This is a genomic window from Photobacterium sp. GB-72 (genome assembly GCF_003026095.1).
Taxonomy (GTDB): Bacteria; Pseudomonadota; Gammaproteobacteria; order Enterobacterales; family Vibrionaceae; genus Photobacterium.
Genome location: NZ_PYNV01000018.1, coordinates 1 through 95,598 on the forward strand (window position 1 = coordinate 1; position 95,598 = coordinate 95,598).

87 protein-coding genes, 1 tRNA gene, 2 rRNA genes and 2 riboswitches are annotated in these 95,598 nt (G+C 42.9%); of the genes, 29 read left to right on the forward strand and 61 right to left on the reverse strand.

The window, feature by feature from the left end; translation table 11 throughout:
- Positions 1-81, reverse strand: a 16S ribosomal RNA gene (locus tag C9J40_RS17315); the annotation flags it as partial.
- 622 nt (positions 82-703) lie between these two features.
- Here C9J40_RS17315 and C9J40_RS17320 point away from each other — a divergent pair.
- Positions 704-1,174 (forward strand): RNA-binding protein, encoded by a 471-nt coding sequence (locus tag C9J40_RS17320; protein WP_107247527.1) that lies wholly within the window; start codon positions 704-706, stop codon positions 1,172-1,174.
- On the opposite strand, the gene murI is transcribed toward C9J40_RS17320, so the two are convergent.
- Together murI and btuB are read right to left on the reverse strand one after the other, a co-directional pair.
- On the reverse strand, positions 1,137-1,949 hold the full coding sequence (gene murI, locus C9J40_RS17325; protein WP_107207762.1) for a glutamate racemase: 813 nt from the start codon (positions 1,947-1,949) through the stop codon (positions 1,137-1,139). The two genes, C9J40_RS17320 and murI, sit on opposite strands and share 38 nt — an antisense overlap.
- A gap of 241 nt (positions 1,950-2,190) precedes the next feature.
- Complete coding sequence (gene btuB, locus C9J40_RS17330; RefSeq protein WP_107247528.1) at positions 2,191-4,050, reverse strand: TonB-dependent vitamin B12 receptor; 1,860 nt, start codon at positions 4,048-4,050, stop codon at positions 2,191-2,193.
- A 31-nt stretch (positions 4,051-4,081) separates the two neighbouring features.
- Positions 4,082-4,323: riboswitch (cobalamin riboswitch) on the reverse strand.
- A gap of 148 nt (positions 4,324-4,471) precedes the next feature.
- Between btuB and trmA the strand changes: the two genes are divergently transcribed.
- Positions 4,472-5,578, forward strand: coding sequence for a tRNA (uridine(54)-C5)-methyltransferase TrmA (trmA, locus tag C9J40_RS17335; protein ID WP_107247529.1), 1,107 nt, complete (start codon positions 4,472-4,474; stop codon positions 5,576-5,578).
- A gap of 67 nt (positions 5,579-5,645) precedes the next feature.
- Here trmA and C9J40_RS17340 read toward each other — a convergent pair whose 3' ends face one another.
- Together C9J40_RS17340 and fabR are read right to left on the reverse strand one after the other, a co-directional pair.
- Positions 5,646-6,026 carry a YijD family membrane protein gene (locus tag C9J40_RS17340; RefSeq protein WP_107207765.1) on the reverse strand — a complete coding sequence of 127 codons (381 nt, stop codon included), beginning with the start codon at positions 6,024-6,026 and terminating at the stop codon, positions 5,646-5,648.
- A 27-nt stretch (positions 6,027-6,053) separates the two neighbouring features.
- Positions 6,054-6,686 (reverse strand): HTH-type transcriptional repressor FabR, encoded by a 633-nt coding sequence (gene fabR / locus C9J40_RS17345; protein ID WP_107207832.1) that lies wholly within the window; start codon positions 6,684-6,686, stop codon positions 6,054-6,056.
- 305 nt (positions 6,687-6,991) lie between these two features.
- Between fabR and sthA the strand changes: the two genes are divergently transcribed.
- Positions 6,992-8,407 carry a Si-specific NAD(P)(+) transhydrogenase gene (gene sthA, locus C9J40_RS17350; RefSeq protein WP_107247530.1) on the forward strand — a complete coding sequence of 472 codons (1,416 nt, stop codon included), beginning with the start codon at positions 6,992-6,994 and terminating at the stop codon, positions 8,405-8,407.
- A gap of 65 nt (positions 8,408-8,472) precedes the next feature.
- Here the strand turns inward: sthA and cysQ are convergent, their stop codons facing one another.
- From cysQ to gspC, 14 genes are all read right to left on the reverse strand, one after another.
- The gene (gene cysQ / locus C9J40_RS17355) at positions 8,473-9,306 is read right to left on the reverse strand and encodes a 3'(2'),5'-bisphosphate nucleotidase CysQ (protein ID WP_107207767.1); all 834 of its coding nucleotides are present in this window, start codon (positions 9,304-9,306) and stop codon (positions 8,473-8,475) included.
- A gap of 3 nt (positions 9,307-9,309) precedes the next feature.
- Positions 9,310-9,867, reverse strand: coding sequence for an ADP compounds hydrolase NudE (gene nudE / locus C9J40_RS17360; protein WP_107207768.1), 558 nt, complete (start codon positions 9,865-9,867; stop codon positions 9,310-9,312).
- Positions 9,868-10,027: 160 nt separating this feature from the next.
- A complete protein-coding gene (locus C9J40_RS17365; RefSeq protein WP_107207769.1) occupies positions 10,028-10,786 on the reverse strand; it encodes a type II secretion system protein N in 759 nt (252 codons plus the stop codon).
- A gap of 2 nt (positions 10,787-10,788) precedes the next feature.
- Entirely contained in the window at positions 10,789-11,271 is a 483-nt protein-coding gene (locus tag C9J40_RS17370; RefSeq protein ID WP_105061428.1) for a type II secretion system protein M, read from the reverse strand.
- Positions 11,271-12,566, reverse strand: a complete 1,296-nt coding sequence (gene gspL, locus C9J40_RS17375) for a type II secretion system protein GspL (protein WP_233217784.1) — start codon at positions 12,564-12,566, stop codon at positions 11,271-11,273. Before gspL ends, C9J40_RS17370 begins: the two co-directional genes overlap by 1 nt.
- Entirely contained in the window at positions 12,535-13,548 is a 1,014-nt protein-coding gene (gene gspK / locus C9J40_RS17380) for a type II secretion system minor pseudopilin GspK (protein ID WP_107247532.1), read from the reverse strand. Before gspK ends, gspL begins: the two co-directional genes overlap by 32 nt.
- Positions 13,545-14,195, reverse strand: a complete 651-nt coding sequence (gspJ, locus tag C9J40_RS17385) for a type II secretion system minor pseudopilin GspJ (protein WP_045084553.1) — start codon at positions 14,193-14,195, stop codon at positions 13,545-13,547. Before gspJ ends, gspK begins: the two co-directional genes overlap by 4 nt.
- Entirely contained in the window at positions 14,182-14,541 is a 360-nt protein-coding gene (gspI, locus tag C9J40_RS17390; RefSeq protein ID WP_107207772.1) for a type II secretion system minor pseudopilin GspI, read from the reverse strand. Before gspI ends, gspJ begins: the two co-directional genes overlap by 14 nt.
- On the reverse strand, positions 14,531-15,118 hold the full coding sequence (gspH, locus tag C9J40_RS17395; RefSeq protein WP_107247533.1) for a type II secretion system minor pseudopilin GspH: 588 nt from the start codon (positions 15,116-15,118) through the stop codon (positions 14,531-14,533). The genes gspI and gspH overlap by 11 nt, the downstream gene beginning before the upstream one ends.
- A 9-nt stretch (positions 15,119-15,127) precedes the next feature.
- A complete protein-coding gene (gspG, locus tag C9J40_RS17400; RefSeq protein WP_005372551.1) occupies positions 15,128-15,571 on the reverse strand; it encodes a type II secretion system major pseudopilin GspG in 444 nt (147 codons plus the stop codon).
- Between the two features lie 19 nt (positions 15,572-15,590).
- Entirely contained in the window at positions 15,591-16,817 is a 1,227-nt protein-coding gene (gene gspF / locus C9J40_RS17405) for a type II secretion system inner membrane protein GspF (RefSeq protein ID WP_107207774.1), read from the reverse strand.
- Positions 16,817-18,319, reverse strand: coding sequence for a type II secretion system ATPase GspE (gene gspE / locus C9J40_RS17410; protein WP_107247534.1), 1,503 nt, complete (start codon positions 18,317-18,319; stop codon positions 16,817-16,819). The genes gspF and gspE overlap by 1 nt, the downstream gene beginning before the upstream one ends.
- Positions 18,319-20,331: a type II secretion system secretin GspD gene (gspD, locus tag C9J40_RS17415; RefSeq protein WP_199187123.1), complete on the reverse strand. Its 2,013-nt coding sequence runs from the start codon at positions 20,329-20,331 to the stop codon at positions 18,319-18,321. The genes gspE and gspD overlap by 1 nt, the downstream gene beginning before the upstream one ends.
- Before the next feature lie 60 nt (positions 20,332-20,391).
- Positions 20,392-21,279, reverse strand: coding sequence for a type II secretion system protein GspC (gene gspC, locus C9J40_RS17420; RefSeq protein WP_107207777.1), 888 nt, complete (start codon positions 21,277-21,279; stop codon positions 20,392-20,394).
- 281 nt (positions 21,280-21,560) lie between these two features.
- On the opposite strand from gspC, the gene hslR reads away from it, so the two are divergent.
- The 4 genes from hslR to C9J40_RS17440 all read left to right on the forward strand — a co-directional run bounded on the left by hslR (position 21,561) and on the right by C9J40_RS17440 (position 27,132).
- Positions 21,561-21,971: a ribosome-associated heat shock protein Hsp15 gene (gene hslR / locus C9J40_RS17425; RefSeq protein ID WP_107207778.1), complete on the forward strand. Its 411-nt coding sequence runs from the start codon at positions 21,561-21,563 to the stop codon at positions 21,969-21,971.
- Between the two features lie 167 nt (positions 21,972-22,138).
- A complete protein-coding gene (hslO, locus tag C9J40_RS17430) occupies positions 22,139-23,017 on the forward strand; it encodes an Hsp33 family molecular chaperone HslO (RefSeq protein ID WP_107207779.1) in 879 nt (292 codons plus the stop codon).
- A 303-nt stretch (positions 23,018-23,320) separates the two neighbouring features.
- Positions 23,321-24,952 (forward strand): phosphoenolpyruvate carboxykinase (ATP), encoded by a 1,632-nt coding sequence (gene pckA, locus C9J40_RS17435; RefSeq protein WP_107207780.1) that lies wholly within the window; start codon positions 23,321-23,323, stop codon positions 24,950-24,952.
- A gap of 182 nt (positions 24,953-25,134) precedes the next feature.
- Positions 25,135-27,132, forward strand: a complete 1,998-nt coding sequence (locus C9J40_RS17440; RefSeq protein WP_107247535.1) for an AsmA family protein — start codon at positions 25,135-25,137, stop codon at positions 27,130-27,132.
- Here the strand turns inward: C9J40_RS17440 and C9J40_RS17445 are convergent.
- Genes C9J40_RS17445 through C9J40_RS17455 form a run of 3 tightly spaced genes read right to left on the reverse strand, consistent with a single transcriptional unit; the run spans position 27,084 to position 29,411 of the window.
- The gene (locus C9J40_RS17445) at positions 27,084-28,007 is read right to left on the reverse strand and encodes a bifunctional GNAT family N-acetyltransferase/hotdog fold thioesterase (RefSeq protein ID WP_107207782.1); all 924 of its coding nucleotides are present in this window, start codon (positions 28,005-28,007) and stop codon (positions 27,084-27,086) included. The two genes, C9J40_RS17440 and C9J40_RS17445, sit on opposite strands and share 49 nt — an antisense overlap.
- Positions 28,008-28,065: 58 nt before the next feature.
- Positions 28,066-28,503, reverse strand: coding sequence for a D-aminoacyl-tRNA deacylase (gene dtd / locus C9J40_RS17450; RefSeq protein ID WP_045084559.1), 438 nt, complete (start codon positions 28,501-28,503; stop codon positions 28,066-28,068).
- On the reverse strand, positions 28,500-29,411 hold the full coding sequence (locus C9J40_RS17455; RefSeq protein ID WP_107207783.1) for a virulence factor BrkB family protein: 912 nt from the start codon (positions 29,409-29,411) through the stop codon (positions 28,500-28,502). The genes dtd and C9J40_RS17455 overlap by 4 nt, the downstream gene beginning before the upstream one ends.
- Before the next feature lie 178 nt (positions 29,412-29,589).
- On the opposite strand from C9J40_RS17455, the gene C9J40_RS17460 reads away from it, so the two are divergent.
- Complete coding sequence (locus C9J40_RS17460; protein WP_107207784.1) at positions 29,590-30,228, forward strand: DUF2959 domain-containing protein; 639 nt, start codon at positions 29,590-29,592, stop codon at positions 30,226-30,228.
- A gap of 180 nt (positions 30,229-30,408) precedes the next feature.
- Here the strand turns inward: C9J40_RS17460 and typA are convergent, their stop codons facing one another.
- The gene (gene typA, locus C9J40_RS17465) at positions 30,409-32,235 is read right to left on the reverse strand and encodes a translational GTPase TypA (RefSeq protein ID WP_107207785.1); all 1,827 of its coding nucleotides are present in this window, start codon (positions 32,233-32,235) and stop codon (positions 30,409-30,411) included.
- A 576-nt stretch (positions 32,236-32,811) separates the two neighbouring features.
- On the opposite strand from typA, the gene glnA reads away from it, so the two are divergent.
- The 5 genes from glnA (at position 32,812) to add (ending at position 38,678) form a co-directional block, all read left to right on the forward strand.
- Entirely contained in the window at positions 32,812-34,221 is a 1,410-nt protein-coding gene (glnA, locus tag C9J40_RS17470; RefSeq protein WP_005372511.1) for a glutamate--ammonia ligase, read from the forward strand.
- 141 nt (positions 34,222-34,362) lie between these two features.
- Positions 34,363-34,944, forward strand: coding sequence for a DUF4124 domain-containing protein (locus C9J40_RS17475; RefSeq protein ID WP_107247536.1), 582 nt, complete (start codon positions 34,363-34,365; stop codon positions 34,942-34,944).
- A 126-nt stretch (positions 34,945-35,070) separates the two neighbouring features.
- Positions 35,071-36,120 carry a nitrogen regulation protein NR(II) gene (gene glnL, locus C9J40_RS17480; RefSeq protein WP_107247537.1) on the forward strand — a complete coding sequence of 350 codons (1,050 nt, stop codon included), beginning with the start codon at positions 35,071-35,073 and terminating at the stop codon, positions 36,118-36,120.
- A gap of 20 nt (positions 36,121-36,140) precedes the next feature.
- Positions 36,141-37,556, forward strand: a complete 1,416-nt coding sequence (glnG, locus tag C9J40_RS17485; protein ID WP_107247538.1) for a nitrogen regulation protein NR(I) — start codon at positions 36,141-36,143, stop codon at positions 37,554-37,556.
- A gap of 117 nt (positions 37,557-37,673) precedes the next feature.
- Positions 37,674-38,678: an adenosine deaminase gene (gene add / locus C9J40_RS17490; protein WP_045128862.1), complete on the forward strand. Its 1,005-nt coding sequence runs from the start codon at positions 37,674-37,676 to the stop codon at positions 38,676-38,678.
- 83 nt (positions 38,679-38,761) lie between these two features.
- On the opposite strand, the gene hemN is transcribed toward add, so the two are convergent.
- The 5 genes from hemN to C9J40_RS17520 form a co-directional block, all read right to left on the reverse strand.
- Positions 38,762-40,135, reverse strand: coding sequence for an oxygen-independent coproporphyrinogen III oxidase (gene hemN, locus C9J40_RS17495; RefSeq protein WP_107247539.1), 1,374 nt, complete (start codon positions 40,133-40,135; stop codon positions 38,762-38,764).
- Positions 40,136-40,275: 140 nt separating this feature from the next.
- Entirely contained in the window at positions 40,276-40,755 is a 480-nt protein-coding gene (locus tag C9J40_RS17500) for a DUF2489 domain-containing protein (RefSeq protein WP_005372498.1), read from the reverse strand.
- A 3-nt stretch (positions 40,756-40,758) separates the two neighbouring features.
- On the reverse strand, positions 40,759-41,304 hold the full coding sequence (gene yihI / locus C9J40_RS17505) for a Der GTPase-activating protein YihI (protein WP_045084567.1): 546 nt from the start codon (positions 41,302-41,304) through the stop codon (positions 40,759-40,761).
- Entirely contained in the window at positions 41,304-41,945 is a 642-nt protein-coding gene (locus C9J40_RS17510) for a class I SAM-dependent methyltransferase (protein ID WP_107207792.1), read from the reverse strand. The genes yihI and C9J40_RS17510 overlap by 1 nt, the downstream gene beginning before the upstream one ends.
- A 948-nt stretch (positions 41,946-42,893) precedes the next feature.
- Positions 42,894-43,517, reverse strand: coding sequence for a cytochrome c (locus tag C9J40_RS17520; RefSeq protein ID WP_107247540.1), 624 nt, complete (start codon positions 43,515-43,517; stop codon positions 42,894-42,896).
- 157 nt (positions 43,518-43,674) lie between these two features.
- On the opposite strand from C9J40_RS17520, the gene yihA reads away from it, so the two are divergent.
- Entirely contained in the window at positions 43,675-44,349 is a 675-nt protein-coding gene (gene yihA / locus C9J40_RS17525) for a ribosome biogenesis GTP-binding protein YihA/YsxC (protein ID WP_105061451.1), read from the forward strand.
- A 950-nt stretch (positions 44,350-45,299) separates the two neighbouring features.
- Here yihA and polA read toward each other — a convergent pair.
- From polA to recQ, 4 genes are all read right to left on the reverse strand, one after another.
- On the reverse strand, positions 45,300-48,071 hold the full coding sequence (gene polA / locus C9J40_RS17530) for a DNA polymerase I (RefSeq protein WP_107247541.1): 2,772 nt from the start codon (positions 48,069-48,071) through the stop codon (positions 45,300-45,302).
- A gap of 964 nt (positions 48,072-49,035) precedes the next feature.
- Positions 49,036-49,746: a 7-cyano-7-deazaguanine/7-aminomethyl-7-deazaguanine transporter gene (locus tag C9J40_RS17535; RefSeq protein ID WP_107207796.1), complete on the reverse strand. Its 711-nt coding sequence runs from the start codon at positions 49,744-49,746 to the stop codon at positions 49,036-49,038.
- 134 nt (positions 49,747-49,880) lie between these two features.
- Positions 49,881-50,186 (reverse strand): DUF3630 family protein, encoded by a 306-nt coding sequence (locus tag C9J40_RS17540; protein ID WP_107247542.1) that lies wholly within the window; start codon positions 50,184-50,186, stop codon positions 49,881-49,883.
- Positions 50,187-50,514: 328 nt separating this feature from the next.
- Positions 50,515-52,365, reverse strand: a complete 1,851-nt coding sequence (gene recQ / locus C9J40_RS17545; RefSeq protein ID WP_107207798.1) for an ATP-dependent DNA helicase RecQ — start codon at positions 52,363-52,365, stop codon at positions 50,515-50,517.
- A gap of 204 nt (positions 52,366-52,569) precedes the next feature.
- Between recQ and rarD the strand changes: the two genes are divergently transcribed.
- Together rarD and ggt are read left to right on the forward strand one after the other, a co-directional pair.
- Positions 52,570-53,475 (forward strand): EamA family transporter RarD, encoded by a 906-nt coding sequence (gene rarD / locus C9J40_RS17550; RefSeq protein ID WP_107247543.1) that lies wholly within the window; start codon positions 52,570-52,572, stop codon positions 53,473-53,475.
- 134 nt (positions 53,476-53,609) lie between these two features.
- On the forward strand, positions 53,610-55,373 hold the full coding sequence (gene ggt, locus C9J40_RS17555) for a gamma-glutamyltransferase (protein WP_107247544.1): 1,764 nt from the start codon (positions 53,610-53,612) through the stop codon (positions 55,371-55,373).
- Positions 55,374-55,472: 99 nt separating this feature from the next.
- Here ggt and uvrD read toward each other — a convergent pair whose 3' ends face one another.
- On the reverse strand, positions 55,473-57,644 hold the full coding sequence (gene uvrD, locus C9J40_RS17560) for a DNA helicase II (RefSeq protein WP_107207801.1): 2,172 nt from the start codon (positions 57,642-57,644) through the stop codon (positions 55,473-55,475).
- A 216-nt stretch (positions 57,645-57,860) separates the two neighbouring features.
- Here uvrD and C9J40_RS17565 point away from each other — a divergent pair, with 216 nt between their 5' ends.
- The 4 genes from C9J40_RS17565 to C9J40_RS17580 are packed head-to-tail and all read left to right on the forward strand — an operon-like array spanning position 57,861 to position 60,228.
- On the forward strand, positions 57,861-58,124 hold the full coding sequence (locus C9J40_RS17565; RefSeq protein ID WP_107207802.1) for a DUF2282 domain-containing protein: 264 nt from the start codon (positions 57,861-57,863) through the stop codon (positions 58,122-58,124).
- Complete coding sequence (locus C9J40_RS17570; RefSeq protein ID WP_107247545.1) at positions 58,124-58,987, forward strand: DUF692 domain-containing protein; 864 nt, start codon at positions 58,124-58,126, stop codon at positions 58,985-58,987. The genes C9J40_RS17565 and C9J40_RS17570 overlap by 1 nt, the downstream gene beginning before the upstream one ends.
- Positions 58,965-59,783 carry a DNA-binding domain-containing protein gene (locus C9J40_RS17575; RefSeq protein WP_107247546.1) on the forward strand — a complete coding sequence of 273 codons (819 nt, stop codon included), beginning with the start codon at positions 58,965-58,967 and terminating at the stop codon, positions 59,781-59,783. The genes C9J40_RS17570 and C9J40_RS17575 overlap by 23 nt, the downstream gene beginning before the upstream one ends.
- Positions 59,776-60,228: a DoxX family protein gene (locus tag C9J40_RS17580; protein WP_107207805.1), complete on the forward strand. Its 453-nt coding sequence runs from the start codon at positions 59,776-59,778 to the stop codon at positions 60,226-60,228. The genes C9J40_RS17575 and C9J40_RS17580 overlap by 8 nt, the downstream gene beginning before the upstream one ends.
- 58 nt (positions 60,229-60,286) lie before the next feature.
- On the opposite strand, the gene yigB is transcribed toward C9J40_RS17580, so the two are convergent.
- The 6 genes from yigB to C9J40_RS17610 form a co-directional block, all read right to left on the reverse strand.
- A complete protein-coding gene (gene yigB, locus C9J40_RS17585) occupies positions 60,287-61,015 on the reverse strand; it encodes a 5-amino-6-(5-phospho-D-ribitylamino)uracil phosphatase YigB (protein WP_107247547.1) in 729 nt (242 codons plus the stop codon).
- Between the two features lie 32 nt (positions 61,016-61,047).
- On the reverse strand, positions 61,048-61,953 hold the full coding sequence (gene xerC, locus C9J40_RS17590) for a tyrosine recombinase XerC (RefSeq protein ID WP_107247548.1): 906 nt from the start codon (positions 61,951-61,953) through the stop codon (positions 61,048-61,050).
- A 1-nt stretch (position 61,954) separates the two neighbouring features.
- Positions 61,955-62,659, reverse strand: coding sequence for a DUF484 family protein (locus tag C9J40_RS17595; RefSeq protein ID WP_107247549.1), 705 nt, complete (start codon positions 62,657-62,659; stop codon positions 61,955-61,957).
- Positions 62,656-63,486 carry a diaminopimelate epimerase gene (gene dapF, locus C9J40_RS17600; RefSeq protein ID WP_107207808.1) on the reverse strand — a complete coding sequence of 277 codons (831 nt, stop codon included), beginning with the start codon at positions 63,484-63,486 and terminating at the stop codon, positions 62,656-62,658. The genes C9J40_RS17595 and dapF overlap by 4 nt, the downstream gene beginning before the upstream one ends.
- A 38-nt stretch (positions 63,487-63,524) precedes the next feature.
- A complete protein-coding gene (gene lysA, locus C9J40_RS17605; protein ID WP_107207809.1) occupies positions 63,525-64,775 on the reverse strand; it encodes a diaminopimelate decarboxylase in 1,251 nt (416 codons plus the stop codon).
- Positions 64,776-64,843: 68 nt separating this feature from the next.
- A complete protein-coding gene (locus tag C9J40_RS17610; RefSeq protein ID WP_107207810.1) occupies positions 64,844-64,960 on the reverse strand; it encodes a lipoprotein in 117 nt (38 codons plus the stop codon).
- 78 nt (positions 64,961-65,038) lie between these two features.
- Here C9J40_RS17610 and cyaY point away from each other — a divergent pair, with 78 nt between their 5' ends.
- Positions 65,039-65,350 carry an iron donor protein CyaY gene (gene cyaY, locus C9J40_RS17615; protein WP_005372465.1) on the forward strand — a complete coding sequence of 104 codons (312 nt, stop codon included), beginning with the start codon at positions 65,039-65,041 and terminating at the stop codon, positions 65,348-65,350.
- Positions 65,351-65,432: 82 nt separating this feature from the next.
- Here the strand turns inward: cyaY and C9J40_RS17620 are convergent, their stop codons facing one another.
- Positions 65,433-67,988: a class I adenylate cyclase gene (locus C9J40_RS17620; protein ID WP_107207811.1), complete on the reverse strand. Its 2,556-nt coding sequence runs from the start codon at positions 67,986-67,988 to the stop codon at positions 65,433-65,435.
- A 393-nt stretch (positions 67,989-68,381) separates the two neighbouring features.
- Here C9J40_RS17620 and hemC point away from each other — a divergent pair, with 393 nt between their 5' ends.
- From hemC to C9J40_RS17640, 4 genes are read left to right on the forward strand one after another with little or no spacing between them, the layout of a single operon-like run.
- On the forward strand, positions 68,382-69,314 hold the full coding sequence (gene hemC / locus C9J40_RS17625; RefSeq protein ID WP_107247550.1) for a hydroxymethylbilane synthase: 933 nt from the start codon (positions 68,382-68,384) through the stop codon (positions 69,312-69,314).
- Positions 69,314-70,060, forward strand: a complete 747-nt coding sequence (locus C9J40_RS17630; RefSeq protein ID WP_107207813.1) for a uroporphyrinogen-III synthase — start codon at positions 69,314-69,316, stop codon at positions 70,058-70,060. The genes hemC and C9J40_RS17630 overlap by 1 nt, the downstream gene beginning before the upstream one ends.
- A 14-nt stretch (positions 70,061-70,074) precedes the next feature.
- Positions 70,075-71,424, forward strand: a complete 1,350-nt coding sequence (gene hemX, locus C9J40_RS17635) for a uroporphyrinogen-III C-methyltransferase (RefSeq protein ID WP_107247551.1) — start codon at positions 70,075-70,077, stop codon at positions 71,422-71,424.
- Complete coding sequence (locus tag C9J40_RS17640; RefSeq protein ID WP_107247552.1) at positions 71,424-72,614, forward strand: heme biosynthesis protein HemY; 1,191 nt, start codon at positions 71,424-71,426, stop codon at positions 72,612-72,614. The genes hemX and C9J40_RS17640 overlap by 1 nt, the downstream gene beginning before the upstream one ends.
- A gap of 340 nt (positions 72,615-72,954) precedes the next feature.
- Here C9J40_RS17640 and C9J40_RS17645 read toward each other — a convergent pair whose 3' ends face one another.
- Positions 72,955-73,413 (reverse strand): hypothetical protein, encoded by a 459-nt coding sequence (locus C9J40_RS17645; RefSeq protein WP_107247553.1) that lies wholly within the window; start codon positions 73,411-73,413, stop codon positions 72,955-72,957.
- Between the two features lie 121 nt (positions 73,414-73,534).
- On the reverse strand, positions 73,535-74,308 hold the full coding sequence (locus C9J40_RS17650; RefSeq protein ID WP_045084598.1) for a class I SAM-dependent methyltransferase: 774 nt from the start codon (positions 74,306-74,308) through the stop codon (positions 73,535-73,537).
- A 165-nt stretch (positions 74,309-74,473) separates the two neighbouring features.
- On the opposite strand from C9J40_RS17650, the gene asnC reads away from it, so the two are divergent.
- Complete coding sequence (gene asnC, locus C9J40_RS17655) at positions 74,474-74,935, forward strand: transcriptional regulator AsnC (RefSeq protein ID WP_005372443.1); 462 nt, start codon at positions 74,474-74,476, stop codon at positions 74,933-74,935.
- 68 nt (positions 74,936-75,003) lie between these two features.
- Here asnC and hemB read toward each other — a convergent pair whose 3' ends face one another.
- From hemB to rmuC, 9 genes are all read right to left on the reverse strand, one after another.
- Complete coding sequence (gene hemB, locus C9J40_RS17660; protein WP_107247554.1) at positions 75,004-76,053, reverse strand: porphobilinogen synthase; 1,050 nt, start codon at positions 76,051-76,053, stop codon at positions 75,004-75,006.
- Between the two features lie 59 nt (positions 76,054-76,112).
- Positions 76,113-76,892, reverse strand: a complete 780-nt coding sequence (tatD, locus tag C9J40_RS17665) for a 3'-5' ssDNA/RNA exonuclease TatD (protein WP_199188119.1) — start codon at positions 76,890-76,892, stop codon at positions 76,113-76,115.
- A gap of 141 nt (positions 76,893-77,033) precedes the next feature.
- On the reverse strand, positions 77,034-77,795 hold the full coding sequence (tatC, locus tag C9J40_RS17670; protein ID WP_105061471.1) for a Sec-independent protein translocase subunit TatC: 762 nt from the start codon (positions 77,793-77,795) through the stop codon (positions 77,034-77,036).
- Between the two features lie 11 nt (positions 77,796-77,806).
- A complete protein-coding gene (gene tatB / locus C9J40_RS17675) occupies positions 77,807-78,145 on the reverse strand; it encodes a Sec-independent protein translocase protein TatB (RefSeq protein WP_107207819.1) in 339 nt (112 codons plus the stop codon).
- 3 nt (positions 78,146-78,148) lie between these two features.
- The gene (gene tatA, locus C9J40_RS17680; RefSeq protein ID WP_045084591.1) at positions 78,149-78,421 is read right to left on the reverse strand and encodes a Sec-independent protein translocase subunit TatA; all 273 of its coding nucleotides are present in this window, start codon (positions 78,419-78,421) and stop codon (positions 78,149-78,151) included.
- An 84-nt stretch (positions 78,422-78,505) separates the two neighbouring features.
- On the reverse strand, positions 78,506-80,143 hold the full coding sequence (ubiB, locus tag C9J40_RS17685) for a ubiquinone biosynthesis regulatory protein kinase UbiB (RefSeq protein ID WP_199187122.1): 1,638 nt from the start codon (positions 80,141-80,143) through the stop codon (positions 78,506-78,508).
- A gap of 7 nt (positions 80,144-80,150) precedes the next feature.
- Complete coding sequence (locus C9J40_RS17690; protein WP_107247556.1) at positions 80,151-80,753, reverse strand: SCP2 domain-containing protein; 603 nt, start codon at positions 80,751-80,753, stop codon at positions 80,151-80,153.
- Between the two features lie 10 nt (positions 80,754-80,763).
- A complete protein-coding gene (gene ubiE / locus C9J40_RS17695; protein WP_107207821.1) occupies positions 80,764-81,519 on the reverse strand; it encodes a bifunctional demethylmenaquinone methyltransferase/2-methoxy-6-polyprenyl-1,4-benzoquinol methylase UbiE in 756 nt (251 codons plus the stop codon).
- Positions 81,520-81,650: 131 nt separating this feature from the next.
- Positions 81,651-83,186, reverse strand: a complete 1,536-nt coding sequence (rmuC, locus tag C9J40_RS17700) for a DNA recombination protein RmuC (RefSeq protein WP_107207822.1) — start codon at positions 83,184-83,186, stop codon at positions 81,651-81,653.
- Positions 83,187-83,403: 217 nt separating this feature from the next.
- Between rmuC and C9J40_RS17705 the strand changes: the two genes are divergently transcribed.
- Positions 83,404-84,297 carry a DMT family transporter gene (locus C9J40_RS17705; protein ID WP_107207823.1) on the forward strand — a complete coding sequence of 298 codons (894 nt, stop codon included), beginning with the start codon at positions 83,404-83,406 and terminating at the stop codon, positions 84,295-84,297.
- Between the two features lie 87 nt (positions 84,298-84,384).
- Here the strand turns inward: C9J40_RS17705 and C9J40_RS17710 are convergent, their stop codons facing one another.
- The gene (locus tag C9J40_RS17710) at positions 84,385-85,587 is read right to left on the reverse strand and encodes a multidrug effflux MFS transporter (protein WP_107207824.1); all 1,203 of its coding nucleotides are present in this window, start codon (positions 85,585-85,587) and stop codon (positions 84,385-84,387) included.
- A 290-nt stretch (positions 85,588-85,877) separates the two neighbouring features.
- Here C9J40_RS17710 and C9J40_RS17715 point away from each other — a divergent pair, with 290 nt between their 5' ends.
- Complete coding sequence (locus tag C9J40_RS17715; RefSeq protein ID WP_107247557.1) at positions 85,878-87,665, forward strand: aminopeptidase P family protein; 1,788 nt, start codon at positions 85,878-85,880, stop codon at positions 87,663-87,665.
- Positions 87,666-87,716: 51 nt separating this feature from the next.
- Here C9J40_RS17715 and thiH read toward each other — a convergent pair whose 3' ends face one another.
- From thiH to C9J40_RS17750, 7 genes are all read right to left on the reverse strand, one after another.
- Positions 87,717-88,829 carry a 2-iminoacetate synthase ThiH gene (gene thiH, locus C9J40_RS17720; RefSeq protein ID WP_107207826.1) on the reverse strand — a complete coding sequence of 371 codons (1,113 nt, stop codon included), beginning with the start codon at positions 88,827-88,829 and terminating at the stop codon, positions 87,717-87,719.
- A 9-nt stretch (positions 88,830-88,838) separates the two neighbouring features.
- Positions 88,839-89,603 carry a thiazole synthase gene (locus C9J40_RS17725; RefSeq protein ID WP_107207827.1) on the reverse strand — a complete coding sequence of 255 codons (765 nt, stop codon included), beginning with the start codon at positions 89,601-89,603 and terminating at the stop codon, positions 88,839-88,841.
- Position 89,604: 1 nt separating this feature from the next.
- Positions 89,605-89,817, reverse strand: coding sequence for a sulfur carrier protein ThiS (thiS, locus tag C9J40_RS17730; RefSeq protein ID WP_107207828.1), 213 nt, complete (start codon positions 89,815-89,817; stop codon positions 89,605-89,607).
- Positions 89,818-90,603: a HesA/MoeB/ThiF family protein gene (locus tag C9J40_RS17735; protein WP_107247558.1), complete on the reverse strand. Its 786-nt coding sequence runs from the start codon at positions 90,601-90,603 to the stop codon at positions 89,818-89,820.
- Positions 90,593-91,810, reverse strand: coding sequence for a thiamine phosphate synthase (gene thiE, locus C9J40_RS17740; RefSeq protein WP_107247559.1), 1,218 nt, complete (start codon positions 91,808-91,810; stop codon positions 90,593-90,595). The genes C9J40_RS17735 and thiE overlap by 11 nt, the downstream gene beginning before the upstream one ends.
- The gene (gene thiC / locus C9J40_RS17745) at positions 91,810-93,729 is read right to left on the reverse strand and encodes a phosphomethylpyrimidine synthase ThiC (RefSeq protein WP_105061483.1); all 1,920 of its coding nucleotides are present in this window, start codon (positions 93,727-93,729) and stop codon (positions 91,810-91,812) included. Before thiC ends, thiE begins: the two co-directional genes overlap by 1 nt.
- 118 nt (positions 93,730-93,847) lie before the next feature.
- Positions 93,848-93,945, reverse strand: a riboswitch (TPP riboswitch).
- 124 nt (positions 93,946-94,069) lie between these two features.
- Positions 94,070-94,492 carry a universal stress protein gene (locus C9J40_RS17750; protein ID WP_107207831.1) on the reverse strand — a complete coding sequence of 141 codons (423 nt, stop codon included), beginning with the start codon at positions 94,490-94,492 and terminating at the stop codon, positions 94,070-94,072.
- 205 nt (positions 94,493-94,697) lie between these two features.
- Here C9J40_RS17750 and crcB point away from each other — a divergent pair, with 205 nt between their 5' ends.
- Positions 94,698-95,081: a fluoride efflux transporter CrcB gene (gene crcB / locus C9J40_RS17755; protein ID WP_005372395.1), complete on the forward strand. Its 384-nt coding sequence runs from the start codon at positions 94,698-94,700 to the stop codon at positions 95,079-95,081.
- A gap of 216 nt (positions 95,082-95,297) precedes the next feature.
- Here crcB and C9J40_RS17760 read toward each other — a convergent pair.
- Positions 95,298-95,374, reverse strand: a tRNA-Asp gene (locus C9J40_RS17760).
- Positions 95,375-95,474: 100 nt separating this feature from the next.
- Positions 95,475-95,590 (reverse strand): 5S ribosomal RNA (rrf, locus tag C9J40_RS17765).
- Between the last annotated feature and the right edge of the window lie 8 nt (positions 95,591-95,598).

The window sequence follows — 95,598 nt, forward strand, 5'->3', positions numbered from 1 at the left end:
ATCAATCTGTTACCGCTCGACTTGCATGTGTTAGGCCTGCCGCCAGCGTTCAATCTGAGCCATGATCAAACTCTTCAATTAAAGTTTTTGTGGTCTTTCGACCGGCTCAATGAATACTGTTAAAATACCGCTAACTAGAAGCTAGTTAGGATATTTGAATTGACTGTGCCAAATAACCGAAGTTATTTGTATTGGTCACTAGTATCATTGATAAATCTTTCGACTTAACTTTTCAACGAGTGCCCACACAGATTGCATGGTCAAATTGTTAAAGAACGTTGACTCAATACTTAATATTGGTCAGGGATGCGTATTGTACTCAGCCCTTAACTGTAGTCAAGAAGAAATTCTAACTTTAAACTTTCTTATTAACTACCCTTGGCAAAACCAAAGATTTAATCGTTATTCGATATTAATAATTCAAAAAGTTTGAACTCGATCATTTGTTTGTTCGTGTTCCCTTTCGATGGAGCGGCATTATAGAGACTTCGATCACTCTGACAAGTCTTTTTTGAAAAAAATAATGTATTTGCTCGTTATTTCATCTACTGTGGTTGATACGCTTGTAATTACAACATTTGATGAACTGATGGTTCACTCGCTAGTAATTACAACTCAATGAAAGTAATATCATTGTGAGTTCGATGTTAAAAGAAACATTACGCATTCTTCCTTCCATTTTGACGATGTAGTTTAATTAAATATGAAATCAAATAATCCAACCATAATAACCGCTCTAGCTATTGCTATTATCGGTGCATTAATTCTTAGCCTTATTCCTACTCTTCATTCTTCTATTAGCTTTGCTTTAGGTGCAATTGCTGTCGGTGCTGCACTTTACTTCATGCAAAAACCTAAAGAAGTGACCCCTGTCGATAATACTGAAACCTCTCAAAGCAGCAAAACCCTTTATGTTGGTAACCTTCCTTATCGCGCTAATGAGACTGATGTTAAAAATCTATTCGCTGAGCATGGCGATGTTTTTGCTGTACGCCTAATGAAGGATAAACGTACAGGCAAGCGCAGAGGCTTTGGCTTTGTTGTAATGAGTAGCTTAGATGCAGATAGTGCTATCGAGCAATTAAACAATAAAGAATACGGTCAACGTACGTTAAAAGTACGTGAAGCTAATGAGCCTAAAAACGCAGATACGGATATTGTAGAGACTGAATAGTACCCAGCTCTATTTGACGTAAACTTTTATTCAGCGCCGCTACACTTTGTGTAGCGGCGCTGCTATATGTAAGGTTATTTATTTTATTATGGGGTTGTTTTTCTTGTGCAGATAATCCTAACAAGGACGATACGCGTAGCGCTATCGCTTTACCGGAATCCACAACATTCACTTCATTATTAAGAACAGCTTTTATTTCTTCTTTAATTAATGGGAAATGTGTACAACCTAAAATAATGCTATCTACTTGCTGTTGCCATGGCGCTAAAATCTCACTGAGTTCATGAAGAGAAATAGATTCACCACGTAGCTTTTGCTCAGCCATTTCTACTAATCGGGTTGAACCAATCATTTTAACTTCGCAATCACTAGCAAATTGGTTAATTAACTGATGCGTATATTCACGCTTAACCGTTGCAGGCGTTGCTAATAAGCCAATGACTTTGGTATTACTTAACTTCGCGGCAGGTTTAATCGCTGGAACAACGCCTACAATAGGAATGTTAAGATTTTGGCGCAGGGTCGGTAATACAATTGTACTTGCGGTATTACACGCAATAACAACTAAGTCTGCTTGATATTGCTCAACTAATGTCGAGACAATATGATTGGTACGCTCAATAAGTATATTATCGGGTAACTCACCATACGGGAAGGCGGCGTTATCGAAGGCATAGATATATTGCACTTGCGGTAAAAGATCGTAGATTTCTTTATAAACAGATAAACCACCTACACCAGAATCAAAAATAACAATCTTTTTCACTCGTACCATACCTAATAAACATTACTCACCTTATGATACTGCGATCTTCAGTTCTCGCAAACAGCCCAGTTAGCTAACTGATACCGCTGATAATAAAATCGTTCAGTTCTCTCTATATTTTCCATGTAATATCTAGAGATCGTTGGAAAAACTGATCATCAACCACAAAGGTTAGTACTGAATCTTCCCGTTATGTACAAGCTTTATTAAAAAGGCCGCTATATTAGCGGCCTTAATCTTGCGTTTTCGATTAGAATTGGTAGTTAATACTGGTGTAATAAGTACGGCCAGGCATTTGATAACCACCAGCAGTCTCATAATCTTCATTTAGAAGGTTCGCTACTCGCCCTTTTAAGGCAAGTTTTGGCTGTAGCCAATATGTTAATGCCAAGTCCCAAGTATCGTAAGCCGGTAACTCACCCGTTGGACCATATTGATCTGGACGTTTGCCATGGTATTGATACGTTAGTGCGCTATCGAGATCACCAACACTTGCTGTACCTACCCACTTAAACGAGAATTTCTCGCGGCGATCTAAACGCTGCCCTTGGCTATTACGGGGATCTTTAAAGTCAAAGTTGAGCTGGTGAGATAAAAAGCCCGTATCAAAGTCTGCTTCAACTTCAATACCTTTGATTTTGCTTTTTCCTGATTCGTTATAATACTTCCAAGACGTGTTATTAAAACCAATAAGGTTATCAATCTCCATGCGATAACCTGTAACAGCTAAATCAATCACGTTGTAGTTAGCTTCAATAGCCACTTCCGCATTTTTTGATTTCTCAGGGTTTAGTGTTTCAGTGCCGTAAAATGGTGAATATAGTTGGAATAAATTCGGCGCTTTGAATGCACTGCCGTAAGATGTACGTAGTTGCACTTCATCAGTGATATACCAACCACCAGCCACGTTATAAGTAAACTGAGAACCATACTGCTGGTTATCGTCTAAACGTAAGCTAGATTCTAATGAAAAATCATTAACATTCACTAAACCAATACCATAAATACCCGTATTGTTTCTGCTAACGGCATCTGAAGATAGCTTGTCTTGCCATGACTCTTTACGCCAATCAACACCACCGACTAATTGTAGATTGTCGTTAACGGTAAAATGGTTATTCCACTGTAGATTGCGTTGAGTGAATTTCTCATCCTGACTGGCAACAACAGGCGTCGTGGTCGCCGCTTTATTGTAATCGTAATTCGTTTGATGTTGGTAATCTGCAATTAACTTAGATTGGTAACGCCCTAAATCTAAATCCAATCCTGCGCTATAGTCAAATAACTCAGGCTCTGACTGCATATATTGATGTACTGGTTCACCAGAAAAGAAATCAACGAATGAGCTGTCATACTGGTACTGATTTTTATACCAACGTGTAGATACAAACCCTTTTAAGGTATCGCTAAAACGTTGATGATAAGCAATCATGGCATTACGACTAGCAAAGCCATGTTTATCACCATCATTTAATCCAGGCTGTGGCTTAACGTTATAGCCTTCATCATCTTCATAACCTACAGCAAGTTGCAGCAAACCATTTTCACCAACTTTATACGCGCCTGATGCACTCGCCTCTTGATAGTTATGACTACCAATACCTACATTCAGCTTCGTTTTTGATGGTGAATCAACATCAGCCAATGTAATGATATTGATTACACCACCAATCGCTTCTGAACCATAGATTGCAGCACGAGCGCCGCGAGTAAATTCAATGCGCTCAACTTGAGTCAAAGGAACTTGGTTAAAATCAACCGCACCTTTTGCTGCTCGTGCCATACGAATACCATCAACGAGAACGAGTACCTGATCGGAATTAGTACCACGTACCATAATACTGGCTAGCTGGCCGCGCCCACCATTTTGCGTCACCTGCACACCCGGTAATAAACTAATCACTTCTGTGAGTGTTTTGGCTTGTATCTTATCGATATCTTGGCGGGTCACGACATTAAATGGCGCAAGTACTGAAGTCACAGGTTGTTCAAAACGGTTGGCAGTGACGACCATCACATCATCGGTTTGGGTGTTATCTTCTGCTGCTATTATAGAAAAAGAAGGGAAATACACCGACGTGACCGCCAGCGCTAAAAGTGTTTTTTTCATTTGAGGATCCTAAGTCGCGTATATAACAAAGCAAAAGTGCTTTACCGCTGGTTGGTATTCGGACTTAAGAGCATGACCTGAAGAAGGTCGCCTAGGCATCAACTTCCCATCTCAACAATACATCATTCCATATCTATTGATTGATCATATTGTTAAAACAGTGTTTGGAATACATCCGTGTGCGTTCGTTCTCTATTACCGCTGCGCGTCAGTTACGGATTTTCACCGTATTCCCGTACCATCCCATGGTTAACCAGCGCAGTGCAGATGCTAGTGATGTATCGCTTTTATGTCTAGTTTTGTTTGCTATTAGTTATAAATAAATTACGCAATAAAAGACTTTTTCTCGGCGTAACACTGGACATCACTGTGCAATGCAATAAAATCTGCGCTCTTATTTTGAGCAGTCGAGGCATACACTATGACATCCACCATCCTTAACACCGCTGATTATCAGCAACAGTTGGATGAAAAGGCAGAGCGTATTCAAAACATTTGTGCTGATTTTGATACCCCTGAACTCGAGGTGTTTGCCTCTCCTGCAGAGCATTACCGTATGCGTGCAGAATTCCGTGTTTGGCATGAGGGTGAAGATCTTTTCTATATCATGTTTAACCAAGAAACACGTGAAAAATACCGCGTTGATCAATTTCCTGCGGCAAGCCGTCTGATCAATGATTTGATGCCGATGCTGGTTGATGCGATCAAACCCATTAAAGCGCTACGTCATAAATTATTCCAAGTCGATTTCTTATCAACCCTTAGTGGGGAAATCCTTGTTTCTATGCTTTACCACCGCCAACTTGATAATGAGTGGACAGCAGAAGCTAAGCAGCTAAAACAGCGTCTAAATGATGAAGGTTTTAAGCTAAATCTTATCGGCCGTGCTCGTAAGATGAAAATCGTACTGGATCAAGACTATGTTATCGAACAATTAAAAGTGCACGATCGCACCCTAACCTATAAGCAAGTTGAAAACAGCTTTACCCAACCGAATGGTGAAGTTGCACAAAAGATGCTTGAATGGGCTGTTGACTGCACTCAAGACAGCGAGGGTGATTTGCTTGAACTTTACTGTGGTAACGGTAACTTTTCACTGGCACTAGCACAAAACTTCGAACGCGTATTAGCAACAGAATTAGCAAAACCATCTGTAGATTCTGCGCAATACAACATTGCGGTTAATAACATTAATAACGTACAAATCATTCGCATGTCTGCAGAAGATTTTACTGATGCAATGGAAGGTAAGCGTGAGTTCCGCCGCTTAAAAGATCAAAATGTGGATCTTCAAAGCTACAACTGCAATACGATCTTTGTCGATCCTCCACGATCGGGGATGGATGAGGGAACCTGCCGTATGGTGCAAGGTTATGAGCGTATCATGTACATCTCTTGTAACCCTGAAACACTGAAAGAGAATTTGGACATCCTGTGTGAAACACACAAAATCACACGTTTTGCCTTATTTGATCAATTCCCATATACCCATCATATGGAAGCTGGTGTATTACTTGAACGTAAATAATATTACCAAGTAGCCCGTAATAAAAAAGGCGCTGAAGGCGCCTTTTTTATTCTTGGTCTTAATGAAATTATTTCGATTCAACTTCTGGCTTGGCTTTTTTATTCATTATACCCATTTTGTAGCTCACCCAGAATAGCAGCGCTAGTGCAATCATTAATGGTAAGAAGTTCGAGCCCATTTCTGGAATTGCTGCACGAAGACATGCAGAGTAACCAAATGCGCCGACAAAAAAGCATGCCGTTGCAATCGCAGGCGTACCTTCTGTCATTGGCTTACGTAGGTATTCTTGGTACAGGCAGTACACCGCCAATACAAATGCAAGCACAGGGAAAATAGAGAATGCCACGCTGCTTGACGTTAGTACTGCTAATGTTGCGTTACCGCATACACCCGCTAGTAATGATAGAACTAGAGTTTTACGTTCTGCTTTAACTTGTTGCTTGTCCATATCCTTCACCACAAAATCGAAATAAGGTTATAGTTTTTGCCTGAGCTCTCGACGCTCACGCTCTTTTCGGTACCAATAAGCACCCTTTGCAATCATTCTTAATTGCATAATCAATCTTTCTGCATGCTCAGCACGAGCATGGCTATCCAGATCTAACGCTTCCGCTCCTGAACTAAAGACTAAAGTAACAGACGCCTCTGCTTGGGTATACGCTTCTTCGTGCGCCACCCCAGTTTTGGCCTCAAGATACTCACTTAGTTCAGCAACAAAGTGTTGTATTTCACGGACAACAGCAGCACGAAATGCTGTTGATGTGCCTGAACGTTCACGTAATAGTAGACGAAAGACATTAGGACTACTTTCGATAAACTCCATAAACGTCTCAACCGAGGTGCGGATCACACTCCCTTCGGTCGCAATACGTTGACGAGCTTGCCGCATTAGCTGACGAAGGATCAATCCACCTTCATCCACCATAGTTAAACCTAATTCGTCCATATCTTTAAAATGACGATAAAACGATGTTGGGGCAATCCCAGCTTCACGAGCAACTTCTCGTAAACTTAAATTAGAAAAACTTCTGTCTGCACTTAACTGGCTAAACGCAGCATCGATAAGCGAGCGACGGGTTTTTTCTTTCTGTTGAGCCCTGATCCCCATGGACATCTGCTTCTCTATAGTTTTCTGACCATAATACGCAACTAAATGAAGATAAACCATCGCGTAAGAATAGTCCTATACTACTGGCTCAACCGCCTTCACGCAAAGCCAGATTAACATCATTTATTCACACACTTCACAATCTACCACCTCACCGTTTAGGGTAATTATTCGCATTTATTCTTCCAACTCAGCGATAGAGCGTGATCCCTCGCCAGCTCTGACCATCTATTGATTCTCCTATTGATTACAAATCGTTACACTTACGATGCAAAAATGTTACCAATACAGATAGGAATAATGTGATGACGGATACGCAGTGCAGTAATAACAGTCATTTTGATGTGATTATTATTGGTAGTGGCCCTGGCGGTGAAGGTGCTGCTATGGGATTAACTAAAGCCGGTTTCAACGTTGCGATTATTGAACGCGAAGACAGTGTTGGTGGGGGCTGTACGCACTGGGGAACGATTCCATCGAAGGCTCTGCGTCATGCTGTTAGTCGTATTATTGAATTTAATCAAAACCCGCTTTATTGCAAAAACAACTCAACACTTCACAGCACCTTTAGCCAAATCCTCGGTCATGCTGAAGTCGTTGTAAATAAGCAAACACGGATGCGCCAGGGGTTTTATGACCGTAACCAATGCCAAATTATTCATGGTGAGGCACGCTTTATTGCCAGTCACAATGTTGAAGTAAAAAGCAATGATGGCAGCCTTGAGCGCTACAGTGCTGATAAATTTATTATTGCAACAGGCTCTCGTCCTTACCATCCTGACGGTGTCGATTTTGATCACCCCCGCGTATATGACAGTGATTCAATTTTACGTTTAGAGCACGATCCTCGCCATATTATTATTTACGGCGCAGGCGTGATTGGTTGTGAATACGCGTCTATTTTCCGGGGCCTTGGCGTTAAAGTTGACTTAATTAACACCCGTCAACGCTTACTGGAATTTCTTGATAATGAAATATCAGACTCCCTGTCTTATCACCTCTGGAACAACGGGGTGATGATACGTAATGATGAGATATTTGAAGAGATTGAAGGGACTGATGACGGGGTGATCCTACATCTACAATCTGGCAAGAAAATGCGTGCAGATTGTATTTTATATGCCAATGGCCGTACTGGTAATACAGATAAACTCGAGCTCGAACATGTTGGCTTAACCCCTGACTCTCGTGGACAACTCAAGGTTAACCGCAGTTATCAAACCGAAGTCGATCATGTTTATGCGGTGGGGGATGTAATTGGTTATCCAAGCCTTGCTAGTGCAGCCTATGACCAAGGTCGATTTGCAGCACAAGCGATCAGTAAAGGACAAGCTCAAGGTCAGCTAATTGATCATATTCCAACGGGTATTTACACCATTCCTGAGATCAGCTCGGTAGGTAAGACAGAGCAGCAACTAACCGCAGAGAAAGTACCATATGAAGTGGGACGTTCCCAATTTAAGCATCTTGCTCGTGCGCAAATTGCTGGCACAGAAGTGGGAAGCTTAAAGATTTTATTCCATCGAGAAACCAAAGAGATCTTAGGCATTCATTGTTTTGGTGAGCGCGCTGCAGAAATTATTCACATCGGACAGGCGATCATGGAGCAAAAAGGCGAAGGGAATACGATTGATTATTTCGTCAATACCACATTTAACTACCCGACAATGGCAGAAGCTTATCGAGTGGCGGCTCTCAATGGTTTAAACCGTTTGTTCTAACCCTATAGCTAAAACTATTAGCCAATAAAAAACGGAGCTTATCTGCTCCGTTTTTATCCTGCATCCTAATCGACATTCATCATCCGATCATCCGGCTCTAAGATATCAGCCCAAGGCAAGCCTTCATCACCTAAGGTAATAAAATTTGGATTCTCTAATGTATTACGCTCGTTATAAGACAGCGGTGTCAAATGGGTATTAAGAATACGACCGCCCGCCTCTTCTACAATACACTGGGTTGCTGCGGTATCCCACTCACCTGTCGGTCCCAAGCGTAAGTAACAATCTACCGCACCTTCTGCCACCAAACATGATTTTAATGCTGCAGATCCTAATGGTACGAGTTCATAGTTGTAGCTTGGATCTAATCGCGATGTGATAGAACTGATTTCTTGGCGACGGCTAATGGCCACAACAATAGACTTCGTATTCTCTTCATGATGATGAGTTGCAATTTTGACACTTTCACCTTCAGCGGTAATCTTATGCGCGCCTTTCCCTGCATAGGCATAATATGACACCCCAGATACGGGCGCATAAACCACTCCCATGATCGGACGGTTATCTTCAACTAACGCAATGATTGTCGCAAAATCACCGCTACCAGCGATAAATTCTTGCGTACCATCTAATGGATCAACTAACCAATAACGTTTCCACTGGCTCCGCTCTGTTAATGGTACGCTAGCATCTTCTTCAGATAACACGGGGATATCAGGCGTTAATTGGGTCAATCGCTCCATCACTAACTTATGAGCCGCAAGATCAGCACTTGTCACTGGCGTATTATCATCTTTGATCTGTTTCTCAAACTGACCACGTTGATAAATATCTAAAATCAATTGACCTGATGCTCGAGCGATCTCAACCACATCAGGCAGTAAATGCGAATAGGCCATTGGTTACTCCTTTCGTGCTAATTGCTTCAATGCTAAAAACAATGCGGTAATACTCCGCGCTTCGGCAAAATCAACATGCGTCAGAAGCTCTTCTGCTTGTGCTAATGGCCAACGAATAATGTCTAACGGCTCAGGCTCATCACCTTCAAGTTTCTCAGGATACAGATCTTGCGCTAAAAACAATGTCATGCGACTGGAAAAATAAGACGGGGCTAATATCACTTCTTTTAATGGTTGTAGTTGATGGGCACCAAAACCAATTTCTTCTTTTAATTCACGATTGGCCGCTTCAGTCGGTGTTTCCCCCTCATCAATTAAGCCTTTAGGAAAGCCTAATTCATAACGTTCAGTACCTGCTGAATATTCGCGGATCAACAATAAATCACCTTGCTCCGTCACAGGGACAATCAGCACCGCATTGCGACCACTTGGCTTCATACGTTCATAGGTACGCTCAACACCGTTAGAAAAACGCAAATCCAATGATTCAATTTTAAACAGTCGTGATTGAGCAACAACCTCTGCAGATAAGATTTGAGGTTTATCTTTACTGATCGCCATCTTAAAGCCCTATGTCATGTTATCGCGAAGAAAAATTTTGTTTGTGCCTATGCTTCATTAAAAGCTAATCGCGCAGATAAATAAAGAGGCAGTCTACTTAGACTGCCTCTTACTATTCAGTTTGTGATTAATAACCACTCACATCGCGACGATTAGATAATTACAAACGCCCTGAGTAATTAATTTTATATTGCCCTTTTGAATCAGGATCGCCTAACCATTTTAATTGTTGAGACAATTGCTCAGGGAATGTAGCCCCCGGTTTAAACCATCCTGATAAGCTGTAACTATTATTTTTAGCTAAGTTTGCTTGCCAATCACTACTAACATCATCAGACGACTGTGAGGCTTTTGCTAAAATAGCACCTTCTTGACAACTTAAATCGGCAAAAACAGGGCCTAGATTAATATTTCCCATGGGTGTTGACGCCTTACCTTGTGCCCAAGCCAACGTAGCATTCAAGGTTTTACAATACGGCGCAGCATACAGATAATCACGTACCGTAAGTTCAATATTACCTGTTAATGTCAACGGCACAGGTAACTTGGCATACTGCATGGCATTCGCTGCTGGTACAGAGACTAAGAGCTTTTCAGCAAACGGTCCCGAGGTGCTATAACCGACAATACCACTACCTTGTAGTTGCATATCACTGCCACGGCCAAATCGGACATCAAACGCGAGTTTACCTGTAAATAGACTACCCAGTTTCATGTCCCATTGAATTTGACCTAAACTTTGATTTTGCCACACAACGGTCTTAGCAGAGCCTTGCCATAGGGTTCCTTGAATACCACTTAATGATAAACCATTAACTTTTGGTGCTTGTTGCCATGCCCAATTAGCCGGTAAATGGACAATAGTGCTGGCAATAAATACCACCCCAAATGTTGCGCCGATAGCGAGTTTAAATTTCACCTTTAACCTCGTCCTAACTGTAATCGGTTTACTTCAACCATGCCATTTTGATCAGTTTTCGAGATATCAATAAATTGCGTTTCAATCCCAAAGTTATCTTGCAGGTAAGAGAGCCAATTAAGTAATGCATTGAACGGTACAGGCTTCACCCATACTTGAATCGCATCATTACGTGGTTGCATACGGATCAATTCAATCTTAAAACGTTCCGTCGTTTCATTTACCACTTGGTTAAGTCCTTTGTCACTGACATTTACCGTACCACCAGCACGCTTAAACGCCGTGATCTTATTTGCTTTACCTTCAACCCATGACAATAGCTGACGTTCACTTTGAATACGTGTTTGTGCTAATTCAGTGCGTTGATTTAATGGTTGCCATAGTCCCCAGTATAAGATAGCTAGCAATAAAGCACCGCCAGCACCCATAACAAGATACTGCTCTCGCTGGCTTAATGCTTTCCACCATGCTTTAATTTCTGCCATTATGCTTTTCTCCTTAGCACGACGGCACCACTGACTAAGCCATCTTCTTTGCTTAATTGACCTTGCTCAACGGTAAAGTCTTTCGTCAACACACTGCGTAACTTCTCAAAATCTTGGAAGTCAGAAGCCGTTGCTTGTAAACGCAGTTCGCCCCGCTTTTGATCGTATTTTAGATTAACAATTTTCACGCTCGGTGCTTTTGATAATGCCGGCTTTAACTCACTTAACCACATTAAAATACCGTTATCCGCTCCCTGCCCACCTAAGCTTTTCAATGCTGCGTTCATTTGATTTTTCAAATAACTCTGTGACGGAATACGTTTAAACTGAGGTAAAACCTGACGGAAGATCCGCTCACTTTCAGCACGGTACGCTTTGGCTTGATGCTCTAGCTGTTGTAACGCCATCACGTGTTCTCCGACTACAGCTACAAGTACTAAACTTGCGGCAATCGCGACTTTACGCCACGGTTTTAAATGCTTACGCCAAGCAGCTTGTGGTTTATAAGCCCCTGATAGTAAATTAACTTTACTTCCCGCAGCCCCTAACGCTAACAGTTGCATCACGAGCTCCGGTGCATGTGCTTGCCAACGCCCACTGACACCTTGAGGTGCTGATGTATAGTGGTGTATGACAACTTGACTTGGATTCGATTCAACATCCGCCACCGCAGATTCAATGGCAGCTTGCTCTGCCTCTTCGTCGTTGTCCTCGTCATCATCACTTGCAGCTAACATAATTGGCGCTTTTTGGGCACTGAACCATGCATCTAACCAACTCGTTTCCGCACAAATCCCCATAAACTCTGATTGACGGATCAACCATTGCCCTTCAATTTCAGCAGCACTATAACCATCATCAAACAACGGCAAACACAAACAGTCTGGAATAACTTTTTTTAGCTCTAAACCACATTCTTTAAATGCTGATAACCATTGCAGCATCTTTTGATGCTCAATAAGCGCTACCGTTGCAACATCATCTTCCCGATGCAGCAACTGAACATGTAAACTTTCAACATCCTGCGCCAATTCTTCTTCTAAGAGATAAGGTAAAACAGCGGTCAATTGGCGGCTACTGCCTGCAGGAATAGTAACTTGTGTTAATAGCATCTCACTGGTAGGCACTAAACCATATACCGGCCGAGTACCCGCATATTCCACTAGCTGATCTAATTGCGTGATATCAGCTAACTGACCTGATGCAATCACTTCGTTCTGCTGTGGCGACCAGACAAGCCATTGCACCGGCACCTCAGGCCGACTACTCAGTCTTATCGTCAGAAATTCGCTCACGGATTCCTCCATACTGGCGACGTACTACCGTCACCTTGTTATTATCATCTCGTTTAAATAGCGTTACCGCTCGTAATCTGGCGTTATCTATTTGTATTTCAGCATCTAATGAAAAATAGTTACTGCTGACCGTTAAGTACTTTTTCTGTTGTTCTTGTTTATCAGCTTGATCGCCTTGTGGTAGCTCTTTCATGAAATCATCAACGCTATCCCACCCTTTACGACGGGCATCGCGATCTTTAATAATTTTTTTTGCAGCGTCCAATGAAAGCTCTGGCGAAAATAAAGCTGACAGTAATACAGCCTGTCTTTGAGTGATCGTATTTACATTGAGTTTAAAGTCATCAGTTGGCAATGCACACACCAAGCCTTTTACTTTCTCATAAATATCAGCCGTCACCCCGTTAATCGCACGTAATTCACTGCGATCCGCTAACCAACCATTAGGGGGTAAGTAAGGTGGTTGAAATGCTTCATACGTGCTGTCTTCACCACCGTAGCTTGATTGCACCGTGGTATTCTTATCAATAAATTCCCAGCTAGAATCTGCGATTTGTTCTGCAGAATAATCATCAACACCACTGTCGATCATGATGTTTTGAAAGTAGGTCACCAAAAATGGCTGCTTACTGCCATCAGCGACGGGTTTTACAGCACCAAGCGCATTAATGTTAAAGCAAGCTTGCTTATCAAACATGCTACCGGTGACTACCGCACCATCAATCGGATAGGTTTGATCTTCTATCGCCCATGGCTGAGTTAAGTCGATGATCTTGCTGTCTTTAAACGTTAAAGCGAGACCTTTTTCAGCTAACGCTTCAACCCCTAAACTGTACCAATACGCCTGCTGATGCTGAATTTGATTCTCAACACGATGAAAATTATGTTGTAAACGTCCCGTCATTTGCACAGCGATCAAGCTCATTAACGCGACGAGCAAGAGCACCACAATTAACGCGACACCGCGCTGTTTTTTCATCATTGTGATTGTTCCGAATCAGCAGAAGCAGATAATGCTGATGTAGGTACGAGATAAATACGCTCAATTTCACCAAAATCTTTCAGTGTCATCGTCACTTTAATACCTTCTGGTAACTTATCTGCGGTATCCCATTTATCTTGCCATTTTTTATCGGTGAAAAAGGAAAACTGCAATTTAGTCACACCATCTAATAACACCTTAACCAGTGGCTTTTCACCAATAACATTATCTGGGTAGCGAAACCAAACACGCTCTAATTGATCGTCAACCACACGATAGCCAACGCGGGTAACATCACCGCGTGGAAACATGGCTTGGGGATTTTGCCAGCCTGTTCGCACGAACATGATCCCATCGCTACTCGAATCCAAAAGGTACTCACCAGCTTGTAACACTTTATCGTTAGGCTCTTCGCCATTAAGCCTGCTTTTACGGGCAACAATTTGACGAAAATCGTTATCCATCATAATCGTGGCACGCTGTATTTCTTTTAATCTTTGGTTATGATCTTTTGATTGCGCATCACTACGCATCACGTTATTCATGACTTGATAAGCGGATAAACTCAGCATGGCAAAAACAGCTATTGCAACAAGTACTTCCAGTAACGTAAAACCGCGCTGGCGGGAATGATTAATTGACGACATAAGTCTTTACCGTTATTACCGAATGTTCACGCTGTGGATCGCTTGCTACCGAAATCTCAATTTGGCGTAATAAGCTCTGCTGCGTTTTGACACTTTTTACCGTCCAATACCATTCACGATCGGCTAATGTCGACTTACCTGTCTTACTTGAAGTTGGATACTGACCGCTTAAATGTAATTGCGCGAGTTCATTATCAGCCACCATCGCAGCAAAGGTTTTTTCTTCTAAATAGCCCAGCGTATTTAAGTGTTGGCTAACCGCTTTCATAATACCCAGCGCAGCAACAGCGAAAATGGCTAAGGCAACTAACACTTCTAATAAGGTAAAACCTTGTTTACTTCTCACGTTTTGTTGCCTGTTCTAAGGTTTCACCTGGCTTAAGCAAGACTAAATTACCCACTTCATCGGCGCTGACTCGCCAAAATTGATTTTCACCGTCGACTTCAAAACGTAAAGTAAACGGTGTGTATTCACCACTCGCCATAACCACAATTTGAGGTTTGATCTTTTTCTTTTCTTCGTCTGACTTTGTAAATAAGTCTTCATCTTTAAACAGTGAATCTGATTTAAAAAGTCGGTCTTTATCTTTCCACGCTCCGCCAATCTCAACCTGAGTTGTAATCGCGTTGTCCAACTTCACATCGGTATAAAATTTTGCACCTTCTAGCGGTTGCCAGCCATCTTGAGTTAATTGCAAAAAATTATATTGGTGTGGCTCAACACGAATGCCGTAGTCCACACCATTAAGCATTGCATCCTCACCCAATAGTTGGGCGAGGTGATGAAAACGTACTGCTTGCTCTTTTACTTCATCTCGTTTGTTATCCGGTAAAGTTGAGATCACCGCAACTGCGCTGGTTGCGAGTAACACCAGCACCAACATCATTTCAATGAGAGTAAAACCTACACTACGCTTCATCATAAAGACTTATTACTTCTTGTTGTAATCCAACATATTCCAGTTACCGATGTCGGTATTCACACCATCACCACCTTCTTGACCATCTGCGCCTAAGCTAAAGATATCAATCGCGCCATGTTCACCTGGTGCCACATAATGGTACTCATAACCCCAAGGATCTTTAGGTAGACGCTTAATATAACCACCATCACGGTAATTACGCGGCTCAGGAGAAGAAGACGGCTTTGTCACCAATGCCTCTAAACCTTGATCGGTTGTTGGATATACGCTGTTATCTAACTTGTACATTTCTAAAGACTGTTCAAGCGCACTAATATCTGTCACAACTTTTTGTTGGTCAGCTTTTTCTTTGTTACCTAATAGATTGGGAACGACTAAACTCGCCAATACGCCCAAAATAACAATTACCACCATTACTTCTAATAGGGTAAAACCACGTTGTTTTTGTTGCATTAAAACCTCCGAAGAAAAACTACATCCCAACCATGTTGTTCAGTTCAATAATTGGCATTAAGGTTGCGATAACAATAAACATTACCACCCCAGCCATAGCGACAATTAATAATGGCTCAAAGACCCCTAGTGCCATATTAACAAGTGATTCAAAATCACGATCTTGGTTATCTGCTGCACGGGTTAGCATTTGCTCTAACTCGCCACTTCGTTCACCACTCGCGATCATGTGTAGCATCATCGGTGGGAACAATTTGGTTTGCTCAAGGGATACTCGTAGACTTCCCCCCTCACGTACATTATCTGCGGCAGATAAAATTTTCTTATTCACATACGTATTGGTCATAACATCAGAAGCGACCTTCATCCCATCCAGTAATGGAATCGCACTGGATGTACAAATCGATAATGTTCGCGCAAAACGTGAGGTATTTAACCCTCGTGCGACTTTACCAATCACTGGTACATGTAAGATCCCGCGATCCCACTTCATCCGATACTTAGGCTGCTTGAGGGCTGTCTTGATCAAAGCAATGATTGATACAATCACCACAACGACCACTAATCCCCAATGCTGAACAAAATTACTTGCTGCCAATAACACTTCGGTAATGGTGGGTAATTGTTGCCCCATTTGTACAAATTGATCGACAATTTTAGGCACAACCGTTGCTAGCAAAAATGCCACCACAGACACAGCGACAAGCGTTAACATGATGGGATAGATCATCGCTTGCTGTAATTTACTGCGCATTTGTTGCCGGTTTTCGGTGTAGTCTGCCAAACGATTTAAAATCGTATCAAGGTGGCCCGATTTTTCTCCCGCCGCCACCATGGCGCGAAAGAGTTGGTCAAAAATATGAGGATATTCCGCCATACTGTCAGCTAAGGTATATCCTTCTACTACCCGAGAACGCACCGCCAATAAAATGTTTTTTAGACGTGGCTTTTCGTTTTGCTCAGCAACCGCCTTGATACATTCTTCTAATGGCATTGAGGCTTGTACCAGTGTTGCTAACTGACGGGTGATCAGGGCAAGTTCATTGGTACTGATCCCACGTTTAAAGCTGAACTGTTTACGCGTCGGGGTTTTACTGCGACTTTGACCTGAGGTTTGAGTAACCTCTATCGGCACCATGCCTTTTTCACGTAATTGTTGGCGTACTTGACGGGCAGTATCCCCCTCAATCACCCCTTTTTTCTGTCGGCCTTTGGCATCTAAGGCTTTATATTCAAATGCCGCCATTAGCCCTCCTTCGTCACACGCATCACTTCTTCAAGTGTGGTGATCCCTTGACGTGCTTTCGCTAAACCATCATCACGAATACTCGGTGTATATTGACGCACGTATTTCTCAATCGCTTGCTCACCCGCCTCGCCATGGATCAACTCTTGTACTTGTTCATCCACCAGCAATAGTTCATGAATACCCGTACGACCACGATAACCTTTTTGGTTACAGTACTCACAACCAGATGGGCGATATAATGTCAGTGGTTCAGATTCAGCTAAATTAAATAGCTTTTTCTGCTGGCTATCGGCTTCATAAGGCTGACGACAATCTTGACATAGCGTACGCACTAATCGCTGGGCTAACACCCCAAGCAATGACGATGACACTAAGAAAGGTTCAATACCCATATCACGTAAACGGGTGATCGCCCCGACCGCAGTATTAGTGTGGAGGGTAGATAACACCATATGGCCTGTCAGTGATGCTTGAACAGCAATAGCTGCAGTTTCTAAATCACGGATCTCACCGATCATCACCACATCGGGATCTTGACGAAGAATGGCACGCAAACCTCGCGCAAACGTCATATCAACTTTGCTATTAACTTGAGTTTGTCCAATGCCATCAATATCAAATTCAATCGGATCTTCGACGGTTAAGATATTGCGCTCAGCACTGTTTAGCTCTTGCAAACCCGCATACAACGTCGTGGACTTACCCGAACCTGTCGGACCTGTGACCAAGATAATACCGTGTGGACGCTCGATGATTTTTCTAAACGCTTGATGATTTTCCGACGTCATACCTAAGCTATGCAAATCAAGGCGTGTCGCGTTTTTATCTAATAAACGCAATACGACTCGCTCACCATGAGAAGAAGGCATGGTTGATACACGTACATCAACCGCACGACCACCAATTCGCAGTGAAATACGACCATCTTGAGGAATACGTTTTTCTGCAATATCAAGCTTTGCCATAACCTTAATACGTGAAACAAGCAGCGGTGCCAATTTACGACTTGGCTGTAAGACTTCACGTAACATGCCATCAATACGAAAACGGATTGACAGTACTTTTTCAAAGGTTTCGATGTGGATATCAGATGCCCCTTCTTTGATCGCTTCGGCCAACATGGCATTGATCAATTTGATAATAGGTGCATCATCTTCCGATTCCAGCAAATCTTCTGTTTCAGGTAAGTCTTCAGCAAGCGCAAAGAAATCATCGCTATCAGAGCCCAAATCTTGCATTAACTGGCGTGCTTCTGATGAATCACGTTGGTATGCTTGTGTTAACTTTTGCTCAAACTCACTGTCATTTAATGCGATGGGCGTAAAACAGCAACCTAGCACTCGACGCACTTCAGCAAGTACTGCAGCAGACAGTTGTCCACTGAAATAGAGTTGCCATCCTTGCTCACCAGCCTCTACCACCACATGATGGCGTTTGGCAAAAGAGAAAGGTAATCGAAACGTTACCATTGATTCTGTTTCTAAAAACCCATCAGCCATTAGTGTTGCTCCAACTGAGAAACAAAGGCACGCACTTCAGCTGGTAAATCCATGTCTTCACCGTATTTTGGTAATACCGGCATATCTGCGTCCATCAAGCGCATACCTTGCTCTGCTTTGTATAACTGCTGCGCACGAATATAGTTGTATTTACGCTGAGTCAAACCGTCAGCACTCATCCCATCACGTAAAATAGTTGGGCGAATGAAAACCATTAGGTTGGTTTTTTCAGTTTGGTTATTGGTAGAGCGGAATAACGCACCAAGCACAGGAATATCACCTAAAATCGGTACTCTTTGCTCAGATTCAAGGGTCTTCTCTTGCATTAAGCCACCTAAAGCGATCATGTTACCGTCTTTAACCAATACCGATGTGGTTAGCTCTCGCTTATCAAAACGAATATCAACGGCACCATTAGCATCAGCCACTTGCGAGACAACTTGTTCAATCTTCATTTGAACCGAGTCCCCTTCGTTGATCTGCGGGGTGACTTTAAGTCGAATACCGACATCCTTACGTTCAACCGTAGTAAACGGATTATCGTTATTAGAGCCGGTTTGTGAACCAGTCGTCACAGGGACTTCCTGACCAACCGATAAATTCGCTTCTTGGTTATCCAATACCGTGATATTCGGTGTCGATAATACATTCACATTTCGGTTTGCTTGAACGGCTGTCACTAACGCAGTCCAATCACCCAATGCAATTGCAGCAGCAGCCCCTTTCACACCACCAAGGAAAGCAGCCATTGGTGCTAAATCACCACTTTCTGTCGTCACGATAGGGGGTAATTCCGCACCAGTATCAGGATCGTAACGTTTTTGTGTTGTCGTTTTGTCTTTCGCTGCTTCTTGCGCAGATAGCAAACCACCAATTGGTGCACCACTGTTACCAAACTGGATAACACCGCCGTCTTGTGAGCCCCACTGCACACCGAAATCGACACCATCACCTTCTTGTACTTCAACAATCATGGCTTCGATATGGACTTGGGCACGACGAATATCTAATTGAGAGATAATCGACTCAAGTTTATTCATCACATCACTTGGCGCAGAGATAATCAGAGAGTTAGTCGCGTCATGCGCAGAAATCATGACTTCATCTTTACTCGATTGACTCACTTGTGGCGTGTTACTCTTATTTGCCGCTTGGATATTTTCAGACACGCCTTTTAACACATCAACCATATCAGCGGCTTTGGCGTATTTTAAGTAAATAACGCGACTGTTGCCGCTTGCTGCCATTTCTTTGTCAAGCTTATGAATCAAGGCTTTTAAACGTTCCCGAACTTTAGGATCGCCTGAAATTAATACTGAGTTGGTACGCTCATCTGCTACCGCTTTCGGGATCAAAAATCCTGGGGTTGATTTCGCATCAGCACTTTTATTTAACGCCTCAACGATACGCACCATCTCAGGTGCTGAAGCATTATTCAGCGACACGACGGTCACGTCTTTATTACCAGCACGATCGACACGCTCAATAATATCCGCTAAGCGGTTAACCACCGCAGCACGACCAGTGATCATAATGATATTGGCAGGATCGTAGTGAACAACGTTACCCGCACCCGCATTATCGTTAAGTTGGCGTAATAATGGGGAGAGCTCTCGCACTGACACGTTTTTTACTGCAATCACACGCGTAACCACAGCATCACCAGGCACATTACTGTCATTCGCGCCCACAACTGGGATCGCTGAGGTTTTGGCATCTTTATCACGAATAACTTTGAGTACGCCATCTTCCATTTCCACAACAGCAAAACCATAGACTTCCAATACGTTAAGGAAGAAACGGTAATACTGCTCATCATTAAGAAGATCATAACTGCGCACATTTACCTGACCACGAACCGCAGGATCAATAATGATCGTCTTATGTAATGAACGTCCAACAATATTGATGAACTCTTGAATATCTGTCCCTTTGAAATTAGCACTTAGCTCATCAGCCATTGCCGAACTACAAAGCAAGCTACTTGCTAACCATAGGGCACTTTTACCCATTAATTTTTTCACAAAAAACTCCTGCGTTTTCGTCTTTTTTTGTCACGCAATGCACTGCTATTATTGCAGTTCAATGTGAATATCATGAACTTGACCGCCGCGTTCAACCGTCAAAGTAAAATCAGTCGCTGAAGAAAGCTCAGCCCAGAGCTTTGCCATCACACTTGGATCGGTCAGGCTATTTCCGTTAATCGCCACCGCTAAATCATTCGCTTTCAGGCCAACAGAATCAAATAAAATTCGGTCTTTACCCGGATTCACTCGATATCCCTGTACTTCGCCATCCTTCTTCACTTGAGATAAGCGGATATAACTAAATAGAGATTGAGGTTGAGCTAAAATTTTCTTTTTGATCTCAGCTAATTTCGAGCTGTCGACATTCGGTTTAGTCGCGTTATTCGAGGTTGATTTTTGCGTAGCTGGCTGGGCTGATTTAGAGAATTTTAATCCCTCAAGCATCACGGTTTCATCACGACCACTATTGCTAATAATAACGCGATCGTTATACACCGCTTTTAATGTCACACGGGTACCATCAACAACTTCATTGACACCATAAGTATTCTGCTTACCGTTGTTTGTGATCACGGCAAAGGCGGATTGAGGATCACTGCTCGCGACAACCCCAACCAACTTTAAATTCAATCGCGTTTGTGGCGCGTCTTTTTTAACCGTGGCTTCAACCGGCTTTGGCTGCGCGTTATATTGCCCAAATAGATTCATGGACAATAAGTTACCGACATTAATATCAGATCCTGATGTAGCCACTTTTACTGACTTCGCTTGCCAAGGTGCCACTGTCGCTGGCGGCGCTAATAACATCCACACCATACGACCAGAAATCCACGCTAAAATAACCACTAGTAGCCACGTTAGTAGTCGTGTAAGTGTACGCTGAGATAGCGGGCGCTTTGTGATTATCATGGGCAGCCATGTAGATACTTGCATAGTGGAAATCCATTCAATGAATATCGGGAGGTATATTATCGCTCCCTATATAAACAAGGGGTATTGTAATCAACTTTTATGATCTCTTTTTAACACATTGAATGCTATTCATTATTGTAAAAAAGAAGCAAATTACTCAAAAGACTAACGATAATTTGTAATAAATTCTTGCTTGATGATTGAAAACCCCGATTAACATCACCATTTATTAGAAATAGGTGATAGCTGACGCTATTAAAACAATATGATATTTTATCGCCCCTTTGAATAAAGGAACCGTTATGGGTCAAGCGACATCCGAACTAAAACAGGTTCGTCTTGATAAATGGTTATGGGCTGCACGTTTTTATAAAACACGTTCTGTTGCTCGCACGATGATAGATGGCGGCAAAGTGCAATATAACGGACAACGCTCAAAACCAAGTAAGATGGTTGAAGTTGGCGCAGAAGTAAAATTGCGCCAAGGTAACGATGAAAAGACCGTTACCATCGAAAAAATCTCTGATACCCGCCGTGGTGCACCGGAAGCACAATTGCTATATCAAGAAACAGCACAAAGTATTGAATTACGGGAACGCCATGCACAAATGCGCAAACTCAATGCTTTTGATAGTCCGAGTCCGATCAAACGACCAGATAAAAAACAGCGTCGTGACATCATGAGATTCAAAAACATCAATACATCAGAATAAAAGGTTGCCAGCCTTAATCAATTCATCGTTGGTAATAGCAGAGTACTTTATATCAAGTAAGCCAAATGCTGAGCCACATGAGTTCATTGAAATACTGGGTATAACGCACTTAGATGCACTACCAAATATGATGCAGGGTTGGCACCACAGCTGGAGAGAAAGAGAAAATGACACAAGATTTTTTAAACCGTTACCTATTTGATGGCGTTTCAGTACGTGGTGAGTTAGTACAGTTAGGTGATACTTACCAACAAATTCTTTCAACCACTGAGTACCCAGCACCAATCAAAACACTACTTGGTGAATTGTTAGTCGCAACCAGTCTATTAACAGCAACGCTAAAATTTGAAGGCTCAATCACCGTACAATTACAAGGTGATGGTCCTGTTAGCCTCGCTGTGATTAATGGCGATCAGAACCAAAAGCTACGTGGTGTAGCTCGTTGGGAAGGTGACATTAAAGACGGTAGCACTATCCATGATCTAATGGGCAAAGGCTACATGGTGATCACAATCCTTCCTACCAAAGGTGAGCGTTACCAAGGTGTCGTTGGTCTTGAAGGTGAAACCATGGCGGAATGTTTAGAGACTTACTTTAAAAACTCTGAGCAGCTAAAAACACGTATCTGGCTACGTACCGGTGAGTTTGAAGGCCAACCTAAAGCTGCGGGTATGCTATTACAAGTAATGCCCGATGGTCAGGGCGGTGAAAGCGATTTTGAGCACTTAGAAACAATTACTGATACGGTAAAAGATGACGAACTATTTAGCTTAGATGCACAAGATCTACTGTACCGTTTATACCACCAAGAAGAAGTAAAAGTATTCGAACCACAAGCCGTCAGCTTTGAATGTAGCTGCTCTCGTGATCGTAGTGGTTCAGCAGTTATTAGCCTTCACCCTGACGAGATTGAAAAAATCTTAGCGGAAGATGGAAAAGTATCACTGCATTGTGATTACTGTGGTACCGACTATGACTTCGATAGCATTGATATTGCAGCACTTCGTGAAAATGCAGGCAATGCTGACGATAGCAAGGTTCATTAATTCTCGCTTCGTATTAAGCCTGAAATATAATTACAAAGCCGGCATATATGCCGGCTTTCTCATATTGCAAAACAACATTCCAGCTAAAACTTGAAAGTGAATCACTAAAAAGCGCTTCTTTTTTCACCAGAAATAATAATTCAACCCCCTAGATTTCTGCTTTAACCGCCCTGTAAACTAAATAAAAACATCTAATTCACACGCCCGTTAGCCTTTGCAAAAGCTAGGGTTATTTATGATGTATATCCCTGATTTAGCCCGTTATGGTTAATAGTTAAACAACATCTTACCCAAGGAGCGCCAATGAGCACAATGTGTGTCGATAATAAGGTTGCAACGAACATGGATTTGTCCCAATACGGAATACTCAATGTTACAGATGTGATTCGTAATCCTTCTTACGAAATACTGTTCGCAGAAGAGACGAAAACAGAGTTAAAAGGGTTTGAAAAAGGCATTGTCACCGAGCTCGGTGCAATTGCTGTTGATACAGGGATATTTACTGGTCGTTCACCACAAGATAAATTTATTGTCAAAGACGACACCACCCAAGATACCTTGTGGTGGTCAGATCAAGGCAAAAACGATAATAAACCACTTAGCCAACAAGCATGGCATGATCTTAAATCTCTCGTAACAGCGCAACTCTCTAACAAACGTCTTTTTGTGGTAGATGGCTATTGTGGCGCTAACCCTGATACACGTATATGTATTCGAGTGATCACTGAAGTCGCTTGGCAAGCACACTTCGTTAAAAACATGTTTATTCGCCCAACAGAAGCAGAGTTAGCAACATTTGAGCCCGACTTTGTGATCATGAATGGCTCGAAGTGTACTAATCCTAAATGGCAAGAGCACGGCATGAACTCAGAGAACTTCACGGTATTTAACCTCTCTGAAAAAATGCAACTTATTGGCGGTACATGGTATGGCGGTGAGATGAAAAAAGGGATGTTCGCGATGATGAACTACTTTTTACCTCTCAAAGGCATTGCCTCTATGCATTGCTCTGCCAATATAGGGGAAAATGGTGATACCGCTATCTTTTTTGGCTTATCTGGCACAGGTAAAACAACCTTATCAACGGATCCTAAGCGAGCATTAATTGGTGATGATGAGCATGGTTGGGATGACAACGGTGTGTTTAACTTTGAAGGTGGATGTTATGCAAAAACCATTAATCTTTCAAAAGAAGCTGAACCTGATATCTACCATGCTATTCGTCGTGATGCGTTACTGGAGAACGTAACCGTACGTAATGATGGTTCTATCGATTTTAATAATAATTCAAAAACAGAAAACACTCGCGTGTCTTACCCGATTTATCATATCAATAATATCGTAAAACCTATCTCAAAAGGTGGCCATGCCAATAAGGTTATTTTCTTATCGGCAGATGCTTTTGGTGTATTACCTCCGGTATCAAAGCTAACCCCCGAGCAAACTAAATATCACTTCTTATCAGGTTTTACTGCAAAACTCGCGGGAACGGAACGTGGTATTACAGAGCCGACACCGACTTTCTCTGCATGTTTTGGTAATGCTTTTTTAACCCTCCACCCAACAAAATATGCTGAAGTGTTAGTGAAACGTATGGAAGCTGCGGGAGCTGAAGCCTACTTAGTCAATACAGGCTGGAATGGCACCGGTAAACGTATTTCGATCCAAGATACTCGTGGCATTATCGATGCGATTTTAGATGGCTCAATTGATAGCGCACCAACCAAACAAATTCCTATTTTCAATTTAACCGTACCAACGGCATTACCCGGTGTCGCCTCTGAAATTCTAGATCCTCGTGATACCTATACCGACCCACTACAATGGGAAAGTAAAGCCAAAGATCTTGCCAGTCGATTTATCGCAAACTTCGATAAATATACTGATACCGCAGAAGGCGAGTCTTTAGTCAAAGCAGGCCCGCAGCTCGATTAAGTGTCAAACAACCCAGCCCCTATCGGTAGGGGCTTTTTTATCTCTCACATCACTGATCTACTATAAATTCAAAACCATAGCGTGCCTCAAATCCGACTCACATATCTTGCCAAGTACTGATATTTGCGCCAATCTCATCATATAGATAATAAAATGTGTTAATGGCTTTCAGGGAATGAATTATGCGTTGGGTTGCCAAACTTATTGCTTCTGTATTACTGCTTGGCGGACTGAGTATTGTGGCACTGCTCGTATTGCTGCAAACCCGCTATGCCACTCCCATACTCAACCATACCCTCGCCTTTTTCTCCCACTATCAGTTAGCTGAAACACAATTACACTATGATATAAAACAACCACTACAAATAACGCTTCAACCACTCACTGTAAAAAAGGCGAATAAAACCTTATTGTCAGTTGACAGTATCTCTCTCGAACTTTCATCACGTTCATTACAAACGCAGCGTCTGGTGTTTTCCAATGTCATTATTGATGGGATCGATTTACATCATCAGCAATGGGATAAATTTGAACAACTCTCAGCCTTTTCTATTGATCGTTTAGCAATTAATGATCTCTCAATAGCCACTCCCGCGATAACAATCAACCATGCACAGCTTCAAATCGATAATTGGCAATATATTGATCCTCAGCAACCTTGGTGGCTGCAATTTAGCGGGCAGTTTCAATTAAGCGTTCCACAAATAACATGGCACAATCAAACGCTAGAAAATCTGTTATTAAACGGGACAAAACAGAAGCAACAGTGGCAACTGACAGGATTTTCAGGGAGATGGCAACAAGCGAACTTTAATGGTACGGCAAACTATAACAGTGACACCCAGTTATTAACGTTAGATCAACTCACGCTAACCAACCTTCGGATCCAACAATCACAACCATTAGCCGCATGGCCGAAATGGTTAGCAGATGCCACACCCGTTCGTCATATCATGATTAAACGCGCTGACGTTTTAGATAGTAGTATTGAACAACCTATTTGGGCTGCTGATAATATTAGTTTGTCATTAGAAAACTGGTCATGGCCTAACAGTTACTGGCAACAAGATAACGCCCATTTATCTGTCAGTGCCAGTAATGCGAAATGGCACGATATCGTATTTGAACAACCGATCGTTGAGCTGAATTTTATGCCGGAAAAGATCAACAGTCAGGGTATTTCGGCTCAGTTACTCAATGGTTATATACGTATGGATGGTGACATTTCACCTGACAAGATCAAACTAAAAAAATTGTTGGTCTCAGGAATAAAAGGCTTTCTTCCTCCACACTGGTTCCATACGACAAAAACATTAACCTCAAGGCTATCAGAGCTAACTATCGATAAGCTTGATATCAATAATATACAGTTAACATCAACAGACACTCAGCTACCGTTTCAACTCGCCGGGATCAACATTGATGGTAATGGTGTAGTAGTAAAGCATCAGCATCAATGGGGCTTATGGCAAGGCAACCTTGATACCAGCCTTGGCTTTGCCAGCATCAACCAAATTGTTTTTATCGATCCGATTGTAGAAATGAGCAGTGCCAATGGCGATTGGGCGATCAATAAATTTGTCTTACCTTTTACTGATGGCATGCTAACAGCGAATGCGGATATTCAATTAGCACAACAAGGTCAGCCTTGGTCTCTTTCTATCTCTAGCGATAGTGTTCCCGCTGCTCTCATTTATCGTTGGTTCAAATTACCACTGCCATTAAACGGTAAAATTGACGGAACATTACACGCACAAGGATTAGCAAGTAATCGCCAAAGCTTCAATTACAGTTTATCTGGACAAACCGCTCTCACCTTTAGAGATATTCATTTAGATAATATTGCACCAACCCAATTACTCACTCATTGGAAAACAAAAGGGAATTTACTCGGTACGGTATTAGGTAGCAGCAATGAAAATAGCGATAGTAATGCTCAAGCATTAATACTATCGCCACTGAATATCACGGCTGAAAGGGGAAGAATTACCATTCCTACTTGGCTCGCAAGCAATGATAATTTTAGCCTATCACTCACCAGTCAATGGGATCTGGCGCTCCCAACACAGCAACAACTGGAGTGGGTATTAAAGGAAAACTGCCAACAAGTCGATCGTCGTTGGCATGCCGATCAAATAGAAGTGAATTCGTTTTCAACGTGTAGCGGCAAGATCAAATAAGTACCGGTAAAACTGGAAGCAACTTTACCACCGCTATACACATTCACATCGACACTGATACGACCTTTACGACCTTTCGCTAAGCGATCAATATCACCGCGTAAGTTTTCTATGGTGCTCACCGCTTTAGGTCGTTCAGTCACAGGGGCTGAATAACGGATATGGCTATCAACCAAAATGATATTGCCCTCTAATCCACGTTCTTTCAGCAATAACCAAATAAAACCCCATCCCGCTAAGGTTGCCATGGTAAAAATGCTCCCCGCAAACATAAACTCATTGGGGTTTAAATTAGCATTAAACAGCGCACTCACCTCAAAGCGATAACCTGTGTATTGGTTGATTTTTATCCCCATTTTATCGCTGATCGGGATCTGTTGTTGCCACAGTGTTTGTAACTCCTGACACCATTCAGGATGACGCACAACTTCATTTAATGGCTCTAGATGTTTCAGCATTTGTTGGTGACGAACAGGACCTCGCTCATCACTCAATTCACCTTCACTGGCAAAACCATTTTTTAAATAAAAAGGAATAGCATCTTCACGGGCATTACACACCATCCGCTTAGCACCGTCTTGCCTTGCGAGTGACTCTAAAGCCATTAAAATTAAGCCACCTAAACCATGGCGGCGAACATTAGGATCAACCGCCATGTAACGTACTTGTCCCTCATTATCAGGCGTTAAATATAAACGCCCAATCGCCACCACCTGATCACGATTATTGATGATCATACGATGTTCACTCAATTCATCATACGCATCACGTTCAGAGCCTTGTGGCATCTGCCAAGGTTCACGCAACATCCGCCAACGAAAATGGTAATAGCTCGCCAACTGCTCATCTGTTTGAGGCGTCACTAATCGAAACATGAATTCCCTCTCTTTCCATTCTCGGTTTATGGTGTATATCTGATACTAATGTGATTTTCTAGACTTGTAGCCAAAACGTCACTGGACCATCGTTATTTAGTGCTACTTGCATATCGGCAGCAAAGATACCCGTTTCTGTCTGAATTTCTTTTACCTTACATTGTTCGACAAAATATTCATAAAGACGTTCAGCATCAACAGGTGCAGCCCCACTCGAAAAACCTGGCCGCATACCCTTTTTAGTATCCGCCGCTAACGTAAATTGTGAAACCACCAACACACTGCCACCCGCCTGCTGCACGTTTAAATTCATTTTGCCATCGTCATCACTAAAGACACGGTAACCGAGCACTTTATCACGCAGCTTTTGTGCTTTTGCTTCGTCATCACCTTTTTCAACGCCTAACAGCACTAACAAGCCTTTGCCAATGGCGCCAGTGATCTGTCCATCCACTGTCACGCTAGCCTCAGTAACTCGTTGGATCAGTGCAATCATTTTTCTTCCTCTTTCATATTCTGCGACGTGTCATCCGATTTTTGCTCTGTCGGTAATGATAACTGATTAGCCTGATCCCAAAAACCACGCTCACCTAAACTAGCGGTGATCTCTGCGCCCAGTAAAACAATGCACCAACATAAATAAATCCAAACAAATAAGATAGGAATTGCAGCTAAGGCGCCGTAAATCATCTGATAAGAATGAAAATGCGCGAGGTAAATCGCAAAACCTTTCTTACTTAGCTCAAATAAAATACTCGCACTTAGACTACCAATCAGTGCATGGCGGAACGTCACTTTACCATTCGGCACTAATAAGTAGAGCAATAAAAATGCCAAGCTAGACATAAGAGAAGGAAACCAGCGTAAGGACTGCTGTAAAAGGCCGTGTAATGCTTGATGTTCAAGCAATGCCAGTGAACCAAGGTAAGAGCTTACCGCAATACTAGAACCCAACAGAATCGGTCCTAACGTTAAAATCATCCAATAGATTGAAAATGAAATAACCCAACGACGTTTCTGTTTAATTCGCCAGATATAATTTAACGAGGTATCTATTGATGAAATCAACATCATGGCAACCACAAACAAAGCCGCAATACCGACAGCCGTCATTTTGCCAGCATTAGAAACGAACTCATTTAAGTAGGTTTTCACGACCGCGCCAGCCGCTGGTACGAAATTCTCGATCACAAAGTTTTGTAATTGCTCACCGAGCCCTGCAAATACTGGCACTGCTGATAACGCCGAAATAACAACAGTAATGAGCGGCACCAGTGATAATAAAGTGACATAAGCCATTGAGCCTGCGGTAACCGTTAAACGATCATGATTCACTCGCTGGATTAAATACGAAAAATAATCCATCATCAGATGGATTTTGGGACCTAATTGCAACTTCGCCATTGGTTTGTTGTCAGCCTTATAACTTTGTTCTATTAATCTTATACACATTGTGAAAAGGCTTTCATTTTTTTGCCTTCTCTCAACTCTTTATTTGCGTCTTATCAATCAATTCTCTCTTGTTAGAACAAACGTTAAGATTGATTTATTTCAGCGCAGCATGCCTTACTAGGAGCATAACATGCCTTATTTTCTTGCTATTTTACTTAGCGTTAGCTTACTTTCAGGCTGTCAATCAGCCTATTACTCAGCGATGGAGCAAGTTGGCGTCCACAAACGTGACATCATGGTTGATCGGGTAGAAGACGCCAACGCAGCACAAAAAGATGCACAACAGCAATTTACCAGTGCGCTTGAAGGGCTTAAAGCATTAAATAATTTCAATGGTGGTGAGTTAGAAGCCGCATACAATGACGTTAATGATCAATACAAAGACAGTGAAGCAGCAGTCAATAAAGTCAAAGATCGTATCGCTGCTATTGAAGATGTGGCTGATGCATTGTTTGAAGAATGGAATGACGAGCTTGCGCTTTATAAGAGTGCAACACTGAAACGTGATAGTGCAAACAAGCTACGCGCTACCAAAGTACAGTATCAAAAAATGCTATCTGCGATGAAACGTGCAGAGCAAAAAATGGAGCCGGTGTTAGATACTTTGCGTGATAACACATTATACCTAAAGCATAACCTAAATGCTGCCGCCATTGGCTCACTACAAGGTGAGTTCAACTCACTGCAACGCGAGATCCAACAAGCAATCCGCGATATGAACAGCGCTATTGCAGAATCTAACCGCTTTATTGGTCATCTAAAGAAATAAGCTATCGACAAGGTGAGTCAGCGCCAGCGGCTCACCTTTTCTTTGCCCTAACTTCCCTGCCCGACACTTATCTTCAACCATTCGCCACAATCCCCCCATATTTCCACCCTTCAGATACAACAATCCCCCGATTGTTACCAACCGAGGGATTGCTTAATAACTAATGAAATTAATCAGTAATTACTTTGTACGACCAGCACGCTTACGATCGTTTTCAGTAAGAAGTTTCTTACGAATACGGATGCTTAAAGGTGTCACTTCTACTAGTTCATCGTTATCGATGAATTCTAGTGCTTGCTCAAGTGTGTACTTGATAGCTGGAGAAAGAGTTTGCGCTTCGTCAGTACCAGAAGCACGAACGTTTGTAAGCTGCTTACCTTTCAGGCAGTTAACTGTAAGGTCGTTAGAACGGTTATGAATACCGATGATCTGACCTTCGTAAACTTCGTCTGCGTGCTCAGCAAATAGACGGCCACGCTCTTGTAGGTTAAACAATGCATAAGTCAGTGCTTTACCTGTTGCGTTAGAAATCAATACACCGTTGTTACGCTGACCGATAGTACCGCCCTTGTGAGGACCGTAGTGATCAAACGTATGGTAAAGAAGACCTGAACCTGAAGTCAGTGTCATGAACTCAGTTTGGAAACCGATAAGACCACGAGAAGGCATCATGAAGTCCATGCGAACACGGCCTTTACCATCTGGTGCCATATCAGTTAGCTCACCTTTACGAAGACCGATATTTTCCATGATACCGCCTTGGTGCTCTTCCACCACGTCGATTGTCACAGTTTCAAACGGTTCCATTAGCTGGCCGTCTTCTTCTTTGATGATAACTTCTGGACGTGATACTGCTAGCTCGTAGCCTTCACGACGCATATTTTCGATCAGGATAGATAGGTGAAGTTCACCACGGCCTGATACGCGGAATTTATCTGGGTCAGCTGTTTCTTCAACACGTAGTGCAACGTTGTGTACTAGTTCTTTTTGAAGACGCTCTAGGATGTTACGTGAAGTAACGAACTTACCTTCTTTACCAGCAAACGGAGAGTTGTTTACTTGGAAAGTCATAGTAACTGTTGGCTCATCAACAGAAAGAGGCGTTAGCGCTTCAACACAGTTCTGATCACAAATAGTGTCAGAAATCTTAAGCTCGCCAAGACCTGTGATTGCAATGATGTCGCCCGCTTTCGCTTCTTCAACTTCATGACGCTCAAGACCTAGGTAACCTAGAACTGTACCTACTTTACCGTTACGCTTAGAACCGTCAGCACTTACGATAGTGACTTGTTGGTTAGCTTTCACTGTACCACGAGTAATACGCGCAACACCGATAACACCAACGTAAGAGCTGTAATCTAGCTGAGAGATTTGCATCTGTAGTGGGCCATCAACATCTACTGAAGGCGCTGCAACGTTATCAACGATAGATTGGAACAATGGTTCCATGTTCTCGCCAGTTTCGCCTTCTTCTAGTGTTGCCCAACCGTTTAGTGCTGATGCGTAAACCACTTGGAAGTCTAGTTGTTCGTCAGTTGCACCAAGGTTATCGAATAGGTCAAATACTTGATCCATAACCCACTCAGGACGTGCACCTGGACGGTCAATCTTGTTGATAACAACGATTGGCTTAAGACCGTATGCAAACGCTTTTTGCGTTACGAAACGAGTTTGAGGCATCGGGCCGTCAACTGCATCAACGATAAGCAATACAGAGTCAACCATAGACATGATACGCTCTACTTCACCACCGAAATCGGCGTGTCCAGGGGTATCTACGATGTTGATGCGGTAGTCATTCCAGTTGATTGCTGTGTTCTTAGCAAGAATGGTAATGCCACGCTCTTTCTCGATATCGTTAGAATCCATCACACGTTCTTCGGCTTCGCCGCGACCCTCTAACGTGCCAGACTGCTGTAGAAGTTTATCAACCAAGGTAGTTTTACCATGGTCAACGTGAGCAATAATTGCGATATTTCTTAATTTATCGATCGATTGATTAGACATTAGTTTCACATTCACTCAGAACATGCAGCATCTTCACTAGAGGCTACTTGATTAAAAAAACGGCTCATAATTTAACAGATTTTACGCCAAAACCCACGAAATATGTGATTTATATCACCAGCTTTTTTATGACCATGCTCTAGAGCCGCATTTTTACTCGCTTTTTGGCCTGATTTTATTTTTTTGAACCCTTCTATTCAGACCATAAATCCCCACTTAACCCTGTTTTCTCACTCCCTACGGATAAAAACATCATTAGAGGTACACAGTTCTCCTTTAATAATAAAAACTCTTTTTTAAGGAGATTATGAATTGACAATAATTTTTAACATCGCGATAGTAAGCATGTTCTATTATTGTTAACGACACATCGCTGCACCAAAACGGTGCATCAATGCATCAAGATAGTGCAAAAATGGATTAATTAAGCTTTAGCAATGCGTAAAAACCGCATTCTTAAAGCTTTTAAAAATTGGCATGGTTTTCGCTTAAGAACATTCAGAACTGCTCATTCTCAGAAATGAGCAACACTAGATTTGCGGCCATGCCCTTATATAACACCGGAGGTTACTCAAGATGTCAGTAGAAAACGTACTAGCGCTGATCCAGGAAAATGAAGTTAAGTTTATTGACCTACGTTTTACCGATACAAAAGGTAAAGAACAGCATATCTCGATCCCATCTCATCAAATTGATGCTGATTTCTTCGAAGAAGGTAAAATGTTTGATGGCTCTTCAGTTGCAGGTTGGAAGGGTATCAACGAATCAGACATGGTAATGATGCCTGACGCATCAAGCGCGGTACTAGACCCATTCACTGAAGACGCTACGCTAAATATCCGTTGTGATATTTTAGAGCCAGCAACAATGCAAGGTTACGACCGTGATCCTCGCTCTATCGCGAAGCGTGCAGAAGAGTTCATGCGTTCAACAGGTATCGCAGACACGGTTCTTATCGGCCCTGAGCCAGAATTCTTCCTATTTGACGATGTTAAGTTTAACACTGACATGTCTGGCTCTTTCTTCAAAATTGATGACGTAGAAGCTGCATGGAATACCGGTTCTGATTTCGAAGGCGGTAACAAAGGTCACCGTCCAGGTGTTAAAGGCGGTTACTTCCCAGTAGCACCTGTTGATTCATCACAAGACATCCGTTCTGCTATGTGTTTAATCATGGAAGAAATGGGTCTAGTTGTTGAAGCTCACCACCACGAAGTAGCAACAGCAGGTCAAAACGAAATCGCAACACGTTTCAACACGCTAACAACAAAAGCGGATGAAATTCAGATCTACAAGTATGTTGTTCATAACGTTGCACACGCATTCGGTAAAACAGCAACCTTTATGCCTAAGCCACTAGTAGGTGATAACGGTTCTGGTATGCACGTTCACCAATCACTAGCAAAAGATGGTGTAAACCTATTCTCTGGTGATAAGTACGGCGGCCTATCTGAAATGGCACTTTACTACATCGGTGGTATCATCAAGCATGCGCGTGCAATCAACGCATTTGCTAACCCTGCTACGAACTCATACAAGCGTTTAGTTCCAGGCTTTGAAGCTCCAGTAATGCTAGCTTACTCTGCACGTAACCGTTCAGCGTCTATCCGTATTCCTGTAGTACCAAGCCCTAAAGCACGTCGTATCGAAGTACGTTTCGGTGATCCAGCGGCTAACCCATACCTAGCATTTGCTGCAATGCTAATGGCTGGCCTTGACGGTATCCAGAACAAGATCCACCCAGGCGAAGCGATGGATAAAGACTTGTACGACCTACCAGCAGAAGAAGCAGCTGAAATCCCAACAGTTGCAGAATCGCTACAAGGCGCATTACAAGCACTAAGCGACGACCGTGAGTTCCTAACGTCTGGCGGCGTATTCTCTGATGACTTCATCGATTCTTACATCGCACTGAAATCTCAAGACGTTGAGAAAGTAAACATGACAACTCACCCACTAGAGTTTGAACTTTACTACTCTGTTTAAGTAATCACTTAATTACTAAACATTAAATACTTAGGCCTGCTTCACAAGCAGGCCTTTTTGATCTTGTTGTCACTCACAAACCAACGACAATAAAGTTTCTTTGATTTCTCCGCCCTGTGCTATCAAACTTGGAGTTAATGGATGAAACTCTCTCGTTTTATAAAAGTAATACCCTCAACAATTGTGGCAATCATGTGGGTCACATCAATACCAACACATGCTTCAACTATCTACTCATGGACAGATGAAAATGGCGTGGTGCACTTTACCGATCAACCTCAAACGCCCGATGCCACTGCTTACCCTTTAAGCGTGACAGAAGTCAGTGGCAATATTGAACAAACCGCAGATACTATTGACACTCAAACCACTGATATTACCGTGGTAGAAGAGCCAGCAAAAACCATTACAACCGTCAGTTTAGTTTCGCCTATGCATGAGCAAACCATCCGCAATAACGAAGGTATCATCAATATTCATGCGGTCACCAACAGCAAACTTAACAATCAAACCCAAGCGCAATTAGTATTAGATGGCGTGCTGAAAGGCGAGCCTCAAACGGAACTCACTTGGACATTAGATAACATTGATCGTGGCAGCCACCAATTACAAATTCAACTAGTTAAAGGCGGCAAGGTTATTGCATCGTCAGACAGTATTACCGTTTATCTGCATCGAGCCACAGTGAAGGCGAACAAGCCAATGCCAGTACAGCCTCGCTAATCCACAGTTTCACCAATTAACAGTGCCCGATCAGCAATAAACAGGTTACACTCAAATGCACCAATTTGGTGCATTTGACCTAAATAAGCCTATTGATGGTTTAGGTAATCAACAAGGATGCTGATTGTGACTACCGCTTTTACCCCTATAATTATTGATAACCTTGTTACTGCAATCATTTTACTGGATGAGCACTTAACGATTCGTTATGTCAATCCTGCCGCAGAACAACTGTTATCGTCGAGTAAGCGCCGTTTGCTGGGCATTACGTTACCAGAGTTATTACAGTATTCATCTCTTGATCTCGATTTAATCGCAGCCACACTACAAAGTGGTCAAGGCCTAGCTGATAGCGATGTCGCTTTTGTGATTGATGAACAGCGTCAACTTTTCAGCTTGAATGCCAGCCCTATTTCGTGGCAAAAAAATCTTTTCGTGATGCTGGAGCTTAAACCTATCGATCAACAACGTCGTATTAGCCAAGAGCTCTCTCAATTAGCTCAGCAGCAAGCAGCGAAAGAATTAGTGCGAGGGTTAGCTCATGAGATAAAAAACCCACTAGGTGGCTTAAGAGGCGCTGCACAGCTACTTGAAAAAGCACTACCCGACCCTAGTTATGTCGAATATACCCAAATGATTATTGAGCAAGCCGACCGATTACGTAATTTGGTCGATAGGTTATTAGGCCCGCAACGGCCAGGCATCAGAAAGACCGATAATATTCATCTCGTATTAGAAAAAGTACGTCAGCTGGTCATACTGGAAAACGACAATAACCTTGTGATTGAGCGCGACTACGATCCAAGTCTGCCCGAGATAGAAATGGATACCGAACAACTCGAGCAAGCCTTACTCAACATTGTCAGTAACGCCGCTCATGTTCTAAAAAAACAAAATGGCGGGATCATTAAACTCAAAACTCGCACAGCCCATCAAGCCTTGATCCAAGGCAAATATGCCCGTATCGCCGCGAAAATTGAAATTATCGATAATGGTCCGGGGATCCCAGCAGAAATCCAAGACACCTTATTCTATCCAATGGTAACCGGTAATGCTGATGGCACAGGGTTAGGGCTATCGATCTCGCAAAACTTAATAGACCAACATAACGGCAAAATTGAAGTGATTAGCTGGCCAGGACACACCAACTTTACGATCTATTTACCAATACAATAATAACGATAGGAGAGTAACGTATGAGCAAAGGATTAATTTGGGTTGTCGATGACGACAGCTCTATTCGCTGGGTAATGGAAAAGACACTTATAACAGCAGGCATGAAGTGTGAAACCTTTGCCAATGCCGATAGTGTACTTGAAGCGCTAGAGCGCAATGTCCCAGATGTATTGGTCTCTGATATTAAAATGCCGGGAACAGATGGCTTAACGTTACTAAAACTCTTACAACAAGATTACCCACTCTTACCGGTGATAATCATGACGGCACATTCAGACTTAGATGCCGCTGTGAACGCCTATCAACGTGGGGCATTTGAATATCTCCCTAAGCCATTTGATATTGATGAAGCCGTAAGTTTGGTTGAGCGCGCGGTTAGTCATAGCCAAGAGCAGAAACGTCAACAGCAACCAGAAACAGAAATAAAAGCAGTACCTGAAATTATCGGTGAAGCCCCTGCTATGCAGGAAGTTTTCCGTGCTATTGGTCGCCTTTCTCGCTCATCTATATCGGTATTGATTAACGGCGAATCCGGTACAGGTAAAGAACTTGTCGCTCACGCTTTACATCGCCATAGCCCACGCAGTAAAAATGCCTTTATTGCCCTGAATATGGCCGCCATACCCAAAGACTTAATTGAATCAGAACTGTTCGGACATGAAAAAGGCGCATTTACTGGCGCCAACAGTGTTCGCCAAGGTCGATTTGAGCAAGCCAACGGTGGAACACTGTTTCTTGATGAAATCGGTGATATGCCATTAGATATTCAAACCCGTTTACTGCGTGTCTTAGCTGATGGGCAGTTCTATCGTGTCGGTGGACATTCTCCTGTTAACGTCGATGTCCGTATTATTGCGGCAACGCATCAAAACCTAGAGCGCCTTGTTGCCAGTGGTGATTTTCGTGAAGATTTATTTCACCGCCTAAACGTTATTCGGGTGCACTTACCGTCACTAAAAGATCGCCGCCAAGATATCCCCCAGTTGGCGCGTCACTTCCTGCAACGTGCGTCCAACGAGTTAGGAGTAGAAGTCAAAACCCTACATCCAGACACGACCGAACAGCTAGCAGCACTGGATTGGCCGGGTAATGTTCGCCAACTAGAAAATATTTGTCGCTGGCTTACTGTCATGGCAAGCAGCAGTGAGGTCTTACCTAGCGATCTCCCCCCTGAGTTGCTCGAAAATAATCAAAGCACTTTATCAACTCAGCAAGAGAATCAACATTGGCAGCAAGGCTTACAGCAATGGGCAAAACAAGAACTTCAGCAAGGTAATGAAAACTTATTGGCAGAAGCCCTACCTGAGTTTGAAAAAATCTTGCTAGAGACTGCGCTACAACATAGCCACGGTCATAAACAAGAAGCGGCTCGATTATTAGGTTGGGGAAGAAATACCCTAACCAGAAAACTCAAAGAGCTGGGTATTAACGACTAATCATCGCCATATAATATCGGGTTGCAGGTGAAGGCGATCACATTTAGCTGCAACGATTATGTTCACGTTATACACTTTGCTTATACTTAACGCTCAGTTTTCATCGGAATAATCATAATGATCAACAAGCATCTTCCTTTGACGGATCTACACCGTCACCTTGATGGCAATATTCGCCCTCAAACTATCCTAGAACTTGGCCAGCAATTTAATATGGCGCTACCAGGCCATGATCTAGAAAGTTTACGCCCACATGTTCAGATCGTTGAAGCTGAGCCAAGTCTTGTGGCTTTTTTGTCAAAGCTAGACTGGGGCGTTGCAGTATTAGGCGATCTCGATGCTTGTCGTCGTGTCGCTTATGAAAACGTTGAAGATGCCTTGCATGCACAAATTGATTATGCCGAACTACGTTTCTCACCTTACTACATGGCAATGAAGCACAACTTGCCGATCGCAGGTGTGGTTGAAGCTGTTATTGATGGAGTAGAAGCAGGTTGTCGTGACTTTGGTATCAAAGCGAACTTGATCGGTATTATGAGCCGTACTTTTGGTGTTGAGGCTTGTCAGCAAGAGCTTGATGGCTTACTCGCTCACAAAGATAAATTGGTCGCGATTGATTTAGCCGGTGATGAATTAGGTCAGCCTGGCGCGCAATTTAACCCACACTTTAAACAAGTTCGTGATGCAGGCTTGCGTGTAACCGTTCATGCTGGTGAAGCGGCTGGCTCTGAAAGTATGTGGCAAGCAATTAATGAGCTTGGCGCGGTACGTATTGGTCACGGTGTAAAAGCGATTCAAGATCCAAAACTGATGGACTACCTAGCAGAGCATAAAATTGGTATTGAATCGTGCATTACCTCAAACATTCAAACCAGTACTATTAGCAATATCAAAGATCACCCTATCAAGCCATTCCTCGAGCATGGCATTTTAGCCTGCCTCAACACTGACGACCCTGCCGTTGAAGGTATTGAATTACCTTACGAGTATGAGGTTGCAGCCCCAGCGGTTGGGTTAAGCCAAGCCCAAATCGAACAAGCACAACGCAATGGCTTAGAGATCGCCTTCTTGAGTGAAAGCGAGAAACAAGCACTTCGCGAGATGGCAGCACAACGCAGTTAATCACTCACGCGATAAAGATCAGATAACAAAAAGCCCCATTCCAGCATTGCTCGAATGGGGCTTTTTCATTTAATCCAATAAGATTAAATCACTCGTGAAAACTGCTGTTGACGAGCACGATCACGTAAGTATTTATCGAAACACATACAAATATTACGGATCAATAAACGTCCCTTCAGCTCAACAAAAATATGTTGCTCATCTACCGCTACTAACTCATCATCAATAAAGGTTTTTAGAAGTTCTAAATCTTCAGCAAAATATTGATCAAAATTGATATTAAATTCCGCTTCAATCGCTTTCTTATCAAGCTGAAAATTACAAATGAGAGCTTTGATCACTTCACGACGCAGTAAGTCGTCCGCATCGAGCGAAACCCCTTTCCACAGTGCGTTTTGTTTTTCTTCAATATCGCGGTAGTAATGCTTTAACTCTTTTTGGTTTTGCGCATAGCAATCGCCAATCATAGAAATCGCTGATACACCCATACCTAATAAATCACACTCACCTTGAGTGGTGTAACCTTGGAAATTACGATGCAAAATCCCTTCACGCTGGGCAATTGCTAATTCATCATCCGGTTTTGCAAAGTGATCCATACCAATAAATTGGTATCCTGCCGCCGTCAAAGTCGCAATGGTATCTTGTAAGATACCTAACTTTTCTTTGGCACTCGGTAATAGCTCTTCGCTGATCTTACGTTGTGCCGCAAACAATTTAGGCATGTGGGCGTAATTAAACACCGATAAACGCCCCGGATTCATCGCCAGTACTTGCTCTAATGTTTTCGCAAACATTTCACGATTTTGTAGCGGTAAACCATAAATCAAATCAAGGTTCGTTGAACGGAACCCCAACTCACGTGCACGCTCAACCATCGCAAAGATAAACGTTTCGTCTTGCTCACGATTAACCAGCTTTTGCACGTCTTTATTGAAATCTTGCACACCGATACTTAAACGATTAAAGCCTTCACTGCGAAGGTGATCAAGAATATCGAGTTCAATTTCACGCGGATCGACTTCTATACTGATCTCAGCATCATCATCAAAATTAAACGCCGCACGCAAGCTATTCATTAAACGACTGATCTGCACTGCAGTAAGAAACGTGGGTGTACCACCGCCCCAGTGTAATTGACTCACTTGGCGATCGCCTAATAAAGTCGCACGTTGTTTAATTTCTTGTTCTAGCTTATCCAAGTAGTCATCCGCTTTATGCTGATGACGGGTAATAATTTTATTACAGCCACAGTAGTAACAAAGCTTATGACAAAATGGAATGTGAATATAAAGCGATAGCTTACGATCAGGGTATTGCTTACATGCCATCTCAAATTCAGCAGACGTGAACGCTTCATTAAACTCTAATGCAGTTGGGTAAGAGGTGTAACGCGGACCTGAGTAGTTGTATTTTTCAATCAGGGCCTGATCCCAAATAATCTGCTCATTTGACATGACATATTTCCAATATTGTAGGGAGAATAAAGAGTTAAACGTGTAATGATAGTAAAACGAATAACACTTATAGTTTATAAGACAATACAGCCATCGCCTAATCAGATTAGACGATGACTGTAATCGTTCAGATCAAGTCATTAAGACTTCGTAGACAGGATAGCATCCAGCTCGACCGCAATAGCTTCTTGTAATCGAGTTTCAGCCTTCATTCGCTCCAGATCAAAGCGCATTCGAGCACGTTTCTCTGTTTGTTGACGCGCTTCACCGCGAGGCATATCTTTTACTACCTCATACAGCTCTGTAATAGCTGGATAAGTGGCTGCAAAATCAACACTCTTATCAGCCTGTAGCGCTTCCATCAACTTATACAAACGAATCGCCGCTTCAGACAAATCACATTGTCCTTGCTTGGTCGCTGCGGCAATCACATAAACGCTCTCTAAAATCGTATTATTACGCGTTTCTATCGCCTCTTTTTGCTGTTGTTCAGCACGGGCTAAAAAAACTTTATGGCGTTGATTTTGTTGGTATAGCTTAACAAGTAACGTTCCCGCATAAATACCAAGCGCGGTTACAATTGTGCCACCAATAACAAGCAGAAGCGTCAAATCCTGCAACGGTTACTCCTTACCGAATTTATCTAAATCCATCTTTTCAAATTGATCGAGTAAATCATCATCAGACTTAACCGCTGGGCGGTACTCATCTTCCTCGAACAATTCAACTTCATCTTCTTCCATCAAACCAAGCTGCTTCATAAGCTGCTCAATACGATCAAGTTTTTGGTCGACTTGTTTCTGCAAGCCTGCACCTAACTTTTCACCAGCATCTAAGCGATCAAGAAGAACCATCAGCTGCGCATCATTTTCAAGCATTGCTAATTCTTGCTCTGCTGACATACGACGTTGCTGTTTGGTCATTGGCTTTTTCGGCTCAACGATCAAAGGAATTGGTTTTTTACTACCAAGACGTGGGTCTTTTTTCTGCGCGGCATTACGCTGCTTAGTTTCTTCAACGGCAGAATGGCGACTACCAGTTTTTAAGCCTTTACGCTTTTTCGCTTTCTGGCGCTGGCGAGATTCGATCTCTAATTGGTTCGGCGTTTTATCACGGTATACCGCTGGGCCTTCAGAACCAATCTTACGGCCTCTTTTTTTACGGGTCATTACTGGGTTTTCCTCAGCAAAATCACATCATTTCCAACAAACTCAACTTCTAAGCCATCACGTTGCGCTAAAAAGCGGAACGTATCGCGACTAAAGAAACTGACGTGGGTTGGATCGTTCTTATAATGCCAACGTGTAAACGCTTCGGCATCGGTTGCTAGCTTTGTCATTAACCCTAGCCATCCGCCAGGTTTAATCATACTCAGCAGCAGCCCCCATTCCTTCGCAGGCTGATTAAAATGTTCTATGGCTTCGGTACACGTAACAAAGTCATATTGACGCGTTAATACACTAGGATCAGGTGCAAAATATGGATCATAGATCGCCATATTATATCCCATTTCGTCCAACATAATGGAAAGTGTTGGACCAGGACCGCTGCCAAAGTCTAAACCATCTAATGGCCCAGCCGGTAAACGTTCCACTAATGGTGTCGCTAAACGACCTAAAAATTGGCGATAACCCATATCATCTGGATTATTTTGATGTTGATCATAAACCGCTTTTTCTTGTTCTGGCGATAACTGAGCCTCAGGATCAGCAAAAATTAACGCGCATTGCTGACAACGAAAATAGCAGCGATTTTTATCTTCAACAAATACTCCATGCTGTTCACTATGGCACAGTGGACATGGCTGCATGATCACTTCTCCGGTGTTGCCGATTATTAGCAAAATCGGAACTGGTGTAAAATCGAGCGGGCTATTCTATACCCAATCGCGGTCAAGATGTAGTTTTGCCGACAAATTGTGCAAGTTTATCTGTAAATACGATAATGATAGATAAAAGATCAACAAGTTAACTTGTTTATAATGCAGATAGAAAAAGAGGGGAAAAGAAAAAAGCGATAGGCTTGCACCTATCGCTCTATATGTAAGCCACTGGCTTATATTCTGTCTAGTCATCCTAACTAGCGTGTAACGTCCCGGTTAAGCAACGTTCCCTTTGTTATTAGTGCTTTCCTTGCGAACTTGTTGTTCGTCATCATCCTGATGAGTTTTACTCTTCCGTGTCCTGTCCATAGTAATTCAACTCGTCCTGAGTTGGCGTTCCATTTCGCTTACTATCATCCTGATAATAATGCCACCATCCTTGTGAGCACGTTATCCATAACGTACCACTTATTGCGACGACATCATGTCGTTGCAAAATCTTATCCGTAAGTGTCTTCCTGACAATCCAATACGCTTCTTGCGTCAACCCTAGTCATCCTAACTAGACGTCCTGTGATCCTTTGAGCTCCTGCTCATGCCATCCTAGCGTTTCCATCCCTTGTCGCTTTCCCTGTCGACACGAGATAATTTACAGTAACCAAAAACTGAAACAATGTACCGATATCACACTTTTAAAAGCACAAACCACTAAAAAAACGCAAACCATTGTTATTGAAGGATAATGTATTTTTATCTGCAAAATTTCGAGCTAAAACAACCCTCACAAATGGCAGATCTCTTACAAGCTGTTGAGCAAATAAGACAGAAGTAAAAATAGTCTTGCTGAATGAAGCACTAAAAGATATAAAACGATAACTATCAGGCAATAAAAAAGCAGCCTTTAGGCTGCTTTTTTTCAATTCGGATCAAGCGATTTTAGTGCAAGCCGCCGACATATTGTGACAACGCATTAATTTCATCATCACTTAATTTTGCAGCAACCGAACGCATCATCGCGTTCATATCATTAGCACGGACACCTGAACGGAACTCTTCCAGTTGAAGTTTTACGTATTCTGCATTTTGACCAGAGATCTTAGGGAATCCAGATAAGCTCGTACCATTGCCACGAGGACCATGACACGCAATACAGGCAGCAATACCACGTTCAGTATCGCCAAAACGATAAAGTTGTTGCGCGACTTCAACGGATTCTTTGGGGGAAGTATTATCTGATATAGGCAGAGAAGCATAATATACTGCGATATCTGCGATATCTTGATCAGAAAGGGCCATGGCCATTCCTCCCATAACAGGATTATTACGTCCCTGTTTTCCGCCGGTAGCCATTGCCTGTTTGTATTCTTTTAATTGCTTTTCAAGATATTTAGGATGCTGTCCAGCAAGCTTCGGGGATTGCTGCATTAACGCTGCATTGCCATCTGTACCATGGCAGGCGGCACACGTTGCAGCTTTCAGTTTACCTGCTTCGATGTTGCCTTCTTCAGCCGTGGTCGAATAACTAGCAAGAAGGCTTAATATTAATATTAATTTCTTCATGACATTCCGTTTATAATTATAGGGCTTCCACTACCACAAGTAATGCTCACTTACATAGTATACAATACGATCACAAACCAAGCTCGGTTTCACATATTTTACACATCTTCACATAAAAGCAATCAGTCGACTACATGAAGACTGGACGGAGTTAACAGTGAATCAACCTCTCAACTACAGAAATACAAGTTTTATCACAAGTGCGCCAGATATTCGTCACTTGCCGCAAGATGCAGGCGTTGAGATTGCATTTGCTGGTCGCTCTAACGCGGGCAAGTCGAGTGCGCTAAACCGCTTAACCGATCAAAAAGGGTTAGCGCGTACTTCAAAAACGCCTGGTCGTACTCAACTGATCAATATGTTTGAAGTGGTTCAAGGCTGTAACCTTATCGATTTACCTGGTTATGGTTTTGCACAAGTCCCTCTTGAAATGAAATTAAAATGGCAGAAGTCGCTAGGAGAATACCTTCAGCGTCGTGAGTGCTTACAAGGCCTTGTGGTATTGATGGATATCCGTCATCCGATGAAAGATCTTGACCAACAAATGATTAATTGGGCACTTGAAAGCCGTTTACCTGTGCTGGTCTTACTGACTAAAGCAGACAAGCTAAAAAGTGGTGCTCGTAAAGCACAGGTGCTAAAAATCCGCCAAATGACTAAAGAGTTAGAAGGTGACGTACAAGTTGAAGCTTTCTCTTCGTTAAAAGGTATTGGCGTCGATCAAGTTCGCCGTAAATTGGATGAGTGGTACGCACCAGAGCTAGAGCGCCAACGTGTGCTTGCCGGTGGTGATGATGCTTTCCCTGAGCAAGTAGAAGAAGACAACGAGTAAAATACGTTGTTTATATAGCTCTAAGGATTGGAGCTATAAAAGTTCCCCACCATCTCGGTGGGGCAAATTAAGAGAGAAACAGGAGGTATTTTAGTTTTGTGCAACAAACAATAATGATTTCCACTCTTAGTGCAATCCCTTCCCTTTATATGACTCAACTTACATGTTTTTTTGCGACTCTCGACCATATTCCCCTCTGAATTCCGATATAAATATTGCTTACCCGCCTCTACTTAGTACATTATTTTCTTAACAAAATAACAACATAAAATGTTAATAAACCATGTTTAGTTCTGGAAGTTTATTACAACCACATTTAACCAAAAAAAGAGCAAAAAAAAACCACTCCCAATAGTGTAGGAATGGTTATTTCATGGATTTGTTGAACGGCTGATAATGTCATCAGCACTGACAGCAAATATGAACAAGAAGCTGTTTTTAGTATAGCGACTGTTTTTATTTTTTAAAGTATTTACTCTAAAAAATAACAACTAAAAAGAAAATTTAAGAGAAAAAGGCGAATAAATAAGCCAAAAAGATCAAATAGACCAATGAACGACCATAATTTGATTAGTAATTAGCTAAATAGAGAGAAACGAAAAAGAAAGAAATAATCAACAGACAACAAAGAAAGGTATAAACGGAGAGAAAAAATTTTCGAGCGCACAATAAAAAACGCCCCGGTCCAAAGTGAGACCAGGGCGGCTGAATCAGCCAAATCCAATAACGTGAAACAAAAGGTCTGAAAGATAGAACATCTTACCTCTGTACCCTACACCTGTAACTGTATATCAAACGTGCAGTTTTTGGAACCCCTAAATGTAGTTTTTTTTCACTTTGTTGTAAGTAAATTTTACATATTGGTTTTTATTTGTCGCTTATTTTTAACAAAAAAAATAGCCAGCATCGTGCTGACTATTTATTATTATTCTTATTATTGCCAATAAAAATTAGTGCGCTTGATCCCAGTTATCACCGTAACCAGTATCTGCGATAAGCGGTACATCCAGCGTCGCTGCTTGTTCCATTAATGCTTTAACTGATGCAGTTACCGCTTCAAGTGCTGATTCTTTCACTTCAAACACTAATTCATCGTGTACTTGCATTAATAAACGCACATCGCCTTCCGGTTGTTGTTGCACCCAACCATCAACCGCAATCATCGCCAACTTGATGATATCAGCTGCGGTTCCTTGCATTGGCGCATTGATTGCTGCACGCTCCGCTGCTTTTCGACGTAAACCATTACGTGATTTAATGTCTGGTAGATATAAGCGACGACCAAAGAGCGTTTCAACATAACCTTGCTCTGAAGCCGCATTACGCGTGCTTTCCATGTATTCTAAAACACCTGGATAACGCTCAAAATACACATTCATGTAGTTTTGTGCTTCATTACGTCCCATATCTAGCTGCTTCGCCAAACCAAATGCACTCATGCCATAGATCAAACCGAAGTTGATCGCTTTAGCACGGCGACGTTGCTCACTACTTACCTGCTCAATATCTAAGCCAAGGATTTCAGCGGCCGTTGCGGCGTGGATATCTTTACCATGACGGAAAGCATCTAATAATGCTTTATCACCGGATAAATGCGCCATAATACGTAATTCAATTTGAGAGTAATCGACCGCTAAGATCTTATACCCGCTTTGTGCGACAAACGCTTGGCGAATACGACGACCTTCTTCATTACGTACTGGAATATTCTGCAAATTTGGATCGCTTGATGATAGACGTCCGGTTGCAGTCACGGCTTGATGGTAAGAAGTATGCACTCGACCCGTTGCAGGATTCACCATCTTAGGCAACTTATCGGTGTAAGTAGATTTCAGTTTTGCAAGTCCACGATATTCTAAGAGTAACTTAGGCAGTGGGTAATCAAGCGCCAGCTCTTGCAATACTTCTTCATTGGTTGACGGTGTACCAGATGGCGTTTTCTTTAAAACAGGTAATCCCATTTTTTCAAATAGGATCGCTTGAAGCTGTTTTGGCGAGCTTAAATTAAATTCTTGCTCCGCAATTTCAAACGCTTTTTTCTCAATTTCATCAAGTCGAGCAGCGATCTCTGTTGATTGTGCGCCAAGCAACATACTGTCGACATAAACACCCGTGCGCTCCATACGTGAAAGTACTGGCACTAATGGCATTTCGATAGTTTCAAAGACATGCTTAAGTTTGTCGTCAGCTTCTACTTTAGGATACAACGTATTGTGCAAACGCAAAGTAATGTCAGCATCTTCAGCAGCATAAGGGCCCGCTTGCTCTAAATCGATTTGATTGAACGTTAGCTGCTTTTTACCTTTACCTGCAACCTCTTCAAAGCTGATATTCTTATGCTCTAAATAACGTAGGGCAAGGCTATCCATATCATGACGCCCAACAACGCTATTAAATACATAAGATTCAAGCATGGTATCGAACACAATACCCTGCATTTCAATGCCATAACGAGCAACAATACTGGCATCAAACTTAAGGTTTTGGCCAATTTTCGCTTGTTTTGGATCTTCAAGTAATGGTTTTAACTGCTCAAGTACCCAATCACGGTCAAGCTGCGCTGGCGCATCAAGATAATCGTGAGCCACAGGGACGTAAGCCGCTTTACCTTCTTCAATCGCAAAAGACACACCGACGACATTCGCCGTCATGTAATCTAAACCATCGGTTTCGGAATCAAAGGCAAACGCCTCTGCCGCTGTTAATTGTTCAAGCCATGTTGCAAAACTTTCTTTATCTAAAATCGTTTCATACCCGCTACGATCAATCGTTGGTGCAACGGCTTTTTTTTCAGCTGGCACATCACCTGATTTTTCGTCAGCAACAATACGGCCATCACTTCCATCAAGCATTTCAGTTAACCAACGACGGAACTGTAACTTACCAAACAGCTCGGTGAGAGCATCTGTATCTGGCACACCTTTACGCAGTTCATCAGGTGTTACATCTAGCTCAACATCCAATTTAATGGTGGCAAGCTTATATGACATGTAAGCCGCTTCTTTATTATCAATCAGCTTTTTCGCCATGGTTTTTGAACCACGGAAACCGAGAGCGGCAATATCATCTAAATTATCGTATAAGGCATCTAACCCACCGATACCGGTAAGCAATGCTTTTGCTGTTTTCTCACCAACCCCAGGCACACCTGGAATGTTATCCACTTTATCGCCCATCAGAGCAAGGTAGTCGATGATCAATTCAGGACCAATCCCAAACTTATCCACAACACCGGCGGGATCCATCACAACATCAGTCATGGTATTGATCAAAGTAACATTTTGATCCACCAGCTGCGCCATATCTTTATCACCTGTACTGATAAGTACTGGCATACCTTGTTGTGATGCTTGTGTGGATAACGTGCCAATCACATCATCAGCTTCAACCCCAGAGATCGCGATCAATGGTAGCCCCATCGCTTTGATCACCGCATGCAATGGTTCGATCTGACTGCGAAGATCGTCCGGCATCGGTGGACGATTGGCTTTATATTCAGGATACATATCATCACGGAAGGTTTTCCCTTTCGCATCAAAGATCACTGCGATATGTTCGGTTGAAAATTGACGTAACATGCTACGTAGCATGTTTACAACACCATAAATTGCGCCCGTCGGCTCACCGTCAGAATTAGTGAAATTCGGTGCAGCATGGTAAGCGCGATAAAGGTAAGAGGATCCATCAATCAGGATCAATGGATTTTCTGGAATAGTTGCCATAGGGTTATTCTTATATCCAAGCGTTTGTCGTTCAGGTTAGTAGCTCTATTATCGACCATATTAGGCGTTGAGCGACAGGAAAAATGCAATAACCATAGAATGCCACGCCCTGTCGCAAGTGTTAACCAATGTTTTATTCTATTCTCACTTTTTCTGTGGATAACTTTGTTAGTATTTAATTTACGCCAGTTGATCGTTTTTTGGGTAATTTGACAAATAAGAAACTATTGCAAACACAATCAACAACTTAGCCATGAACCTTAATTTCGATCCTCGATCCCTATTTGATCATTAATTGTGGAAAACCTCATAGTGATAAAGCCAAATGCGGTAATAACATCATAAATATCAGACGATTTGTTTAGTATCAAAACCAAAAATAACTAAATTGCGGTAATTTTAGCCGCTTATACACTATTTAATGGCAGAGATACCTATCAGTGAAAATTTATCTTCGATAAAAAACTAAAGCATAGAAAGTTGATCTCTTTTTTATCTTAATAGTGATCAATAAAGACGCTTCGATCGTGGCACAGTAAAATCACACATAAAGACTATGCCATCGTGAATGCAATAGAAAAAAATAAACGGCTTAACGATAACGGATCAATGGAAGATAAGAATAGACTAGACAGATCTTAAAAAAGAAAAAGCGACGCTACGATGAGTAGCGTCGCTCAGCAGAAGTGGTGTTCGGTTATTAGCCCTACACTAATAACACGCAACCGGAGCTGTAGTACACTGGAAGCAATGTGAGCAATGTCGTGCCATCAAGACGATATGATTATGTTCCATCCCTATCGCCTGAGTGCATGTTAATAATAACCATTCTCACTTGAGATGCAAGTATTTTATTGAGAATAATTGTCATTTGACACGATATTTTTTAACCAGTGTCTTCACTGTATAAAAAAAACGATCTTAGGATCGGTTTCTTCTTTAACCCTTATCACTAGTAACAAAACTATTGATTAGTCTTTGCCGCCACTAACGTTTGCGGTGGTAACGTTGTCAGCTTATCAATTAAGTAATTAAGTAATACGCCATAAATAGGCACAAATAGTCCGAGACTAATAATTAACTTAAAGCTGTAATCCACCAACGCAATTTCCGTCCAATTTGCTGCCATAAACGGATCGGGACTGTGGTAAAACGCTATACCAAAGAACGCAATGGTATCAATCGCATTACCAAAAATAGTGGAGGCCGTTGGGGCTATCCACCATTGTTTTAATTGGCGTAGGCGGTTGAATACCGACACATCTAAAATTTGCCCTAGCAAGTAAGCCATAAAACTGGCAATCGCAATACGAGCAACAAACAGATTAAATTCCGTTAAATGTCCTAGCCCTTGGTATTCGCCTTGGAAGAACAAGACCGATAATAAATACGATACGAGCAGCGCAGGCATCATGACACGGAAAATAATTTTACGCGCCATTCCAGCCCCAAAAATACGCACGGTAAGATCGGTAGCTAAAAAGATAAACGGAAAAGTAAACGCTCCCCAGGTGGTGTGATAACCAAATACGGTAAAAGGTAACTGCACTAAATAGTTACTCGATGCAATTACGAGTAAATGAAATAGCACTAAATAACCTAGGGCTTTACGTTGCTGTTGTGGAGTAAAAGAGGGTGAAGCTATAGCATTAGATTGAGATAAAGCAGTCGTCATGTGAGACCTTTTTGTCAATGGGGGGAGGGAACCCAAACATACTTTGCTGCCAGCGTTTTATCGCCAACAACGACCAGGTCGGCGATTATACAGAAACCAGCTTGCTTGCCTAGCTTTTGATCTTACCAGCGAGATTAATTTAATAAGCTCGCAATAAAAGTGAGTGTTTCTTCATCGTCATCACTCATGGCTTCAAGCCATAACGCACCGCTGTAATGCTCACCTTTTAACAGCAAACGACAACCTTCAAAATCAATCAACCAAATATGTAGATCTGCATTACTTTCTTTCTCTACCATCTTAGCATCAATGGCGAGTAAGAAAGATTCTGCGATCGTATCAAAACTATCGAAATCAAATGCCGGGCTTTTAATCGATAAAAAACGTGCGTCGCGTTCAAACTGACGAATACCGAATACGTGACTTATTACTGCTGTCATCATGACTCCTATTTATTGCTTTAAATAGCGGGCTTCAATCCTTGTTATCCCTTGATGTAACCAAGTGTTAATTAGCATTACAAAGGTTAAGGTTGCTCTAGTATTCCACTTATCATCGTGGTCTTATTGGGCTGCTGCTGGAGTACGTTATCGCGAGTCCCGTCGCATAACCTAGCAGCTCGGTGAAATGAATATTCCACCAAAAATACGCAAGCTGTTTTGTCGTGACCAAACACCCTATTAAGGCTGTTTCTTTAACGCATTCTAGCCGGGCTTACCATGAGCCCGGTTTTTTTATATCTATACTCAACTTGCTAGATTCGATATTTTAATGCGGCTCTTCAATTGCCAATAAATGATCACGGATCAAGCCTAAAAAAACCTCTCCGTATTTTTCTAGTTTACGCTGACCCACCCCGTTCACCGCAAGAAAGTCGCCATTTGACGTCGGTAATCGCTCTGCCATTTCCATTAAGCTGGCATCGTTAAACACCACATAAGGCGGTAGATCTTCTTCATCAGCAATCGCTTTTCGCAATTTACGTAACTTGGCAAACAATTTTTTATCGTACTGGCGATTCGCGAGTTTATTCACTTTCATGTTACGGGCAATATTATCCAGTCGCGGAACTGCAAGTTCTAAACCAATCTCAGCACGTAATAGTGGGCGGGCTTTTTCTGTTAATTGCAGTACGGAATTACGGCTAATATTCTGGGTTAAGTACCCCAAATGAATTAACTGGCGTAATACACTCACCCAATATTCATGGCTGTATTCACGCCCAATACCATAAGTACTTAATTTATCATGTCCATGCTCGCGGATTCGTTGGTTTTGCATCCCACGAAGCACTTCAACGATATAGGTAATACCGAAACTTTGGTTAACACGGTAGACACAAGACAAGGCTTTTTGCGCCACTTCGACCGCATTAAAACGCTGCGGCGGATCTAAACACACATCGCAATTACCACATGGCTCATCACGGTGCTCACCAAAGTAATGCAACAATACCTGACGACGACAAGTTTGTGCTTCAGCAAACGCGCCCATCGCATGCAGTTTATGACGCTCGACGTCCTTTTGCTGCCCTTCTTCTTTTTCATCTAAACAACGGCGAAGCCATGCTAAATCTGAAGGATCGTATAACATTACCGCTTCAGCAGGTAAACCATCACGCCCTGCTCGACCTGTTTCTTGGTAATAAGATTCAATGTTACGAGGAATATCAAAATGCACGACATAACGCACATTGGGTTTATTGATCCCCATACCAAAGGCAACAGTGGCAACCACGATATGAATATCATCCCGTTGAAACGCCTCTTGAACATTGGCTCGCTCAACATGATCTAACCCCGCATGATAGGCCTCTGCACGTATGCCTTTATCTCGCAGTTTTTCACTGATCTGTTCTACTTTCTTACGACTATTGCAATAAATAATGCCGCACTGCCCACGCATACCTTCAACATAGCGAATAATTTGTGTTAACGGTTTATGTTTTTCCCACAAAATATAACGAATATTCGGGCGATCAAAACTGCCTAGATACTCATGAGGACTCTGCAATCCTAGGCGGCTAACAATATCATGGCGGGTTGTTTCATCTGCTGTGGCAGTTAATGCCATTATCGGTAGGTTTTCAAACGACTGCTTCAATCGTCCGAGAGCAGCATATTCTGGTCTAAAATCATGTCCCCATTGGGAGATACAATGCGCTTCATCAACCGCGACCATCGCCAGCGGTACATCACGTAAACGATCAATAAAATCATACGTTAATACGCGCTCTGGCGAGACATAGACTAGCTTTACAGTCGCATCTTTCATCGCATCAAACACGGCGAGGATCTCATCACGTTCCATCGTCGAATTGATATAGGCGGCAGCAACACCATTGGCTTTAAGTTGATCGACCTGATCTTTCATCAATGAAATAAGCGGTGAAATAACCAGCGTGATCCCTTCTTTTAATAAGGCAGGGATCTGATAACACAATGACTTACCACCACCCGTTGGCATAATCACCAAGCAATCTTCGTCACGATTGACGGCATCAATCACATCCAGTTGACCTACACGAAATTGCTGATAACCGAAAATTTCCTGTAAAACAGACTCGCTCGTAGATGCTGATAATGCAGAACTGGGTCCATGATGGCAGACGGATGACATGATAAGTCTCTTGGCTAAACGGGGCGTTCATTCTATACCTAAAGCCCCCTTTGATGCGAGGTAGTAACTTGGCTATCAATTAAAAACTCGATGCTCTGGTTTTCCATCATCTTTTCAGCAATAAAATAAATACTGGTATATCAAGCGATCTTGTTTATATACTGCTATAGAATAAAAGTTAACCAATGTTAGATTTGGAGTTTCATGGAAGATAACAACAATCTCGCTAAGCGTGGGATCATTCTCGCTATTTCTGCCTATACCATGTGGGGAATAGCGCCGATCTACTTCAAATCCATTACCTGCGTTCCTCCGCTCGAAATACTGAGTCATCGCGTGATTTGGTCGTTCTTCTTCCTTGCACTCATTATTGCATTCAGCCGCCAGTGGGTGCGTGTCAAAGCCGTTCTCACTCAACCGAAAACGCTTTTCCTACTCACAATATCTGCGTTACTTGTCGGTTGTAATTGGCTTATTTTCATCTGGGCGGTCAATAACAATCATCTTTTAGATGCCAGTTTAGGCTACTACATTAATCCACTGTTAAATGTGCTACTCGGCATGTTGTTACTGGGTGAGAGGTTACGTCGCTTACAGTGGGCGGCAGTTTTAATCGCTGCGATCGGTGTTATTGCCGAGCTCATTCAATTTGGGTCATTACCTTGGATTGCCTTTGCACTTGCGACCAGCTTTGGGTTTTATGGCCTATTACGAAAAAAAATCAATATTGATGCTCAAACTGGCTTATTTATTGAAACCTTTGTGTTGTTACCGTTAGCCGCTATTTATCTCTTTTTTATCAGTAGCAGCCCAACGGCTAACCTGACGGATAATTCCTTCAATCTCAATTTACTGTTAGTCGCTGCCGGTATTGTCACTACCTTGCCTTTACTGTGTTTTACCGGTGCTGCAACGAAATTAAAGCTCTCTACCTTAGGTTTTCTACAATATATCGGCCCTAGTTTGATGTTCGTATTAGCGACTTTTATTTATAAAGAGCCGTTTAAATTAGAACATGGCATTACCTTTGGCTGTATTTGGTTAGCGCTGTTGTTATTTAGTATTGATGGGATCCGAACTCATCAGCAATCATCGAATAATAAAAATTAGCAGCTAACTTGTTTGCCTTTAGATAATCATTCGACATGTATGATAGAACTCTCATTTTTATTATCTAACTCAAGCAAATAAAAGTATAAAATAGCGTTCAGTTAACGACATTACTCCACTCATAAGGATTGACGATGCCAAGGTTTACCTCCGCTACAGCCTTTTTATTGAGTGTTTGTTGTTTTTCATTTCCAGCACTAGCCAATGAAGTTCAACAAGCCTCTGATCATATTGAACCTGAGCCGAGTATTAACCAACAATCACAACAGTTGGTTTCAGGTAAAGAGTGGATGATCGCCACGGCCAATCCTTATGCCAGTCAAGCAGGAGCTGATATTTTACGTCAGGGTGGCAGTGCTGTTGATGCAATGATCACCGCGCAACTAATATTAGGCTTAGTTGAGCCACAATCATCAGGGATCGGTGGTGGTGGATTTTTGGTGTATTGGGATAATGACAATAACCAAATGACGACATTTGATGGTCGAGAAACAGCCCCTTTTGCTGTGACTCCCCGTTTGTTTCAAGACAATCAAGGTCAGCCACTAAAATTCTATGATGCCGTTGTCGGTGGACGATCTGTCGGTACACCGGGTACGATTAAACTGCTATGGCGCAGTCATCAGCAATACGGAAAATTGCCGTGGAAAACGCTTTTTCTTCCTGCGATCAAATTAGCCAAAGAAGGGTTCATCGTCAGCCCTCGGCTTGCTACAATGGTTGAGAACGATGCAGAAAATCTTCGTCGCTACCCTACGACTAAAGCCTACTTTTTTGACTCACAAGGCAAACCACTTCAAGCAGGAAGTAAGTTAGTTAATAACGCTTATTCAAATACCTTACGTCAAATTGCTGATTATGGCCCAAGAGCCTTTTATCAAGGCGATATTGCACGAGATATTGTTAATACCGTCCAAAACGCAGAAGGTAATCCTGGGGTATTAAACACGATGGATCTCGCCAGCTACAGCGTTAAACAACGTGAGCCTATTTGTGCCCCCTACCGTCAATATCAAATTTGTGGAATGGGGCCACCCAGCTCTGGCGCATTAACCTTGGGGCAAATATTGGCCATGCTCAATCATTATCCCTTGGATAAGCTCGGTGCCGATAACGTCAAAAGTTGGCAGTTAATTGGTGATGCCTCGCGTTTAGCTTTTGCTGATCGCGGTCGCTATATGGCAGACAGTGATTATGTGCCAATGCCTGTTCGTGGCTTACTCGATCCGAACTACCTTGCCGAGCGTGCTAAATTACTCGAGGGAAATAAAGCATTACCCCAAGTAAAACCGGGAATGCCACCTTGGAATCATGCCAATAACCGCGCCAGTGATGAAGCGATCGAACTGCCTTCCACCAGCCATTTATCGATTGTAGATAAAGAAGGTAATGTGGTCTCACTCACCTCGACGATTGAAAACAGTTTTGGTTCACGGTTAATGGTCAGGGGATTTCTACTCAATAATGAATTAACGGACTTTTCATTCCGCAGCCAAATTGAGGGAGTTCCTGTTGCTAACCGAATAGAGCCAGGTAAACGACCTCGCTCGTCAATGACACCCACGATTGTGATGAAAAACAACCAGCCAGTGCTAACCATCGGCTCACCCGGAGGAAGTCAGATCATTGGTTATCTCGCAAAAACCTTAGTCGCATATATTGATTGGGGGATGGATTTACAACAAGCGATCAACTTACCGAATATGAATAATCGCTTCGGTACCTTTGAACTTGAAAAAAACACGCCCGCGGCAGAGTGGGCGCCAAAGCTTGAGAAGCTGGGCTATAAAATCCAAATCAAAGATCTGAATTCAGGTATTCAAGCGATAAGTATTGCGCCAAATCAGCTTATTGGTGCAGCCGATCCTCGTCGAGAAGGTAAAGTGATCAGTCAATAACCGCGTGCTAATACACCGATAAAAACAAAAAGCCCAGCACTCAATGATGATTGCTGGGCTTTATTTTTTGGTGTTACGAACAATTAAAAACGCATGCTATTACATTGGTGTAAGCTTGGCGTACTGAGTCACCAACCACTTAATGCCTTCACCATTAAACGCTACTTGCACACGGCTTTGTGCGCCACTGCCTTCAAAGTTAATGATGGTGCCTTCACCAAATTTTGGATGTTCAACACGCTGACCTAGGTTAAAACCTGTCTCATTAAAGTTGTTATTCACCTGTGTTTGGCTAAAACGACCACTGCTTGCCGGACGTGACACTTGCGCTTTCATGCGGACTTCTTCGACGAACTGGTCGGGAATTTCGCGGATAAAGCGTGAAGGTTTGTGGAAGTTATCTTTACCGTATAAACGACGCATTTCAGCATACGTGATATACAGTTTTTGCATTGCACGGGTCATCCCCACGTAACACAAACGACGCTCTTCTTCTAAACGTCCCACTTCCTCTGTGGTACGTGAGCTAGGGAACATCCCCTCTTCTACACCCACCATAAATACTACTGGGAATTCTAGACCTTTAGCACTGTGCATCGTCATCAACTGCACCGCATCTTCAAAGTCATCCGCCTGACCATCACCGGCTTCTAATGCCGCATGGGCTAAGAAGGCCGCCAGTGGCGTCATGCTTTCTGCTTCTTCTGGGATTTCAAACTGGCGAGTTGCTGTGACCAATTCTTCTAAGTTTTCAATACGCGCTTGGGCTTTTTCGCCTTTTTCTTGCTCGTACATTGCACGTAAACCGGAATGTCGAATGACTTCATCAGTCTGCTGATACATTGGCAAGTCAGCGGTATCGTCTTCAAGCGCATTAATCAGCTCGATAAAACGGCGTAATGAATTCGCCGCACGACCTGCTAAAACTTGCTCTTCAAGCAAGGCAATACTCGATTGCCACATGGTTAAACCACGATCGCGAGCAGCTAAACGAATCGTCTCTAACGTGCGATCGCCCAAACCACGCGTCGGGGTATTTACCACACGCTCAAACGAGGCATCATCATTACGATTGGAGATTAAACGCATGTAAGACAACGCATCTTTGATCTCTTGGCGTTCGAAGAATCGCATACCACCGTAGATACGGTACGGCAGTCCAGCTTGAATTAATGCTTCTTCTAATACCCGTGATTGGGCGTTACTACGGTACAAGAAAGCCGTTTCGTTGAGGCTGCCACCTTGATCGCGCCATTCTTTGATTTTCCCCACCGCAAAACGCGCTTCATCGAGTTCGTTAAACGCAGAATAGAGCGAAATCGGCTCACCTTCACCACCGTCAGTCCAAAGTTTCTTGCCCATACGTTCGTTGTTATTGGCAATCAACTCATTGGCAGCATTTAGAATATTGCCGGTCGAACGGTAGTTTTGTTCAAGGAAAATCGACGACGCATCTTTAAATTCATTTAAGAAACGCTGAATATTTTCAATTTTTGCCCCACGCCAACCATAAATAGACTGGTCGTCATCACCTACGATCATCACATGGCAATCAGGTCCCGCCATTAAGCGTAACCACGCAAACTGAATGCTGTTGGTATCTTGGAACTCGTCAACCAGAATGTGCTTAAAGCGTGCTTGGTAATGTTCACGGATATGCTTGTTATCGCGCAATAACTCGTAAGATCGCAGCAATAGTTCAGCAAAATCGACCATACCCGCACGATCGCACGCTTCTTGGTAAGCGGTGTAAATACGCAGCCAAGTTTGCTCTACAGGATCGCTATAGGTTTCAACGTGTTTAGGACGTAAGCCTTCATCTTTCTTGGCATTGATATACCAAGCAGCCTGACGAGCGGGCCAATGCTTTTCATCTAGATTCTGCGCTTTGATCAAGCGACGCAATAAACGCATCTGATCATCAGAATCTAAAATATTAAAATCTTCCGGCAAACGCGCATCAAGGTAATGAGCACGTAGCATGCGGTGACATAGTCCGTGGAACGTACCATTCCACATCCCCGCACTTGAGCCGTGCATTAACTCATTAATACGCCCACGCATTTCTGCGGCCGCTTTGTTGGTAAAGGTCACCGACATGATCGAATACGGTGATGCTTGCTCTACCGATAACAACCAAGCAATGCGATGAACCAGCACTCGTGTCTTACCACTACCGGCGCCAGCCAGTACGAGGTGGTTACCCAACGGCGCTGCCACCGCTTCTCTTTGTTTATCATTGAGCCCGTCTAATAGGAGTGAAACGTCCATCGCTATCTACTGGTTATTTATACAATGGTGATGATTATAACAGCACGAAAAAAGATTGCCTCGATATCTTCATCTTTCCTTGGTGCAGAAAATTGTTTTAATTTTAATCATTTTTTTTCGCAATAAATATCAGCCATCCCCTTTCCTATTAAACAGAGCGTATTAACGCCACATAAAAATCAGCCAACTAAGTTATATCTCAATGAGGGTTTCATCATGAACAACGTAAACAAGCTTGCACTCGCATCAGCCATGACAGGTCTTATCGCATTAGCAGGTACAATAGCCTCAACTTCTGCCGTTGCTGGCGAAGCAAAAGAAAAATGTTATGGGGTGGCGAAAGCAGGAAAAAATGACTGCGCAACGAAAACCACATCATGTGCAGGCTCAGCGAAAGAAGATGGTCAAAAAGATGCCTTCATTGCGATGCCTAAAGGGCTTTGCGATCGCCTTCATGGTGGTTCAACAGAGTCCGCATAATGAGCTATCCATTATTAACGGATATGGTTGGGGTGGGTTTACGCTCACCTCATCACCAACCGATTATCGCGCAACGTCCGGATATTGGCTGGCTTGAAATTCACAGTGAAAACTATTTCAACCGCTATACGCCTCAATATCAACAACTGTTAGCCATCATCGAGCATTACCCGATGAGTTGCCATGGTATTGGGTTATCCCTTGGCTCAGCCGATCCAATTAACCGTGAGCATTTAAAGCAACTGAAACAACTCATTGACGTTGTTAATCCTTTTGCGGTTTCAGATCACCTCAGTTGGAGTTCAGTTAACGGTCAATACTTTAACGATTTACTGCCTCTACCTTATACCGAGCAAGCGCTTGATGTTTTCTGTACGCATGTCGAACAAGTGCAAGATTACCTCAACAGACAATTATTAATTGAAAACCCATCGAGCTATCTCAGTTTTAAGCACTCAGTTATACCGGAATGGGAGTTTCTAACTGCCGTTCAACAACGCACAGGATGTGGCTTGTTATTAGATTTAAACAATCTTTACGTCAATAGCTTTAACCATCAGTTTGATTGCCAAACTTATTTAGATGCCATCAATCCCGATACGGTAAAAGAGATCCACCTTGCAGGCTTTACGGTGAAACAATTCCCTGAAGGGGAAATATGGATTGATACCCATAGTAAGCCGGTAAGTGAGCCTGTATGGCAACTTTATCGTCAATGGATACAGCAAAATGGTAAGCATACTCCAACCTTAATAGAGTGGGATGCAGAATTACCATCATTAGAGATACTCCTTGCTGAAGCGGCTAAAGCGAACGCGTTCCTTCAACGAGAACATCACCATGAAATATGCTGTCAACAATGAACTGCACCAACTCCAAAGCGCCTTTTCCGATGCGCTACAATATAAACACAGCTATGCGTCTACGACGATAAAAGCCACCAGCTTTAGTGCCGAGCAACACCTACAAATTTATCGAAATAATTTTATTTTGAGTTTAACCGATATTCTTTCGGCAACGTATCCCGCAGTCCTAGCGATGATCGGCCATGACTGTTTTGTTCAACTGGCGCGATTACACATACTGCATTCTCCCTTAACCCAAGGCGATGTGAGCCATTACGGTGAAGGGTTTCATCGCACCATTGCAAATAATGAAACCATCAACAAAGCCTTACCGTATTTATCGGATCTCGCTCAACTCGAATGGTACCGAGATATTGTCAGCCGCATGCCATCACAACAACACGGTTTTCCATTTGAAAAATTACAACACCTTCAAAATTCAGAAAATGCCGATGCCTTTGGACAAAGCTATTTTCATATTCCTGCGGCAACCTATGTTTTGACCAGCCAGTATAGTGTCGGAGATTTGTGGCATATTGTAGAGGGTGAAAGACTCAACCATCACGCATCAGCGTTTTCTAGCGCTGATGATCCATTGGCAGCACTTGATATCGATCAGCCACAAACCGTGGTTATTCAATTACGTGGCAACGAAATATTAATGCAGGTCGTCTCTTCAGATCTCAGGGCGTTAATCATTCACTGCCAACAACAAAAATCACTTCAACAAGCCTCGCCACAGATGCTTGAACAACTACCTTTATTATTTGAATATCAACTCACCGACGATATCGTGGAGGCAAACGATGGATAGTTTTATTCGCAGTATCGACCCTTTTTTCTCACGGCTAACGACCCCTTTTATCCCACTTGTGCTGCTCTTTACTCGTCTCTGGGTTGCATGGGTATTTTTTCAATCTGGCATGATCAAATACTCAAGCTGGGACAGCACCTTATACCTTTTTGAATACGAGTATCATGTACCCTTATTACCATGGCTCTGGGCGGCATATATTGGTACTGCGGTTGAAGTTTTTATCCCTATTTTTCTCACGCTGGGGCTATTTACTCGCCCGATGGCATTCGTACTTTTTGGATTTAACGTCATGGCAGTCATTTCCTACCCCGCACTTTGGGAAAAAGGATTTTATGATCACCAACTGTGGGGAATGATGCTACTCACCAATGTGATCTGGGGGGCGGGAAGTCTGTCTTTTGATCACTTATTTAATCGTGGCCACCTTCACCATTCTTTCTAAATATCGATCGTGTTTTAATATGCTATACGCAATAAAAAAGCGACCCATGGTCGCTTTTTTACTGCTCTAATCCGACAATCTCAAGCAGCTGCGCCAATTGCGTAATTTCTACATCGGGTAGGATCAACGCTTGCGATTGCTGCTGAATCAATTTTTGTTGATCGTTAAACCAACACGCTTGAAAGCCATGCTGTTTCGCGCCTTTTACATCGGTAATAAGATGATCACCAACATGTAAGATTGTCGCGGCTGGTACATTTAGGGTATTAACCGCAAGGTTAAATAAATCTGCCTCAGGTTTTGCTAAACCATCTTTGCCCGCTTGAAACACCTCGACAAAATATGGCGCTAAGCCAATTTTTTCTGCATCAACATTACCATTTGTTAGCCCGACTAGCGGAAAATGGTCACTTAATTGTTGTAATACTCGATGCGTTTCTGCAGGAACATCGACTTGGTTGCGAACAGCCAGTACAGTATCTAACCCCTGCTGCGCTAAAATTTCTGCCTCTGATAGACGAAACCCTAGCTGCATTAAACCTATTTTAATGGTTTCATATCGCCACAAACTGACATCATGTTTGAGCATTGGATCTAGCATCGCTAATTGCGATTTAAGCGATGACCAAACGGTTTTATCAATTATGATACGTGACGGTAAGATCTGCGTTAACCAGTCAAGCATTGCTTGTTCAGCACGAACAATCACCGGACGGTTATCGTATAAGGTATCGTCAAGATCAAAAGTTAAGGCACTAATTGGCGTTAATTGGCGGTAAAAATGCATAATTTCTCTGTATTGATACGTAGCAGTCAATGTTATTTATTACGCTTAGCACGAGGATGTGCTTCATCATACACTTTCGCTAAATGCTGAAAATCCAAATGAGTATAGATTTGGGTTGTCGATAAATTTGCGTGACCTAAAAGCTCTTGTACTGCACGTAAATCGCCGCTCGATTCCAACATATGTGTCGCAAAACTGTGACGTAGTTTATGGGGGTTAATGTGGCTTGATACTGCCTGTTTTTGTCCCCATTCCGCCATTCTTTTCTGCACATTTCGAGTCGAAATACGCGTGCCTAATTTAGACACAAACAGTGCTGGCTCTTCTGCTTGAGCAAGATTATCACGCAACTTCAGCCATTTCGCTACCCATTCACGAGCAAGGCCAGAGAAAGGAACCACCCTTTCTTTATCGCCCTTACCAATTACCCGTAAGTCGCCTTTGCTTAAACTGATATGACGCACATCAATACCAACCAACTCGGCTAAACGTAACCCTGCACCGTACATCAATTCCATCATTGCGCGATCACGAATTGCTAATGGATCATCATCGTTAACATCCAACAATTGATTCATTTCATCCACATCCAAATTCTTGGGTAATGGACGTGCTTTTCGTGGCGCCGCAACGCCTTTTGCAGGGTTGGCTTTTAAAACATTTTGATGGACTAAAAAATCAAAAAAACTTCGCAAGGCTGATAAGCGCATCGCAAGGCTACTCGCCTTTAAGCCATCTCGCATCCCTTTACTGGCGATTTGACGAACCCAACCGGCATCCACTTGCTGCCAATTATCGACGCTCAATTCGACCAATTGTTCAGCAATACGCGTTAGCTGGCGCTTATAATTTTGCTGAGTATGTAAGCTTAGTTCACGTTCACTACGTAAATATTCGTAGAAACGTTCAAGTGGTTGTTCCAAGCTGCGGGGCAACATATTAGTCAATAACCTCACGGGTATATTGCCAATGCTCTATCAGGTAACTAATGGTTGTTGCTAACTGCTCAACAAACAAGGTGTCCATTTCGGGTTGAAAATGTCCACCATCTGCGCTCGCAAAACTCAATACACCATTGGCAGCCGATCGACCTAATGGCAACACAATAAACGATCCTAACTGCGGCGGATGGCTATATAACAATTCAGCTTCAGGACGACGTAAGCGGCCTAAATACGGACGATCTTGAATTAAACGAGAACGATAAAAATCGTTAAATTGGCGACGTTCGAGATATAACAACTTATCTTCGCTATCAAACAAGCGAAGACAAACAGAAAGATCCAATTGCGCCGCTAAGGTATCAATAATCGTCAGTACCTGATAAATATTATGGCATTGTAATAATTGTACTTGAGCATTAGAGAACAAGACCGATAACTCACCACTTTTGGTTGCATTGGCGAGTAACGTGGCATGTTGTTGCTCAAGCTCGGCGATCCGTAGTCGTAGTCGCTCTAATTGAATATCAACCAGAGAGACGGTACCACGCTCTTGATGAGGGATCCGCACCTCACTCAACCACTCCGATTGACGTGAAAAAAAAGTGGGATTATTGCGCAAGTAAGTTACAACTGCTTGCTCATTCAGCACCTCATTCAAGTCATCCCCTGATGAACAAGTTTGCTGAGAATGTGTTGTCATTGAATAAATTGTCCGTCAAAAACGTGAGCGGCAGGGCCGGTCATAAATAATGGTTTACCTTCCCCCGCCCAACGAATATATAAATCACCACCAGGTAGAGAAACTTTTACATTTTCATCCAGCAAACCTTGCACTCGCCCAATCGCAACCGCCGCACAGGCACCGCTACCACAAGCTTGCGTTTCACCCGCACCACGCTCATAAACGCGCAAACGCACGTTATTGCGATCGAGCACTTGCATAAAGCCAGCATTAACACGCTCAGGAAAACGTTCATGGGATTCTAATAACGGGCCTAATGTATCGACATCGGCAGTATCAACATCATCAACCATCGTTACACAGTGCGGATTCCCCATACTTGCCGCGCCACAGAAAAGCGTGTGCTCACCTGCACGTAAAATATAGGTTTTTTCAGCCTGTTTAGCTTTCATCGGGATCTTGCTCGGTTCAAAGATCGGCACGCCCATATTCACTGTCACCTGATTATCATTTTCAAGTTTCAGCAACATTTTCCCTGCTTTTGTACTCACCGAAATATGGTATTTATTGGTTAACCCTTTCATTGAAACAAAACGGGCAAAACAACGGGCACCGTTACCACATTGTTCGACTTCACTACCATCAGCATTAAAAATACGGTAATGAAAATCCGTTTCAGGATCATAAGGCGGTTCAACCACTAACAGTTGGTCAAAGCCGATACCACGATGTCGATCCGCCAAACGGCGGATCGCATCAGGTGAAAAAAATACATTTTGTGTCACGCAGTCAACAACAACAAAGTCATTGCCTAACCCATGCATTTTGGAAAAGTTAATCTGCATGATGTTCCTTAATTTTTTTCATTTCATCGCAGCCATGATTACTGAATAATCTGTTCTAGTTGCCACAGTTGCGCTAGCGTTTCACGCTCACGAACAACATGAGCCTGTTCACCGTCGACCATAATTTCAGCCGCACGAGCACGGGTATTGTAATTCGATGCCATCACAAAGCCATAAGCGCCTGCTGAACGAACTGCTAATAAATCACCTTGCGCTAAACATAAACTGCGATCTTTACCGATAAAGTCACCGGTTTCACAAATAGGTCCAACTAAATCGTAGACATGCGCTTCACCCTGACGCGGGCTAACCGGCACAATGTCTTGCCACGCTGAATATAACGTCGGACGAATTAAATCATTCATTGCCGCATCAACAATGGCGAAGTTTTTATGTTCAGTATGCTTTAGAAACTCAACTTTTGTCAGTAATACACCCGCATTCGCAGCAATAGCGCGTCCTGGCTCAAAAATCAGCTCCAAATCAGGATAGTTTTCTAATCGGGCGAGTAATGCCGAAGCATAATCTGCAGGTTGTGGTGGTTGCTCATCATTGTAAGTCACCCCTAGACCACCGCCTAAATCAAGGTGCTGAATATGAATGCCTTCGGCTTTTAACTCATCAACCAACGCCAATAAACGATCGGTAGCATCAATAAATGGAGTAATATCAGTTAACTGAGAGCCGATATGACAATCCATACCAACAACCTGTAAATGTGGCAGGCTATGCGCTAGGCGATACACTTCCACCGCGCGATCAAACACAATACCGAACTTATTATCACGTAATCCTGTTGAGATGTAAGGATGCGTTTTCGCATCAACATCAGGGTTAATACGCAATGAAATAGGCGCTGTAACGCCTAGCTCTTCAGCAACGCTATTTAGACGCTCTAATTCAGGTTCAGACTCAACATTGAAGCATTTGATCCCAAGCTCTAGTGCACGCTGCATTTCAGCCGCCGTTTTACCGACACCTGAGAACACCACTTTTGCCGGATCACCACCAGCGGCAATCACACGCTCTAATTCACCTTGTGACACAATATCAAAGCCAGAGCCAAGACGAGCAAGAACATTTAATACCCCAAGGTTAGAATTCGCTTTAACGGCATAACAAATTAAATGAGGGTGCGTCGCAACCGCCTCATCAAATGCTTTCCAGTGGCGCTCTAACGTTGCACGTGAATACACATACAAAGGTGTACCGTATTGCTCAGCCAATTGTGCTAATGGCACATTTTCAGCCCATAATTGATTATTTTGCTGGTAGTTAAAGTAATCCAATGTTTTTCTTCCCTGTTAAGTAGCTGCTTTCAATGGCGACACTGTTTAACTCAGTGTTTATTTATTTTTTACTTTGCTTGCTCTTGCTGTGGTGCATCTTTTGGCATGTAGAGAGCACCACTCTGTCCACATCCCGCTAATGTTAGGGTCGCTAACACAAAAATTGCTAATAAACCTTTACGCATAATTCAAAGCCAGTGATTATCAAACCAATGCCCTCTATAATCGCACCAAGAACAGGAAAAGCAATAGGACACAATAAGATGAATGACACTGAATTTCACCAATTAGCTGATTTAGCACTAATGCAAATCGAAGAAGGTATCGATGAATCCGGTGCCGACATTGAGCCAGAGACAACGGGTAATGTATTAACACTCGAGTTTGCTAACCGCAGCCAGATCGTAATTAACCGCCAAGAGCCATTACATGAACTCTGGTTAGCTTCAAAATCAGGCGGTTATCATTTCAAATATAATGGCACGGAATGGCGTTGTACCCGCAGTGATGAAGAGCTATTTTCACTGCTTAAAAAAGAATGCAGCCTTCATGCTGGTGAAGCGGTTGAATGGTAAATAAGATATTTATTGTCATGAACTACCGATAAAAAAAGCCTTCACATCTGAAGGCTTTTTATTGTCATGTCAATACACGGTATTAACTGTTAAGCATCCCAGTTGAATTGGGATCGACATCGGGCTTTGGACGCGGCATTTGACCACTCTTAAATGGCAATACTTGTAATTTACCGTTGTCGCAATGCACGATATCGTAGAACTGGGGTAAATTAAAGTTAATGAAGTTAGTCGCACTAAAACGGTCTTGCGCCGAAGTGTAAAAACGATTAACCCCATGTACCATCTCATCTTTATTACCACTACATTGACGGTACACTTCCATCTGGTTGGTTTCATCTAAGATATAGATGTTGTAGCCCTGCTCACAATCTTCAAAGAAGAACTGGATCAAACCTTCACTCGCATAAGCATCCACTATTTGTGGAGGATGAGGTTCGTCCATTTTACCCATCACAACATGAGGCACTTCACTGACTTTATTCGATGAAATGCAACTGTAGAAATCAACTGGGTTTTCTAACCGTTGAACAGAAACACCACGACGCTCAAAGAATAAGCCAAAGGTTTCTTCTGCAATGCGGATCGCTTTAAATCGACGACGCTTTTCTTCTTCAACCGGTTTTAAGCGCATTTCAATACATTCAGCCACTAACTGATATACTAAATTACGGATCAAACCACGCATGTGCTTGCTATAACAGAATACATCAACCGCTTCAGGTGGGATCGCATCATGGTGCATCTTCCCAAGCATGGTTTTCAGTGCATCTAACATGGCATTATCGCCGCTAAAGTTAAGCGTGCGCACTTCATTCCACGAGTTGCGATAAATCAGATCGACGCTGCCAACTAAACATTTCTGTTCTGGGCCATAACTGAAAATATCGGTAGTTTTAAAATCAAACCGTACCGAGCGGTTTTTCAGCTCATTGGTTGGGTCATTTTCTAAATTAATGAATAACCCTAACTGACGAATCTCACACGGGCTCGATAACGCTTGTAAACTTGGATTCGGACGGCGAATTGGGAAGGTATTTCGAATATCACTCACCAACTGATAGAGCTTATCTAAATCAAAATCTGCATCACGTACCACGGTATGAAGGTGCGTTGATTCCGTTAATAAACCATTAAAATAGCTCCAAGCGACTAACTTAGATAAGTAACGGTTATGCTCAAGAGCCGGTTGTCCCATAATTAACAAGGGATCGATGGGCTGTTTATAAAGATACCAACCAGCAGCATTCGTACGCCCCTCAGGCACCTGAATAAAGGTGATATCTTCTTCATGTAAATCCGGTGAGATCTGTGGATTAAGTAAAGTGACTTTACCTGGAAGTACCTCAAATGCCGCATATAACTTACGCGCCAAAATACTGATATCTTCAGGACTGATCGCAGAGGTAATATTATTACGACGCGCAAAACGGATTAAGTTACGATAACTTAGCATTAACGCATCTAATAATTCGTTATGTGCCTCTTTAACTTGTGTCACTTTCCAATCACGACGATGATCAAGTTCATTAATCACCGAGTCTGTCCATTGCCACTGCTCAGTTAAGTGCTTGAGAACACGACGACGCCAAGGCACAGAGCCGGCACTTGGTTCACGAGATAACTTTTCATGGGTTTTTAAATAGAAGCAACGACGCACTAAATCAAGACGACGATGATCATCAATTCGCTCAAGATAGCGCGTGACTTTTTCCAACATTAAATAGTACGCATCCATACAGTATTCACTGCGGTCTTCAGCAAAGAAGCGACGCTTACCATCAAGGCTTAAAAGTTGGGTATGCGGGTATTCCCATGAGTAAGCTTCAAGCAAAATGGCTTTGAGCACTGACTTATACGGTGAGTCGATACTTTTATATAACTGCCATAAACTTGAACCAAAATACTCTTCGGCAGGAATACGCGTTAGACCACCAAAATCAATCCACTCATCAAGATTAATGTAATCTTCATCAATTAAGTACGCCATATATTGGTCATAGCACTCTTCCATTTCTGGCGGCACCATAAACCACAATAATGGCAACCCTGCCAAACAAACGGCAGAGCGATAGAATTCATCTAATAATAATAAATGCTGGCTAGAACCACAGTTTTCACCGGTCATCGCTTCAGAGAAGTTATGACGGAATCGATTCTCATCAATAAGAAAGAAATTCGCTTCAACCCCTTGCTCCATTGCCCACTGCGACACAAGGCTACACTTGCTGTCAAGTGCACTACGTTCTGCTGGTGTCAATGAAGTTCGGATACAAACCCAAATATCAAGATCACTGGTTAGGCTTTGTCCCATTGATGAGGTACTTCCCATGGCATACAAGCCAGTGATTGGGCAGTCATTTATCTCAAGCAATAGGGGATCGACCGAGAGTTCGGCAGAATGGGCGCAATCATCAACGAATTGTTGCTGGACATCAGTCACAACAAATTTCGCGATCCCTTGAGCTACCGGTTGGTCAAGATAACCCGGTAAAGCAGGGTGATTGTAATGAAGTAAGACAGGCAACAAGTCAAATACTTGTACTGATTGAGCATTCATCGCTAACCGTGCTCGTTCAATACGAAGCTCAGTCAATGAATCTAGCCTGCCTTTCAGCGTCTTAATATAATTTTGCAAATTACTCTTCCAAGAGCTAACAGAGTTGAAGCACCCCAAATATCACCCTTAGGATCATTTGAGCTGTGTTAAATATGAGCAAAAACGTGATCAATGTAACACTTTTAATACCCTTGGTAAAGATAATGCCAAGTCAGGTAATGCGACAATTCTGTGTGATTCATCCTTAAACTATTACCTCAAATTAGTACAATGATGAATAACCGCCAGTTGCCAGCGAATCATCATTCTATCATTTAAGGTCGATGTGATTAATATCACATTTTTTTAAACTATTAGCAACATGATCGTATGCATATACTCAAATGATTAAGCAAATTATCATCCAGACGATGCTAATGGTACGATGTGCTTAATAGAAAATAGAATCTTCATTATGGATCCCCAATACTTATGAGTAATCAACCAATCCGTATTGCTACACGTAAAAGCCCACTCGCTATGTGGCAAGCTGAATTCGTTAAAGCAGAGCTAGAACAAGCCCATCCAGGCATTATTGTCGAGCTTGTTCCGATGATCACAAAAGGCGATATCATTTTAGATACTCCACTGGCTAAAGTGGGTGGTAAGGGGCTATTCGTAAAAGAGCTTGAAGTCGCTATGCTTGAAGGCCGTGCAGATATCGCGGTTCACTCAATGAAGGATGTACCCGTTGAGTTTCCTGAAGGCCTAGGCCTTGTAACCATCTGTGAGCGTGAAGATCCTCGTGATGCGTTTGTCTCAAATAAATACAACAATATTGATGAGCTACCTCAAGGTGCTATTGTTGGTACTTCTAGCTTACGTCGTCAGTGTCAATTACGCGCCCAACGCCCTGATCTTATCGTCAACGATCTACGTGGTAATGTTAATACTCGCTTACGTAAGATGGATGAAGGTCAATACGATGCGATTATTCTTGCCTGTGCTGGCCTTAAACGTCTAAAAATGGAAGACCGTATTCGCAGCGAAATTACACCAGAAGTGAGTTTACCTGCTGTTGGCCAAGGCGCAGTGGGGATTGAGTGTCGTCTCGATGACACACGTGTTCGTCAATTGTTAGCTGCCTTAAGTGATCAAGCCACCACAACACGCGTATTGTGTGAGCGTGCAATGAATAACTACCTACAAGGCGGCTGTCAGGTGCCAATTGGTAGTTACGCAGAGCTTGAAGGCGACCAAATCTGGCTACGCGCATTAGTCGGTGAACCTGATGGCAGTAAGATTGTACGCGCTGAAATTCGTGGACCAATCGAGCAAGCAGAGCAATTGGGAGAAACTCTCGCAGAGCAACTGCTTAACGATGGTGCTCGCGATATTTTAGACCGTTTATACGGTAACGCGTAATGACAGTGCTGATCACCCGCCCTGCCCCCGATTGTTATCAATTGGCAGAGCAACTCAATGCTGCGGCGATCAGCGCAATAGCCCAACCGCTATTAACCTTAAAAGCCGGTGATGGACTTTCTTCGTTATTGCTACAAATCAATGCATTAAAAGCCAATGATTATATTATTGCTGTAAGCCATCATGCGGTAACATTTGCGCACGATTACTTAGTATCGCAAGGTGCAGCATGGCCAAAAAACGTGCATTATATAGCTGTTGGTCATAAAACTGCCGCAACATTGACAAAATTGAGCGGACAGCGAGTATTATCTCCTGAACACCGCTGTGATAGCGAAGGATTATTAGCCTTACCCGAACTCGCACACGTTACGGATCGTAACATCCTTATATTGCGAGGGAATGGTGGCAGAGAGTTGATCCACCAAGCATTAACGGCACGCCATGCAGTAGTCAACTATTGCGAAACGTATCAGCGATGTTGGCTTGATCTCGATGGCGAGAAATTAGTGGCACAATGGCAACATCAACAGCTGGATACCCTTGTTATTACCAGTGCTGAACAACTAGTATTTTTAACAACAAGGATCCCAACTCAACATTTGACTTGGTTTCTCAATTGCCACCTTCTCGTCCCAAGTCAACGTGTGGCCGAGCAAGCAACAACGCTTGGCTTTATGAATATTTCCACCGTGGGCAGTGCCTCCAATCATGCACTCTTCACGTTCCTAAGCAACTTTAGCTAAACGGAATAATTAGGATGACAGACAAATCTAACAACAACACCGCAGCAGAACAGCCAAAGCAGGACAAGCCAACCACGGCAACAACGCCTACTCCGGCTAAAGAAGCGCCAAAAAAAGCAACCAAAGAACAACCTAAAGCACCAGCAAAAACAGAGAAATCTGAAAAAAAATCAGGTAGCAAAACCGGGTTGATTGCGATTGCATTAGTTATCGCACTCGGTGGTGGGCTTTACTATCACGGTCATCAGCAGGGATTGCAGCAGCAACAGCGTATTGAGGCGCTACAACAACAAATTGCTAGTATGAAAGCCGCGATGCAAAACGATCAAAAAGAAACCATTACTCTTATTAATGGCGGATTACGCAGTGCTGAAGTTAGCCTAAGCCAACAGCAAAAATCGATTGCAGCTCTGCAGACCACAGTCACAGAGCTAAAAGGCAATAGTCCGAACGATTGGCTCCTAGCCGAAGCGGATTACCTTGTGAAAATGGCAGGACGTAAACTCTGGTTAGAGCATGATGTCACCAGTGCAACGTTATTGCTTGAGTCTGCTGATCATCGTATCGCAGAAATGAATGACCCAAGCTTGAAGAACCTACGCCAAGCAATGAGCAATGACATTACAACATTAAAATCACTGACTCACGTTGACCGTGATGGCATAGTGCTACGCTTAACAAGTCTTGAAAACAGTGTTGATAACTTACCTTTAGCTAATGCTATTTTGCCAAAAGCAGTAGATGAACCCCAATCACAAACCGTGAGTCAATCGGTGAATGATTGGAAAGATAATTTGCTGACATCGTTGAAAAACTTTGGCGAACACTTCATTACTTATCGTAAGCGTGATGGCAATGTTGTTCCCCTGCTTTCACCACAACAAGATTTCTACTTACAGCAAAATATCAAAAACAAGTTAGAAGTCGCAATTGATGCGGTTTACCGTGAGCAAGGTGATGTTTATAAGATCTCTCTTGATACCGCGAAGAAGTGGGCTGAACAATATTACGATATGTCTTCACCGCTAACGCAAAGCTTTATTAAGAGCCTTGATCAATTAGCCCAACAGCAAATCACAGTGAACTACCCAGAGAAGCTGCAATCTCAGGCATTAATTACTAAGCTCGTCAATCAAGTGCTACGTAATAAAATGGCGACATTAGATGATACGCAGGCACAACCTGTAAAGCAGACTAAACCAGCAGTAAAACCGACACCGGAAACAGAAGCGCCAGCAGTAGAAAAAAAGCCAGCCCAAGCGAAACGTGAAACAACAGTAACGCAACCCGCTGAAACATCGATTAAAGGCAAGAATAACGCGACAGTCACTTACAATACGGTAACCACAGTGGAGGCCAAATAATGATTAAATTATTGTTATTGGTACTGGCACTGATCGCCGGTATTATTGTTGGCCCCGAGCTCGCTGGTAATCAAGGTTATGTGTTGATCTCAACGGCAAATCAAACCATTGAGATGAGCCTAACGACACTCGTAGTATTAATCGTTGCATTGTTTGCCGTTTTCTTATTACTTGAATTTATTCTAAAACGCGTCTTTTCAATCAGTAGCTCAACCCGTGGTTGGTTTAGTGGGCGTAAAGTTCGCAAAGCACGTATCCAAACGTCAGAAGGCCTATTAAAAGTAACAGAAGGTGATTGGAAACCCGCTGAAAAGCTATTAACTAAATCGGCTAAATTCAGCGATGCGCCACTTCTTAACTACCTTGCTGCTGCTGAGGCCGCACAAGGACTAGGTAAAACCGAGCAACGTGATGAGTACTTGAAACAAGCTGCTGAGCTTGATAGCCAAAACCTTGCGGTTGCACTCACCCGTGCCAAGCTTCAAATCCGCCAACAGCAATTTGAGCAAGCACTGGCAACATTACAAGAAGTACAACAAGATCATGCACGCAATCCTATCGTGTTAGGTCTACTTCAAGAGTGCTACTTAAAGCTGGAAGATTGGAAATCACTGCTAACTTTACTGCCACAGCTAATGAAAGCTGGCGTGATCAGTCAAGAAGAAGCAGCTGTCCTTGATGAGCAAGCACAATGCGGCCAAATGCAGCACCTTGGTCAGCAAAATGGTACTGATGGCTTAGTGGGATACTGGAATAACATGGGACGTAAAGATAAGCAGAATCCAGCGCTTGTGGCATGCTTCATCAAACAAATGATGGCACGTCATGCCGATAGCGATGCTTACCCAATTTTACGTGATGCACTTAAAAAGAGCCAAGATGAGCGCTTGATCAGCCTTGTACCTCAGCTAAATCTACCCGATCGTCATCCTGCCATTGTAAAGCTACAAGAGCTATTGCGCCAAGACGGCAATAATGCCGTCACGCACAGTGCATTGGGGCAAATGTTAATGGCGGAAGGTAACTGGCAAGAAGCAAAAGAGCATTTTGAAAGAGCTGTTGCGGTTCGTCCTGATATGACAGACTACGCTCACTTAGTCGCAACGCTAGAGCAGTTAGACGACAAGCAAGGTGCTGCGGCAGCCTCTCGTCAAGCACTCGAATTAGCACAGCCAAGTAAGCAAGCTTAATCAAATAAATAACCGAAAAAGCGCCCCTCTGTGGGCGCTTTTTTTTCGTCAAATAAAAGACAAATAACACTTTTAACAATAAAATGTTTCAAGGTGTAAACAGTCATCTCAAGATATATCCAAACCATTGCTCCGATCGCATAAACACGATTCAATAGCCTTTCGATTTCCTTAACATTTGGATAACTAAGCTATGGATATGCTTCCTTGGTTAATTGTTTCTGGTATCGTAGTTTCAGTAATTGTATGCGTAATGACCGCAGTACTAATTAAAAACGCTGACTAATACGAAATCAAAAAAAGCCTCCAATTCGGAGGCTTTTTTATTTTATCGTATTCATCACAATCCAAGCGCAAGTTTTGCTTTCTTCAATTGCTTTTCAAATTTCTTAACTGTTTTCGCCGCTTTCTTTAATTGTTTATTTTTCTTTTTCGCTAGTTTCTTCAATTTCTTAGCTTGCTTTAACTTTAAGCTATCAGGCGCTAACGCTTCTTCTTCGACCACCGCAACCATTTCGATATGGCTTTGCCCCACAGCTGTAGGAGCTGGCAAATTATGCACATTCGGTGTTTTCATTGCCATCATAGTCAGAGGGGCTGACGGAATCGATAATTTCGCAACACGAGGAGCAGCCTTAACCGCATTGGTTAATCGGCTTGGCTTACACAAATACTCTTTGTCACTTGCGACTCTCGTACAACTTGAACACATGAAATTTGGTTCGCTGACAATCTTACTAATTGTCGCAAACTGATCGACAATTTCTGCTCGGCGATATTTACACAAGGTCTTAGCCATGAATGCTCCTCTAGCCAACAACGAACCTTTTTATCAACATTAAACGATAATGATTCGTAATTCCAGAAAAGCAATAAGATTTTATTGTCCCTATTTGTAACTATTTATTTGCAACAACCACTTAGGCTTTCATTGCCGCTTTTACATAAATATCAAATCGGTTCTTTTTAGTTTCAATCGCCATTGACGGCTTCGCTTGAGCAAGAAATTCAGCATAATCGGGACGCTTAACCACGACCCGTTTTGTTGCCAGCGCATATGCAGGCTCAAATAAACCATCGGCATCTAAATCTGCACCCACTAAGGTTTGAAAAACGCGCATTTCTTTTTTAACTAAAGCGGACTTTTTCTTATGTGGATACATAGGATCAAGGTACACCACATCCGGTGCGACAAAATCAGGATCATCGGCTAAATTGACCAAAGCATCATGACTCGAAGCATGGAGCAATTGCATACGCTCACTTACCCAACCGCCAATTTCAGGATCGGCTTTTGCTCGTGCTAAGCCATCATCTAATAATGCAGCGACCACAGGATGACGCTCAACCAACTGAACTTTACAACCGAGTGTTGCCAAGACAAAAGCATCTCGACCAAGACCAGCTGTCGCATCTAACACGGTAGGGCTAATACCGCCTTTGAGTCCAACTGCTTTTGCTATTGCTTGGCCTCGACCACCACCAAATTTACGGCGATGAGCGACAGCACCGCTAACTAAATCGACAGAAACTGCACCGAGCTTAGGTTCATCAAGCTTACGAAGCTCTAATTGCTCAGCGGTAAGGACTAAAGCAAAGCTGCTATTTTCATCATGGCTTAAGCCCCAACGAGCGGCTAATTGATCTAATTCAGGCTGACGTTCAGGAACTTCACAAACTAAGGCAAGCTGCACAGCAATCTCCGATATAAAAACAACATCTGGGTGTGACATTTCACATCCGATCATAGGGCGCGGATTATAGCACTACAAATCATCCTTTGCTCTGGTATCACACCATCAGATAAGTATAAGATACAGCGATAAAAATGAATCTCTCGCATAGTAAAAGGATCACCTATGACACCATCCATTCGTATCGACGACTTAGATCGCGATATCCTTAATGCCTTAATGAATGATGCTCGTATTCCTTACGCTGAAATGGCGAAGCGATTTAATGTCAGCCCTGCTACCGTGCACGTAAGAGTAGAAAAAATGCGGGCTGCTGAAATTATTACTGGCACGGAAGTGATCATTAACCCTAAGTTATTGGGCTATGACGTTTGCTGTTTTATTGGTATTAATTTGAATGCCGCCCGTGATTATCATTCTGCATTAGCAAAACTAAATGAGCTTGATGAAGTGGTTGAAGCTTATTACACCACAGGGGCATACAACATTTTTGTCAAATTGATGTGCCATTCCATTGAAGAGCTACAATACGTGCTGATTGATAAGCTCCAAGCCATTGATGAAGTGCAATCCACTGAAACGCTTATCTCATTACAAAATCCGATCAACCGCAATGTAAAACCCTGATAGGTGTTTTACTGATATTAAAAAAGCGAGCATGGCGCTCGCTTTTACTTTTTAGTCAATATTACGACTTACTCAGGCTTTTGCTGTAAACATTCAGCGCGCTCAGCAGCATCTTGAGCTAACCATTCAGCGACGGTTTTCGCAAAGTAAGTTAATACCCCATCAGCACCTGCACGTTTAAAACACAATAGTGATTCCATAATGGTTTCACGCTCTTTTAGCCAACCATTTTGAATCGCAGCCATGTGCATCGCATACTCACCAGACACTTGGTAAGCATACGTTGGTACTTGCAACTCACTCTTCACACGGCGAACTATATCAAGGTATGGCATACCCGGTTTTACCATTACCATATCTGCGCCTTCATTGATGTCCATTGCCACTTCGTGCAAAGCTTCATCACTGTTCGCAGGATCCATTTGGTAAGTTTTCTTATCGCCGCCTTTTAAGTTGCCAGATGAACCGACAGCATCACGGAATGGGCCATAGTAATTCGATGCATATTTAGCAGAGTACGCCATGATTTGGGTATTGATATAACCTGCATTTTCTAATGCTTCACGAATTACACCAATACGACCATCCATCATATCTGACGGGGCAACGATATCAGCACCGGCTTCAGCATGAGATAACGCCTGCTTGATTAAAATATCTGTCGTTATATCGTTTAATACATAGCCGTCATCATCAATGATGCCGTCTTGACCATGAATGGTGAACGGATCTAATGCGACATCGGTAATAACACCAAGCTCTGGCACATGCGATTTAAGTGCACGCACCGCCGTTTGTACTAAGCCTTCAGGATTATAAGCTTCTTCTGCTAACTCTGATTTAAACTCTTGAGACACAACAGGGAATAAGGCAATCGCAGGAATACCTAGTTTCGCAAGATATGCCGCCTCTTCAAGTAACAAATCAATAGATAAGCGCTCAATACCCGGCATTGAGTCAACCGTTTCACGACGATTTTTACCCATCAAAACAAACATCGGATAGATCAAATCATTCACAGATAATTGATTTTCTGACATGAGGCGACGACTAAAATCATGCTTACGGATCCGACGCATACGACGACCAGGAAACGCACCTTGAATAGATACTGACACGACAAACTCCTTGCTAAAAAATAGGATTAGATAATATCACTCAGACTGACCAATGTGGCTTAAATCGAAAAAAAAGCCTGACTATTCGCCTCTGACTGCGTCATAACTTGCTCAGGTGTTTCACCACGGCACTCAGCAATCACCGCGGCAATATGCGGTAAAAACTTGGGTTCATTGCGACTCGATTTTGGCTTCGGACGATAGTCACGAGGCAATAAGTATGGGCAATCGGTTTCAATCATTAAGCGGTTCGCGGGAATATGACGCACGACTTGACGTAGCTCTTGACCACGACGCTCATCACATACCCACCCCGTAATACCAATGTGTAAATCTAGCGCTAAGCATGCTTTTAGCTCTTGCTCAGAGCCAGTAAAACAATGCAGCACTGCCGCCGGTAATTTATCTCGCCAAGGGGTAAGGATTTCAATGAAACGCTCATGCGCATCTCGGCAATGCATAAAAACGGGTAATTGTAACTCTGCCGCTAAGGCTAATTGTGCTTCAAATACTGCTTCTTGCTGTGGACGAGGAGAAAAGTCGCGGTTGAAGTCGAGCCCACACTCACCAATCGCGACCACTTCAAGCTCTGCTGCTAGTGCACGAATTTCTGGTAACAAAAGATCGGAGACAGATTTTGCATCATGCGGATGAACGCCAGCGGTTGAGTAACAGTAGTTCGGCCATTGCTGCGCCATTTTTTGCGCTTCAATGCTCTCTTCAATACTGGTGCCCGTAATTATTAAATGCTTCACACCCGCTTCTTGAGCGCGCGTGATCACGTCCGCACGATCTTTATCAAAACGGTTATTTGTTAAGTTAACACCAATATCTATCATCTGTTTATCCATTCTCTACACAGCACTATGTGTCACTCAGTATATCGAGCAGATCCATTCTGCGCCAAACCCATATTCAAGATATAAAAAAACCGACGATTAGGTCGGTTTTTTTCATCATCACATAGTACAAAGTACTATTTACTGCTGCTCTTCGTGCTCGCTATCATCCAGCTCATCATTATCACGTACATAAAAACGTGAGAAGAATAAGCCAACTTCAAACAATAAACACATAGGTACAGCCAACAAGGTCTGAGAAACAATATCAGGCGGTGTTAACAGCATACCAACAACAAACGCACCTACGATAATATAAGGACGTTTACTACGTAGAGATTCCGGATCAGTCGCACCAGTCCAACACAACAGAATAATAGCAACAGGAATTTCAAAAGCGATGCCAAACGCCATAAATAGCGCGAGGACGAAATCGAGATAGTTCGAAATATCTGTTGCCACCTCCACCCCTTGAGGGGCGACACTGGTGAAGAACTTAAAGACCAATGGAAACACAACGTAATAAGCAAATGCGACACCGGCGTAAAACAGCAATGAGCTGGAAAACAACAATGGCATAATCAGCTTGCGTTCATGTTTGTATAAACCTGGAGCAATAAAACCCCAGACTTGATACAAAATCATTGGCACAGCAATAAACACTGAGGTTACTAAGGTCAGTTTTATCGGTGTAAAGAACGGTGAAGCAACGTCTGTTGCGATCATAGTTGCACCGGCAGGCATACGCTCTACTAATGGTGCAGCTAAGAAGGCATAGATATCATTGGAAAACCATACTAAACATAGAAAAACCACCAGTACACTTATGATAGAACGCAAAAGTCGCGTACGTAGTTCAAGTAAATGACTAAATAGCGGCTGCGTATCTTCGACTTTTGACATAGTGATGTAATTTATTCCTGCTTTTGTGAAGTCGTTGCTGAGGTTTGCTCGTCTTTATCAGCATAGGGGCGCTGAACATCTGAAGCCGCTTTTTTAAGCTCATCAACAGAGTCTTGCAATTCAGGCGCTAAGTCCTTCATTCCCATTTGTTCGGCTTTTTTTAAATTGGCTTGCAGTTCCTGAATTTTCAGTTCCTGAGACAATTCATCTTTCACCGAGTTTGCCATATTACGAGCAGCACCTATCCACTGCGATACCGTACGAATCGCAACGGGTAGACGTTCTGGCCCCAGTACTACTAATCCCACCACGGAGATCAGTACTAACTCCCAGAACCCGATATCAAACACGTCTTAAACCTGCTCTTTGTCTTTTTGATTAGTTGTCGTCTGATCCGCTGGCTTTTGTTCGTCAGCAATTTTCTTTTGTTCAAAGTCAGCATCGTTGTCTGACTCTTTTTTCGCAGCAGGTGCTGCTGCAGCTGCTTCATCATCGCTGATTGCTTTTTTGAAACCTTTAACTGCAGAACCTAGGTCGCCGCCTAGAGTACGAAGTTTTTTTGTTCCGAACAAAAGAACAATGATCAGTGCAATGATTAACAATTGCCAAATACTGATACCACCCATGCTTGTTTTACCTCAGCTTTATGTGGTTAATAACGAAAGTGCGTTTATTAACGCAACTATAAGTATAGGCGAAAGCCCAACCGATTATTTTCGGCAGGTACGCCATCCTAGCAACCAAAATAGGGTTCCTACACCAACAGAAACTGCAGGGTACGTTGCTACTTGATCACCAAAAAGTATTGCAGCACACACCATAAAGGTGGCACCGATACCAAAGTAGAACCTTGCCTGGTTATGAGTACGTCGATTTTCCATGAAGTTATCATAGAGTTTATCAATACGTTGATTCATTACCTTGCCTTGGCGCAAACTGTCGTAAAGTAATTCAGGCAATTCAGGCAATTTTTCAGCCCAAAAAGGTGCTTTACTTTTTATTGCATCAAGAATGCCTTGCGGACCTACCTGATGTGACATCCAGTTTTCCAAGAACGGCTTGGCTGTTGCCCACAAATCAAGTTGTGGATACAACTGGCGTCCTAAGCCTTCAACATACAACAAGGTCTTTTGTAACAAGACCAGCTGCGGTTGCACTTCCATATTAAAACGGCGAGCAGTATTAAATAAATTTAACAACACATGGCCGAATGATATTTCACACAGTGGCTTTTCAAAAATAGGTTCACACACTGTACGAATAGCAAATTCAAACTCATCCACATTGGTATCATGAGGAACCCAGCCAGAATCAACGTGTAATTCTGCAACCTTACGATAATCACGATTAAAGAAAGCCAATAAGTTTTCCGCTAAGTATCGTTTATCTTCTCGGTTAAGTGTCCCTACAATGCCGCAATCTAGCGCAATCCATTGTGGATTTTCCGGATGCTCATAGGAGACAAAAATATTTCCTGGGTGCATATCGGCATGGAAAAAGCTGTCACGAAATACCTGAGTAAAAAAGATATTAACTGCATTTTCCGATAATAGTTTTAAATTCGTACCATTGGCTTTCAAGCCTTCAATATTAGAAACTTGAATACCATAGATACGTTCCATTACAAGAAGATTAATACTGCTATAATCAGTATAAACTTCTGGTACATATAAGGTTTCATCACCATCAAAGTTACGACGAAGTTGAATACTATTCGCCGCTTCGCGCATTAAATCGAGCTCATCAAGCAAGGTTTTTTCGTATTCGCGAACCACTTCAACAGGACGTAAGCGGCGCGCTTCTGGCTGGAGACGAGAAACTATCTCGGCCATCCTGTACATCAGCTTAATGTCAGCTTCAATAATCGGCTTAATATCAGGACGAATAACTTTAAAAACAATCTCTTTGCCGTTTTCTTTTAAGGTTGCAGTATGCACTTGAGCAATCGATGCTGACGCTAATGCAACTTCATCAAAATCGTCAAACCACTGCTCTAACGGCCCGCCTAATGATTCCTCAATAGTACGTTTAGCTAATTTGCCATCAAAAGGTTCAACTTGGTCTTGTAATAATGCCAGCTGATCTGCAATGTGCGGCGGAAAAAGATCGCGACGCGTTGACATCATTTGACCAAACTTGATCCATACCGGACCGAGTTCTTGCAATGCTAAACGTAAACGCTCACCCAATGGCACATCGGGGTATTCATTTTTGATCCAAAATAGCGATTTACGTAATTTTTTAGGAAGTTCGGTACGTGGATCAACCGGAATAAAGTCATCCAATCCATAGCGCAGTTGTACTTGAATAATACGGTACAACCGTTTTATTTCTGAGTAGCTCATCATTGCCAATTTATCGCTCAAGTAACTGGTTCAAACGGGCCTCAAAACGCGCAACATCCGATTTCAAGTCATCCACTTGATCGTAAAAATGCACCATTTCTAAAGGCTGTGGTAATAGTTGCCATTCTTCAGTGATCACTTCCGCTAAATCGCGTTGGCGATTCTTTACCCCTTGGCGAATAAATCGACTCCCCGACTTTACACTACTGGCTAAAGTATGAGCAACTACATCACCCGTATATTGCGATAATTTTTCTTCGACATCGGGCTTCAAACCACTTAGCAAAGTGGAAAAATGCTGAGCCAATTGTAGATCGCCATCGAGTGCTAACTTATCGGCTTTAATTAGCTGCGTTAAGTTAGCTTGTTGTCGTAGCTCGGGTAACACCGTAAGGTTTAAAGCTAATTGGCAATCCACCTCGCCTTCAAATCCAGCAAGCACATCAATTTGATGACTGAAAACAAAGTACAAGGTTTTGTTAAATTCATTTAGCGTAACGCTAATGACTTTACCGCGTAAACGAGTAAGACGACGCTGACTATCAGCATCGTCTTTGAGTAATTGATTCAGTGATGTTTCAACCGCACCGGTAACAAAAGCATCTAACGGCATAGAGTCATCCTCAGAACTTATAACCACGGTGCAAGGCAACAATACCGCCCGTTAAGTTGTAATAACTGGTTTGATCAAATCCAGCTTCATCCATCATCCCTTTCAAGGTTTCTTGATCAGGATGCATGCGGATAGATTCAGCAAGGTAACGATAGCTTTCTGCATCATTGGCAATAATTTCACCCATTTTTGGTAATAGGTGGAATGAGTACGCATCGTAAACTTTTGATAATGGTTCTAGTAACGGCTTTGAGAACTCTAATACTAATAAACGACCGCCTGGTTTTAACACGCGATACATTGAACGCAGCGCTTTGTCTTTGTCGGTGACGTTACGTAAACAAAAGCTGATGGTGATGCAATCAAAGTAATCGTCAGGAAACGGCAGCTCTTCAGCATTAGCTTGAACATATCCCACGTTACCGACAATGCCACTGTCTCGCAGTTTACTGCGGCCAACGTTCAACATCGAGTTGTTGATATCAGCCAAAATAACCTGACCTGTTTCACCCACGATACGTGAAAATTTCGCCGTTAAATCACCGGTGCCGCCGCCTAAATCCAGTACACGTTGACCTTTGCGTACACCACTGCAGTCAATCGTGAAGCGCTTCCAAACGCGGTGAATACCCATCGACATCAAATCGTTCATGATGTCGTACTTTGCTGCAACCGAGTGAAAAACCTCAGCAACCATGGTTGCTTTCTCTTCTTTGGCGACGGTACGGAAGCCAAAGTGAGTCGTATCTTGTGTGGTGTCCGTCATGTTCAATCCGTTTATAGATACTGATGACGCTTGGCATCTACTTACGCAGCGTCATCAGTATTAAATGCATTTATTCAACTGGGCTTAGTGTACTTGATGGTTGCTCTTTGCTCAAAGCGCTTTACCTACCATTATGATAAATCCCCTTCAGATGGCACGGTAATATGAGAAAAGCCTCGGTATTCAGTTAGGTTAGATTGGGACTTTTCCACCAGCTGAGCACTAATATCACGTTTCACTTCAACCCCTAGTTGTTTGAAACTTTCTGCTTGGCGGATCACGTTGCCACGACCTGTTGCCAGTTTATTCATCGCCCCTTGATAACTTTGATTCGCTTTTTCTAACGATTGTCCCATCGCTTCCATATCCGTAACAAACAAGCGTAATTTATCGTAAAGCTTGCCTGCACGATCAGCAATTTCTTTGGCATTTTGATTTTGTCGCTCATTACGCCACAAGTTATTAATAGTACGCAATGCCACCAGCAAGGTCGTTGGACTCACCAACATGATATTTAAATCCATCGCATCCCGGATTAATGCCGGATCGGCTTCAATCGCAGCTTGGAACGCAGGCTCTACTGGAATAAACATCAAGACATAATCCAGACTTTGGATGCCATGAAGCTGATGGTAATCCTTACGGCTTAACCCACGCATATGGGCGCGCATCGAGGCAACATGTTCACTCATGGCGAGTTCACGCTCAGCGATAGTGTCTGCATTAAAGAAGCGCTCATACGCCACCAATGACATCTTGGCATCCACCACCACATCTTTTTGTTGGGGTAAATGCACCACAACATCGGGCTGATAACGCTTACCGTCTTCGTTTTCCAAACTGACTTGAGTTTGATATTCATGCCCTTCACGCAACCCTGAGTCAGACAATACTCGCGCCAGCACAACTTCGCCCCAGTTACCTTGGGCTTTGTTATCCCCTTTAAGGGCTTGGGTTAAGTTAATTGCCTCTTTCGCCATCTGCTCATTGAGCTGTTTAAGGCTATTGATTTGATGCACTAAAGTATGGCGCTCACGAGACTCTTGCGTGAAATTGTCATTAACCTGCTTTTTGAAACCTTCAAGTTGCTCTTTGAGTGGACTCAACAAGTTTTCTAAACTCATTTTATTCTGTTCATCCACCGTTCGAGTCTTCTGCTCAAATAAGCGATTAGCTAAACTTTCAAATTGAATACGTAAGCGTTCTTCAGCATTTTCTAATAGCTTAATTTTTTCATCTGCCGCTTTTTGTTCTTCAAAATGGCGGGCATCTTGCTCACGCAGATCGGCTTCAAGCCCCGCGCTGGCTAAGCGAGAATTATCAAGCTGCTCAGATAAATACTGCTTTTCATTTTGCAGCGCGTCAAAGTGACGCATTTTTTCTAATGCCGCAGCTAAGCGACCGTGCATTTGACGAATTTCATGGGTTAATCTGTCACGATCGTCATCTAACTCTTCCAGCTCTTGGTTTCTTTCTGCTAGCTGACTTTGTAATTGCTGCTCACGACTTAATGCTAAACGCGCATCTGATTCAGCTTGTTGCTCAACAAGCTGAAGCATTTGTTCGTATCGACCTTTATACCAGAATGCCGTGATCACACTGGCAACGGTGGCACCTAACAATGTTGCTAATGCGGTAATAACGCCACCACTTAACCATTCTGCCATAGTAAATTCTCTATCTTCCTGACAAATTATTCTCGCTTTTAAGGCTAAGAGGATACTGGATAAATGTCCAGCTAACGAAGAACAACTTAAACAATAAATAATGGATATAAGCGTTTTTGTTTGCACTCGATCACAGGCTATATCATCACTCGCTATTCACCTTTATAACCATCTCCTACACTGCGTTACCGTTTTTCATTTTTTAACAGGGATAGTCATGAACGAACGCCTCGCTTTAGGGTATGGCATTGCCGCTGTGTTACTTTGGTCTACTGTCGCCACTGCTTTTAAAATTACCTTAGCTTATTTTTCTCCCGTTCAAATGATGGTGATTGCTAGTAGCGTGTCTGCTCTCGCCCTTATTGTTATAGCTGGCTATAAAAAAACACTCCACCAGCTTAAGTCGACTTTTCTTCAACGTCCGCTTTACTACTTATTACTCGGACTTATCAATCCTTTCGCTTATTACTTAGTGTTATTTAAAGCCTACGAATTATTACCTGCTTCGCAGGCTCAACCCATCAACTACAGTTGGGCAATCACTCTGACTTTAATGGCTGCACTTTTCTTAGGACAAAAAATTCAGCGTAAAGATTGGATAGCTTGCGTGCTGGGATATGGCGGTGTGGTGGTAATTGCGACTCAAGGTAATATTTCAGCCTTGAATTTCACCAGTCCGTTAGGCGTTGCGTTAGCGCTATTTTCGACACTGTTATGGGCAGGCTATTGGATTTTAAATACTAAAAATAAAGCCGATCCAATCCTCGGTTTATTACTGGGCTTTTTAGTCTCGCTGCCATTTTCTATCGGCTTGAGTCTGTATCTTGGCGGTTGGCAAAGTGTACCTTGGCAAGGCTGGGCAGCAGTCACGTATGTTGGTTTATTTGAAATGGGGATCACCTTTGTTTTATGGCTCAATGCGCTACGGTTAACCCGTAATACCGCTAAGATCAGTAACCTGATTTTTATCTCACCTTTTATCTCTTTATTATTGCTCGCCACAATTATTGGTGAAACGATTCATCCCTCAACATTGATCGGCTTAATATTAATTATTGCAGGACTCGTAATCCAACAATGGCGAAATAAAAAAGTCCCGATTGTTGAATAGCTAAATTTAACCAAAAAAAAGCCTGTCGATTTGACAGGCTGTACGGATAAGGCTGTCACCACCTCACCTTTAAACTCATAATATTTATTAATTCTGTACCGTTAACTGTGGGTGCCAACGACGCCCGATTTTAGACACTAAAATCAATAATCCTGGGATCAGTAACCACATTTGTAACGTCATTAGCACGGGGGATGAGAAATCTAATCGTTGGGTTAGGCTCACCATGACACCAGCACCACTCATTTGGAATAGCCCCAATAATGCTGCTGCAGTTCCAGCACGATCGCCAAATGGTGCTAATGCTTTTCCGGCTGCAGAGCCTAATACAAAAGCAAAACCAAAGGAACAAATGAAGATTGGCACCATAAAAGCCCATGCTTGCTGTAATGGACTTAATAGCAGCATCAGAGCGCCTGCCATCATTAAGATAATCAAACCAGTACGTAACGTTCGGCGAGTACCAAAGCGATCCATAAACCTGGGTGCAACCATACAGGCTGTAATATTGAGCACAGCATTAATACCAAACCAGATCGTAAACTGGTTCATGTCTTGACCAAGGTGGTTCATCAACCACACTGGTGCTGAAGTTACATAGGCTAAAATCACCGCCATCGCTAACATGCAAAGTGTAGCGTGAAATAAAAATGTTGGTTCGCGTAATACCGACCAGTAACGACTAAGACTAATAGTAGAGCCTTTCACATTAGTACTGACAGGGCGTGTTTCTTTAAATAACACCATCACAAAAAGACCTGCAACTAACGCAAATCCAGCCATGAAACTAAAGTTTGAACGCCAGCCAAAATGATGAGTAAGCCAAGTGCCTAAAAGAGGAGCAAGCGCAGGAATAAAACAAATCGCACCATTTAAATAGCTGATCATACGACCGCTTTTTTCAGCGCCAAAACTATCACGAACCGCAGCAAAAGCAGCAACAGAGGTTGCGCAAGCACCAAAGCCTTGTAGCAAGCGTGCCAACAAAAGTAAATCTAAACTATGTGCAACATAAGCCATCACAGCACTAAAGCCGTAAATGACAATACCACCAAGAGCAATCGGACGACGACCAATACGATCAGCTAATGGGCCAGCTATTAATTGTCCGAGACCAAGGCTAAACATGAACCATGTCACCGTATCTTGAACACGGGTAGGATCAACTTGAAAAGCATTTGCCATAACAGGCAATGCAGGAAGATAAATGTCTATAGCCAACGGGCTAAATAACACCAAGGTCACCATTAAGGCGACAAGCCGAGTATCGGTAGAAGTAGAGGTTGTCATGTGGCGTTCCTAGAAAAAGATCGCGCAAGTCTACGGTGTTATGAGAGTGAATAAAAATGGTTTATTTTCAATACCGCTTTTCCAAATTGGAATCCACCAGCCAACGTATTAATCACTAAGATAAATAGAGTCATAAGGTGAATACCCTGTTATTTATCATAGAGACAATTGAAGCGAGCCGCTAAAAAAGCTAACGTAACAATATTAAACCTAAATCGCTAATACCACAGTGATCAGGGTGAATTAGATCTAACCGCCTTCTAAAGGTGGTTTCTTGACAAGGAACAGACATGCAAACAGTTATCGCACAACGTATTGAGCAAATCCGTCAATGGCTTGAAACACAGCAGCTCGATGCCTTACTGATCCCTCATGAAGATGAATATCTTGGTGAGTACATTCCCGATCATAATGAGCGCCTTCATTGGCTAACTGGATTTACTGGCTCAGCAGGTGCTGCCGTGATCACTCGTGATCGTGCTGCAATGTTTGTTGATGGTCGTTATGTTGTGCAAGTGCGCAAGCAAGTACCGGGTGATGTGTTTGAATATTGTCATTTGATCGAGCAACCACCGGTGCACTGGGTATTAGAAAATCTAGCAGCAGGTAGCAAAGTCGCTATTGATAACCGCCTACACAGTGCAGCATGGCTGAAAAATGCCACGACAACCCTTGATGGTGAACTAGAGCTAGTATCAGTTAACGAAAACCCAATTGATGAACTATGGCTTGATCGCCCAGCACCAAAACTGTCGGATGCGGAGTTAATGGGTCTAGAGTATGTCGGTCAATCAAGTGAAGAAAAACGTGAACAAATTGCCGCACTACTAAAAAAACAAAAAGCTGATGCTGCCTTTTTAAGTCAGCTTGATAGCATTGCTTGGCTACTCAATGTTCGTGGTGATGACGTTCACTGTCTACCCGTTCTGCTGTCAGCTGCTGTGATCCACAGCGATGCATCTGTTGATTTCTACATCGATCATCACCGCCTACCAGAAGGTTTTGCAACGCACGTAGGTAACGGCGTCAATATCCGCGAGCCAGAGCAACTCGCCGCGGGTTTAGCCGCACTTTCAAGTAAACGTGTACAGTTTGATTCAGCGAACAGTAATGCATGGGCAGCTCAGCAACTGACTGATGCTGGCGCACTGCTTATTGAAGCAGCTAATCCAACACTGCTACCAAAAGCCGCTAAAAATACGACTGAAATAAATGGCATGAAAGCGTGTCATATTCGTGATGGTGTCGCGATCTCTAAATTTCTTGCGTGGGTAGATAATCAAGTTGCAAGTGGCAATCTATTAGATGAAGCAGTGCTTTCCGATCAACTTTGGCAATTCCGTCAGCAAGATCCAACCTGTCGTGACGTGAGCTTCGATACGATTTCCGCCTCTGCGGGTAATGCAGCAATGTGTCACTATAACCACATTGATCAACCACAGCCAGGCAAGCTGCAAATGGATACGGTTTACTTAGTCGATTCAGGCGGTCAATACCCTGACGGTACGACCGATATCACCCGTACTATCGCTATCGGTAATCCAGGTGATGAAGTAAAACAAGCCTTCACACTGGTACTAAAAGGTCATATTTCATTGGCTTCGGCACGTTTCCCGAAAGGTACAACAGGCTCACAACTTGACGCACTCGCGCGTCAGCATCTATGGGCACATGGCTTTGATTATGATCATGGTACAGGTCACGGAGTGGGCCACTTCTTAAGTGTTCATGAAGGTCCACAACGTATCTCTAAAGTGGCTAACTCAACCGCACTACTGCCAGGTATGGTGTTATCTAACGAGCCGGGTTATTACCGTGCAGACGCATTTGGTATTCGTATCGAAAACCTTGAACTGGTCGTCGATGTTGAAACTCAAGGCGACATGAACGTCATGGGCTTTGAGTCATTAACTCGTGCGCCAATTGATAAGCGTTTAATCGAGCCAGCACTACTAACAGACGTAGAGCTTGCATGGCTTAACAACTATCACCAAACCGTGTTTAACGTGATCAGCCCATCGCTGGCAGGTAGTGATCTTGAGTGGCTAACGCAAGCGACATCACCGCTAAGCCGCTAACTCTTAGATAAGAAAAAGAAAAGCCAGTACGCATCACGTACTGGCTTTTTATTATCCAGAATAGGCGGGATGCCAATCTTTCCACACCACTTCAAACCCCTGTTGCTTGACCGCTGTAGCGACATCTGCGACCGAACGTTCATCACTGATTGCAAACTGTTCTAGCTCTGGCGTGTCATCAGCGTATCCGCCCGGTTGGGTTTTAGAGCCCGCCGACATACTAGTGATCCCCAAGGGCAATACATTATCGCGAAAATGCGGTGATTCTCGCGTCGATAACGACAGCTCAACTTCAGGATTAAACAACCGATAAGCACAAATCAATTGCACCAGTTGGCGATCCGTCATCACCGATTTAGGCTCTAATCCACCAGTACAGGGTCTTAAACGTGGAAATGAAATCGAATAGCGGCTTTGCCAATACGTCCGCTCAAGATAAGCCAAATGACTGGCAACAAAAAAACAATCCGTGCGCCATTCTTCCATACCGATCAAAGCACCAATCCCTATCTTGTCTATTCCGGCTTTTGCTAACCGATCTGGTGTCGCTAAGCGGTATTCAAAATTGGTTTTATTGCCTCGTAAATGATGCTTCGCATAGGTTGGCGCATTATAAGTTTCTTGATACACCATCACCGCATCTAAACCAAGTTGTCTCAGCTCTTGATACTCATCTTGCTCTAGTGGCTGTACTTCCATTGCCAAATAACTGAAGTGCTGTTTGATTTGAGGGATCGCATCACGAAAGTAATTCATACCAACTTTGGTTTGATGCTCGCCAGTGACCAGTAACACACTATCAAAATTTAGCGCTTTTATTGCCTCACACTCTCGCTCTATTTCTTGTTCACCCAAGGTACGACGCTTAATGCGATTTTCCATCGAAAAACCACAATAGGTACACGCATTGGCACACAGATTCGAAAGGTATAACGGCACATAAAAACTCATGGTATGACCAAACCGCTGACGTGTTAGCATCGCAGAGAGTTGTGCCATTTGCTCTAAGTAAGGTTCAGCCGCAGGGGAGATTAAGGCTTTGAAATCCTCTAGATCCAGCGTTGATTTTCCTAAAGCACGCTCAACATCGGTAGCCGTTTTAGTATAAATCGACAAACGGATATCATCCCAATCCATTTGTTGCCAAACATCCACAAAGCTCATATTGGCTCCTTAATCGTTAAGAAATGCCGTTAATGGACTTGATGCAATTGCATGGTTCACCTTACCTGCAAGACCCGCTTCATAGGCCATACGACCACTTTCCACGGCCAATTTAAATGCACGCCCCATTGCAATCGGATCACTTGCCGCTGCGATGGCAGTATTGACCAATACCGCATCAGCCCCCATTTCCATCGCTTCTGCGGCATGAGAAGGTGCCCCAATGCCCGCATCCACCACCACAGGTACTTGCGCCTGATCGATAATAATGCGAAGAAAATCGCGAGAAGCGACCCCTTTATTCGAGCCAATCGGCGCACCTAATGGCATCACGGCAGCGCAACCCACATCTTCTAATCGCTTACAAAGCACAGGATCGGCATGACAGTAAGGCAGTACAACAAACCCTTCTTTTACCAACTGCTCTGCCGCTTTTAGCGTTTCAATCGGATCAGGCATGAGGTATTTTGGATCAGGGTGAATTTCTAATTTTAGCCAATTCGTCCCCAATGCTTCTCGGGCTAACTGCGCAGCAAAGATCGCTTCTTTGGCATTTTTCGCCCCTGACGTATTAGGCAGTAAATTCACTCCAGCTTGGATCAGTGGCGCTAAGATATCGTCATCACGCTCAGCGATATTGACCCGCTTTAGTGCCATAGTCACGAGCTCAGATCCTGTTGCTAAAATCGATTCTGCCATGACATCACGATTGGCGTATTTACCTGTTCCGGTAAACAGTCTCGATGTGAATGTTTTATCTGCAATAGTCAACATATTAACCTCCAGCTATCGCTTGAAATAACGCGATCTGATCGCCATCAGCAATGACGGTTGTCGACCACTCACTGGCTCCAACAATGCGCTGATTTATCGCGACCGCAGTACCTTGTATGGGTAAATCTAACTGCTTAACAAATTGATGAACGGTTTGCTCAGCCTCGCAAGACATAGATTCATCGTTCAACCAGATAGTTATCATGGTAGCCATTTACACAACCTCTCTTTGATCTTGCTGACCACACACAGGGCAACCAGAATCAGCATCGATTGATACCTGCTGCCATTTTCCTGTTAAGCCATTAAATTGCTGCAGCAAACCAAACCCAACTTCACCAACACCTGCGATAGCTTTGATCGCATTAAGCGCTTGTAACGTTCCAATAGTGCCAACAACAGGCCCCATCACGCCGTTACTACGACAATTTTTATCTTGTGGTGACGCTTCAGTACTAAATGGAAACACACATTGATAACACGGTGAGGCCTGCCTGAAATCAAACGCCAGTAACTGTCCTTGCCAACCTATCGACGCACCGGCAATCAGTGGTGTTTGATGCTGATAACAAGCTTGATTGACCGCATAACGGGTAGCCCAGTTGTCACTGCAATCAAGTACAATATCGGCCTGTTGTACTTCCATTACGAGTTGAAAACCTGCAAGCTTAGCTTTTACTGCACGCGTTCGTACCAATGGGTTCAATGCTAAAAGCTGATCACAGGCTGCTTGCGCTTTATTGAGTGACACATCGGTTTCTCGATAAATCACCTGACGCTGCAAGTTCGAACTCTCAACCTCATCATCATCAGCAATCACCAGTAACCCAACACCCGCAGCCGCTAAATACATCGCTGCCGCTGAGCCTAAACCTCCCGCACCGACGATCAATACCTTGGCATTGTTAAGTGCAAGTTGCCCCTGCTCTCCCATCTCTTCCAGCATGATTTGTCGGTTATATCGAATAAAAGCAGTATCAGAGAGTCTGTCAGTTGTCATCCTTAACCTCCCGCTCAGATAAGCATTGATTGAGTTGTTCGACGGCAATCGCAGGCTCACTTGACTGGGTGATCGCGCGTACCACCGCAACACTACTTACCCCTGTTTTCCAAACGACGGGCACACGAGATAAATCAATCCCCCCAATTGCCACTGTTGGAAACGTATTGCCAATCAATTGTTGATACAGCTTTAAGCGGTGAACGCCTTGCGGTAATGACGGCATTTGCTTGGTTGTGGTTGGGTAAATATGACCAAGGGCGATATAACTGGGATTAAATGCCATCGCACGTAATATCTCGTAATACCCATGGGTTGAGATCCCTAAGCGAAGATTCGCTTGTTGAATGGCATTGAGATCAGCGACTGCTAAATCTTCTTGTCCCAAATGCACCCCAAAAGCACCATGCTCAATAGCCAGTTGCCAATAGTCATTAATAAAGACCTGCGCATTTGCCTGCAGACCTAACGCAATAGCATGAGCAACATCTTGGTTCAAACCTTGTGCATTCGGATCTTTGATCCGCAGCTGAGTGGTTTTCACATCCAATTCAAGTAACTGCTTAACCCATTGGACGGAATCCACTACCGGATATAACTTCAGTTTATCACTATCAACAGCAGCAAAAGCTTCAACTGGCTGACATTCGAATTGCCAACCAATATCTGACAGCTTTGAAAAATTAGCACAAACGATGTCAGGGAAAGCCTCACGCTCAGTTGGCCAAATGCCCATCTGCGTTGACTGGGCATACGCCCTTGCCAGCACTAGAGCATCTTCTAAGGGGTAATCAAGCGCGAGTGCCACCAATAACATCGCTCTCTGTTGAGTCGCATTACCAAGCTCAACACTGAAACAACCACGAACGTCACCATCATGATGCCAAAGATCAAGATAACCACCCTTGACAGGTAAACCACATACCACAACGTTAGATCGTTTCAGTATTTGCGCTTTGATCAGCGAAAGATCTACCTCAGAAGATACCCATTGATCTTGAAATACATAATCAATTAGCTGAGTGGAGCAGGCTTGTTCAAAGCCCACTCGTTTAACGCAAGAGGGCGTCGATACCTCTATCCACTCTTGGCTTGATGGTATTAACGTGACTTGCTCACCTAACTGATACTCTGCAGCAGAGGCTAATAATGGCTCAATATGCATCACCAGAGACGATAAGACCTTTGGTAAGCTTAAGGTGCTCATTAGCTTTCCTCTTTAGCTAGGTGATATAACTCACTACCTTTAGATCGAAACTCTTGTGCTTTTTGCTGCATGCCTTCAAGTGGATCATCTAATAGCTTGATCGCGATTTCTGAGTCTTCTAACCCCTTAGCGTAATCTCGTACTTCTTGAGAGATCTTCATTGAACAGAATTTAGGGCCACACATTGAACAGAAATGGGCAACTTTGCCTGACTCTTGAGGGAGAGTTTCATCGTGATAGGCACGCGCCGTTTCAGGGTCAAGACCGAGATTAAATTGATCTTCCCAACGGAATTCAAAACGCGCTTTAGATAAGGCATTATCGCGCACTTGTGCACCAGGGTGGCCTTTTGCTAAATCAGCAGCATGGGCACAGAGTTTATAAGTGATAAGACCGACTTTTACATCGTCTTTATTAGGCAAGCCTAAGTGTTCTTTGGGTGTCACATAACAAAGCATTGCACAGCCATACCAGCCAATCATCGCCGCACCAATACCCGATGTAATATGATCATAACCCGGTGCGATGTCTGTCGTCAGTGGGCCTAAGGTATAGAATGGCGCTTCATGACAATGCTCTAGCTGCTCTTCCATGTTTTCTTTAATCATGTGCATGGGTACGTGACCGGGGCCTTCAATCATGACCTGCACATCGTATTCCCATGCAATTTTAGTTAACTCACCTAATGTGCGTAGTTCACTAAACTGGGCTTCATCATTGGCATCGGCTACAGAGCCTGGACGCAAACCATCGCCCAGTGATAGTGAAATATCGTATTGCGCACAGATCTCACAAATCTCACGGAAGTGCTGATAGAGGAAGCTTTCTTTATGGTGTGCCAAACACCACTTCGCCATGATAGAGCCGCCACGCGATACAATACCGGTTACACGTTTCGCCGTCATAGGTACATAACGAAGCAGTACGCCAGCATGGATAGTGAAGTAATCCACCCCTTGCTCAGCTTGCTCTAGTAATGTGTCACGGAACACTTCCCAGTTAAGGTTCTCAGCCACACCATTTACTTTTTCAAGTGCTTGGTACATAGGTACAGTACCAATCGGAACAGGGCTATTACGGATGATCCATTCACGCGTTTCGTGAATATTTCGACCAGTTGATAAATCCATTACCGTATCGCCACCCCAACGGGTCGACCAGACAAGTTTTTCAACTTCTTCTTCAATCGATGAACTCACCGCTGAGTTACCAATATTGGCATTCACTTTAACAAGGAAATTACGGCCAATGATCATTGGCTCAGTTTCAGGATGGTTAATGTTGGCAGGAATAATTGCTCGGCCTTCAGCCACTTCTTTACGCACAAACTCAGGCGTAATTTCTTTTGGTAAATTAGCACCAAAGCTCACACCTGGATGTTGTTGGTTTAATACTTCATCACGGTATTTCGCACGACCCATATTTTCACGGATCGCGATATATTCCATCTCAGGCGTAATAATACCTTGGCGCGCATAATGTAATTGCGTCACACAACGCCCAGCTTTTGCACAACGAATACGCGCACGTTCCGCAAAACGTAAATCATCAAGCGTCTTATCATCTAAACGTTCATTGGCATACTCAGAGCTTAACCCTTCTAGTAATTCAGTATCGTCACGCTCTGCGATCCATTGCTCACGCACTAACGGCAAGCCATTATAGATATCGATGTTTTTTTCAGGATCAGTGTAAAAACCAGAAGTGTCGTAAACGCGAATAGGCTCGTTAGGCTCAAAGATAGGATTATCTTTACCGCCACCAACCAAGCTATCAGCTAAAGTGATTTCACGCATAGGAACAAGCACATCAGGACGGCTACCTTGAACATACACTTTCTGTGAGTTCGGGTATGGTTGTGCTGTTAATGATTCAATAAATTGTTTCGCTTCCAGTCTCGCTTGCTTGCGATTCGACATAGCAGTTTCCTTGATTTTTCAATGTAGGGGAAAATGCTTGGCGGATGGGCGTAAACAAGAGGTGTGTACCTAAGTACAGCTATGCAGATGCATACAGTGATCCCTTAAGATATGTAGCAGAAGACATTCTCTCGTTCCCTTCGCAGGTATTAGCCTGATCAGGTTCAACGGATCCCGCAATGCGGTCTCAGCCATATGGCACTCCGACAAGTAGCAATGAGTATAAAGAAGCCGTTATAGTGCAACAACCTTTATACTGAGAAAAATAATAAAAAGTGACAAACAACAAAAAGCCGTGCATCAACACGGCTTATTATTACATTGCATATTTTAATCGTTGTTACTGTGAAATTAATACATCACAACCTAGGTGATTAGCCAAAGAATCACTTAAATCACCAAACAAGTGAAAAGTCGATTTATGGTAACCGGTGATCACTAGGCTAGCATTCAGTTCTTTTGCTAAAGCCTCTATATGCTTTGAAACATCGCCATCTGCAGTATGTATCGCTTTAACTTTATGAGAAGAAGCTGTAATTAAATCAGATAACTCTTTCATGCGTTTTTTTGCAATCGCATCATGCTCTTCTTGTAGCTCAACTTCCACATCAATAAAACTTACGTTTCCGATCCCTGGCTCAACATAAGCAACATGTAAATCAGCGTGATTTTGCTCAGCGATAACGCCAGCTTTCACCATCAATTTATGCGCATTTTTATCTTCAGGATTAACCGCTAATAACACTGTTTGGTAAAGCGACATACCTAGCCTCCTTGAGCTAAGGCTCATAGTAAATTCATTATTTATGATTATGATGCTATAAATATAGCTATACAACTAAGTATTACGCTGACTATTTAATATTAACTTAAATCAATGATTGCATTTTTGGAGAGTTCTCACTTTTCTCGCTAGCGATTATCATGAGCGCTTTCTATCATTACCTAAAAATATAAACGAGATCCCAATGAGCCAATATTTATTACTAGGATTCATCGCGCTTGGTGGTGCATTCGGCGCCTGCTCAAGATACCTCATTTCTGAGCTATGCGTAATGCTATTTGGCCGTGGCTTCCCATACGGTACTTTAACCGTAAACGTGCTGGGCTCCTTGATCATGGGGCTATTGATGTCAGCACTTAATCAAGGAATGATTGAAGCTGCACCATGGCGACCTATTATCGGTTTAGGCTTCCTAGGCGCACTAACAACATTCTCCACGTTCTCAATGGACAATGTTGTCTTGATGCAACAAGGTGAATTTTTCAAAGCAGGCTTAAACATTTTACTTAACGTTATTGTCAGCATTGCTGCTTGTTATGTTGGCTACCAGCTTATGATGAAAAGTTAATAGATAACCGATAAAAAACCGCCTGCATGGCGGTTTTTTTATATCTAAATTAAACGAGTCATCACTTTATGCTAATGAAGAAGAACAACAAGTAATTCATTATTCTATTTAGATTAAAATTCTAAGTAACGCTATATATTTCTTAGCTATGTTTATGGCACTTATCTTCAGACGAAAAAAAACCTGAATCTTTCGATTCAGGTTTTTTTAATAAAGTGGCGGAGCGGACGGGACTCGAACCCGCGACCCCCGGCGTGACAGGCCGGTATTCTAACCAACTGAACTACCGCTCCACACGGAGATAAAACTTTCGTTTTATCCGATATCCGTAGTTCAAAACGAATATCTTAACTTTTTGTCTTCACTTTTTGTAAAAGTGAAAACGAATTAGAAGCCTGGCGATGTCCTACTCTCACATGGGGAGACCCCACACTACCATCGGCGCTATTACGTTTCACTACTGAGTTCGGCATGGGATCAGGTGGGTCCATAACGCTATGGTCGCCAAGCAAATTCG

Excerpts from the sequence above, each read along its gene's own strand:
- add (WP_045128862.1), top strand. The coding sequence starts at position 37,674 with ATGATCAACAAGCATCTTCCTTTGACGGATCTACACCGTCACCTTGAT.
- C9J40_RS17475 (WP_107247536.1), top strand. The coding sequence starts at position 34,363 with ATGAAACTCTCTCGTTTTATAAAAGTAATACCCTCAACAATTGTGGCA.
- C9J40_RS17455 (WP_107207783.1), bottom strand. The coding sequence starts at position 29,411 with ATGGCGAAGTTGCAATTAGGTCCCAAAATCCATCTGATGATGGATTAT.
- gspF (WP_107207774.1), bottom strand. The coding sequence starts at position 16,817 with ATGGCGGCATTTGAATATAAAGCCTTAGATGCCAAAGGCCGACAGAAA.
- hemX (WP_107247551.1), top strand. The coding sequence starts at position 70,075 with ATGACAGACAAATCTAACAACAACACCGCAGCAGAACAGCCAAAGCAG.
- trmA (WP_107247529.1), top strand. The coding sequence starts at position 4,472 with ATGACATCCACCATCCTTAACACCGCTGATTATCAGCAACAGTTGGAT.
- murI (WP_107207762.1), bottom strand. The coding sequence starts at position 1,949 with ATGGTACGAGTGAAAAAGATTGTTATTTTTGATTCTGGTGTAGGTGGT.
- nudE (WP_107207768.1), bottom strand. The coding sequence starts at position 9,867 with ATGGCGATCAGTAAAGATAAACCTCAAATCTTATCTGCAGAGGTTGTT.
- recQ (WP_107207798.1), bottom strand. The coding sequence starts at position 52,365 with ATGTCATCCGTCTGCCATCATGGACCCAGTTCTGCATTATCAGCATCT.
- C9J40_RS17705 (WP_107207823.1), top strand. The coding sequence starts at position 83,404 with ATGAACGAACGCCTCGCTTTAGGGTATGGCATTGCCGCTGTGTTACTT.
- pckA (WP_107207780.1), top strand. The coding sequence starts at position 23,321 with ATGAGCACAATGTGTGTCGATAATAAGGTTGCAACGAACATGGATTTG.
- gspK (WP_107247532.1), bottom strand. The coding sequence starts at position 13,548 with ATGATGAAAAAACAGCGCGGTGTCGCGTTAATTGTGGTGCTCTTGCTC.
- fabR (WP_107207832.1), bottom strand. The coding sequence starts at position 6,686 with ATGGGGATCAGGGCTCAACAGAAAGAAAAAACCCGTCGCTCGCTTATC.
- C9J40_RS17725 (WP_107207827.1), bottom strand. The coding sequence starts at position 89,603 with ATGTTGACTATTGCAGATAAAACATTCACATCGAGACTGTTTACCGGA.
- rarD (WP_107247543.1), top strand. The coding sequence starts at position 52,570 with ATGGAAGATAACAACAATCTCGCTAAGCGTGGGATCATTCTCGCTATT.
- C9J40_RS17640 (WP_107247552.1), top strand. The coding sequence starts at position 71,424 with ATGATTAAATTATTGTTATTGGTACTGGCACTGATCGCCGGTATTATT.
- gspC (WP_107207777.1), bottom strand. The coding sequence starts at position 21,279 with ATGCAAGTATCTACATGGCTGCCCATGATAATCACAAAGCGCCCGCTA.
- C9J40_RS17645 (WP_107247553.1), bottom strand. The coding sequence starts at position 73,413 with ATGGCTAAGACCTTGTGTAAATATCGCCGAGCAGAAATTGTCGATCAG.
- C9J40_RS17510 (WP_107207792.1), bottom strand. The coding sequence starts at position 41,945 with ATGCAGCCATGTCCACTGTGCCATAGTGAACAGCATGGAGTATTTGTT.
- thiS (WP_107207828.1), bottom strand. The coding sequence starts at position 89,817 with ATGGCTACCATGATAACTATCTGGTTGAACGATGAATCTATGTCTTGC.
- cysQ (WP_107207767.1), bottom strand. The coding sequence starts at position 9,306 with ATGGCCTATTCGCATTTACTGCCTGATGTGGTTGAGATCGCTCGAGCA.
- xerC (WP_107247548.1), bottom strand. The coding sequence starts at position 61,953 with ATGTTGCCCCGCAGCTTGGAACAACCACTTGAACGTTTCTACGAATAT.
- C9J40_RS17710 (WP_107207824.1), bottom strand. The coding sequence starts at position 85,587 with ATGACAACCTCTACTTCTACCGATACTCGGCTTGTCGCCTTAATGGTG.
- C9J40_RS17570 (WP_107247545.1), top strand. The coding sequence starts at position 58,124 with ATGAGCTATCCATTATTAACGGATATGGTTGGGGTGGGTTTACGCTCA.
- C9J40_RS17565 (WP_107207802.1), top strand. The coding sequence starts at position 57,861 with ATGAACAACGTAAACAAGCTTGCACTCGCATCAGCCATGACAGGTCTT.
- C9J40_RS17440 (WP_107247535.1), top strand. The coding sequence starts at position 25,135 with ATGCGTTGGGTTGCCAAACTTATTGCTTCTGTATTACTGCTTGGCGGA.
- hemN (WP_107247539.1), bottom strand. The coding sequence starts at position 40,135 with ATGTCAAATGAGCAGATTATTTGGGATCAGGCCCTGATTGAAAAATAC.
- typA (WP_107207785.1), bottom strand. The coding sequence starts at position 32,235 with ATGTCTAATCAATCGATCGATAAATTAAGAAATATCGCAATTATTGCT.
- dtd (WP_045084559.1), bottom strand. The coding sequence starts at position 28,503 with ATGATTGCACTGATCCAACGAGTTACTGAGGCTAGCGTGACAGTGGAT.
- tatC (WP_105061471.1), bottom strand. The coding sequence starts at position 77,795 with ATGTCAAAAGTCGAAGATACGCAGCCGCTATTTAGTCATTTACTTGAA.
- hemC (WP_107247550.1), top strand. The coding sequence starts at position 68,382 with ATGAGTAATCAACCAATCCGTATTGCTACACGTAAAAGCCCACTCGCT.
- thiC (WP_105061483.1), bottom strand. The coding sequence starts at position 93,729 with ATGTCGAATCGCAAGCAAGCGAGACTGGAAGCGAAACAATTTATTGAA.
- C9J40_RS17520 (WP_107247540.1), bottom strand. The coding sequence starts at position 43,517 with ATGAAGAAATTAATATTAATATTAAGCCTTCTTGCTAGTTATTCGACC.
- C9J40_RS17320 (WP_107247527.1), top strand. The coding sequence starts at position 704 with ATGAAATCAAATAATCCAACCATAATAACCGCTCTAGCTATTGCTATT.
- yihI (WP_045084567.1), bottom strand. The coding sequence starts at position 41,304 with ATGACCCGTAAAAAAAGAGGCCGTAAGATTGGTTCTGAAGGCCCAGCG.
- yigB (WP_107247547.1), bottom strand. The coding sequence starts at position 61,015 with ATGCATTTTTACCGCCAATTAACGCCAATTAGTGCCTTAACTTTTGAT.
- ubiB (WP_199187122.1), bottom strand. The coding sequence starts at position 80,143 with ATGATGAGCTACTCAGAAATAAAACGGTTGTACCGTATTATTCAAGTA.
- gspD (WP_199187123.1), bottom strand. The coding sequence starts at position 20,331 with ATGGGTAAAAGTGCCCTATGGTTAGCAAGTAGCTTGCTTTGTAGTTCG.
- C9J40_RS17460 (WP_107207784.1), top strand. The coding sequence starts at position 29,590 with ATGCCTTATTTTCTTGCTATTTTACTTAGCGTTAGCTTACTTTCAGGC.
- glnA (WP_005372511.1), top strand. The coding sequence starts at position 32,812 with ATGTCAGTAGAAAACGTACTAGCGCTGATCCAGGAAAATGAAGTTAAG.
- thiE (WP_107247559.1), bottom strand. The coding sequence starts at position 91,810 with ATGAGCACCTTAAGCTTACCAAAGGTCTTATCGTCTCTGGTGATGCAT.
- uvrD (WP_107207801.1), bottom strand. The coding sequence starts at position 57,644 with ATGGACGTTTCACTCCTATTAGACGGGCTCAATGATAAACAAAGAGAA.
- rmuC (WP_107207822.1), bottom strand. The coding sequence starts at position 83,186 with ATGGCAGAATGGTTAAGTGGTGGCGTTATTACCGCATTAGCAACATTG.
- hslO (WP_107207779.1), top strand. The coding sequence starts at position 22,139 with ATGACACAAGATTTTTTAAACCGTTACCTATTTGATGGCGTTTCAGTA.
- C9J40_RS17340 (WP_107207765.1), bottom strand. The coding sequence starts at position 6,026 with ATGGACAAGCAACAAGTTAAAGCAGAACGTAAAACTCTAGTTCTATCA.
- C9J40_RS17595 (WP_107247549.1), bottom strand. The coding sequence starts at position 62,659 with ATGACAACACATTCTCAGCAAACTTGTTCATCAGGGGATGACTTGAAT.
- gspG (WP_005372551.1), bottom strand. The coding sequence starts at position 15,571 with ATGCAACAAAAACAACGTGGTTTTACCCTATTAGAAGTAATGGTGGTA.
- tatA (WP_045084591.1), bottom strand. The coding sequence starts at position 78,421 with ATGGGTGGTATCAGTATTTGGCAATTGTTAATCATTGCACTGATCATT.
- C9J40_RS17445 (WP_107207782.1), bottom strand. The coding sequence starts at position 28,007 with ATGTTTCGATTAGTGACGCCTCAAACAGATGAGCAGTTGGCGAGCTAT.
- gspJ (WP_045084553.1), bottom strand. The coding sequence starts at position 14,195 with ATGTCGTCAATTAATCATTCCCGCCAGCGCGGTTTTACGTTACTGGAA.
- C9J40_RS17610 (WP_107207810.1), bottom strand. The coding sequence starts at position 64,960 with ATGCGTAAAGGTTTATTAGCAATTTTTGTGTTAGCGACCCTAACATTA.
- crcB (WP_005372395.1), top strand. The coding sequence starts at position 94,698 with ATGAGCCAATATTTATTACTAGGATTCATCGCGCTTGGTGGTGCATTC.
- polA (WP_107247541.1), bottom strand. The coding sequence starts at position 48,071 with ATGGCAACTATTCCAGAAAATCCATTGATCCTGATTGATGGATCCTCT.
- thiH (WP_107207826.1), bottom strand. The coding sequence starts at position 88,829 with ATGAGCTTTGTGGATGTTTGGCAACAAATGGATTGGGATGATATCCGT.
- tatD (WP_199188119.1), bottom strand. The coding sequence starts at position 76,892 with ATGATAGATATTGGTGTTAACTTAACAAATAACCGTTTTGATAAAGAT.
- ubiE (WP_107207821.1), bottom strand. The coding sequence starts at position 81,519 with ATGACGGACACCACACAAGATACGACTCACTTTGGCTTCCGTACCGTC.
- C9J40_RS17575 (WP_107247546.1), top strand. The coding sequence starts at position 58,965 with ATGAAATATGCTGTCAACAATGAACTGCACCAACTCCAAAGCGCCTTT.
- cyaY (WP_005372465.1), top strand. The coding sequence starts at position 65,039 with ATGAATGACACTGAATTTCACCAATTAGCTGATTTAGCACTAATGCAA.
- C9J40_RS17690 (WP_107247556.1), bottom strand. The coding sequence starts at position 80,753 with ATGCCGTTAGATGCTTTTGTTACCGGTGCGGTTGAAACATCACTGAAT.
- C9J40_RS17580 (WP_107207805.1), top strand. The coding sequence starts at position 59,776 with ATGGATAGTTTTATTCGCAGTATCGACCCTTTTTTCTCACGGCTAACG.
- glnG (WP_107247538.1), top strand. The coding sequence starts at position 36,141 with ATGAGCAAAGGATTAATTTGGGTTGTCGATGACGACAGCTCTATTCGC.
- asnC (WP_005372443.1), top strand. The coding sequence starts at position 74,474 with ATGACACCATCCATTCGTATCGACGACTTAGATCGCGATATCCTTAAT.
- C9J40_RS17630 (WP_107207813.1), top strand. The coding sequence starts at position 69,314 with ATGACAGTGCTGATCACCCGCCCTGCCCCCGATTGTTATCAATTGGCA.
- C9J40_RS17370 (WP_105061428.1), bottom strand. The coding sequence starts at position 11,271 with ATGGCAGAAATTAAAGCATGGTGGAAAGCATTAAGCCAGCGAGAGCAG.
- hslR (WP_107207778.1), top strand. The coding sequence starts at position 21,561 with ATGGGTCAAGCGACATCCGAACTAAAACAGGTTCGTCTTGATAAATGG.
- C9J40_RS17540 (WP_107247542.1), bottom strand. The coding sequence starts at position 50,186 with ATGACAGCAGTAATAAGTCACGTATTCGGTATTCGTCAGTTTGAACGC.
- dapF (WP_107207808.1), bottom strand. The coding sequence starts at position 63,486 with ATGCAGATTAACTTTTCCAAAATGCATGGGTTAGGCAATGACTTTGTT.
- gspE (WP_107247534.1), bottom strand. The coding sequence starts at position 18,319 with ATGGCTGATGGGTTTTTAGAAACAGAATCAATGGTAACGTTTCGATTA.
- gspH (WP_107247533.1), bottom strand. The coding sequence starts at position 15,118 with ATGATGAAGCGTAGTGTAGGTTTTACTCTCATTGAAATGATGTTGGTG.
- sthA (WP_107247530.1), top strand. The coding sequence starts at position 6,992 with ATGACGGATACGCAGTGCAGTAATAACAGTCATTTTGATGTGATTATT.
- ggt (WP_107247544.1), top strand. The coding sequence starts at position 53,610 with ATGCCAAGGTTTACCTCCGCTACAGCCTTTTTATTGAGTGTTTGTTGT.
- btuB (WP_107247528.1), bottom strand. The coding sequence starts at position 4,050 with ATGAAAAAAACACTTTTAGCGCTGGCGGTCACGTCGGTGTATTTCCCT.
- C9J40_RS17750 (WP_107207831.1), bottom strand. The coding sequence starts at position 94,492 with ATGTCGCTTTACCAAACAGTGTTATTAGCGGTTAATCCTGAAGATAAA.
- C9J40_RS17535 (WP_107207796.1), bottom strand. The coding sequence starts at position 49,746 with ATGACGACTGCTTTATCTCAATCTAATGCTATAGCTTCACCCTCTTTT.
- C9J40_RS17715 (WP_107247557.1), top strand. The coding sequence starts at position 85,878 with ATGCAAACAGTTATCGCACAACGTATTGAGCAAATCCGTCAATGGCTT.
- C9J40_RS17735 (WP_107247558.1), bottom strand. The coding sequence starts at position 90,603 with ATGACAACTGACAGACTCTCTGATACTGCTTTTATTCGATATAACCGA.